This is a genomic window from Mesorhizobium sp. YM1C-6-2, from assembly GCF_003666685.1.
Classification (GTDB): domain Bacteria; phylum Pseudomonadota; class Alphaproteobacteria; order Rhizobiales; family Rhizobiaceae; genus Mesorhizobium_K.
In genome coordinates this window covers 57,672-171,498 of record NZ_RCIZ01000008.1, presented here as the reverse complement: position 1 = coordinate 171,498, position 113,827 = coordinate 57,672, and the positions used below count along the sequence as shown (strand labels likewise).

Annotated in this window: 104 protein-coding genes (2 of these 104 only partly in view); 77 read left to right on the top strand and 27 right to left on the bottom strand. The window is 65.4% G+C overall.

The features are described 5' to 3' along the window. A protein-coding gene (locus D8676_RS19570) for a hypothetical protein (RefSeq protein ID WP_121582770.1) crosses the window boundary here: on the top strand, positions 1–1,274 show its 3' portion. 307 nt of this gene lie to the left of the window's left edge; 1,274 of the gene's 1,581 nt are visible here — the last part of the coding sequence; its start codon lies off the left edge, out of view; the stop codon is at positions 1,272–1,274. On the opposite strand, the gene D8676_RS19565 is transcribed toward D8676_RS19570, so the two are convergent. From D8676_RS19565 to D8676_RS19555, 3 genes are all read right to left on the bottom strand, one after another. After that, positions 1,243–1,869 carry an alpha-ketoglutarate-dependent dioxygenase AlkB gene (locus D8676_RS19565; RefSeq protein ID WP_121582769.1) on the bottom strand — a complete coding sequence of 209 codons (627 nt, stop codon included), beginning with the start codon at positions 1,867–1,869 and terminating at the stop codon, positions 1,243–1,245. The two genes, D8676_RS19570 and D8676_RS19565, sit on opposite strands and share 32 nt — an antisense overlap. Next, positions 1,869–2,306: an alternative ribosome rescue aminoacyl-tRNA hydrolase ArfB gene (gene arfB / locus D8676_RS19560; protein ID WP_121582836.1), complete on the bottom strand. Its 438-nt coding sequence runs from the start codon at positions 2,304–2,306 to the stop codon at positions 1,869–1,871. Before arfB ends, D8676_RS19565 begins: the two co-directional genes overlap by 1 nt. Before the next feature lie 81 nt (positions 2,307–2,387). Next, entirely contained in the window at positions 2,388–4,016 is a 1,629-nt protein-coding gene (locus D8676_RS19555) for a phosphoenolpyruvate carboxykinase (RefSeq protein ID WP_121582768.1), read from the bottom strand. Positions 4,017–4,367: 351 nt separating this feature from the next. On the opposite strand from D8676_RS19555, the gene D8676_RS19550 reads away from it, so the two are divergent. The 14 genes from D8676_RS19550 (at position 4,368) to D8676_RS19485 (ending at position 22,974) form a co-directional block, all read left to right on the top strand. Next, positions 4,368–5,069 (top strand): response regulator transcription factor, encoded by a 702-nt coding sequence (locus D8676_RS19550; protein ID WP_121582767.1) that lies wholly within the window; start codon positions 4,368–4,370, stop codon positions 5,067–5,069. A gap of 29 nt (positions 5,070–5,098) precedes the next feature. Continuing rightward, a complete protein-coding gene (locus D8676_RS19545; protein ID WP_121582766.1) occupies positions 5,099–6,883 on the top strand; it encodes a sensor histidine kinase in 1,785 nt (594 codons plus the stop codon). Position 6,884: 1 nt separating this feature from the next. Beyond that, entirely contained in the window at positions 6,885–7,328 is a 444-nt protein-coding gene (locus tag D8676_RS19540; protein WP_121582765.1) for an HPr kinase/phosphorylase, read from the top strand. A gap of 184 nt (positions 7,329–7,512) precedes the next feature. Continuing rightward, positions 7,513–7,914 (top strand): PTS sugar transporter subunit IIA, encoded by a 402-nt coding sequence (locus tag D8676_RS19535; RefSeq protein ID WP_121582764.1) that lies wholly within the window; start codon positions 7,513–7,515, stop codon positions 7,912–7,914. Between the two features lie 10 nt (positions 7,915–7,924). Further along, entirely contained in the window at positions 7,925–8,227 is a 303-nt protein-coding gene (locus tag D8676_RS19530; RefSeq protein ID WP_121582763.1) for an HPr family phosphocarrier protein, read from the top strand. Between the two features lie 215 nt (positions 8,228–8,442). Further along, positions 8,443–9,843 carry an adenosylhomocysteinase gene (gene ahcY / locus D8676_RS19525; RefSeq protein ID WP_121582762.1) on the top strand — a complete coding sequence of 467 codons (1,401 nt, stop codon included), beginning with the start codon at positions 8,443–8,445 and terminating at the stop codon, positions 9,841–9,843. Positions 9,844–10,043: 200 nt separating this feature from the next. After that, positions 10,044–12,617 carry a PAS domain-containing sensor histidine kinase gene (locus D8676_RS19520; protein WP_121582761.1) on the top strand — a complete coding sequence of 858 codons (2,574 nt, stop codon included), beginning with the start codon at positions 10,044–10,046 and terminating at the stop codon, positions 12,615–12,617. Beyond that, positions 12,614–14,137, top strand: a complete 1,524-nt coding sequence (gene tsaE, locus D8676_RS19515) for a tRNA (adenosine(37)-N6)-threonylcarbamoyltransferase complex ATPase subunit type 1 TsaE (protein ID WP_121582760.1) — start codon at positions 12,614–12,616, stop codon at positions 14,135–14,137. The genes D8676_RS19520 and tsaE overlap by 4 nt, the downstream gene beginning before the upstream one ends. Continuing rightward, entirely contained in the window at positions 14,134–14,877 is a 744-nt protein-coding gene (locus D8676_RS19510) for a nucleotidyltransferase family protein (protein ID WP_121582759.1), read from the top strand. Before tsaE ends, D8676_RS19510 begins: the two co-directional genes overlap by 4 nt. After that, the gene (addB, locus tag D8676_RS19505; RefSeq protein WP_121582758.1) at positions 14,874–17,984 is read left to right on the top strand and encodes a double-strand break repair protein AddB; all 3,111 of its coding nucleotides are present in this window, start codon (positions 14,874–14,876) and stop codon (positions 17,982–17,984) included. Before D8676_RS19510 ends, addB begins: the two co-directional genes overlap by 4 nt. Beyond that, entirely contained in the window at positions 17,981–21,487 is a 3,507-nt protein-coding gene (gene addA / locus D8676_RS19500) for a double-strand break repair helicase AddA (RefSeq protein WP_121582757.1), read from the top strand. The genes addB and addA overlap by 4 nt, the downstream gene beginning before the upstream one ends. Positions 21,488–21,578: 91 nt before the next feature. After that, the gene (gene trxA / locus D8676_RS19495) at positions 21,579–21,902 is read left to right on the top strand and encodes a thioredoxin (RefSeq protein ID WP_121582756.1); all 324 of its coding nucleotides are present in this window, start codon (positions 21,579–21,581) and stop codon (positions 21,900–21,902) included. A gap of 127 nt (positions 21,903–22,029) precedes the next feature. Next, positions 22,030–22,311 (top strand): cupin domain-containing protein, encoded by a 282-nt coding sequence (locus D8676_RS19490; RefSeq protein WP_121582755.1) that lies wholly within the window; start codon positions 22,030–22,032, stop codon positions 22,309–22,311. A gap of 300 nt (positions 22,312–22,611) precedes the next feature. Next, on the top strand, positions 22,612–22,974 hold the full coding sequence (locus D8676_RS19485; RefSeq protein ID WP_121582754.1) for a septal ring lytic transglycosylase RlpA family protein: 363 nt from the start codon (positions 22,612–22,614) through the stop codon (positions 22,972–22,974). A 107-nt stretch (positions 22,975–23,081) separates the two neighbouring features. On the opposite strand, the gene D8676_RS19480 is transcribed toward D8676_RS19485, so the two are convergent. The 5 genes from D8676_RS19480 to D8676_RS19460 form a co-directional block, all read right to left on the bottom strand. Beyond that, positions 23,082–24,137 (bottom strand): D-alanine:D-lactate ligase-like protein, encoded by a 1,056-nt coding sequence (locus D8676_RS19480; RefSeq protein WP_121582753.1) that lies wholly within the window; start codon positions 24,135–24,137, stop codon positions 23,082–23,084. Between the two features lie 92 nt (positions 24,138–24,229). After that, entirely contained in the window at positions 24,230–25,102 is an 873-nt protein-coding gene (locus D8676_RS19475) for an SMP-30/gluconolactonase/LRE family protein (protein ID WP_121582752.1), read from the bottom strand. Positions 25,103–25,109: 7 nt separating this feature from the next. Next, a complete protein-coding gene (locus D8676_RS19470; protein WP_121582751.1) occupies positions 25,110–25,751 on the bottom strand; it encodes a 2-dehydro-3-deoxy-6-phosphogalactonate aldolase in 642 nt (213 codons plus the stop codon). Further along, complete coding sequence (locus tag D8676_RS19465; RefSeq protein ID WP_121582750.1) at positions 25,748–26,722, bottom strand: 2-dehydro-3-deoxygalactonokinase; 975 nt, start codon at positions 26,720–26,722, stop codon at positions 25,748–25,750. Before D8676_RS19465 ends, D8676_RS19470 begins: the two co-directional genes overlap by 4 nt. Continuing rightward, positions 26,719–27,486, bottom strand: a complete 768-nt coding sequence (locus D8676_RS19460) for an SDR family oxidoreductase (RefSeq protein WP_121582749.1) — start codon at positions 27,484–27,486, stop codon at positions 26,719–26,721. Before D8676_RS19460 ends, D8676_RS19465 begins: the two co-directional genes overlap by 4 nt. Before the next feature lie 279 nt (positions 27,487–27,765). Here D8676_RS19460 and D8676_RS19455 point away from each other — a divergent pair, with 279 nt between their 5' ends. The 12 genes from D8676_RS19455 to D8676_RS19400 all read left to right on the top strand — a co-directional run bounded on the left by D8676_RS19455 (position 27,766) and on the right by D8676_RS19400 (position 40,791). Further along, the gene (locus tag D8676_RS19455; RefSeq protein WP_121582748.1) at positions 27,766–29,943 is read left to right on the top strand and encodes a malate synthase G; all 2,178 of its coding nucleotides are present in this window, start codon (positions 27,766–27,768) and stop codon (positions 29,941–29,943) included. 16 nt (positions 29,944–29,959) lie between these two features. Next, a complete protein-coding gene (gene tsaB, locus D8676_RS19450) occupies positions 29,960–30,637 on the top strand; it encodes a tRNA (adenosine(37)-N6)-threonylcarbamoyltransferase complex dimerization subunit type 1 TsaB (RefSeq protein ID WP_121582747.1) in 678 nt (225 codons plus the stop codon). A gap of 39 nt (positions 30,638–30,676) precedes the next feature. Next, a complete protein-coding gene (gene rimI, locus D8676_RS19445) occupies positions 30,677–31,168 on the top strand; it encodes a ribosomal protein S18-alanine N-acetyltransferase (RefSeq protein WP_121582746.1) in 492 nt (163 codons plus the stop codon). Between the two features lie 126 nt (positions 31,169–31,294). Beyond that, the gene (locus D8676_RS19440) at positions 31,295–32,107 is read left to right on the top strand and encodes a lysophospholipid acyltransferase family protein (RefSeq protein ID WP_121582745.1); all 813 of its coding nucleotides are present in this window, start codon (positions 31,295–31,297) and stop codon (positions 32,105–32,107) included. A gap of 62 nt (positions 32,108–32,169) precedes the next feature. Further along, the gene (gene miaB, locus D8676_RS19435; protein ID WP_348629026.1) at positions 32,170–33,564 is read left to right on the top strand and encodes a tRNA (N6-isopentenyl adenosine(37)-C2)-methylthiotransferase MiaB; all 1,395 of its coding nucleotides are present in this window, start codon (positions 32,170–32,172) and stop codon (positions 33,562–33,564) included. A gap of 92 nt (positions 33,565–33,656) precedes the next feature. Further along, complete coding sequence (locus D8676_RS19430; protein ID WP_121582743.1) at positions 33,657–34,652, top strand: PhoH family protein; 996 nt, start codon at positions 33,657–33,659, stop codon at positions 34,650–34,652. Between the two features lie 40 nt (positions 34,653–34,692). Then, positions 34,693–35,184 (top strand): rRNA maturation RNase YbeY, encoded by a 492-nt coding sequence (gene ybeY / locus D8676_RS19425; protein ID WP_121582742.1) that lies wholly within the window; start codon positions 34,693–34,695, stop codon positions 35,182–35,184. Positions 35,185–35,211: 27 nt separating this feature from the next. Then, positions 35,212–36,306 (top strand): hemolysin family protein, encoded by a 1,095-nt coding sequence (locus D8676_RS19420; protein ID WP_121582835.1) that lies wholly within the window; start codon positions 35,212–35,214, stop codon positions 36,304–36,306. Between the two features lie 164 nt (positions 36,307–36,470). Further along, on the top strand, positions 36,471–38,066 hold the full coding sequence (gene lnt / locus D8676_RS19415; protein WP_121582741.1) for an apolipoprotein N-acyltransferase: 1,596 nt from the start codon (positions 36,471–36,473) through the stop codon (positions 38,064–38,066). Positions 38,067–38,205: 139 nt separating this feature from the next. Beyond that, positions 38,206–38,628 (top strand): helix-turn-helix domain-containing protein, encoded by a 423-nt coding sequence (locus D8676_RS19410; RefSeq protein ID WP_121582834.1) that lies wholly within the window; start codon positions 38,206–38,208, stop codon positions 38,626–38,628. Between the two features lie 151 nt (positions 38,629–38,779). Next, complete coding sequence (gene metK / locus D8676_RS19405; protein WP_121582740.1) at positions 38,780–40,081, top strand: methionine adenosyltransferase; 1,302 nt, start codon at positions 38,780–38,782, stop codon at positions 40,079–40,081. Positions 40,082–40,092: 11 nt separating this feature from the next. Beyond that, entirely contained in the window at positions 40,093–40,791 is a 699-nt protein-coding gene (locus D8676_RS19400; RefSeq protein ID WP_121582739.1) for a tRNA (guanosine(46)-N(7))-methyltransferase TrmB, read from the top strand. 47 nt (positions 40,792–40,838) lie between these two features. Here the strand turns inward: D8676_RS19400 and D8676_RS27420 are convergent, their stop codons facing one another. Beyond that, entirely contained in the window at positions 40,839–41,003 is a 165-nt protein-coding gene (locus D8676_RS27420; RefSeq protein ID WP_183097168.1) for a hypothetical protein, read from the bottom strand. A gap of 287 nt (positions 41,004–41,290) precedes the next feature. On the opposite strand from D8676_RS27420, the gene rimP reads away from it, so the two are divergent. From rimP to D8676_RS19355, 9 genes are all read left to right on the top strand, one after another. Then, a complete protein-coding gene (rimP, locus tag D8676_RS19395; RefSeq protein WP_121582738.1) occupies positions 41,291–41,938 on the top strand; it encodes a ribosome maturation factor RimP in 648 nt (215 codons plus the stop codon). 35 nt (positions 41,939–41,973) lie between these two features. Further along, entirely contained in the window at positions 41,974–43,566 is a 1,593-nt protein-coding gene (nusA, locus tag D8676_RS19390; RefSeq protein WP_121582737.1) for a transcription termination factor NusA, read from the top strand. 32 nt (positions 43,567–43,598) lie between these two features. Continuing rightward, on the top strand, positions 43,599–44,249 hold the full coding sequence (locus D8676_RS19385; protein WP_121582833.1) for an RNA-binding protein: 651 nt from the start codon (positions 43,599–43,601) through the stop codon (positions 44,247–44,249). Further along, the gene (infB, locus tag D8676_RS19380) at positions 44,246–46,795 is read left to right on the top strand and encodes a translation initiation factor IF-2 (protein WP_121582736.1); all 2,550 of its coding nucleotides are present in this window, start codon (positions 44,246–44,248) and stop codon (positions 46,793–46,795) included. Before D8676_RS19385 ends, infB begins: the two co-directional genes overlap by 4 nt. Before the next feature lie 100 nt (positions 46,796–46,895). Further along, positions 46,896–47,306, top strand: a complete 411-nt coding sequence (rbfA, locus tag D8676_RS19375) for a 30S ribosome-binding factor RbfA (RefSeq protein WP_121582735.1) — start codon at positions 46,896–46,898, stop codon at positions 47,304–47,306. Then, a complete protein-coding gene (gene truB / locus D8676_RS19370; protein ID WP_121582734.1) occupies positions 47,306–48,271 on the top strand; it encodes a tRNA pseudouridine(55) synthase TruB in 966 nt (321 codons plus the stop codon). The genes rbfA and truB overlap by 1 nt, the downstream gene beginning before the upstream one ends. Before the next feature lie 191 nt (positions 48,272–48,462). Beyond that, positions 48,463–48,732, top strand: coding sequence for a 30S ribosomal protein S15 (gene rpsO, locus D8676_RS19365; protein WP_121582733.1), 270 nt, complete (start codon positions 48,463–48,465; stop codon positions 48,730–48,732). A gap of 258 nt (positions 48,733–48,990) precedes the next feature. Then, positions 48,991–51,138, top strand: coding sequence for a polyribonucleotide nucleotidyltransferase (gene pnp, locus D8676_RS19360; protein WP_121582732.1), 2,148 nt, complete (start codon positions 48,991–48,993; stop codon positions 51,136–51,138). 78 nt (positions 51,139–51,216) lie between these two features. Continuing rightward, positions 51,217–51,534 (top strand): ribonuclease E inhibitor RraB, encoded by a 318-nt coding sequence (locus D8676_RS19355; protein WP_121582731.1) that lies wholly within the window; start codon positions 51,217–51,219, stop codon positions 51,532–51,534. Positions 51,535–51,541: 7 nt separating this feature from the next. Here the strand turns inward: D8676_RS19355 and D8676_RS19350 are convergent, their stop codons facing one another. Beyond that, on the bottom strand, positions 51,542–52,651 hold the full coding sequence (locus D8676_RS19350) for a nitronate monooxygenase family protein (RefSeq protein WP_121582730.1): 1,110 nt from the start codon (positions 52,649–52,651) through the stop codon (positions 51,542–51,544). A 103-nt stretch (positions 52,652–52,754) separates the two neighbouring features. Here D8676_RS19350 and D8676_RS19345 point away from each other — a divergent pair, with 103 nt between their 5' ends. Continuing rightward, complete coding sequence (locus D8676_RS19345; protein ID WP_121582729.1) at positions 52,755–53,876, top strand: class I SAM-dependent methyltransferase; 1,122 nt, start codon at positions 52,755–52,757, stop codon at positions 53,874–53,876. Here D8676_RS19345 and D8676_RS19340 read toward each other — a convergent pair whose 3' ends face one another. Beyond that, positions 53,877–56,246, bottom strand: coding sequence for an aminomethyltransferase family protein (locus D8676_RS19340; RefSeq protein WP_121582832.1), 2,370 nt, complete (start codon positions 56,244–56,246; stop codon positions 53,877–53,879). A 237-nt stretch (positions 56,247–56,483) separates the two neighbouring features. On the opposite strand from D8676_RS19340, the gene D8676_RS19335 reads away from it, so the two are divergent. Further along, positions 56,484–57,314, top strand: a complete 831-nt coding sequence (locus D8676_RS19335; RefSeq protein ID WP_121582728.1) for an alpha/beta hydrolase — start codon at positions 56,484–56,486, stop codon at positions 57,312–57,314. Between the two features lie 84 nt (positions 57,315–57,398). Then, entirely contained in the window at positions 57,399–57,635 is a 237-nt protein-coding gene (locus tag D8676_RS19330; protein ID WP_121582727.1) for an Lrp/AsnC ligand binding domain-containing protein, read from the top strand. A 6-nt stretch (positions 57,636–57,641) separates the two neighbouring features. Here D8676_RS19330 and D8676_RS19325 read toward each other — a convergent pair whose 3' ends face one another. Beyond that, entirely contained in the window at positions 57,642–58,286 is a 645-nt protein-coding gene (locus tag D8676_RS19325; protein ID WP_121582726.1) for an SH3 domain-containing protein, read from the bottom strand. 98 nt (positions 58,287–58,384) lie between these two features. After that, positions 58,385–59,632 carry an FAD/NAD(P)-binding oxidoreductase gene (locus tag D8676_RS19320; RefSeq protein WP_121582725.1) on the bottom strand — a complete coding sequence of 416 codons (1,248 nt, stop codon included), beginning with the start codon at positions 59,630–59,632 and terminating at the stop codon, positions 58,385–58,387. 405 nt (positions 59,633–60,037) lie between these two features. On the opposite strand from D8676_RS19320, the gene D8676_RS19315 reads away from it, so the two are divergent. The 6 genes from D8676_RS19315 to D8676_RS19290 all read left to right on the top strand — a co-directional run bounded on the left by D8676_RS19315 (position 60,038) and on the right by D8676_RS19290 (position 66,116). Next, on the top strand, positions 60,038–61,330 hold the full coding sequence (locus D8676_RS19315; RefSeq protein ID WP_121582724.1) for an imelysin family protein: 1,293 nt from the start codon (positions 60,038–60,040) through the stop codon (positions 61,328–61,330). Between the two features lie 61 nt (positions 61,331–61,391). Continuing rightward, positions 61,392–61,703, top strand: coding sequence for a (2Fe-2S)-binding protein (locus D8676_RS19310; RefSeq protein WP_121582723.1), 312 nt, complete (start codon positions 61,392–61,394; stop codon positions 61,701–61,703). Beyond that, a complete protein-coding gene (gene bfr, locus D8676_RS19305) occupies positions 61,669–62,166 on the top strand; it encodes a bacterioferritin (protein ID WP_121582722.1) in 498 nt (165 codons plus the stop codon). The genes D8676_RS19310 and bfr overlap by 35 nt, the downstream gene beginning before the upstream one ends. A 12-nt stretch (positions 62,167–62,178) precedes the next feature. Next, positions 62,179–63,801 carry a di-heme oxidoredictase family protein gene (locus D8676_RS19300; RefSeq protein WP_121582721.1) on the top strand — a complete coding sequence of 541 codons (1,623 nt, stop codon included), beginning with the start codon at positions 62,179–62,181 and terminating at the stop codon, positions 63,799–63,801. A gap of 164 nt (positions 63,802–63,965) precedes the next feature. Continuing rightward, entirely contained in the window at positions 63,966–64,994 is a 1,029-nt protein-coding gene (locus D8676_RS19295; protein WP_245426911.1) for an imelysin family protein, read from the top strand. 15 nt (positions 64,995–65,009) lie between these two features. Next, positions 65,010–66,116 carry a DUF1513 domain-containing protein gene (locus D8676_RS19290; protein ID WP_121582831.1) on the top strand — a complete coding sequence of 369 codons (1,107 nt, stop codon included), beginning with the start codon at positions 65,010–65,012 and terminating at the stop codon, positions 66,114–66,116. A gap of 42 nt (positions 66,117–66,158) precedes the next feature. Here D8676_RS19290 and phnN read toward each other — a convergent pair whose 3' ends face one another. The 9 genes from phnN to iolC form a co-directional block, all read right to left on the bottom strand. Further along, positions 66,159–66,782, bottom strand: coding sequence for a phosphonate metabolism protein/1,5-bisphosphokinase (PRPP-forming) PhnN (gene phnN / locus D8676_RS19285; protein WP_121582719.1), 624 nt, complete (start codon positions 66,780–66,782; stop codon positions 66,159–66,161). Continuing rightward, positions 66,779–67,915 carry an alpha-D-ribose 1-methylphosphonate 5-triphosphate diphosphatase gene (locus D8676_RS19280; protein ID WP_121582830.1) on the bottom strand — a complete coding sequence of 379 codons (1,137 nt, stop codon included), beginning with the start codon at positions 67,913–67,915 and terminating at the stop codon, positions 66,779–66,781. Before D8676_RS19280 ends, phnN begins: the two co-directional genes overlap by 4 nt. A gap of 22 nt (positions 67,916–67,937) precedes the next feature. After that, the gene (locus D8676_RS19275; protein ID WP_121582718.1) at positions 67,938–68,645 is read right to left on the bottom strand and encodes a DUF1045 domain-containing protein; all 708 of its coding nucleotides are present in this window, start codon (positions 68,643–68,645) and stop codon (positions 67,938–67,940) included. 852 nt (positions 68,646–69,497) lie between these two features. Then, positions 69,498–70,640 carry a GGDEF domain-containing protein gene (locus D8676_RS19265; RefSeq protein WP_121582716.1) on the bottom strand — a complete coding sequence of 381 codons (1,143 nt, stop codon included), beginning with the start codon at positions 70,638–70,640 and terminating at the stop codon, positions 69,498–69,500. 269 nt (positions 70,641–70,909) lie between these two features. Then, a complete protein-coding gene (gene iolB / locus D8676_RS19260; protein ID WP_121582715.1) occupies positions 70,910–71,722 on the bottom strand; it encodes a 5-deoxy-glucuronate isomerase in 813 nt (270 codons plus the stop codon). 6 nt (positions 71,723–71,728) lie between these two features. After that, entirely contained in the window at positions 71,729–71,944 is a 216-nt protein-coding gene (locus D8676_RS19255) for a DUF3329 domain-containing protein (protein WP_121582714.1), read from the bottom strand. A gap of 16 nt (positions 71,945–71,960) precedes the next feature. Beyond that, positions 71,961–72,881: a myo-inosose-2 dehydratase gene (gene iolE / locus D8676_RS19250; protein WP_121582713.1), complete on the bottom strand. Its 921-nt coding sequence runs from the start codon at positions 72,879–72,881 to the stop codon at positions 71,961–71,963. Positions 72,882–73,031: 150 nt separating this feature from the next. Continuing rightward, positions 73,032–74,879, bottom strand: a complete 1,848-nt coding sequence (gene iolD / locus D8676_RS19245; protein ID WP_121582712.1) for a 3D-(3,5/4)-trihydroxycyclohexane-1,2-dione acylhydrolase (decyclizing) — start codon at positions 74,877–74,879, stop codon at positions 73,032–73,034. Between the two features lie 62 nt (positions 74,880–74,941). Further along, complete coding sequence (gene iolC, locus D8676_RS19240; RefSeq protein ID WP_121582711.1) at positions 74,942–76,891, bottom strand: 5-dehydro-2-deoxygluconokinase; 1,950 nt, start codon at positions 76,889–76,891, stop codon at positions 74,942–74,944. A 112-nt stretch (positions 76,892–77,003) separates the two neighbouring features. Here iolC and iolG point away from each other — a divergent pair, with 112 nt between their 5' ends. Together iolG and D8676_RS19230 are read left to right on the top strand one after the other, a co-directional pair. Next, positions 77,004–77,993 carry an inositol 2-dehydrogenase gene (iolG, locus tag D8676_RS19235; RefSeq protein WP_121582710.1) on the top strand — a complete coding sequence of 330 codons (990 nt, stop codon included), beginning with the start codon at positions 77,004–77,006 and terminating at the stop codon, positions 77,991–77,993. 11 nt (positions 77,994–78,004) lie between these two features. Further along, positions 78,005–78,832 (top strand): SDR family oxidoreductase, encoded by an 828-nt coding sequence (locus D8676_RS19230; RefSeq protein WP_121582709.1) that lies wholly within the window; start codon positions 78,005–78,007, stop codon positions 78,830–78,832. Here the strand turns inward: D8676_RS19230 and D8676_RS19225 are convergent. Continuing rightward, positions 78,829–79,671, bottom strand: coding sequence for a MurR/RpiR family transcriptional regulator (locus D8676_RS19225; RefSeq protein WP_121582829.1), 843 nt, complete (start codon positions 79,669–79,671; stop codon positions 78,829–78,831). The genes D8676_RS19230 and D8676_RS19225 overlap by 4 nt on opposite strands. 205 nt (positions 79,672–79,876) lie before the next feature. Between D8676_RS19225 and D8676_RS19220 the strand changes: the two genes are divergently transcribed. From D8676_RS19220 to D8676_RS19195, 6 genes are all read left to right on the top strand, one after another. Beyond that, positions 79,877–80,809 carry a sugar ABC transporter substrate-binding protein gene (locus D8676_RS19220; RefSeq protein WP_121582708.1) on the top strand — a complete coding sequence of 311 codons (933 nt, stop codon included), beginning with the start codon at positions 79,877–79,879 and terminating at the stop codon, positions 80,807–80,809. 93 nt (positions 80,810–80,902) lie between these two features. Continuing rightward, positions 80,903–82,057: an ABC transporter permease gene (locus D8676_RS19215; RefSeq protein ID WP_121582707.1), complete on the top strand. Its 1,155-nt coding sequence runs from the start codon at positions 80,903–80,905 to the stop codon at positions 82,055–82,057. Next, positions 82,057–82,842 (top strand): ATP-binding cassette domain-containing protein, encoded by a 786-nt coding sequence (locus D8676_RS19210; protein ID WP_121582706.1) that lies wholly within the window; start codon positions 82,057–82,059, stop codon positions 82,840–82,842. The genes D8676_RS19215 and D8676_RS19210 overlap by 1 nt, the downstream gene beginning before the upstream one ends. A gap of 128 nt (positions 82,843–82,970) precedes the next feature. Further along, positions 82,971–84,092, top strand: coding sequence for a Gfo/Idh/MocA family oxidoreductase (locus tag D8676_RS19205; RefSeq protein WP_121582705.1), 1,122 nt, complete (start codon positions 82,971–82,973; stop codon positions 84,090–84,092). Between the two features lie 209 nt (positions 84,093–84,301). After that, entirely contained in the window at positions 84,302–84,838 is a 537-nt protein-coding gene (gene infC, locus D8676_RS19200) for a translation initiation factor IF-3 (RefSeq protein WP_121582704.1), read from the top strand. 25 nt (positions 84,839–84,863) lie between these two features. Continuing rightward, on the top strand, positions 84,864–85,490 hold the full coding sequence (locus tag D8676_RS19195) for an isoprenylcysteine carboxylmethyltransferase family protein (RefSeq protein WP_121582703.1): 627 nt from the start codon (positions 84,864–84,866) through the stop codon (positions 85,488–85,490). An 18-nt stretch (positions 85,491–85,508) separates the two neighbouring features. Here the strand turns inward: D8676_RS19195 and D8676_RS19190 are convergent, their stop codons facing one another. Both D8676_RS19190 and D8676_RS19185 read right to left on the bottom strand, forming a co-directional pair. Next, positions 85,509–87,014, bottom strand: a complete 1,506-nt coding sequence (locus D8676_RS19190; RefSeq protein WP_183097167.1) for a glycosyltransferase family 39 protein — start codon at positions 87,012–87,014, stop codon at positions 85,509–85,511. A 1-nt stretch (position 87,015) separates the two neighbouring features. Then, entirely contained in the window at positions 87,016–88,017 is a 1,002-nt protein-coding gene (locus D8676_RS19185; RefSeq protein ID WP_121582701.1) for a glycosyltransferase family 2 protein, read from the bottom strand. A 112-nt stretch (positions 88,018–88,129) separates the two neighbouring features. On the opposite strand from D8676_RS19185, the gene D8676_RS19180 reads away from it, so the two are divergent. The 6 genes from D8676_RS19180 to pheT all read left to right on the top strand — a co-directional run bounded on the left by D8676_RS19180 (position 88,130) and on the right by pheT (position 93,922). Further along, complete coding sequence (locus tag D8676_RS19180) at positions 88,130–89,089, top strand: lysylphosphatidylglycerol synthase domain-containing protein (RefSeq protein WP_121582700.1); 960 nt, start codon at positions 88,130–88,132, stop codon at positions 89,087–89,089. Positions 89,090–89,254: 165 nt separating this feature from the next. Continuing rightward, positions 89,255–89,464 carry a 50S ribosomal protein L35 gene (gene rpmI, locus D8676_RS19175; RefSeq protein WP_121582699.1) on the top strand — a complete coding sequence of 70 codons (210 nt, stop codon included), beginning with the start codon at positions 89,255–89,257 and terminating at the stop codon, positions 89,462–89,464. A gap of 32 nt (positions 89,465–89,496) precedes the next feature. Continuing rightward, entirely contained in the window at positions 89,497–89,898 is a 402-nt protein-coding gene (rplT, locus tag D8676_RS19170; protein WP_121582698.1) for a 50S ribosomal protein L20, read from the top strand. Between the two features lie 105 nt (positions 89,899–90,003). After that, positions 90,004–91,089, top strand: coding sequence for a phenylalanine--tRNA ligase subunit alpha (pheS, locus tag D8676_RS19165; protein ID WP_121582828.1), 1,086 nt, complete (start codon positions 90,004–90,006; stop codon positions 91,087–91,089). Beyond that, the gene (locus tag D8676_RS19160; protein ID WP_121582697.1) at positions 91,086–91,499 is read left to right on the top strand and encodes a GFA family protein; all 414 of its coding nucleotides are present in this window, start codon (positions 91,086–91,088) and stop codon (positions 91,497–91,499) included. Before pheS ends, D8676_RS19160 begins: the two co-directional genes overlap by 4 nt. Positions 91,500–91,504: 5 nt before the next feature. After that, positions 91,505–93,922: a phenylalanine--tRNA ligase subunit beta gene (gene pheT / locus D8676_RS19155; RefSeq protein WP_121582696.1), complete on the top strand. Its 2,418-nt coding sequence runs from the start codon at positions 91,505–91,507 to the stop codon at positions 93,920–93,922. A gap of 116 nt (positions 93,923–94,038) precedes the next feature. Here the strand turns inward: pheT and D8676_RS19150 are convergent, their stop codons facing one another. Then, the gene (locus D8676_RS19150; RefSeq protein ID WP_147448227.1) at positions 94,039–94,437 is read right to left on the bottom strand and encodes a hypothetical protein; all 399 of its coding nucleotides are present in this window, start codon (positions 94,435–94,437) and stop codon (positions 94,039–94,041) included. Between the two features lie 340 nt (positions 94,438–94,777). Here D8676_RS19150 and D8676_RS19145 point away from each other — a divergent pair, with 340 nt between their 5' ends. The 17 genes from D8676_RS19145 to D8676_RS19065 all read left to right on the top strand — a co-directional run bounded on the left by D8676_RS19145 (position 94,778) and on the right by D8676_RS19065 (position 112,048). After that, positions 94,778–95,113 carry a hypothetical protein gene (locus D8676_RS19145; RefSeq protein ID WP_147448226.1) on the top strand — a complete coding sequence of 112 codons (336 nt, stop codon included), beginning with the start codon at positions 94,778–94,780 and terminating at the stop codon, positions 95,111–95,113. Between the two features lie 286 nt (positions 95,114–95,399). Next, positions 95,400–97,520 (top strand): TonB-dependent receptor, encoded by a 2,121-nt coding sequence (locus D8676_RS19140; RefSeq protein ID WP_121582693.1) that lies wholly within the window; start codon positions 95,400–95,402, stop codon positions 97,518–97,520. Between the two features lie 145 nt (positions 97,521–97,665). Further along, complete coding sequence (locus D8676_RS19135; RefSeq protein WP_245426909.1) at positions 97,666–98,646, top strand: siderophore-interacting protein; 981 nt, start codon at positions 97,666–97,668, stop codon at positions 98,644–98,646. A gap of 63 nt (positions 98,647–98,709) precedes the next feature. Continuing rightward, a complete protein-coding gene (locus tag D8676_RS19130; protein WP_121582692.1) occupies positions 98,710–99,696 on the top strand; it encodes a Gfo/Idh/MocA family oxidoreductase in 987 nt (328 codons plus the stop codon). A 150-nt stretch (positions 99,697–99,846) separates the two neighbouring features. Continuing rightward, positions 99,847–100,356: a GNAT family N-acetyltransferase gene (locus D8676_RS19125; protein ID WP_121582691.1), complete on the top strand. Its 510-nt coding sequence runs from the start codon at positions 99,847–99,849 to the stop codon at positions 100,354–100,356. Then, a complete protein-coding gene (locus D8676_RS19120) occupies positions 100,353–101,033 on the top strand; it encodes a GNAT family N-acetyltransferase (RefSeq protein ID WP_121582690.1) in 681 nt (226 codons plus the stop codon). The genes D8676_RS19125 and D8676_RS19120 overlap by 4 nt, the downstream gene beginning before the upstream one ends. Positions 101,034–101,155: 122 nt before the next feature. Continuing rightward, the gene (locus D8676_RS19115; RefSeq protein ID WP_121582689.1) at positions 101,156–101,458 is read left to right on the top strand and encodes a hypothetical protein; all 303 of its coding nucleotides are present in this window, start codon (positions 101,156–101,158) and stop codon (positions 101,456–101,458) included. A 253-nt stretch (positions 101,459–101,711) separates the two neighbouring features. Beyond that, on the top strand, positions 101,712–102,665 hold the full coding sequence (locus D8676_RS19110) for a YbhN family protein (protein ID WP_121582688.1): 954 nt from the start codon (positions 101,712–101,714) through the stop codon (positions 102,663–102,665). A 158-nt stretch (positions 102,666–102,823) separates the two neighbouring features. Beyond that, the gene (dnaK, locus tag D8676_RS19105) at positions 102,824–104,740 is read left to right on the top strand and encodes a molecular chaperone DnaK (protein WP_121582687.1); all 1,917 of its coding nucleotides are present in this window, start codon (positions 102,824–102,826) and stop codon (positions 104,738–104,740) included. A gap of 177 nt (positions 104,741–104,917) precedes the next feature. After that, positions 104,918–106,033, top strand: a complete 1,116-nt coding sequence (locus tag D8676_RS19100; protein ID WP_121582686.1) for an acyltransferase — start codon at positions 104,918–104,920, stop codon at positions 106,031–106,033. Positions 106,034–106,197: 164 nt separating this feature from the next. Next, the gene (dnaJ, locus tag D8676_RS19095) at positions 106,198–107,325 is read left to right on the top strand and encodes a molecular chaperone DnaJ (RefSeq protein ID WP_121582685.1); all 1,128 of its coding nucleotides are present in this window, start codon (positions 106,198–106,200) and stop codon (positions 107,323–107,325) included. 123 nt (positions 107,326–107,448) lie between these two features. Continuing rightward, positions 107,449–108,051: a phospholipid N-methyltransferase PmtA gene (gene pmtA, locus D8676_RS19090; protein ID WP_121582684.1), complete on the top strand. Its 603-nt coding sequence runs from the start codon at positions 107,449–107,451 to the stop codon at positions 108,049–108,051. 101 nt (positions 108,052–108,152) lie between these two features. Further along, the gene (locus tag D8676_RS19085) at positions 108,153–108,749 is read left to right on the top strand and encodes an NAD(P)H-dependent oxidoreductase (protein ID WP_121582683.1); all 597 of its coding nucleotides are present in this window, start codon (positions 108,153–108,155) and stop codon (positions 108,747–108,749) included. 23 nt (positions 108,750–108,772) lie between these two features. After that, complete coding sequence (gene pyrF / locus D8676_RS19080; RefSeq protein WP_121582682.1) at positions 108,773–109,456, top strand: orotidine-5'-phosphate decarboxylase; 684 nt, start codon at positions 108,773–108,775, stop codon at positions 109,454–109,456. An 18-nt stretch (positions 109,457–109,474) separates the two neighbouring features. Continuing rightward, the gene (locus tag D8676_RS19075) at positions 109,475–109,768 is read left to right on the top strand and encodes a DUF1330 domain-containing protein (RefSeq protein WP_121582827.1); all 294 of its coding nucleotides are present in this window, start codon (positions 109,475–109,477) and stop codon (positions 109,766–109,768) included. Positions 109,769–109,920: 152 nt separating this feature from the next. Further along, positions 109,921–111,195 (top strand): polyhydroxyalkanoate depolymerase, encoded by a 1,275-nt coding sequence (locus D8676_RS19070; protein WP_121582681.1) that lies wholly within the window; start codon positions 109,921–109,923, stop codon positions 111,193–111,195. A gap of 304 nt (positions 111,196–111,499) precedes the next feature. Further along, complete coding sequence (locus D8676_RS19065) at positions 111,500–112,048, top strand: transglutaminase-like cysteine peptidase (protein WP_121582826.1); 549 nt, start codon at positions 111,500–111,502, stop codon at positions 112,046–112,048. 83 nt (positions 112,049–112,131) lie between these two features. Here the strand turns inward: D8676_RS19065 and D8676_RS19060 are convergent, their stop codons facing one another. After that, positions 112,132–113,454 carry a YifB family Mg chelatase-like AAA ATPase gene (locus D8676_RS19060; RefSeq protein WP_348629025.1) on the bottom strand — a complete coding sequence of 441 codons (1,323 nt, stop codon included), beginning with the start codon at positions 113,452–113,454 and terminating at the stop codon, positions 112,132–112,134. Between the two features lie 160 nt (positions 113,455–113,614). On the opposite strand from D8676_RS19060, the gene D8676_RS19055 reads away from it, so the two are divergent. Continuing rightward, positions 113,615–113,827, top strand: partial view of a site-specific integrase gene (locus tag D8676_RS19055; protein ID WP_121582679.1) — the start only. It continues 1,062 nt past the right edge of the window; 213 of the gene's 1,275 nt are visible here — the first part of the coding sequence; its start codon is at positions 113,615–113,617; its stop codon lies beyond the right edge, outside the window.

Sequence of the window (113,827 nt, the reverse complement as noted above, 5' to 3'; positions counted from 1 at the left end):
TCCTGGTAATCGCTGGATTCGTGTTGGCGATACTGGTGGCGCACCGGGCAAATTTTCCCGAGAACGAAAAGCTGTTTTGCCTGGCGCCGGCCGCCTACTTCGTTCTGGTCGTCTTTCCGGGCAGTGCATTCTCCGAACGCGAACATATCGCGATGGCATTGTTTCTGCCTCTGCTGACGATGACAGCGTGGCGTGCCCGGCCGGACGCTTCTTCCTCGCCAGGCTTTGGGCTTTCGGTGCTTACCGGGCTTTTGGCGAGCGTGCTCCTGCTCGTGAAACCCTTTTATGCTGTCATGGTTCTCGCCCCGTGCCTCTACGCGGCGTGGCGGCGGAAGAGCCTTGCGCCAATCTTCGCTGTCGAGAACTGGGTGATTGGCCTCGTATGCTCCGCCTATCTCGCTTCGGTGTTTTATCTCCATCCGGAGTTCATGCGGGACGTCTATCCGCTCCTTGCCGACACCTATCTGAAGATGCGCAGCTATCTGTCGGTGCTGGTGATCTACGGTACGAGCTGGGCGGGGCTGATGCTGCTCGTCTGGCGCTTCTGGCCGAAGGACGGCTCACCTGAACTCGCCTCGGTCATGACAATCGCTTCCGCCGCGGGGATGATTCCACTGATCTACCAGGCCAAGGGCTGGGCCTATCACGCTTACCCAGCGCTCGCGTGTGCGATCTTTGCGCTGCTCTGTCTTGCGGCGCTTCCGCGCGACGGGCGTAAGCCGCGATGGACAGGCGCCTTCCCGCTGATGATGAATCCGACGCGCACTCTCATTGCGCTCCTGGTGATCGTAGCTTACGCGCCATTCTGGGTCTCGCAGAAGCCGGGAGCTCAACTGGTGCAGGACATTCGAGCAGCGACGATCGAGCCTCGCGTCGCCGTCGTAGCATCGGATCTCGCGGCAGGGCATCCGCTGACGCGGATGGTCGGCGGACGCTGGGTGTCCTTCTACAACAGCGACTGGCTCGGCGTGTTCTCCATGCTCCTGACTGTGAACGCACATGCCGCCGGTGATGCGACCGCCGAGCAACGCTACAGGGCCATGCTCGACCAATATGCGGCGTTCAAGATTGCGGAGTTCGAACGCAACCGCCCCGAGATCGTTGTCGTCGATATCCGGGAAAAATACTGGCTGCCGCTTGTCATCCGGCGCTTTGGCTTCGACCGCGTGCTCGCCGGCTACCACCTGATCGGAGGTTGGAAGAATATGCGCGTCTTCCTGCGCAACGACCTCCGCGTTCCGGTCAGTTCATCACCCGCCTCAGCGTCAAATTGATCCGCCCGCCGTTCCGGAGCAGCGTCGAGGTGCCCGGATAGATGCGGTCGACGCCGTGGAAGGCGAGCCGCCCTTCGCCGCCGAGCACGAAGACATCGCCCGAACGCAGGCGGAAGGATTGCGTCGGGTCGGTACGCTTGGTGCCGCCGACGCGGAACAGGCAGTCGTCGCCGAGCGAGACGGAGACGACCGGAGCCGAGAAGTCGCTCTCGTCGCGGTCCTGGTGCAGGCCCATCTTCGCGGTTTCGGAATAAAAATTAACGAGGCAGGCCTGCGGCGGCTCAGGGTGACCGGCGACCTCCTGCCAGAGGTCGAGCAGCGCCTGCGGGATCGGCGGCCATGGCTTTCCGGTGACGGGATGCGTCGCCTGGTAGCGGTAGCCGCGTTCCTTGTCGGTGACCCAGCCGAGCTCGCCGCAATTGGTCATCCGCACACTCATCTCCTTGCCGGTCTTCGGCATAGCCGGCGTGTAGAGGGGGGCTTCCTCGACGACGCGGCGGATGTCCTCCACCAGCGCAACTTGCGCGGCGCGGTCGAAACGGTCTGGCAGATAGCGGATGCCGGCGGGCAGGGCAGGCTGGGAGAGGGCCGGCATTAGTCGTGCTCCACGCGGCCGCGCATCTTTTTCACGGTCGAACGCCCGGCCTTCTGCTTGAGCCTGCGCTCCACCGAGCCTTTTGTAGGCTTCGTCTTCTTGCGCGGCTTGGGCGGCGGCTCGGCGGCCTTGGCGACGAGTTCGGTCAGGCGGGCGCGGGCATCGGCGCGGTTCTGCTCCTGCGTGCGGAAGCGGCCCGCCTCGATGACGATGACGCCTTCCTTGGTGGCGCGCTGGCCGGCGAGTTTTATCACGCGTGCACGCACGCGCTCGGACAGTCCCTCGGCAGCCGCCGCGTCGAAGCGCAGCTGCACGGCGGTCGCGACCTTGTTGACGTTCTGTCCGCCCGGACCCGAAGAGCGGATGAACGCCTCCTCGATGTCGCCCGGGTGGATGACTGCCTCGCCGGAAATGATGATGGGTTCGTCAGCGGCCATGGCGACAGACATGGCGCGGCGGCGAGAAAAAGAAAAGGCCCGGCGAACCGGGCCAAGTTCGTGCCGGATGGTACAGGGAGTTTATTCGGCAGCTTCCAGGACGCGCGGGGCGGCGCCGAGCACGGCCTTGTCGACGTGGTCTTCGAATTTCGCAAAATTGTCGATGAACATGCCAACGAGCTTTTTCGCCTGGCGGTCGTAGGCCGCCTTGTCGGCCCATGTGGCGCGCGGATCCAGAACCGCCGGATCGACAGCCGATGAATCGACGCCGGGGACGGCGACGGGTACCGCAAATCCGAAGAACGGGTCGGTGCGAAACTCAGCACCGTTGAGCGAGCCGTCGAGGGCGGCAGAGAGCAGCGCGCGCGTCGCCTTGATCGGCATGCGCTTGCCTGTGCCATAGGCGCCGCCGGTCCAGCCGGTGTTGACCAGCCAGCACGACACGCCGTGCTCGGCGATCAGGCGCTTGAGAAGCTCGCCATATTCGGAAGGATGGCGCGGCAGAAAGGGCGAGCCGAAGCAGGCGGAGAATTCCGGCGCCGGCTCGGTGACGCCGCGCTCGGTGCCGGCGACCTTGGCCGTATAGCCGGAGAGGAAATGGTACATGGCCTGCGCCGGCGTCAGCCTGGCGATCGGCGGCATGACGCCGAAGGCGTCGGCGGCCAGCATGACGATGTTCTTCGGCTGCCCGGCGCGGCCGGTTGGCGAGGCGTTGGGGATGAAATCGAGCGGGTAGGCCGAGCGCGTATTTTCGGTCTTCGTCTGGTCGTCGAAGTCGGGCTTTCGCGTCACAGCATCGAGGACGACGTTTTCCAGAACCGCGCCGAAGCGCGAACTCGCGGAAAAGATCTCCGGCTCGGCTTCTGCCGAGAGCCGGATGCATTTGGCGTAGCAGCCGCCTTCGAAGTTGAAGACGCCGTCCGGACCCCAGCCGTGCTCGTCGTCGCCGATCAGCGTGCGTGAGGGATCGGCCGACAGCGTCGTCTTGCCGGTGCCGGAGAGGCCGAAGAAGATGGCGGTGTCGCCCGCCGGCCCGACATTGGCCGAGCAGTGCATCGGCATCACCGCGCGGGAGGGAAGCAGATGGTTCAGCGCCGTGAACACCGCCTTCTTCATCTCGCCGGCATAGGCCGTCCCGCCGATCAGCACGATCATGCGGGTGAGATCGATGGCGACGACGGTCTCGGAACGCGTGCCGTGGCGCGCCGGGTCGGCGCGGAAGGACGGCAGGTCGATGATCGTCATGTCGGGCACGAAGCCGTCGAGTTCGCTCGTCTCCGGCCGGATCAGCAGGTTGCGGATGAAGAGCGAGTGCCAGGCGAGTTCGGTGACGACGCGCACCGGCAGCCTGTGCGCCGGATCGGCGCCGCCGACAAGGTCCTGCACGAAAAGATCGAGGGAAGCCGCATGGGCGATGAAGTCGGCATGCAGCCGCTCGAAGGCCTCCGGCGTCATCGCCTGGTTGGCGTTCCACCAGACGATCGCGTCGGTATTCCCGTCACGAACGACGAACTTGTCCTTGGGCGAGCGCCCGGTGTGCTGACCGGTGCTGGCGACCAGAGCGCCGTCGCCGCTCAACTCCGCTTCGCCGCACAGGATGGCCTGCGCGTAAAGGTCGGGAGCATGCAGGTTGTAGTGCACCGAGCCCGATGTCGTCAGGCCGGACAGGCCTATTCCATGGGCGCGATTCCACTGTCCCTGTTCCTGCATCGGCGGTCCTCCCGTCGTGATCAATGGCTGTCCCGACCAGAATTTCGGGAAACCCTCCACGAGGGCTAGGACGGTCGAAACCAGAAAAGATGAACGATATCAAATCATTAATCGATTTAAAGATTTTGAAATTCTTTTAAATCGTTTATATGACCGGAATATCCGCTTCATTCCCAAAGGATAGGGCACGGTTTCGCCGTCCAAGCGTTGGGCCTATTGGCCGCAACGCGAAAGGAAAGGCTTGCTGTGACATGAGCGGAAAACTGTGCCACAATTTGTACCCAATTTGTCCCGCAAAAGCCCCTTGCTGCCAGCAGGAAGGGACATCCGCTCATGAGGGAGCCGCTTGAAATGGCTACAATCGCGCTTGTCGACGACGACCGCAACATTCTGACATCGGTCTCGATCGCGCTTGAATCCGAGGGCTACCGCGTCGAGACCTATACCGACGGGGCGTCCGCGCTGGAGGGATTGGCGGCGCGCCCGCCGAATCTTGCCATCCTCGACATCAAGATGCCGCGCATGGACGGTATGGAACTCTTGCGCCGGATGCGCCAGAAATCGGACCTGCCGGTCATCTTCCTGACCTCCAAGGACGACGAGATCGACGAGCTCTTCGGCCTGAAGATGGGCGCCGACGACTTCATCCGGAAGCCGTTTTCGCAGCGCCTGCTGGTCGAGCGCGTCAAGGCGGTCCTGCGCCGCGCCTCCGCCCGCGAGGCAGGCGCCAAGGCCCCGACCCAGCAGTCCAAATCGCTGGAGCGCGGCCAGCTCGTCATGGACCAGGAACGCCACACCTGCACCTGGAAGGGGGAGCCGGTGACGCTGACCGTCACCGAATTCCTGATCCTGCATTCGCTGGCGCAGCGTCCCGGCGTGGTAAAAAGCCGTGATGCGCTGATGGATTCGGCCTATGATGAGCAAGTCTATGTCGACGATCGGACGATCGACAGCCACATCAAGCGCCTGCGCAAGAAGTTCAAGCAGGTCGATGACGATTTCGAGATGATCGAAACGCTCTACGGGGTGGGCTACCGGTTCCGCGAGGCATAGGACGGGAGTCCAGGCGGAGACCATTGTCCATGGTCATGGAAGCGGAGATCAAGAACGCGCCTGCTGCCGCGAAGCGGCCGGCGCGGCCTCTGCCTTCCTATCTGGGGAGGCTGCGCATCAGGCTGCAGCGCTTCCTTGGCCACTATATTTTCTCCAGCCTGACGCGGCGCATCCTCTTCCTCAACCTCGCCGCGCTCTGCGTGCTGGTCGTCGGCATCCTCTATCTCAACCAGTTCCGCGACGGCCTGATCGAGGCCCGCGTCGAAAGCCTGCGCACCCAGGGCGAGATCATCGCCGGCGCCATCGCCGCCTCTGCGACCGTGGAGACGGATTCGATCTCGATCGACCCGGAGAAACTGCTCGAGCTTCAGGCCGGCGAAAGCCTGGGGCCGGGCTCCGACCAGCTCGACAGTCTCGACTTCCCGATCAATCCCGAGCGCGTCGCGCCGGTGCTGCGGCGCCTGATCTCGCCGACCAGGACGCGGGCGCGCATCTACGATCGCGACGCCAACCTGCTGCTCGATTCGCGCCATCTCTACTCGCGCGGCCAGATCCTGCGCTACGACCTGCCTTCGGTCGACCAGGAGGAGCCCGACCTCCTCGAGCGCATACAGAAGTCCATCGTCGAGTTCTTCCGCCGCACCGACCTGCCTATCTACAAGGAACAGCCGGGCGGCAACGGCGCGGCCTTCCCCGAGGTGATGAACGCCCTGACCGGCGTGCCGTCGACCGTGGTGCGCATTTCCGAACAGGGCGAGCAGGTCGTGTCGGTGGCAGTGCCGGTGCAGCGTTTCCGCGCCGTGCTCGGCGTGCTGATGCTGTCGACGCAGGGCGGCGACATCGACAAGATCGTCGCGGCCGAGCGCAACTCGATCCTGCGCGTCTTCGGCGTGGCGGCGCTGGTCAACGTGCTCCTGTCGATCATGCTGGCGTCGACGATCGCCAATCCGCTGCGCCGGCTGGCCGCTGCGGCGGTTCGCGTCCGGCGCGGCGTCAAGAACCGCGAGGAGATACCTGATTTCTCCGACCGCCAGGACGAGATCGGCAATCTGTCGATCGCCGTGCGCGACATGACCAACGCGCTTTATGCGCGCATCGAGGCGATCGAAAGTTTCGCGGCCGACGTCAGCCACGAACTGAAGAATCCGCTGACCTCGCTCCGCAGTGCGGTGGAGACCTTGCCGATCGCCAAGAGCGAGTCTTCGCGCGAACGGTTGCTGGAGATCATCCAGCACGATGTGAGGCGCCTCGACCGCCTGATCACCGACATCTCCGACGCCTCGCGGCTCGATGCGGAGCTGGCGCGCGAGGATGCGGGCAAGGTCGACCTCAAGAAATTCGTCGGCGATCTGGTGGCGGCGATGCGCGACGCCGGCGGCAACCGCAAGCCGGTCGAGATCGACTTCAAGGTGGACAAGCTGCCGCCTGGCGCGAAGGGCTTTTCGGTGATCGGGCACGACCTGCGCCTCGGGCAGGTCATCACCAACCTGATCGAGAATGCGCGCTCCTTCGTCTCGGAGGAGAATGGCCGCATCACCGTATCGCTGTCGCGCGTCGGCAAGCTGGTCATGCTGACGGTCGACGACAACGGGCCGGGCATCCGCGCCGACAACATCGACCGCATCTTCGAGCGCTTCTACACCGACAGGCCGGCGGGCGAGGCCTTCGGCCAGAATTCCGGCCTCGGGCTGTCGATCAGCCGCCAGATCGTCGAGGCGCATGGCGGCACGCTGACTGCGGAAAACATCGCAGGCGGCAAGCCGGGCGAAATCCGCGGCGCGCGTTTTACCGTGACGCTGCCGGCCGAATCCTGACATGCCGCAAAACATCCACGCCAGCGCGGTCGTGCTCGGTGATCGCGGCATTGTGATCGTCGGCTCTTCCGGCATGGGCAAGACACAGCTTGCCCTGACGCTTATATCCCATGCCCGGTCGTTCGGATGGTTCGCGCGGCTGGTGGCCGACGATCAGGTCCTGCTGTCTGTTCATGGGGGCCGCGTGATCTGCGCGGCGCCGGCAACCATCGCGGGGCTGGTAGAGGTCAGGGGCGTCGGTCCGCAGCCGACGGCCTGCGAAATGAAGGTGCCTGCGGACCTGGTGGTGCGGCTGGTGGAACGGCATGTGGCGGAACGCTTTCCGGAGACGGCAACGGAGCCGCTGCTCGGCTGCGAAGTGCCGCTGCTGAAGCTCGCCGCGGATGACCGCAGGGCCGCGCTGATGGCGGTGGCGGCGCGGCTTTCGCTGCCGCCTTTCGGCTGAAAGCGGGCTGGAACAGGATATTGCGCTGCGGCAAAATGGCCATGGGATGCGCAAATATGGGCTTGTCAACGCTTCGCGCGTCGACAAGATAGCGCTCCCGCCGACCGGACAGCCCGGATGGGCGTGAGCCAGGGCAGGCTCTACGGAATGCCGGTGAACGGATGATGACGAAAGCCTGGAGAGCATGATCGGCTTGGTGCTTGTGACGCACGGTCGTCTGGCAGAAGAGTTCCGCAACGCCGTGGAGCATGTCGTCGGCCCGCAGGAAAACTTCGAGACCGTCTCGATCGGCGCGGACGACAACATGGAGGAACGGCGCAGGGACATCGTCGACGCCGTGGCCCGGGTCGACCAGGGTTCCGGCGTGGTGGTGCTGACCGACATGTTCGGCGGCACGCCGTCCAACCTCGCCATTTCCGTGATGGAAGCGGGGCGGGTCGAGGTGATCGCCGGCATGAACCTGCCCATGCTGATCAAGCTGTCAAGCGTGCGCAAGGCCGACAAGCTTGCTGTCGCGGTCGAGGAGGCGCAGGCCGCCGGCCGCAAATACATCAACGTCGCCAGCCAGCTTCTGGCGGCCAAATAAGCGGGGCAGGATGAGCGAGGCGGGAAGTTCTGAAGCAGAAGGTGCCATCGCCCGCGACTTCCTGATCATCAACCAGCGCGGCCTCCACGCGCGGGCTTCCGCAAAATTCGTGCAGCTCGCCGATTCCTATCGCGCTGCCGTGACCGTCGAGAAGGACGGCATCAAGGTCGGCGGCACGTCGATCATGGGCCTGATGATGTTGGCCGCGAGCCCCGGCTGCTCCATCCGCGTGACGGCTACGGGTCCGGACGCTGAGCAGGCGATCGACGCCATCGAGCAACTGATCGCCACGCGTTTCGGCGAGGAAGCCTAGGCCTCGGAAGGCCGTTTTCGCGGCCTGCGCATCCGTGTGTCATATGCACGAATAAAGATTTCTTTATATCCCATTGTCGATTTCAGGGCGATCTGCTAGTCACAGCGCACCTTTCGCGCATGCATCCGTCGCTGGATTGCTGCGCTTCCCAACAGGCTGGGCCGCGGATTTCCATGATCCGCAGCGCGCGCCAGACCGAGTGAAAATTCCGGAGCATAAGCATGGCCAAGGACTATAAAGTTGCCGATCTGTCGCTTGCAGGCTGGGGCCGCAAGGAGATCGAGATCGCCGAGACCGAGATGCCGGGCCTGATGGCCTGCCGCGACGAGTTCGGCGACAAGCAGCCGCTCAAGGGCGCGCGCATCTCCGGCTCGCTGCACATGACGATCCAGACTGCGGTGCTGATCGAGACGCTGAAGGCGCTGGGCGCCGACATACGCTGGGCGTCCTGCAACATCTTTTCGACGCAGGACCATGCCGCGGCGGCGATCGCCGATTCCGGCATCCCGGTCTTTGCGGTCAAGGGCGAGTCGCTGGAAGAGTACTGGGAATACACCGACCAGATCTTCCAGTGGGCGGATGGCGGCCAGTCGAACATGATCCTCGACGATGGCGGCGACGCCACCATGTATATCCTGATCGGCGCGCGGGCTGAGGCGGGCGAGGATGTGCTGTCGAAGCCGGGCAGCGAGGAAGAGGAAATCCTCTTCGCGCAGATCAAGAAGCGGCTGGCGGCAACGCCCGGCTTCTTCACCAAGCAGCGTGACGCGATCAAGGGCGTCACCGAGGAGACGACGACCGGCGTCAACCGGCTCTACCAGTTGCAGAAGAAGGGTCTGCTGCCCTTCCCCGCGATCAACGTCAATGACAGTGTCACCAAGTCCAAGTTCGACAACAAGTACGGCTGCAAGGAGAGCCTGGTCGACGGCATCCGCCGCGGCACCGACGTGATGATGGCCGGCAAGGTGGCGATCGTCGCCGGCTACGGCGACGTAGGCAAGGGCTCGGCCGCGTCGTTGCAGGGCGCCGGCGCCCGCGTGAAGGTCACCGAGGCCGATCCGATCTGCGCGCTGCAGGCGGCGATGGACGGCTACGAGGTCGTCACCATGGACGACGCGATCTCGACCGCCGACATCGTGATCACCGCGACCGGCAACAAGGACGTGCTGACCCTCGACCACATGCGCAAGCTGAAGGACATGGCGATCGTCGGCAACATCGGCCACTTCGACAACGAGATCCAGGTGGCGTCGCTGCGCAACCTGAAATGGACCAATGTGAAGCCGCAGGTCGACATGATCTCCTTCCCCGATGGCAAGCGCATGATCCTGCTGTCGGAGGGCCGCCTGCTCAACCTCGGCAACGCGACCGGCCATCCGAGCTTCGTGATGAGCGCCTCCTTCACCAACCAGGTGCTCGCCCAGATCGAGCTGTTCACAAAGCACGGCCAGTACCAGAACCAGGTCTATGTGCTGCCGAAGCATCTCGACGAGAAGGTCGCCAAGCTGCATCTCGACAAGCTCGGCGCCAAGCTGACGGAACTGTCCGGCGAGCAGGCCGCCTATATCGGCGTGGCGCCGCAGGGACCGTTCAAGCCGGAACACTATCGCTATTAACCATAGCGACTTCAGACACAACATATTGAGGCCGGGCGATTGACATTTCGCCCGGCCTCATTTTTGGCCGGCGGCCTTCTTCACGCCGATTCGCGCAAGGGCTATGGTTCGGTGATTCGCGACGCCACCGTGTTACGGGGAACGGTGGAAGCGCTCTTGCCTGTGCGGTCTTGCAGTCAGGCGGCGGAGAGGAACAAGACATGCCGGGGGATGCCCCGCGTCAAGCGGGAAAGGCCGAATCCGGCCGGAACGGGGATTCCGGAAACGCCGTCGGGGCAGACGGCAACGGGTTCCGTGTCCGCGGCACCCGGCAGCTTCCAAGAACCCTGCGACGGACCCTGATCTGGGGCGGCGCCGCATCGTCGATGCTGGCCGCAGGCCTCGCCCACGCGCAGGAAACACCAGCACGGCCGCCTGCATCCTTCGGCACGTTCGAGGTGATACAGCTTGCGATGTTCGCAGGCGTCATGGGCGCCGCGCTCCTGTCGGCGATCTTCCTCATCCGCGAGCGCGCCAGGACCGCGGCCGAGAACATCGAGCTGCGCGGCCGCGTCGCCGACCTCAATGCGGCGATCCAACGCTCCGAGGCGCTGCTCAACCTGCGCGACCAGCGCATCATCGTCTGGAACGACGACAGGCGGAAGCCGGAGCTGATCGGCTCGCTGCCGGTCGAAAGCGGCGCCCCCGACGAGCGTGCCTCGTTCCTCGCCTTCGGCCGCTGGCTGATGCCGCGTTCGGCGGCGGCGCTCGAGAACGCGCTTGCGGCGCTGCGCGAGAGGGGCATAGCCTTCGACCTGGTGATCGAGGCGCAGAACGGCGCGCCGCTCGAGGTGCAGGGGCGCAAGAGTGCCTCCTACGTCATCGTGCGCTTCCTGTCGCTCTCCGAAAGCCAGCGCGCGCAGGCGCGGCTGAAGCTCGACAACCAGGTGCTTTCGGCCAGCCACGAGACCATGCTCGGACTGGTGGACGCGCTGAGCATGCCGTTCTGGATCAGGGCCAAGGACGGGCAGCTGAGATGGGTGAACCGCGCCTACGCCACGGCCGTCGAGGCGGTCGATGCGGAAGCCGCCGTCCGCGAGGGCAAGGAACTCCTGGGCACCCAGGCGCGTGACGCGATCGACAGGGAACACAGGTCGCAGCCGGTCTTCGACCAGGCGCTGTCGACGGTGATCGCCGGCGACCGCAGCGTCCTGGCTGTCACGGATTTCGCCGGCCCCGAGGGATCGGCCGGCATCGCCGTGGACAAGAGCGAGATCGACGCCATCCGCGCCGAATACGAGCGAACGGTCAGGAGCCACGCCGACACGCTCGACCGGCTCACCACAGCGGTTGCGATCTTCGACGAGCACGAGAAGCTGCGTTTCTTCAACCAGGCCTTCCAGAAACTCTGGGAACTCGACCACGGCTTCCTGGCCAGCGCACCGGACAATGCACTGCTGATCGACAGGCTGCGCAGCGAGGGCAAGATCGCCGAGCAGCCGGAGTGGCGGCGCTGGAAGGAAACCCTCCTTTCCGCCTATCGCTCGGTCGATCCGCAGGAGCATCTGTGGCACCTGCCGGATGGTCGTACCATCCGCGTCGTCGCCAATCCGCAGCCCAAGGGCGGCGTCACCTGGGTGTTCGAGAACCTGACCGAGAAGATGGCTCTCGAAAGCCGCTACGCCACCGCGGTGCGCGTGCAGGGCGAGACGCTGGACAATCTGGCTGAAGGGGTGGCGGTGTTCGGGCCTGACGGCCGCATCCGGCTCTCCAATCCGGCCTTCGACACGCTGTGGCAGCTTCCCGACGATATCGTCGCCCGGAAGGCACATATCTCCGACATCAGGGCGCATTGCGAGCCGCTGGCGAAGGACAGCCCCTGGGCGGGTTTCGTCGCATCCGTCACCGGCTTCGACGAGGAACGGCGCGACCGTCACGGCCAGACCGAGCTCGCAGACGGTACGGTGCTGCGCTACGGCGTCATCCATCTCCCCAACGGCCAGGTGATGATCACTTTCGTCGACGTCACCGACCGGGTGAACATCGAGCGGGCGCTGAAGGAAAAGAACGAGGCGCTGGAGAAGGCCGATCAGCTGAAGAACGACTTCGTTCAGCACGTCTCCTACGAGTTGCGCTCGCCGCTGACCAACATCATAGGCTTCACCGAACTGCTGTCATTGCCGGCGACCGGGCCGCTCGGACCGCGCCAGCGCGAATATGTCGAGCATATCGGCTCGTCGTCCTCGGTGCTGCTCACCATCGTCAACGATATCCTCGATCTCGCCACCGTCGATGCCGGCATCATGGAACTCGACATCTCCGAGGTGGACGTCAAGAAGACGATTGCCGCCGCGGGCGAGCTGATCGCCGACCGGCTCGCCGAACATTCGATCGCGCTCAAGGTGGAGACGGTCTTCGCGCCGGAATACATGCTTGGCGACGGCATCCGCATCCGGCAGATATTGTACAACCTGCTCAGCAACGCGGTGAACTATGCGCCCGATGGCAGCACCATCAGGCTCGCCTGCCGGGGACTGGAGATCGGCACGGAATTCTCGGTGCACGACGACGGGCCGGGCATGCCGCCGGAAATCCTCGACACGGTGTTCCGCCGCTTCGAGCCGCGCAGCAATGGCGGCCGCCGCCGCGGCGCCGGGCTTGGGCTGTCGATCGTGAAGAGCTTCGTCGAACTGCACGGCGGCAGCGTGCGCATCGAGACGGCGCCCGACCAGGGCACGACGGTGATCTGCATGTTCCCGATCCATCCCGCCGGCATGCGCGACGCCGCTGAATGAACGCTGCCACGGCCCGGACGCAAGTGCTCGAACGCCATCTGCCGGACGAAGGAGCGACGGCGCGGCTGGGCGAAGACCTCGCCATGGCGCTACGCGCCGGCGACGTGCTGGCGCTGTCGGGCGACCTCGGCGCCGGCAAGACGACGCTCGCCCGCGGGCTGATCCGCGCCATGGCCGGCAACGAAGGGCTTGACGTTCCGAGCCCGACCTTCACGCTGGTGCAGTCCTACGACACGCGGGTGCCGCTCAACCATTTCGACCTCTACCGGCTGGGCTCGCCCGACGAACTCGACGAACTGGGGCTGGACGAGATGCTGGCGACCGGCGCGGCGCTCATCGAATGGCCGGAACGTGCGGAGGGCCACCTGCCGGAGGGCACGCTCTCGGTGGAACTTGCGCATGAGGGCGAGGGACGGCTGGCGCGGATTACCGGCTCGGGGCCGGCCTTCGAGCGCATCGCGAGATCGATTGCGATGCGGGACTTCTTGGCCCGGGCGGGCTGGGGCGAGGCGAGGCGAAGATATTTCACCGGCGACGCTTCGGCGCGCTCCTATGAAACGGTGACGCTGCCGGGCGAGCAAGCCAGGGTGCTGATGAACTCGCCGCGCCTGGTGCTCGGCCCGCCGGTACGCGATGGAAAACCGTATGCCGAGATCGCACATACCGCGCAGTCGGTCGCAGCCTTCATGGCGATCGACCGCGCGTTGGCGAAGGGCGGGATCTCGGTCCCGGAAATCTTCGCCCAGGATCTCGAGAAAGGATTCTTGCTCATCGGTCATCTCGGTTCGGAGAATTTCCTCGATGGGGAAGGCCGTCCGGTTGCCGAGCGCTACGCAGCGGCGGCGGAATTGTTGGCGGAAATCCATGGGAAGGACTGGCCGTCGCGGCTGGAGGCAGCACCCGGCCTGGATCATGATGTGCCGCCCTTCGACCGCGACGCGATGATGATCGAGGTCGAGTTGCTGGTCGACTGGTACGTGCCCTACGCCACCGGCCGGCCGGCCGGCGAGGCGCTGCGTACCGGCTTCCGCGCGGCCTGGGATGCGGCTTTCGACAGGCTCGACCGCGCGGAAAAAAGCCTGGTGCTGCGCGACTTCCATTCGCCGAACATCATCTGGCGAGCGGAGCGGAAGGGCCATGACCGGTTGGGCATCATCGATTTCCAGGATGCGTTGGTCGGGCCCGCGGCCTATGACGTCGCCTCGCTCGCCATGGATGCGCGGGTCACGGTGCCGCCCGATGTCCAGAAGACCACCGTCGACGCCTACGTGGCGGCGCGCAAAAGCCAGGGCGGATTTGACGAGGAGGCCTTTGCGGAGGCCTATGCCATCATGGCGGCGCAGCGGAACTCGAAGATCCTTGGAATATTCGTGCGGCTCAACGAGCGCGACGGCAAGCCGGCCTATCTGAAGCACCTGCCGCGCATCAGGAACTATCTGGAGCGGGGGCTGGCGCATCCGGCGCTGGCCGGGCTGCGCGACTTCTATCTGCGCAACGGACTGATCGGGGGGACTGCATGAGTGCAAGGCCGAAGATCGCGATGGTGCTGGCCGGCGGGCTTGGCAAGCGCATGCGTCCGATCACCGACACCATCCCCAAGCCCCTGGTGAAGATCGCTGGCCGCACGCTGCTCGACCGGGGCCTGGACACGCTGGCCGCCGCCGGCGTCGAGAAGGCGGTCGTCAACGTGCACCATTTCCCCGAGCAGATCGTCGCCCATGTCGCGTCGCGCACGCGGCCCAAGGTGGCGATCTCCGACGAGAGCGCCGGCCTGCTCGATTCGGCCGGTGGCATCGTCAAGGCGCTGCCGTTGCTCGGCCGCGAGCCGTTCTACGTCCTCAACGCCGACACGTTCTGGATCGAAGGAGAGGGGTCACTTGGGGGCGAGCCGAACCTCGTCCGTCTCGCCCTTGCCTGGGACGCCGCGAAAATGGATATTCTGCTCATGTTGGCAGACCTCGATTCGGCGACCGGGCACACCGGCGGCACCGATTTCCTCGTCGGTGGCGACGGCGCGCTGAGGCGCGCGCACAACGACCCGGCGGGACTGATCTATGCGGGTGCGGCGATCATCAATCCGGCGATACTCGCCGGCGCGCCGGAAGGCCCATTGTCGCTCAACCGCTATTTCGATGAGGCCATAGCGGAAGGCCGCCTGTTCGGCCTCGCCATGCGCGGAAGCTGGATCACGGTGGGCACGCCCGCGGCAATCCCGCTCGCCGAAGCGGCGGTCGAGCGGGCGCTCGCCGGAGCGGCATGAAGGGCACGGCGCTTCCGCGCATCTTCTCCATACCGCCCGGAGCGGCTTTCCTGCCGACCCTGGCCGACGCGCTGCTGTCCGGCCGGCTGGTGCCGGGCTTCGGCCACGACGGCGATCCGCTGAAGCTTGCGAGCGCGACGATCTACGTGCCGACCAGACGCGCGGCCCGCGAACTGCGCGCGGCCTTCGTGGAGAAATCGGTGGGCGGCTCGGCGATCCTTCCGACGGTGAAGCCGCTCGGCGAGTTCGACGAGGATGAGGCAGCTTTCGGCGAGGGGGACGCCGGGGCGCTCGATCTGGCCCCGCCGATTTCGGCCGTCGATCGGCTGCTCCATCTGGCGCCGCTCGTGCGGGCCTGGAAGAAACGGCTGCCGGCGCATGTCGCGGCACTCTTCGACGAGGAGATGGTGGTGCCTGCGTCGGCCGCCGACGCCATCTGGCTGGCGCGCGACCTCGCCGCGCTGATGGACGAGATCGAGACGGAGGGCTCTGACTGGACGCGGCTCGCGGCGCTGGCGCCAGAGAATCTGTCGGGCTGGTGGCAGGTCACGCTCGACTTCCTGTCGATCGTGACCGAGCACTGGCCGGATTTTCTTGCCTCGCGCGGGCAGTCGAACCCTGCGGCGCATCGCAGTGCGCTGATCCGGCTGGAGGCCGAGCGGCTGCTCAGGAAGCCTCCGCCGGGTCCAGTTATCGCGGCGGGTTCGACCGGCTCCATTCCGGCGACGGCGGAGTTGCTTTCCGCGATCGCGCGCCTGCCTGATGGCGCGGTGGTGCTGCCGGGGCTGGACAGGGAGATGGATGAGACGTCCTGGTCGGTGCTGACGGAGCCTGCCCCGAGGCCGGCCGTGCTCGGCCATCCGCAATATGGCCTGGCGAAACTGCTCGGCAAGATCGGCGTCACGCGGGCCGACGTCGAGGAGATCGGTGCGCCGGACGGAGAGGCGAGACTGCGCGCCCGGCTGGTGTCGGAGGCGCTGCGGCCGGCGGAGACGACCGACGAATGGGCCGGCAGCCGCACCGGCTTCGGTGCCGGTGATATCGACGCGGCGCTGGCCGGCGTGACGCTCGTCGAAGCGCCGCGCGAGCGTGACGAGGCAGCCGCGATCGCCGTCGCGCTCCGGCAGGCGGTCGAGGAGACCGGCGGCAAAGCGGCGCTGGTCACAGGCGACCGTGAGCTAGCGCGGCGCGTCTCGGCCGAACTGCTGCGCTTCGGCGTGCGCGCCGACGATTCCGGCGGCGCGCCGCTGGCGAACACCCCGCCGGCTGCGCTCCTGCGCCTGATGCTCGAAGCGGTGTTCAGGCCGGGCGATCCGGTTGCGGTTGTCGCGCTGCTGAAGCATCCGCTGCTCGCACTCGGACTGGAGCGGCGGCGCGTCCGCCATGCGGCCGAGACGATCGAGTTGGTGGCGCTGCGTGGCGGCACCGGAAGGCCAGACATCACGACACTCGGCGAGCTGTTCGAGGAGCGGCTCGTCGCCGACGGGCGCAAGCCGTTCTGGGCCGAGCGTCTCACCGAAAGGCGTATCTCGGCGGCGCGGGACGTGCTGCGCTGGCTGGCGACGGCGCTGGAGCAGCTGGCAGGTTTGCGCGACGAACCGGAAGTGGCGTTCGGCGAGATGGTGAAGGCGACGGTGCTCGCCTTCGAGGCGCTCGGCCGCGATGCGAAGGGCAGCCTTGCCGAGCTGTACGCAGGAGACGCCGGGGAGAAGCTCGCCGAATTCCTGCGCGGGTTGGCCGGCGCCACTGCCGGTTTCGAATTCCAGCCAGGCGAATGGCCGGAAGTGGTAGCCGCGCTGATCGGACCGGAGACGGTCAAGCCCTCGCAGGGCGCCGAGCGGCGCATCGCCATCTGGGGCGCGCTGGAGGCGCGGCTGATGAGCGTCGAGACGCTTGTGATCGGCGGGCTGAACGAGGGCAGCTGGCCGCGCCGTGCGGAGGCCGATCGCTTCATGTCCAGGCTGATGAAATCGGGCCTCGACCTAGAACCGCCGGAGCGACGGATCGGCCAGGCCGCGCATGACTTCACGATGGCACTCGGCACGAAGCGGGTCATGCTTACCCGCTCCGCCCGTGCGGGTGAGGCGCCGGCGGTGTCGTCGCGTTGGCTGCAGCGGCTGACGACTTTTGCCGGCAAAGAAGCGGCCGAGACGATTGCCGGCCGTGGGCGGCAATTGCTCGCCTGGGCGGGCGAGCTGGATGCGGGTCCCCAGGTGAAGTTCGCGGCGCGGCCGCAGCCGAAACCGCCGCTGTCCGTCCGCCCGGCGCAGTTCTCGGTAACCGAGATCGAGACATTGCGCCGAGATCCCTACGCGATCTATGCGAGGAAGATACTGAAGCTTAGGGAACTCGACCCACTGCTGCGCGATCCCGGCGCGGCGGAGCGGGGCACGCTGTTTCACGCCATTCTCCATCGCTTTGCCGCATCGGGCACCGATCCGAGGGACGCGTCCGCTCTGGACGTGCTTCTGGCGAAGGGCAAGGAATGTTTCGCCGAGGCGGCGCTGCCGCCGGATGTGGAGGCGGTGTGGTGGCCGCGCTTCGAGCGGCTGGCGGACGAGATCATCGCCTGGGAGAGCGCGCGCGCCGAGGACGTGACGCAGCGCATGGCCGAGGCGCGAGCGTCTTCGACGACGGTCGGGAGTTCGGAGGTCACGCTGTCAGGCTATGCCGACCGCGTCGACGTCTTGCGCGAAGGGTTGGCGGACATCATCGACTACAAGACCGGTTCGTCGCCGTCCAAGGGACAGGCCCATACGCTGCTTGCGCCGCAGCTTGCATTGGAGGGAGCGCTGCTGAGACGCGGCGCCTTCAAGGAAACGGGAGCGCTCGATCCGGCCGATCTCGCCTTCGTGCGGCTGAAGGCGAACGGCGAGGTGCTGCACGAGTCCATCCTCGAACACGATCGCAACTCGAAAAGCGCCGTGGATCTTTCAGAAGAGGCCTGGGCGCGGCTGGAAAAGCTGTTGCTGCATTATCGCGACCCGCAGACGGGCTACCTGTCGCGGGCGCTGCCGTTCCGTGAAGCCGAGGTCGACGGCGAATACGACCATCTCGCGCGCGTGCTTGAATGGTCGGCCGGCGGCCCGGGCGAGAGCGACGAATGAGCAAGCGGCGCTACACCGTCCCCGGCGACACCGCGGACCGGCAGGCCCGCGCCTCCGATCCCGGCAATTCCGTCTGGGTGTCGGCCAATGCCGGTTCGGGCAAGACGCATGTGCTGTCGCAGCGCGTCATCCGCCTGCTGCTCGAGGGCACCGATCCGTCGAAGATACTCTGCCTGACCTATACGCGCGCCGCAGCCGCCAACATGTCGAACCGGGTCTTCTCCAGCCTGTCGGAATGGACGATGCTGGGCGACCAGGATCTGGCAAAACGCATCGCCGAGATCGAAGGCCGGCAGCCTGACGCTGCAAAGCTGCGCCGTGCGCGAAAACTGTTCGCCGAGGCGCTGGAGACGCCGGGCGGGCTGAAGATCCAGACCATCCACGCCTTCTGCGAATCCGTGCTGCACCAGTTCCCCCTGGAAGCCAACATCGCCGCGCATTTCGAGATGCTCGACCCTGAGATGGAGGAGCTGCTTTTCGCCGAGGCGCGCCGCGAGATGCTGACCGGCGCGGTGGCCGAGAAGCCGGGGTTGGCGGAAGCCTTCGCCGTCGTCCTCGAGCGCGGCGGCGAGTTTGGGCTCGACCTCCTGCTGCAGGAGATCGTCAACCGGCGCGACGGTCTAAGGGGGTTCATCGACGGGCTGGGTGGCGACACCGCAGCCTATGCCGGCCTGTTCGAGGAGTTCGGCTTCGCGGAGGCGGAGACCGCGGAGACGATTGCCGACGCGGCTTGGCCGCTGCCGGGGTTTGCTTCCGACGTCTTCGATACGTTTCGGGACGCCGCGCTCGTGACCAATGCGAAGAGCGTGTTGAAGAACATGCTGCCCGCGCTGGATCTGGCTTTCCGGGAGCACGATCCGGTCAGGCGGCTGAAATTTCTGGCGGACGGTTTTTTGAAGGCCGACGGCGCCCCCTACAATGCCACCAGGGCGTTCACGCGCGCGCTCCACAACGCGATCCCCGACCTGGCCGACCGTTATCAGGAGGCGGTCGCCGCCATCCGTTCGGCCCGCGACCGGCTGGCGCTGTTCCGGATGCTGGAGGGAACGCGCGTGGCGCTGACTATCGCGGACTGGCTGATCGCCCGCTACGAACAGTTGAAGACGGGGCGCGGCTTTCTCGACTTCAACGACCTGATCACGCGCACCGTGCGGCTGCTGGCGCGCCAGGATGCCGGCGCCTGGGTGCAGTACAAGCTCGATCAGGGCATCGACCACATACTGCTCGACGAGGCGCAGGACACCAGCCCCGAACAATGGTCGGTGGTCAGAAGGCTGGCGGAGGAGTTCTTCGCCGGCATGAGCGCGCGCGACAATGTCCGCCGCACGGTGTTCGCGGTCGGCGACGAGAAACAGTCGATCTACTCCTTCCAGGGCGCGTCGCCGGAATCCTTCGCCGAGACGGGCGCGGAATTCTCGCGCCGCGTGCGCGAGGCCAATGCGGGCTTCGAGCAGGTGCGTCTCACGCTTTCCTTCCGGTCGACCAACGACGTGCTCCACGCGGTGGATCGTGTCTTCGCCGGCGACCAGGCTCGGCGCGGCATCACCCACGATCCCGATCCGGTCAGGCACGATGCGATCCGATTCGATGCGCCCGGCTATGTGGAGGTCTGGCCGTCGGTCGGCGCCGACACGGTGGAGGAGCCGGACGACTGGACGCTGGCCGTGGACCATGCGCAGGCGCCGGCGGTGCAGGTCGCCGAAGCGGTGGCGGCGACGATCAAGCACTGGCTGGATTCCGGCGAGGTGATCGAGGGAACCGGCAAGCGGTTGTCGCCCGGCGACGTGATGGTTCTGGTCAGGAAGCGCGACCGCTTCGTGCATGCGCTGTCGCGCAGCCTGAAGGAGAAGCGGATCGCGGTGGCGGGCGCCGACCGGCTGAGCCTGCCGGCGCATATTGCGATCAAGGACATGATGACGCTCGGCCGCTTCCTGCTGCAGCCGGAGGACGACCTGTCGCTGGCCGCGGTGCTGCGCAGCCCGATCTTCGGGCTGAACGAGGACATGCTGTTCGAGCTGGCGGCAAAGCGCGGGGATCGCTGCTCGCTGGCAGAAGAACTGCGCCGGCAGGCGCCCGGCGACCTCTTCCTGGCCGAGGTGGTGGCGAAGCTCGACGCATGGGCAAACGAGGCGGCGTACCGGCCGGTGTTCGAGTTCTATTCCGGCGTGCTCGGCCGCGACCACGTGCGCCAGCGGATGATCGCGCGTCTCGGCCACGAGGCGGGCGACATACTCGACGAGTTCCTGAGCTTCTGCCTTGCCGAGGAACGCGCCGGCCTGCCGGGACTGGAGGCGTTCCTGGCGACGCTCGAAAGCGCCGGGCCGGAGATCAAGCGCGAGATGGACCAGGGCCGCGACGAGGTGCGCATCATGACGGTGCATGCCGCCAAGGGCCTGGAGGCGCCGGTGGTGTTCCTGGTCGACGGCGGCACGGCGCCGTTCAGCGAGCAGCATCTGCCGAGGCTGATGCCGTTCGACATGAGCGACGGCTCGAGAGGCTATCTCTGGCGTTCTTCGAAGGAGGTCGCCAACGGCTTCTCGCGGACCGCCGAGGGGCGCGTCAAGGAAGCGGCTGACGACGAGTACCGACGGCTGCTCTATGTCGGCATGACCCGCGCCGAGGATCGGCTGATCGTTTGCGGCTATCACGGCAAGCGCGCGCGCAACCCGAGGACCTGGCACACGCTGGTCCGCGACGCGCTGGTTGGCATACCCGAAACCGAAGAGCTTGCGCATCCGGTGAGCGGAGAACCGGTCCACCGCTTCCGCAGCAAGATTTTGCCTGCCGTGGAGGCCGCTGAGCGCGATGCGACGGCGGCTGCGGAGCCGGTCGCGCCCTTGCCGCACTTCAGGTCACTGCCGCCGGACGACGACCTGCCGCGACCGCTGTCTCCGTCGGGAACCTCGGTGCTGATCGAGGATGCCAGGGAGCCGGTGGTCTCGGCCCGCTCGCCGGTACTCGACGGAGAGGAGGAGCCCGGTTTCGCCGTAGCGCGCGGCTCGGCGATCCACAAGCTGCTGCAGGTGCTGCCGGACATGCCTATGGACGGGCGGGCAATCGCCGCCCGCCGCTATCTGGGGCGCGCCGTTCCGGACTGGCCTGACGAGGAGCGGGAGGCCGCCTGGCTGCAGGTGGAGACGATCCTCGGCGCTGAGGGTTTTGCGCCACTGTTCGGGCCCGATTCCCGCGCCGAAGTGGCGATCATGGGCGAGATCGAGCTACGCGGCCGCAAGCGGCTGGTGTCGGGCAAGATCGACCGGCTGGCGGTGACGGACGACGCGGTTCTGATCGTCGACTACAAGACCAACCGCCCGGCCCCTGCCTCGATGGCCGAGGTGCCCCCGGCCTATGTGCTGCAGCTTGCGCTTTACCGTGCCCTGCTCGGTCCGCTCTATCCAGGCCGGAAGGTGGCCGCCGTGCTGCTGTTCACCGAGACGCCGCGGCTTGTCGACCTGCCCGACGCGGCGCTGGATGACGCGCTTGCCCGACTCACGCGAGCGTGAGACAAAGTTGCCGGGACACAAACGCTGCTTGAATTTGGGCAGCCACACCCCACATATTGTGCGACGCGAAACACCGAAAGGCTCTGTTCAAATGGCAACCGTCAAGGTCGACAACAACAACTTCAAGAGCGACGTGCTGGAGGCCTCCGAGCCAGTGGTCGTCGATTTCTGGGCCGAGTGGTGCGGCCCGTGCAAGATGATCGGCCCGTCGCTGGAAGAGATCTCCAATGAACTCGCCGGCAAGGTGAAGGTCGCCAAGCTCAATATCGACGAGAACCCCGAGCTCGCCGCGCAGTTCGGCGTACGCTCGATCCCGACGCTGATGATCTTCAAGGGTGGCGAAGTCGCCGACATCAAGGTTGGCGCCCTGCCCAAGACCGCGCTGTCGCACTGGATCGGCGGAAACGTCGCCTGAACGGACAGATCGAGATGAAAGCCCGGCGCTTGCGCCGGGCTTTTTTGTTGGCGCGTCGTTTTCCACGCACTGGCCTTATCGGCGCTCGCCCCTAGCTGCATGATGCAGGCAAAACGGAGGTGCTGCCATGACCGGGACAGCCAAGGCGACCAAACTCATCGACAATGAACGCGTGATCGTCACCGAATGGCGCTTCCAGCCCGGGGACAACACCGGCTGGCATCGTCATGCGCATGACTATGTCATCGTGCCGCTGATGGACGGCAAGCTGAAGCTGGTGACGAAGGAAGGCGAGAGCGTCGCCGAGATGAAGAAGGGCGCGCCCTATTTCCGCAACGAAGGCGTCGAACATGACGTCATCAGCGCCAACGAAGCCGAATACGCCTTCATCGAAATAGAATTGAGATAGTCCGGCATCATCTGGCTCGGTGCTTTCTATCGCTGCCGGCGACGGATGACGGCGCGCTAACCCTCTACTTTCAAAGCAAGTTTTTGCCCGTCAAGCAACGGCTAGGTCAGCCGCGATCATCGATCGAATATCCTGCGATTGACGTTGGGTCACCGAGACAAATTCGCAGGCCTGACACAGTGTTTCGAAGTGTTTCGAAACGTGTGCCAACGTCATGGAACCGCCAGAGCTCTGCCGCATTTGGTGCCTTAATCGTTAAGTACCCAGCGATCCGGGCCTACTTACGGAGAGACTTTAAACATGACGAAAAGAACAATCACGGCCAGCGCCGTAGCGCTGGGCGGGGCCTTCTTTGTCGCCACATTTACGGCTCCGGCCTCGGCAAAATCACAATGCGGCAGCGCCTCATGGTATGCGCTCTATTCCCAGACCGCTTCCGGCGAGCAGATGAATCCCGCCGAACTGACGGCTGCGCATCGCACTCTTCCTTTTGGCACCAAGCTCAAGGTCACCAACCAGAAGAACGGCAAGTCGGTGATCGTGCGCATCAACGACCGTGGCCCCTTCATCAAGGGGCGTGTGATAGACCTGTCGAAGGGTGCTGCGAAGCAGCTTGGCTTCATCAGCTCCGGCGTGACCGACATCTGCATGGCGAAGGCCTGAGGCGACTGGCGGGCGGGTCTCTCGAGGCGCGTCTGTGAAGGCTAGCAATGCCAAAGCATCGTGCGAGTCTGCAGCAGGATGCAGGACCCGGGTCCCTTGAGGGCGCGCTATCTCCCGAAGAACCGGCGTGCAGCCGTTTCCGCCATCGCCTCCGGTAGGCTCATCTGCCACTGCGAACGGCAATAGGCGCGAAAATCGAAGCAAGGCAGGCCAGGGCATACCTCGAATTCGATGAGGTGGATCGTGCCGTCCGCCTCTACCCGAAAATCCATCGAAAAGACGTCGCGCAGGCCCAGCGCCTGCATGAGCCGCGCGGCGATCGCCCGGATTGACGCGGCGGCCTCCGGCTGGCTGTCCGCCACGGCGGAAAGTTTGGGTTCGATATAACGGCCGTCGGCGACGGCTTGCGCGCCCGTATCGCCGTAGAGCGCCATCGAATCGTCCATCGTCTGGAAGTCGCCGTCCGAATCGACGAAGGCGATTCCGAGCGCCTCGGTCCCGGTTTCGGGGCGCACCGCCAGAAAGCTGGCGCGCACATTGCGGCCGGGTACGTAGGGCTGAACGACGACGGCATCGCGATAGGCACCGTAAACGCGGCGACTGAGCTCCAAAGCATGGCCGAGGGTTTCGCAGTGCGAATCTGGCCAGATGCCGATCTTGGCGCCGAGCCGGTTGGGCTTCACGAACCAGCCGCGTGACGAAGGAGGCGGCTCGGCCAGCCATTCGCCGTTCGAGGCGAGACCGGCCGGTGGGACCGGCAGATCGAGCGCCGAAAGCACGGCGCCGGAACGGAACTTGTCCTGGCATAAAGCGAACAGGGAATCGTCAGCGCCAATGGTCGGCAACCCATTCAGACGCGCCAGCGCCGGCGCGGCGCCGCCGCGGAAATAGGCCACGCCGTCGGTGAGCGTCCAGACCAGCGTATTTTCGGCCGGTCTTCCGGCTAGACCTTTCGCAGCATCGTCCAGCGCGAGTGGCAGGAAATCGAGGCCACGCGCGGCACAGGCTTTTTCGATGGTGGGAAATTCTGGCGGGAGGTCGGTCGACTGCGCCAGATAGGAGGAAATCTCCAGCGCGTGTTGCTCAACAAAACCCTGGGCGGCGAGGCGCGCCCGACAGGCGGCTTCGGGTTCGTAGACGAGGATGAGGGTGGGTCTGGGCATACAAAATCCGGCGAGGTGGCCAGCATGGGCGCTGAGCCGCCACCTTGACCCTCTACGTCGAGACCGGGAGAGATGGCCTCGACGTGAATTGTCTACAAAGCGACGGGCGGGTCGAAGCGACCCTTGACCGGCAGGTCGACAAGGAACGTCTTGCCCGCCTGCGGATCGCGCTCGCGCCCCTTCGCGTCATAGGAATGATAGGCCGAGGTGACGATCATGCGGTCGGCGTTGGGACCGACGAAACAGGGGCACGAACTCTGCCTGGCCGGCATCGGGATTGAGCGAATGCGCTTGCCGTCGGGCGAATAGGCGTCGAGGCTGGCTGCACCCCAGCGCGCGTTCCACAACACCCCCTCCGCATCGACGACGGAGCCGTCCAGGCCGCCCTTGTCCTTGCGTTGGTCATAGAAGACCGTGGGCTCGCCGGTGGGCAGGCCGGTCGCCGGATCGCAGTCGACGCGCATCAGCAAATTGATCGCGGTGTCGGTGTAGTAGGCGATCCTGCCGTCCGGCGAGAAACAGATCGAATTCGGGATGCCGATGCCGGGAAAAAGCGTCCTGATCTCGCCCTTGAAGTACCAGCGGATCGATCCGCCGCCCTTCTCTTCCGTCCGGGCCATGGTGCCGAACCAGAGTGCGCCCGACGGGTGCACCCGCGAATCGTTGGAGCGGGTCAGCGGGTTGTCGGCCTCGACAGGCCGGTGGAGGGTCAGCTTTCCCGTCCTGACGTCGCGTATGTGAAGCCCGGTCTCCGTCACCAGGAGCTGCCGGTCCGCATCGATGACGGTGAGCGCGCTCGCCATCACCGGCAGGTCGTGAACGACGACATCCCCATCCGGCCAGCGCTTCTCGAGCAGCTTCTTTCCCAGGATGTCGAACCAGAACAGCGTATCCGATTGCGGGTCGTAGGTCGGACCTTCGCCGAGATGGCAGGCGATGTCGGAAAGGATGGAGACGGTGGTCATGACGATCTTAAGCCTCTTGGCCCTTTGCGAAGACGGCATCCCATTCGGCGGCGGCGGCGAGTGCGCGACCGGCCACCGCCTCGGCGCCGAGGCCAGGCGCATAGAGGCTGGAGCCGAGGCCGAAGGTCGAGACGCCGATCCTGGCGTAGTCTGCGAAATCCTTCTCCGAGACGCCACCGACCGCACCGACGATCGCGTCCTTCGGCAGAACGGCTTTGACCGCCGAAATGCCTTTCGTACCGAGTGCGCTGGCCGGGAAGAATTTCAGCGCCGAAGCGCCGAGCGAAAGCGCCAGGAAGGCTTCGGTCGGCGTGAAGACTCCGGGCATGGTGACCATGCCGTGATGATTGGCGCGTTCCATGACGGCGCGGTCTATATTGGGGCTGACCAGCAAGCGCCCGCCGGCATTGTGGAGGCTGTCGACCTGCTCAGCGCTCAGCACCGTGCCTGCGCCGACCAGCGCCGGCTTCGGCAGCGATCTTGCCAGCATCTCGATCGAACGGAACGGGTCGGGCGAGTTGAGCGGCACCTCGATGGCGTGGATGCCGGCTTCGAAGACCGCTGCGGCGACGGCGAGCACCTCATCCGGTTTCACGCCGCGCAGGATCGCGACGAGGCGGCGCTGGAGCTTTGGGAAGGGCACGGTCATGACAGGGAACTTTCCGATACGGGACCTGTCCAGCCGAGGCGCTTTGCCGCCTCGAACAGGCCGGTGCGGACGGCGTCGTCGGCGTCCGCCTGCAAGACGGCGCAGCCTGCCAGCCTCAATGCGGCGGCGTAAAGCGTACCGAGCGGACCGGAGGCGACGAGGATAACTTCGCCGGCCGGGAGATCGAAGAGCTGGCGCGCCGAGGCGATCTCGGCGCCGATGAGCAGGCCAGAGAGCTTTGCCGCTGCGTCGGCGGGCCGCAGGTCCTGGAGCAGGGTGGCCGCGCGGATGCGGAAGAGCGACGGGCCGATGTCGCCACCTTGGGCGAGCGCATCGGTGCAGGCAGCGACGAAGGCCGGCGTATCCGGCAGCGCGGGCGCGACGTTGTCGCCGAGCGAGTGGCGCAGGATCGACTGCTTCGAGAGCACGGAAAAAAGCTCGCCGGTCAGCCAGGTACGAAAGCCGGCGATCACGCCGCCCTCGGCCTCCACCCATTTCGAATGGGTACCGGGCATGCAGATGACGTGGCGGCCGGAAGCGAACAGCGGCAGCACGCCGGCGAGCTGCGTTTCCTCGCCGCGCATGACGTCGGGCTCGTTGGCATTGCGCTGCGCCAGGCCGGGCAGAATGCGGATTTTTCGCGTCCTGTCTGAGCCTTGGCCCGAACCTTGGCCCGGTACCGGAACCGCGCCGGCGAGGATGCCGTCGAGGCCGGCGGGGAGCGTCACATAAGGCGCTTCGATCCAGCCTTGGCGCGCCCCGGCCATGCCGCAGACGACCACCGGCAGACTGTCGGGTGCGCCGACGGCGGCGAGGTGCTTTTCGAGGATCGGACCGAAACCTTCGGCGCCGGCGGTGAGCATGCCCTCGCCGCTGCGCCGTTCCGCCAGCACTGCTCCGGCAGCATCGAGCAGCCAGAGGCGAAAACTCGACGTGCCCCAGTCGACGGCGGCGACGGCGGGTTTCGTCACAGATAGCCTCCGTCGACGATCAGCGTCTGCGCGGTCAGCATACGCGAGGCGTCGGAAGCGAGGAAGAGGCAGGTGCCGACCATGTCGTCGGGCTGCATCACCTCGCGGATGCACTGCTTGGCAACGTGTGCGGCGAGTGTTTCCTCAGTGGCCCAGAGCTTCTGCTGACGCTCGGTGATCACCCAGCCCGGCGCCACCGCGTTGACGCGGATGCCGTGCGGGCCGAGCCGCCCGGCAAGACCCTTGGTGAGGCCGATGATGCCGGCCTTGGCGGCCGTATAGGAGGGCATGTCAGGATGATTGATCAGGAAGGAGGTGGAGGTGAAGTTGATGATCGATCCTTTGCCGGCTTCGATCATGCCGGGGGCGACGGCCTGCGCGGTGAAGAAATGCGGGCGAAGGTTGATCGCCTGGTTGTTGTCCCAATACTCCTCCGTCACCGCATCGATGTCGTGGCGCTCGTCATAGGCGGCATTGTTGATCAGCACCGTGACAGGTCCATGCGCCGCGGCGGCCTCGGCGGCAGCCTTGCGCAGCGCCTCGATGTCGGTCAGGTCGGTCTTGATATAAAGGGGACGGATCGCCCCTGCGGCCGCGATCCGCTCGACAAGCGCGCGGCTCGGCACTTCGGCGATGTCGACGAAGGCGACCCTTGCGCCCTGGCGGGCGAAGCCTTCGGTGAGCGCGACGCCGATGCCGGAGCCGCCGCCGGTGATCAGCACCGAAGCGCCTTCGAGATCGGGAAATCGCGCCGATGGCATCATTATCTTCGTCCCTGCCGGAAAAATCGCGAGGCAAGGTATCGACGAAGCCGGAGCCGAGGGCAAGGCCTATCCCGGTGGCAGGTCAAATCGATTTTATGAGCCCGCCGAGCATGCTGCCGCGATCGGGAGCCGCGCAGAAACCGGACCGCCCACGGATGCGTTCGTCAGTCTTGGACGCGAGGTTCGCGCTGCTTGAACAGCGGATCAATTGACCCTCCTGCCTTTGCGTGGTCAAAGGCCCGGAATTGACGGACAAATACGACCTCGGAGATGAACGGAATGACTGATCGCGTCGAAATCGCCGGCCTGCAGATTGCCCGCGAGCTGCACGACTTCGTCGTGGAGGAAGCGATTCCGGGAACCGGCATCGAGGCCAGGGAATTCTGGGCCGGACTGTCCAACATCATTCACGATCTGGCCCCACGCAACCGAGCGCTGCTCCGGCGGCGCGACGACCTGCAGGGGAAGATCGACGCCTGGCACCGCCAGCATGGCGCCCCGACCGACATGGAGGACTACAAGGCGTTCCTCAAGGAGATCGGCTACCTCGTTCCGGAAGGTACTCCTTTCAAGGTGACGACCGAGAACGTCGATCCGGAGATTGCATCGATCGCCGGGCCGCAGCTCGTCGTGCCGGTGATGAACGCGCGCTATGCGCTCAACGCCGCCAATGCGCGCTGGGGCTCGCTTTACGATGCGCTCTACGGCACCGACGCGATCACCGACACCGGCGGCGCGGAGAAGGGCAAGGACTACAATCCGGTGCGTGGCGGCAAGGTGATCGCCTGGGTGCGCAACTTCCTGGACGACGCGGCGCCGCTCGACGGCGCCAACTGGCGGGCGGTGCGCGGCTTCTCGGTCCAACACGAAAAGCTGGTGGTGGCGCTCGACGGCGACCGGACGACCGGCCTCAAGCAGCCGGAAAAATTCGCCGGTTATCTCGGCGAGGCCGCGGCTCCGACACAGTTCCTGCTCAAGAACAACGGTATCCATATCGAGATCCTGATCGACGCCACCTCCACGATAGGCAAGACGGACTCCGCGAACATTTCGGATGTCTGGCTGGAGTCGGCCGTCACCACCATCCAGGATTTCGAGGATTCGATCGCCGCGGTCGATGCCGAGGACAAGGTTGCCGCCTACCGCAACTGGCTCGGCCTGATGAAGGGCGACCTGAAGGAAGAGGTCGAGAAGGGCGGCAGGACGTTCACCCGCAAGCTCAACCCCGACCTCGACTACCAAGCGCCTGACGGCTCGACCTTCGAGGTGAAGTGCCGCTCGCTGATGCTGGTGCGCAATGTCGGCCACCTGATGTCCAATCCGGCAATCGTCGACCGTGAGGGGCATGAGGTCCCCGAGGGCATCATGGATGCTGCGGTCACCGCGCTGATCGCGCTGCACGACATCGGCGAGAACGGGCGCCGCAAGAATTCGCGCAGCGGCTCCATGTATGTGGTGAAGCCCAAGATGCACGGGCCGGACGAGGTCGAGTTCGCCGTGGAGATATTCGCGCGCGTCGAGAAGATGCTGAAGATGACGCCGAACACCATGAAGATGGGCATCATGGATGAGGAGCGGCGCACGACGGTTAACCTCAAGGAGTGCATCCGCGCCGCCAAGGAGCGGGTCGTGTTCATCAACACCGGCTTCCTCGACCGCACCGGCGACGAGATCCACACCTCGATGGAAGCCGGGCCGATGATCCGCAAGGGCGACATGCGCCAGGCTGCCTGGATCTCAGCCTACGAAACCTGGAACGTCGACACCGGGCTTGAATGCGGCCTGTCGGGCCACGCCCAGATCGGCAAGGGCATGTGGGCGATGCCCGACATGATGGCGGCGATGCTTGAGCAGAAGATCGGTCACCCGAAGGCCGGCGCCAACACCGCCTGGGTGCCATCTCCGACGGCCGCCACCCTGCACGCGACGCATTATCATCGGGTCGACGTGCACGCGGTGCAGGAGAGCCTGAAGAGCCGCCCGAAGGCCAGGCTCGACGACATTCTCTCCGTGCCGGTCGCCGTGCGGCCGAACTGGACGGCCGAGGACATCCAGAAGGAACTCGACAACAACGCGCAGGGCATCCTGGGTTATGTCGTGCGCTGGATCGACCAGGGCGTCGGCTGCTCCAAGGTGCCCGATATCAACAATGTCGCGCTGATGGAGGACCGCGCCACGCTGCGCATCTCCTCGCAGCACATCGCCAACTGGCTGCACCACGGCGTGGCGAGCGGCGAGCAGGTGATGGAAACGCTGCGGCGCATGGCGGCGGTCGTCGACAAGCAGAACGAGGGCGATCCGCTTTACCGGCCGATGGCCGCCGATTTCGACGGGTCGATCGCCTTCCAGGCTGCCTGCGACCTCGTGTTCAAGGGCCGCGATCAGCCGAACGGCTACACCGAGCCGGTGCTGCACGCGCGCCGGCTGGAGCTCAAGGCGCGGGACCGGGCGGGATGACACGCGCGGACGCTACATGATCGTCCTGGCCATCGACACGGCTTCGGCGCTCTGCGCGGCCTGCGTCTACGACAGCGATGCCGGCAAGGAACTCGGCCGGTCGGTGCTCGATCTCGGCAAGGGCCATGCCGAGCATCTGATGGGTGTGGTGAACGACGCCATGGCTGAGGCCGGCGTGGATTTCCCGGCGCTCGACCGTATCGCGGTCGCGGTCGGGCCCGGCTCGTTCACCGGCGTGCGTGTCGGCGTGTCGGCGGCGCGTGGCTTTGCGATGGCGCTCAAGATTCCGGCCGTCGGCGTGACGACCCTGGAGGCGATCGCGGCGGAAACGCGGGAACGGTCAGGGGCGAGGAAAGTGATGGCCGCGCTCGACGGCGGCCGTGGCGAAGTCCATTTGGCCGTCTACGACGAAGCGGGCGCGCTGCTGTTCGGTCCGGTGGCGACGACGCTGCAGGGGGCCGCAGCGATTGCCAGGGAGCATCTGCCGCTGCTGGTTGGCTCGGCGGCGGCGACGGTGGCCGAGGAAGCGGGCGCGAGGTTGGAAACCGGCGCGTCCGGGTCGACCGCCGACATCGTCGTCTATGCCCGGCTGGGCGCGATCAAGGTAGCCGGCGAAAGGCCGAAGCCGCTTTACCTGCGCGACGCCGACGCCAAGCCGCAGGCCGGTTTCGTCCTGCCGCGAATCCGGTCATGATCCCGGCCGGAAACGCCGGTGAGACAAAGATCGATTTTCATGCGCATACCCTTTCTGACGCCGAAGACCCGCGACTATGCGCTGGAGCCGCTGACCCCGAACGACAGTCCGGCGGTCGCGGCGATCCACCATGAGGATTTCGTGCGACCCTGGAGCGATGGCGAGTTCGCAAGCCTGCTCGCACAGGACACCGTGTTCGGCTTCGCCGCCCGGGAGACCGGCAAGGGCGACGCTCCGCCGGTGGGTTTCGTGCTGGCGCGGCTGGCGGCCGGCGAGGGTGAGATCCTTACGGTCGCGGTGGCGCGGACGCATCGCCGGCAGGGTCTCGGCTGGCGGCTGATGGACGCGGTGCTGCGCGAGCTGCACAGCCAACGCGCCGAGGCGCTTTTCCTCGAGGTCGACGAGGCCAACGCGCCGGCGATCGCGCTCTACCGGCGGCTAGGCTTCTTCGAAGTAGGCAAGCGGCCACACTATTATGAGACCGGCGAGGGCCGAAGCGGAGCGCTTGTCATGCGGCGCGATCTTCGCTAGCGCGTGTCCATGAAGCATCCCCGACCTGGAAAGCCTGCACTTTGCTAGGATCGTGCTTCAGAGCCATTCCGCAAAAGTGGGAACCGGTTTCCGTCCGGAAATGCGACAGATAGGGCGGCCTGAAAGATGATCGGCAGCATCCGGCTAGTGGTCGCACTGGGCAGCGTCGTCGCCTCGACGCTGGTGCTGGTGCCCCTCCAGCTGATCGCCATGAAGACGAAACTCTGGAGCGAGTGGCGCGTGTTGCGTCTCTGGCACCGGGGCAACTGCCGGGCGCTGGGTTTCCGCGTCCACCAAAAGGGTGAATTGACCGCCAGGCGGCCGCTGGTCGTTGCCGCAAACCATGTGTCCTGGACCGATATTTCCGTCATCGGCTCGCACTGCGAGGTTTCCTTCATCGCCAAGGCTGACATGGCGACGTGGCCGGTGATGGGTTGGCTGGCGCGGCTGCAGCGCACGATCTTCATCGAGCGCGAACTCAGGCGCACCTCCGGCAAGCAGGCCGGCGAGATCGCGCGGCGTCTCGCCGCCGGCGAAGCAGTGGTGCTGTTCGCCGAAGGCACGACCGGCGACGGCAATCTCGTCCTGCCGTTCAAGTCCACGCTATTCGGCGCCGCCACCATGGCGCTCCAGGAAGGCGCCATCGACAAGGTCTACATCCAGCCACTGACCATAGCCTATACGCGGATCCAGGGCATGCCGATGGGCCGACGGGGCCGGTCGCTGGCCGCCTGGATCGGCGATACTGAGCTGGCGCCGCACGCCGCCGCCCTGCTCAAGGAAGGTGCGGTCGACGTGGAGCTGCATTTCGGCGAGCCGATCGAGTTCCTGCCCGGTGACAGCCGCAAGGAGGCAACGCGCCGTGCTGAGGCCGATGTGCGCGCCATGCTGGAGACCGCGCTTGCCCGCCCAGAGCCGAGCAAACGCCGGCCGGCATAGCCAGAATCGTCTGTTTTTTGTCGCAGAAACCCTCTAAAAGCCGCCCGATGGAACTGGAACAGATCGAGCCGGCCGAGAACGCCGACCGTGCGGAAGGTGAAGTGAACCCGCCGGTTGCCGCAAAGAAGGTCTTCGTCAAGACCTATGGCTGCCAGATGAATGTCTATGACAGCCAGCGCATGTCGGATGCCCTGGCGGTGGACGGCTATGCCGGCACGGACCGCATCGAGGATGCCGATCTTGTGCTCCTCAATACCTGCCATATTCGCGAGAAGGCCGCCGAAAAGGTCTATTCGGAGCTCGGCCGCATACGCGACCTCAAGGCGGAGCGGGCTAGCCGCGGGCTGGAGACGGTGATCGGCGTCGCCGGCTGCGTGGCCCAGGCGGAGGGTCGCGAGATCATCCGCCGGCAGAATGCCGTCGATCTGGTCATCGGCCCGCAGACCTATCATCGCCTGCCGGAAGCGTTGAGGAAGGCGAGGAACGGCGAGAAGGTCGTCGAGACCGACTACGCCATCGAGGACAAGTTCGAGCATCTGCCGCAGCCCCGCAAGGCCGAGGTCATTGGGCGCGGCGTAACGGCCTTCCTCACCGTGCAGGAGGGCTGCGACAAGTTCTGTACCTTCTGTGTGGTGCCCTATACGCGCGGCTCGGAAGTGTCGCGTCCGGTGGCGCAGATCGTGGCCGAGGCGGAAAGGCTGGCTGAAGCCGGCGTGCGCGAGGTGACGCTGCTCGGCCAGAACGTCAACGCCTGGCACGGCGAGGGCCCGGACGGTGGCGAATGGGGGCTCGGTCGCCTGCTCCTGCGCCTCGCTGAGATCCCCGGCATCGCGCGGCTGCGCTACACGACCAGCCATCCGCGCGACATGGACGACGAGCTGATCGAGGCGCATCGCGACCTCGCCGCACTGATGCCTTATCTGCACCTGCCCGTGCAGGCGGGTTCCGACCGCATCCTGAAGGCCATGAACCGCCGCCACAAGGCCGCCGACTACCTCAAGCTGGTTGAGCGCATCCGCGCCGTGCGGCCGGACATGGCGATGTCGGGCGATTTCATTGTCGGCTTTCCCGGTGAGACGGACGCCGATTTCGAGGCGACACTGGAGCTGGTGCGGACTGTACAATACGCACAAGCCTTCTCCTTCAAATATTCGCCGCGCCCCGGCACGCCCGGCGCCGACATGACGGACCACGTCGCCGAAGCGGTGAAGGACGAGCGTTTGCAGCGTCTGCAGGCGTTGCTCGGCGAGCAGCAGCAGGATTTCACTGCCGCGATGGCCGGCAGGACGATCAGCGCCCTGATCGACAAGCCCGGTCGCCAGCCTGGCCAGCTTGTCGGTCGCTCGCCCTGGCTACAGCCGGTGATTGTTGATGAAACCGCCGGCGAAATCGGTGACATTATCGATGTGCGAATCACGCGAACAGGCAGGAACAGCCTGTTCGCCGAGCCGATCTGATGGCGGCTGACGAGGAGAGACGGTTGAGCGCTACCGAATTGAAGAAGCCGCCCGCCAGTCCAGCATCGGGGCCGGCATCCGGGGCTTCCGACATGGCGCATATCGTGCTCACCTTCGACAACAACCGGCTGGCGAGTGCGCTCTACGGACAATTCGACGAGAATCTGGCGCGGCTGGAGCAGAAGCTCGGCGTCGATATACGCTCGCGCGGCAACCAGCTCACCATCAAGGGCTCGTCATCGGCGGCCGAGCAGGCGCGCCGGGCGCTCGACAATCTTTACGGCATCCTGCAGAAGGGCGCCGATATCGGCCAGTCGGACGTCGACGGCGCGGTCAGGATGGCGATCGCCGCCGACGACCAGCTGACGCTGCCGACGCTGGAGCGCAAGGGAAAGATGGCCGCCGCGCAGATCGCCACCAGGAAACGCACGATCTACGCCCGCTCGACCAACCAGGACGCCTATATGCGCGCACTGGAGCGCGCCGAGCTGGTGTTCGGCATCGGCCCGGCCGGCACCGGCAAGACCTATCTGGCGGTGGCGCATGCGGCGATGCTGCTCGAGCGCGGCATGGTCGAGCGCATCGTGCTGTCGCGGCCTGCCGTCGAGGCCGGCGAGCGGCTGGGCTTTCTGCCTGGAGACATGAAGGAGAAGGTCGATCCCTATCTCCGTCCGCTCTACGATGCGCTCTACGACATGATGCCTGCCGACAAGGTCGAGCGGGCGATCACCGCCGAGGTGATCGAGATCGCGCCGCTCGCCTTCATGCGCGGCCGCACGCTTGCGCATTGCGCCGTGATCCTCGACGAAGCCCAGAATACCACGCCGATGCAGATGAAGATGTTCCTGACCCGCCTCGGCGAGGGCTCGCGCATGATCGTCACCGGCGACCCCACGCAGATCGACCTGCCGCCGAACACCAAGTCCGGACTTGTCGAGGCCCTGCGCATCCTCGACGGCGTGCCGGGCGCCGTCCCCGTGCGCTTCAACGACACCGACGTGGTCAGGCATCCGCTGGTCGCCGAGATCGTCAAGGCCTATGACCGCGACGCCAAGATGGCGCGCGGGCTGGGCACCGGCGAAGACTGAGACGGTCGTTCCCGCCAGGGAGCGCCCGTCCGCCGTAGCCATGCCGCAAGCACGAAAACCCAGGATCGATATCGACATTGCGGTCGAGTCCGGCGACTGGCCGCAGAAACGGACGCTGCGGAGCCTTGTCGAAAAGGCGGTCGGGGCTGCGCTGTACGAGGCAGGAGCAGCGTATGAAGCCGGCTCCGAACTCAGCGTCGTCTTCACCGACGATGCGCATATCCGCACGCTGAACGCCGGCTGGCGCAACAAGGACAAGCCGACCAACGTGCTGTCTTTCCCGGCTTTTCCGGTGAAAATCGGCCAAGAATTGCCACCGATGCTGGGCGACGTCGTACTTGCCGCCGAGACGGTGGCGCGCGAGGCGGAACTGGAAGGCAAGCCGCTCGGCCACCACATAACGCATCTCGTGGTCCACGGGGTCCTGCACCTGCTCGGCCACGATCACGAGGAGGAAACGGAGGCGGAGCGGATGGAAGCGCTGGAGCGGGCCGCTCTCGCGAGGCTTGCCATTCCCGATCCCTACGCGTAACAGGAAATGGAAACCAACCCGACGAAGATGAACGACACACCAGAGCCTGCCGCGCGGCCCGAAACGGGCAGCGCAAGAGCCGAATCGGCAGAAGAAGGCCCGAGTTCGAGTCCCAGTCAGTCGACGCCGCAATCCGCGCCGCTCGCAGCCACGGTCGAATCCGCTTCCGAGCGACCCTCCTTCTTCGAGCGGCTGGCCGGCCTGTTCCGGCACAAGAACGGCTCCAGCCTCCGCGAGGAGATAGCCGACGCACTGGCCGAGACAGCCGCAGACGCCGAATCCTTCTCGCCCGGCGAACGGGCGATGCTTCACAACATTCTCCGCCTGCGCGAGGTGCGCGTCGAGGACGTGATGATCCCGCGCGCCGACATCGAGGCGGTCGAGATCAACACGACGCTTGGTGAGCTTCTGACCGTTTTCGAGCAGTCCGGCCATTCGCGCATGCCGGTCTATGCCGAGACGCTCGACGATCCCAGAGGCATGGTGCACATCCGCGACGTGCTGGCCCACATCACCAAGCTCGCCCGCGCCAAGAAGAGCCGTGCCCGCAAGGCGGCTCCGCCGGCGCTCGATTTCGCCAATATCGACCTGGCGAAGACAATCGGCGAGCTCAACCTGATGCGCACCGTGCTGTTCGTGCCGCCCTCCATGCTCGCTTCGGACCTGATGGGACGCATGCAGGCGAGCCGCACACAGATGGCGCTGGTCATCGACGAGTATGGCGGCACCGATGGGCTGGTGTCGCTGGAGGATATCGTCGAGATGGTCGTCGGCGACATCGAGGACGAGCACGACGACGAGGAGCCGATGATCACGCAGGCCGGCGATGGCGTCTATATCGTCGACGGCAAGGCCGAGATCGATGAGGTCGCCAAGCTGATCGGCGAAGGCTTCAAGGCCGGCGAGCACGGCGAATATGTCGATACGATCGGCGGCATGATCTTCAACACGCTCGGCCGCGTGCCGGCGCGCGGCGAAGTCGTCCAGGCCATTCCGGGCTTCGAGTTCCACGTGCTCGACGCCGATCCGCGCCGGGTGAAACGGGTGCGCATCGTCGACATCGTGAAAGCCGAACGGCGCCGACGCGCCGCGCGCGTGGAGCAGCCCGCTCCCAACGCTTAGGGCCGGCGCGTTTTCTTCGCGACAAGGTTAAAGAGACGCAAACCGTTTGATCCGGGCGGTTCAATCCGGGACGGAAAGGCTCTAACCTCCGCGCGTGATTCTCTGGACGCGTGACCCGGCTTGCAGCAGGCGGTCATGCCGAGGCTGGACGGGCAGGTTTGCGCATGGAGCGCCTGGCGGGGCGGATAATTCTGCTTTGGGGCTGGCGCCGGCTGGCCGCGGCCTTTGCGGCCGGCGCGCTTCTTGTGCTGACGCAGGCGCCCTATGATTTCTTCGCAGCCGGGTTCGTGTCCTTTCCGGTGCTGGTCTGGCTGCTCGACGGCTCGACCGCGGAGGCCTCGTCCAATCCGCTGCGACGCCTGAAGCCCGCCTTCGCCATCGGCTGGTGGTTCGGCTTCGGCTATTTCCTCGCCGGTCTCTGGTGGATCGGCAGCGCGTTGCTGGTCGAGGCCGACAGCTTCGCCTGGGCGCTGCCTTTCGCAGTCCTCGGCATACCACTGCTGCTCGCCTTCTTCTACGGCTTCGCCACTGCCGTCGCCCGACTCTTCTGGGCGAACGGCATCACCCGCATCGCGGCGCTCGCCTTCGCCTTCGGCCTGACCGAATGGCTGCGCAGTTTCCTGTTCACGGGCTTTCCCTGGAATCCGGTCGGGCTGGCTGCGATGCCGACGCCGCTCCTGATGCAGAGCGTGGCGCTGACCGGCGTCACCGGCATGAACGCGCTCGCCGTCTTCGTCTTCGCAATGCCGGCGCTGCTGGCTGCGAGGCGCAATCTTCGTCTCGGGCTTGCCCTTGCCGTCCTGCTGGTCGCGGCGCATGCCGGTTACGGCTACTTCCGCGTGAACGCTCCGGTTGAGGCCTCCGGCGGCAAGCTTGCCGCACGTATCGTGCAGCCGTCGATCGACCTGTCGGAGAAATGGGACGAGAGCGTGCGCGACCGCATCTTCCAGACGACGATGGACCTGTCGGCGCGGCCGCCCGAGGCCGGCCGGCCCACGCCGCAACTGATCCTGTGGCCGGAGACGTCGGTGCCGTTCTTCTTCACGGAGCGACCGGATGCGCTGGTCGCGATCGGCGAGATGCTGAAGCCGACCCAGATGCTGGTCGCCGGCGCGGTGCGCGAGGAGGCGGGCCGAACAGCACCGCTCTACTACAATTCCGTGCTGGCGATAAACGACAGCGGCGAGATCGTCGACGCGGTCGACAAGGTGCATCTCGTGCCGTTCGGCGAATACATTCCCTTCGCCGAGTTGGCTGAGCGCTTCGGCATAGGGCAATTGGTCGCGGGGCCGATGAATTTCGTCGCCGGCAGCCAGCGCCACCCGATCGAGTTGCCAGGTGGTACCACCATTGCGCCGTTCATCTGCTACGAAATTATTTTCCCCGAATTGGTGGCAGTTGACGTAAGGTCAACCAGTATTATTGTGAATGTCACCAACGATGCCTGGTTTGGCGACACGCCCGGTCCATACCAGCATTTCCGGCAGGCGCAGTTGCGGGCAGTGGAGAACGGATTGCCCGTGCTGCGCGCCGCCAACAACGGGATTTCGGGCGCCATCGACGCGCGTGGACGCGTAATCGACGCACTCGCATTGAATGCCAGGAATGCGCTCGACGTGGAGATAGATCTTCCCGGCGACCTATCCGGCGGGCAGATCGCATCGGCTGAACAACGCCGGTTCATCGGCTTCGCGATCCTGGCAGCCTTCGCATTGTTCGCATTTACAGGAAGGATCTGGCAGCGGCTGCGGGCGAATTGACAGCAGATATATTAGAAACTCATACTGTAAACGTCCGGCAGACAGGGCTTTCAGCCGATGCATTCGTTGGGGTGAGGAGTGCGCCGGAATGACAACAAAATACAAACCGGAAAAGCCGGCGAAGCCCGGCGAGGAAAAAATGGCAGACAAGGAAAACAAGAAGAAGCCGAATCCGACGGATACGCACGTTGGGAGTCGGATCAGGCTTCGCCGCAACATGCTTGGCATGAGCCAGGAGAAGCTGGGTGAGAATCTCGGCATAACCTTCCAGCAGATCCAGAAATACGAGAAAGGGACCAACAGGGTCGGCGCAAGCCGGCTGCAGGCGATCGCCACCATACTCTCTGTTCCCGTTGCCTTCTTCTTCGAGGACCTGCCCGGAGAGGAGGGGACCGCCAACCGCGGCTTCGCGGAGGACCCGTCCACCACCTTCGCGATCGACTTCTGCACCAGCGCGGAAGGGCTCCAGCTCAACCGCGCCTTCGTCCGGATTCAGGACCAGAAGGTGCGGCGCAGGATCATCGAACTGGTGAAGAGCCTCGCCTCCGACGACGGCGACTAGCCGCCGCCCGTGGACCCGCGGAGGAAAACAGTTCCCGAAACCGCCTCTCCGCAGGACCAACGCTCCTTGACGACTCCGGGCCGGCCTCGTTAACACGTGTCGCGCCCGAAAGTCGGCTTCTGCCGGCAAAGCCTTTCGAGAGGGAAAATCCGTGACGCGGCAGAACTATCTCTTCACCTCGGAATCCGTATCCGAGGGACACCCCGACAAGGTCTGCGACCGCATTTCCGACGAGATCGTGGATCTGGTCTACCGTGAGGTGAAGAAGGTCACGCCGGCGGATGCCAAGCGCTACGCCGCCGTTGCCGTGTCGGACCCGTGGAAGGTCCGCGTCGCCTGCGAGACACTCGCGACCACCAACCGTGTAGTCATCGCCGGCGAGGTGCGAGTACCCCACACGCTCCTGAAGAAGGACAAGGAAGGCAACGTCCTCATCGACGCGGCCGGTCATCCCGTTATCAACCCGTCCAAGTTCAAGTCGGTCGCCCGCAAGGCGATCCGCGCCATCGGCTACGAGCAGAGCGGCTTCCACTGGAAGACGGCGAAGATCGACGTGCTGCTGCACGGCCAGTCGCCCGACATCGGCCAGGGCGTCGACAATGCCGCCGACCGCCAGGGTGAAGAGGGTGCCGGCGACCAGGGCATCATGTTCGGCTATGCCTGCCGCGAGACGCCCGACCTGATGCCTGCGCCGATCTACTACAGCCACAAGATCCTCGAGCTTCTGTCGGCTGCCCGCCACAACGGCGAAGGCGACGCCGCCAGGCTCGGCCCCGACGCCAAGAGCCAGGTCACCGTGAGATATGTCGACGGCAAGGCAGCCGAGGCAACCTCCATCGTGCTTTCGACCCAGCATCTCGAGGCAAGCTGGGATTCCAAGAAGGTGCGCAAGGTGGTCGAGCCCTTCATCCGCGAGGCGCTGGGCGACCTCAGGATCGCCGACGACTGCGTCTGGTACATCAACCCTACGGGCAAGTTCGTGGTCGGCGGACCGGACGGCGACGCCGGCCTCACCGGCCGCAAGATCATCGTCGACACCTATGGCGGCGCGGCGCCGCATGGCGGCGGTGCATTCTCCGGCAAGGACACGACCAAGGTCGACCGCTCGGCGGCCTATGCGGCGCGTTACCTCGCCAAGAACGTGGTCGCCGCGAAACTTGCGGACCGCTGCACCATCCAGCTTTCCTACGCCATCGGCGTCGCCCAGCCGCTGTCGGTCTATGTCGATCTGCACGGCACCGGCAAGGTGGATGAGGCGAAGCTCGAGAAGGCGCTGCGCCAGGTGATGGACCTGTCGCCGTCGGGCATCCGCGAACATCTCGACCTTAACCGGCCGATCTATGCGAAGACGTCGTCCTACGGCCATTTCGGCCGCAAGCCCGGCCGCGACGGCTCCTTCTCCTGGGAGAAGACCGATCTGGTGAAGGGGCTGAAGGACGCGGTCGCCGCCTGACGGATGCTGCCGTGACCGAAGGCCGGAAAAGCCGCTCGACCGAAGCCTTCTTCGGCCGGCGGCGCGGCAAGACCATTCGTCCGCAACAGGCCCAGGCGCTTGCCGACGGGCTGGCCCGCTATAGGCTCGACCTCGACCGTGCCGCGCCGACGGACATACGGATGCTCTTTGCTGCGGAGGTCGCGGATGTGCGGCTGGAGATCGGCTTCGGCGGCGGCGAGCATCTGCGCCACGAGGCCGCCGGTCATCCCGGCACCGGCTTCATCGGCGTCGAGCCTTTCGTCAACTCGATGGCGAAGATGATGGCGTCACTGGCGGACGCGCCGCTCGACAATCTGTGTGTCTACGACAACGACGCGACACAGTTGCTCGACTGGTTGCCGGACGCGTCGCTTTCCGGGATCGACCTGCTTTATCCCGATCCGTGGCCGAAGAAGAAGCACTGGAAGCGGCGCTTCGTGAGTCCAGTCAATCTCGACCGTTTTGCGCGCGTGCTGAAGGCGGGCGGGACATTCCGCTTTGCCTCCGACATAGACACCTATGTCAACTGGACCCTGCTCCACTGCGCCGCGCATGGCGACTTCGCCTGGGAGGCGGCGCAGGCGGATGACTGGCGCAAGGCCTATCCCGGCTGGCCGGGGACGCGATACGAGTCGAAGGCGCTCCGCGAGGAGCGTGCCCCGGCCTATCTGACGTTCAGACGGACGTAGGCCAACAGCATCAAGCGCAAAGACCAGGGCTTCGATCGGTCTGTGGCTCAGCGCTGGACGATCTTGCGGAAAGCAACGGGATCGATGCCGAGCGTTCGCAGATCGCTGGCACGCGGCTGCCTGCTGGCCTCGACCGCGCGTGACGCGGCGACGGCGCTGCCGAAGACCTCGATGAAGTCGCCGAGGGCGGCAAGGGCATTGCGGGGAGTCATGTTCGTTTGCCTCGGATGTGCGCGATGACGTTGGTTGGTGCGCTGCAACATAGATAGTGAGGCATGAGGCCCGGCAGCAGTGCGAATGCTGCATCGGTCCCATGCAAGGCTTGCACTCGGCGTACGCTGGCCGTCACCCCAGATGACCCGTGTGCCGGAGATACTGGGACCGGGACTTGAAAGCCGGGGTCTGTTGGTCTATATCAGACTCAAATTCTTGGTCGGTATGACGAAGAGTGGGTCCACCCGGTCCCGCTCTTTTTTGTTACCAGGCCGTTGGAGAAGCGATGACGGCCCCAGTGGCAGCAAGCACAGGCGACAGTGTTGGAGACGACCGCATCATCCGCGAGAGCGGCATCGATGCGCGCGTGGCGTCGATCGTCTCGCCGGTGCTGCGCGGCATGGGCTTTCGCCTGGTGCGGGCCAGGCTGTCGGGCCAGAACGGGCTGACGCTGCAGATCATGGCCGAACGCGACGACGGCACCATGACCGTCGAGGATTGCGAAGAGGTCAGCCACGCGGTTTCGCCAGCACTCGACGTCGCCGATCCGATCGAGAAGGCCTATAATCTCGAGGTGTCCTCGCCCGGCATCGACCGCCCGCTGGTCAGGAAGTCCGACTTCTCGACCTGGGCCGGCCATCTGGTGAAGATCGAGACGTCTATCATGGTCGCCGAGCGCAAGCGTTTTCGCGGGCGGATCGCCGAGGCGGGCGAGAACGACGTGTTGATCGAGCGCGACGCTTCCGGCAGCGCCGGCGACGAGCCGGCGATAAGGGTGCCTTACGAGGCGATCGCCGAGGCCCGGCTGGTGCTGACCGACGACCTCATCCGCGACGCGCTGTCCAAGGACAACCAGGCGCGCAAGGAAGCGAAAAGACGCCGTGGCGAGCCGGAAGAGGCCGACGGCGAAGACGAAACCGAGACTCAGGACTAAGTGAGCCCCGCCCAGGGCGGGTCAGGGAGACTGAAATGGTAGTCAGTGCGAACAGGCTCGAATTGCTGCAGATCGCCGATGCGGTCGCGCGTGAGAAGTCGATCGACAAGGGAATCGTGATCGCCGCGATGGCGGACGCGATCCAGAAGGCGGCGCGCTCGCGTTACGGCCAGGAGACCAACATCCGCGCCGACATCAACCCGAACACCGGCGAGATGAAGCTGCAGCGCCTTATGGAAGTGGTTGAGGAGGTCGAGGACTACGGCCGCCAGATCGCCCTGTCCTCGGCGCGCGAGCGCAATCCCGACGCCGAGATCGGCGACTTCATCGCCGAGCAGCTGCCGCCGATGGATTTCGGCCGCATCGCCGCTCAGTCGGCCAAGCAGGTTATCGTGCAGAAGGTGCGCGAGGCTGAGCGTGACCGCCAGTTCGACGAGTACAAGGACCGCATCGGCGAGATCGTCAACGGCACGGTGAAGCGCGTCGAGTATGGCAACGTCATCGTCGATCTCGGCCGCGGCGAAGCGATCATCCGTCGCGACGAGCTGATCCCGCGCGAGAACTTCAAATATGGCGACCGCGTCCGCGCCTATGTCTACGACGTCCGGCGCGAGCAGCGCGGCCCGCAGATCTTCCTGTCGCGCACGCATCCGCAGTTCATGGCGAAGCTCTTCACCATGGAAGTGCCGGAGATCTACGACGGCATCATCGAGATCAAGTCGGTCGCCCGCGATCCGGGTAGCCGCGCCAAGATCGCGGTGATCTCACGCGACAGCTCGATCGACCCGGTCGGCGCCTGCGTCGGCATGCGCGGTTCGCGCGTGCAGGCCGTCGTCGGCGAACTGCAGGGCGAGAAGATCGACATCATCCCGTGGTCGCCCTCGGCCGCCTCCTTCATCGTCAACGCGCTGCAGCCGGCGGAAGTCGCCAAGGTGGTGCTCGACGAGGATGCCGAACGCATCGAAGTCGTGGTGCCGGACGACCAGCTGTCTCTCGCCATCGGCCGTCGCGGCCAGAACGTGCGCCTCGCCTCGCAGCTCACCGGCTGGGACATCGACATCCTGACCGAGCAGGAGGAGAGCGAGCGCCGCCAGAAGGAATTCGTCGAACGCTCGACCCTGTTCATGGAGGCGCTCGACGTCGACGAGATGGTCGGCCAGGTGCTGGCCTCGGAAGGCTTCACCTCGGTCGAGGAAGTCGCCTATGTCGACTCCGACGAGATCTCCTCGATCGACGGTTTCGACGAGGATACAGCGAGCGAGATCCAGAACCGTGCACGCGAGTACATCGAGAAGATCGAGGCCGAGCACGACGCCAAGCGCAAGGAACTCGGCGTCCAGGACGAGCTGCGCGAAATCCCCGGCGTGACCACCGCCATGATGGTGGTGCTAGGCGAGGACGGCGTGAAGACGATCGAGGACTTTGCCGGCTATGCCGTCGACGATCTCGTCGGCTGGAAGGAACGCAAGGACGGCGAGACCAAGTTCTTCCCCGGCGTGCTGGCCGCTCACAACGTTTCGCGCGCCGAGGCCGAGGAGATGGTGCTCGCCGCACGCCAGATGGCCGGCTGGATCACGCCGGAGGAAGTCGCCGCCGAAGCCGAAGCGCCCGCTGACGCGGAAGCGTGACGTGAGCCGGCCCGGAGCACGCTTTGGACGAGATGAACGATCGCACCTGCATCGTCGCGCGTCGGCCAACCGGGCCGGATGAGGCCATTCGCTTTGTCGCCGGCCCCGATGGGACCGTCGTACCTGACCTGAAGAGAAACCTGCCCGGTCGCGGCTGCTGGGTCACCGCCGACCGCGAGCACGTCGACAAGGCGGCGAAGAAGGGCATGTTCGCCAGGGCGCTCAAGGCGCAGGTGGAAGTGCCGTCGGATCTGGGCGCCATGGTCGACCGCCTGCTCTCCAGATCGGCGTTGGGCGCGCTGGGGCTGGCCCGCAAGGCGGGCGCCGTCGCTCTTGGCGCAACCAAGGTCGAGGCTGCGGTCCGCAGCGGCGCGGCGCTTCTGGTGCTGCACGCTGCCGAGGCATCCGAGGACGGCGTGCGCAAGATCGCGCAGGCGAGACGCGCGACCGTCCATTCCGGAGGCCCGGAGATCATGGCCTACAAACTTTTTTCCGAACAGGAATTGGGTTTGGCATTGGGCGGTACAAATGTGATACATGCAGCCGTTCTTGCGGGCGATGCGGGGCGAGCGGCTGAAAAGCGCATGGTTGCGCTTGACCGATACCGGGGCGGTTCTCCGGACGAGCTGGCAATGTTTGCGGCGATTGCTGACGGGAACGACGCCGCAGAGGATATGGAATGAGCGATACGAAAACCGGTGACGACAAGACGTTGAGCGTCAATACCAAGAAGACGTTGACGCTGAAGCGGCCGGGCGTCGAGCAGTCGACCGTGCGTCAGAACTTCTCGCATGGCCGCACGAAGTCTGTCGTCGTCGAAACCAAGCGCAAATTCGTCAAGCCCGGCGAGAAGTCGGAAGCCGCCTCGGTGTTCGCGCCGAAGCCGGCGCCTGCGCCCGCCAAGCCTGCGCCGCAGGAAGCGCCCAAGGCTGCTGCACCGGCTCCCGCCGCCGAGCGGCCCAATCTCGTGCTCAGCGACCTTTCGGCCGGCGAGATCGAGGCGCGCCGCCGTGCGCTCGAGGGCTCGAAGGCGCGTGAGGTCGAGGATCGCCAGCGCGCCGTCGAGGACGCCAAGCGCCGCCAGGAAGAGGAAGAGCGCCGCAAGCGCGAACGCGAGGAATCCGCGCGCCGCCAGGCCGAGGAGGAGGCCCGCCTGCTCGCCGAGGCCGAGTCGCGCCGCCGTGCCGAGGAAGAGGCCCGCCGCCGCACGCCCGCTGCCGATCAGGCCCCCGAGGAAGAGGAAGCGGCCAAGCCGAAGCGCACCGTCGCCGGCGTGCCGCCGCGCCGCCTGACGCCCGCCCAGCCCGAGCGCCCGCAGCGCACCAAGGGCGAGGAAGACCGCCGTCGCGGCAAGCTGACACTCAATTCGGCCACCTCCGAGGAGGAGGCGCGCGCCCGCTCGCTGTCATCGATGCGTCGGCGTCAGGAGAAGTTCAAGCGCGCGATGCATCAGGAGCCGCGCGAGAAGATCGTCCGCGAGGTGGTGCTGCCCGAGACGATCACCATCGCCGACCTTGCCAACCGCATGTCGGAGCGCGCGGTCGACATCGTGAAGTTCTTCATGAAGCAGGGCCAGATCCTGAAGCCCGGCGACGTGATCGACGCCGACACGGCGGAACTGGTGGCTTCCGAATTCGGCCACACGGTGCGCCGTGTCGCCGAGGCCGACATCGAGGAAGGCGTGTTCAAGGAGCCGGACAAGCCGGAGGACCTGCATCCGCGTCCGCCCGTCGTCACCATCATGGGCCATGTCGACCACGGCAAGACCTCGCTGCTCGACGCCATCCGCAACGCCAATGTTCAGGCCGGCGAGGCCGGCGGCATCACGCAACACATCGGCGCCTACCAGGTCGAGAAGAACGGCCACAAGATCACCTTCATCGACACGCCCGGCCACGCGGCGTTCACCGCTATGCGCGCCCGCGGCGCGCAGTCGACCGACATCGCCGTGCTGGTGGTTGCGGCCGACGATTCGGTGATGCCGCAGACGATCGAGTCCATCAATCACGCCAAGGCGGCCGGCGTGCCGATCATCGTTGCGATCAACAAGATCGACAAGCCGAGCGCCGACCCGCAGAAGGTGCGCACGCAGCTCCTGCAGCACGAGGTGTTCGTCGAGTCGATGGGCGGTGAGGTGCTGGACGTCGAAGTGTCTGCCACCAAGGGCACCAACCTCGACAAGCTGCTGGAGGCTATCCTTCTGCAGGCTGAAATCCTCGACCTCAAGGCCAATCCGGACCGCACGTCGGAAGGCGTCGTCATCGAGTCGAAGCTCGACAAGGGACGCGGCGCCGTCGCCACCGTGCTCGTCCAGACCGGCACGCTGATGATCGGCGACATCGTCGTCGCCGGCAGCGAATGGGGCCGCGTGCGCGCGATCATCAACGATCGCGGCGAGCAGCTCAAGGAAGCCGGACCGTCGACGCCCGTCGAGGTGCTGGGCCTGCAGGGCGCGCCGCGCGCCGGCGATCGTTTCGCGACCGTCGCAAGCGAGGCCCGCGCCCGCGAGATCACGGAATATCGTCAGAGATTGGCGCGCGACAAGGCGGTCGCCAAGCATGCCGGCCAGCGCGGCTCACTCGAGCAGATGATGTCGCAGTTGCAGACGAGCGGGCTGAAGGAGTTCCCGCTGGTCATCAAGGGCGACGTGCAGGGCTCAATCGAGGCGATCGCAACGGCTATCGAGAAGCTCGGCACCGATGAGGTGCGCGCGCGCATCGTCCATTCCGGGGTCGGCGCCATCACCGAGACCGACATATCGCTCGCCGAGACATCGGGCGCGGCGATCATCGGCTTCAACGTGCGCGCCAACCCGCAGGCGCGGACGGCGGCGGAGAATGCCGGCATCGAAATCCGCTACTACAACATCATCTACAGCCTCGTGGATGATGTGAAGGCGGCGATGTCGGGACTGCTCTCGCCGGAGCGCCGCGAGACCTTCATCGGCAACGCCGAGATACTCGAGGTCTTCGACATCACCAAGGTCGGCAAGATCGCCGGCTGCCGTGTCACCGAAGGCAAGGTCGAGCGTGGCGCCGGCGTGCGCCTGATCCGCGACAACGTGGTCATCCACGAAGGTACGCTGAAGACGCTGAAGCGCTTCAAGGACGAGGTGTCGGAAGTTCCGGCCGGCCAGGAATGCGGCATGGCTTTCCAGAACTACGAGAACCTCCAGGTTGGCGACGTCATCGAGTGCTTCCGCGTCGAGATGGTGACGCGGACGCTGTAAGGCGTCCAGACATCCGGGACGGCGGTCGCCGCCGTCCCGATTTTTTGTGAAACATGCGTTCCGGTTCCACCCCGGGGCGCACGATTTCAAGATAGGAACCATGTCCAGAACGTCAGGCTCCGGCCCATCCCAGCGCATGCTGCGCGTCGGCGAGCAGGTGCGCCATGCCCTCTCCGATCTCTTGCGGCGCGGCGAGATCATAGATCCGGTGATCGAGACATCAGTCATTTCGATCTCCGAGGTGCGCATGTCACCCGATCTCAAGATCGCGACCGCCTTCGTCTCACCGCTTGGCGCAGCGGACGACGGGGCGGTGGTCAAGGCGCTGAACAGCCATGCGAAGTTCATCCGCGGGCGGGTGACGCACGCGCTCAGGCAGATGAAATACATGCCCGAGTTCCGCTTCAGGCTGGACACCAGCTTCGACAATTTCGCCAGGATCGACGAGCTCCTGAAATCGCCGGAAGTGGCGCGCGACCTCGATCAAGACAGCAACGACAAGGACGATTGATGGCCCGCCGCGGCAAGAAGAAGGGCCGGCCGGTTTCCGGCTGGGTGATTTTGGACAAGCCGGTCGGAATGGGTTCGACCGAGGCGGTTTCCAAGGTGAAGTGGCTGTTCCAGGCCGAGAAGGCGGGCCATGCCGGCACGCTCGACCCGCTGGCGTCGGGCATGCTGCCGATCGCGCTCGGTGAAGCCACCAAGACTGTCCCCTATGTGCAGGACGGCGCCAAGGTCTACCGTTTCGCCGTTGCCTGGGGCGAGGAGCGCTCGACCGACGACCTCGAAGGCCCGGTGACCAAGTCGTCGGAGAAACGTCCGGCCGAGGAGGAAATCCGCGCATTGCTGCCGAAATACACCGGCGTCATCATGCAGGCGCCGCCGCAGTTCTCCGCTATCAAGATCGCCGGCGAGCGCGCCTACGACATGGCGCGCTCGGGCGAAGTCGTGGAAATCCCGGAACGCGAGGTGGAGATAGGCCGCTTCGACCTGCTCGAGATGCGGCCGGACGGCAGCACCGTCTTCGAGATCGAATGCGGCAAGGGCACCTATGTGCGCAGCCTGGCGCGCGACATGGGCCGCGACCTCGGCTGTTTCGGCCACATTGCGGAGCTCCGCCGGACGGAGGTCGATCCCTTTACGCCGGAGGATTTCGTCACGGTCGCGGAACTGGAAGCAGCGCGCTTCGGCGAGGCCGGGCAGGCCGCGTGGGAAGAGGCGGGCAAGCCACTTCCCGATTTCGGCGCAATCGACGACTTGCTGATCGACACCGGCGCTGCGCTCGAATGCTTGCCGCAGGTGGCGCTCTCGGACGAGGCCGCGCAGAAGATCAGGCTGGGCAACCCGGTCATCATCCGCGGGCGCGATGCGCCGGTCGAGGCGGAAGAGGCCTGCGCGACCGCGCGCGGGCGGCTGGTGGCGATCGGCGCGATCGAGGCCGGCATGTTCAAGCCCAAGCGCGTCTTTGTCGGCTGACGGATCAAAAAGACCCTGAAAATGAGCCGACAAATGCTCTCTGGCTTTTTCCCCGGAATTCGCCTATATGCGCCGCAACAAAGCTGCCGGACGGCGAATTCCGACTGAACCTGCTGCTTTGTCCATTGGCCCCAGCTGGACGACATCCCGGCCGTGGGCGACCCGTTCCTCACATCAGAAAGGAAGATCCGATGTCGATAACTGCTGAACGCAAGCAGGCCCTGCTGGCCGAATTTGCAACCGCGAAGGGCGACACCGGTTCGCCCGAAGTACAGGTTGCGATCCTTTCCGAACGCATCAAGAACCTGACCGAGCACTTCAAGGACCACAAGAAGGACAACCATTCCCGCCGTGGCCTGCTCGCCCTGGTTTCGCAGCGTCGCAGCCTGCTCGACTATCTGAAGCGCAAGGACGAAGCCCGCTATTCGACCCTGATCGATAAGCTCGGCCTCCGCCGCTAACAACTTTGACCGGCGCGCCCTGGCGCGCCGGTCGCGCATTCGGGCCGTGCATATCGGCGGTCCAACGGTTCGAAGCCGGCAGGGGCTTGGCGCGAACCGCCCATGGACGGTCATGGGGCAGGATTGCAGGACGCTCGCCGCCACACGCGGCCTCCACAGAGCTTCCCGTTGTCTTGCCCGTGGCTCGCCCGAACGAAGCCAGGGAAGGAATGCTCGCGCGGAAGAACCGCGCGGCCCTTCCCGTATAAAGGACAAGATATGTTCAATCACCACAAAGTCGAAATCGAATGGGGCGGCCGCCCGCTCATCCTGGAAACCGGCAAGATCGCCCGCCAGGCCGACGGCGCCGTGCTCGCCACCTACGGCGAGACCGTCGTGCTCGCCACCGTCGTATCGCAGAAGGAGCCCAAGGCGGGCTTCGATTTCTTCCCGCTGACCGTCAACTACCAGGAAAAGACCTTCGCGGCCGGCAAGATCCCCGGCGGCTATTTCAAGCGCGAGGGCCGTCCTTCCGAGAAGGAGACGCTGGTCTCCCGCCTGATCGACCGTCCGATCCGCCCGCTTTTCGCCGAAGGCTACAAGAACGATACGCAGATCGTCGTCACCGTGCTGCAGCATGACCTCGAGAACGATCCGGACATCCTGTCGATCGTCGCCACCTCGGCGGCGCTGACGCTCTCCGGCGTGCCCTTCATGGGCCCGATCGGTGGCGCCCGCGTCGGCTACGTCAATGGCGAGTACGTGCTCAACCCGCATATCGACGTGATGCCGGAATCGAAGCTCGACCTCGTCGTCGCCGGCACCGACGCTGCCGTGCTGATGGTCGAGTCCGAAGCGCAGGAACTGCCCGAGGACGTCATGCTCGGCGCCGTCATGTTCGGCCACAAGGGCTTCCAGCCGGTGATCGACGCGATCATCAAGCTCGCCGAAGTCGCCGCCAAGGAGCCGCGCGACCATCAGGTCAAGGACCTCTCCGAGCTCGAGAAGACCATGCTCGGCCTCGTCGAGGACGAGCTGCGCGCCGCCTACAAGAACGTCGACAAGCAGGCTCGCTACGCCGCCGTGGACGCCGCCAAGGCCAAGGTCAAGGCGACGCTGCTGCCGGAAGGCGCGGAAGAGACCGCCTGGACCTCCGAGCAGGTCGCCACCGTGTTCAAGGAGCTCCAGGCCAAGATCGTGCGCTGGAACATCCTCGACACCGCCTCGCGCATCGATGGCCGCGATCTCTCGACGGTCCGCAAGATCGTGTCGGAAGTCGGCGTGCTTCCGCGCACGCACGGCTCGGCCCTGTTCACCCGCGGCGAGACGCAGGCGCTGGTCGTCGCGACGCTGGGCACCGGCGAGGACGAGCAGTATGTCGACAGCCTGACCGGCATGTACAAGGAGAAGTTCCTCCTCCACTACAACTTCCCGCCCTATTCGGTCGGCGAGACCGGCCGCATGGGTTCGCCGGGCCGCCGCGAGATCGGCCACGGCAAGCTCGCCTGGCGCGCCATCCGTCCGATGCTGCCCTCGGCTGAACAGTTCCCCTACACGCTGCGCGTCGTCTCCGAGATCACCGAGTCGAATGGCTCGTCGTCGATGGCCACCGTCTGCGGCACCTCGCTGGCGCTGATGGATGCGGGCGTCCCGCTCGCCAAGCCGGTCGCCGGCATCGCCATGGGCCTGATCAAGGAAGGGGAGCGCTTCGCGGTGCTCTCCGACATCCTCGGCGACGAGGATCACCTCGGCGACATGGACTTCAAGGTGGCGGGTACCCGCGACGGCATCACCTCGCTGCAGATGGACATCAAGATCTCTGGCATCACCGAGGAGATCATGAAGGTGGCGCTGGACCAGGCCAAGGGCGGCCGCCAGCACATCCTCGGCGAGATGGCGAATGCGCTGTCGGGTGCCCGCGCCGAGCTTGGCGAGTTCGCGCCGCGCATCGAGGTCATGCACATCCCGACCGACAAGATCCGTGACGTGATCGGCTCGGGCGGCAAGGTGATCCGCGAGATCGTCGAGAAGACCGGCGCCAAGATCAACATCGAGGACGACGGCACGGTGAAGATCGCTTCGTCGAACGCCAAGGAGATCGAGGCGGCGAAGAAGTGGATCCATACCATCGTGGCCGAGCCGGAAGTCGGCGAGATCTACGAGGGTACCGTGGTGAAGACCGCCGACTTCGGCGCCTTCGTCAACTTCTTCGGCCCGAAGGACGGTCTCGTCCACATCTCGCAGCTGGCCGACGCCCGTGTCCAGAAGACCACCGACGTGGTCAAGGAAGGCGACAAAGTCTACGTCAAGCTGATGGGCTTCGATGAGCGCGGCAAGGTCCGCCTGTCGATGAAGGTCGTCGACCAGACCACCGGCAAGGAACTGCCGAAGCCCGAGAAGAAGGCGGAAAGCGAAGACGCCGCCTGATTTCTACCAAGGCTTGTAAATTGAAGCGGGCGCGGCGAAAGTCGCGCCCGCTTTCTTTTGGGTCGGGATGGGAATGCAATGTCACTGTTCGATGAAAATGCCTCAGTGCTGAAGCAGCTGGCGGAAAACGGCGCTGACCTGAGCCGGCCTCGCTCCGTAAACTTTGAACATATTTTCCGAAACGAGGCATCCGCGCAGACCTTTGCCGACACTGCTACCCTTGCAGGATTTTCTGTGCAGGTCCGCGCTGTCGAACGACTGGAATGGCCTTGGGACGTGACCGCTTCCAAGCAACTGGATCTGACCTGCGAAAACATCAGTGCGGTGGAGTTGCAACTCAAGGCCATGGCTGAAACCTACGGCGGCAACTCTGACGGATGGGGCTTGGAGGACTGACGGCGGCTTAGCGGTTAGCCGCCCTGTGAGGTCTACTATCGCCCCCTGCCAGTTGCCGCAACCGTTCCTGCGCTTCCCGCACCAGCGTCCGCGTCAACTCCTCAGTGGACATCTCGCGGCCGAGCCTCATCGCCTGTCCGGACCAGAGCGGCGTGAAGTCACCGGAGCCTGCCGGTTCGCTTTTGGCGCGCAGCGGCATCAGCGCACCGCCCGCCAGCGGGAAGGCGGGTGGCAGGCCGGACATGGCGCCGACCTCGCGCACGATGCGGTTGGCGATGCCGCGCGCCGGTCGGCCGGTGAACACGCGGGTGATCACCGTGTCGTCGTCCCAGGCGGCCTTCAGCGCTGCGCGGTGCGGGGCGACGAGCTTCGCCTCCGGGCAGAAGAGATAGGCGGTGCCGATCTGCACGGCCGATGCGCCGAGCGCCAATGCGGCGACGATACCCCGCGCATCGGCGATGCCGCCGGCAGCGATCACCGGAACCTTGACTGCGTCGGCCACCTGCGGGACGAGCGCCATGGTCCCGACCTGCTGGCCGGCGTTTTCGGTGAGGAAGATGCCGCGGTGCCCGCCCGCCTCGGCGCCTTGCGCGATGACCGCGTCGCAGCCGCGTTCTTCAAGCCAGATTGCTTCGCGCACGGTGGTTGCCGACGCGATCACCTTGGCGCCGGTGGCTTTGACGCGGGCGACCAACGGCTCGGGCGGCAGGCCGAAATGGAAGCTGACCACTTCGGGTCGCAACTCCTCGACCGTCTCACAAAGCGCCTCGTCGAAAGGCGTGCGGTTCGACACCGGGATCGGCGCGGTGGGGTCGACGCCGAGTTCGGAATAGTAGGGGCTGAGCTTCTCCCGCCACGCCATTTCCCGGCTCTCGTCATAGGCAGGCGGCACGTGGCAGAAGAAGTTCATGTTGATCGGCTTGGCTGTGGCGGCGCGGATCTTTGCCATCTCGTCGCGCGTCTGCTCGTGGCTGAGCAGGGCCGACGGAAGCGCCCCGAGCCCTCCGGCATTGGCCACCGCGATCGCCATGTTGGAAAGGACTGGTCCCGCCATCGGCGCCAGCAGGATCGGATGTTCGATGCCGAACAGGTCGAGAATTCTGCGATCGCGCCACATGACGGTTTCCTCGGTTCGCGGCTCAGTCTACACCCGACAATGAAAAGCGCCTGCGCCATTTGCGGCAAGCCGGCGGTCCAGTGCTGCAAACGGAAACGGCATCATGAAATCCGGCCCCCTGGCCACCCTGTTCTACCCTTTCGAGAGCGGCGCGCTTGCCGCTCCCGAGGCTGGACGTCTTCTCTTCCTCGGCGCCGAGCCCGGCTTCCGCCTGCCGGAAGGATTTGGCGCGGAAATGAATCTCGTGCAGGGATTCCGGCCGCATTTCAGGGCGCTGGAGTTGGCGGGGCATAAGGTCACCCCCACCTCTGAGGGCAACGGCTTCGATGGGGCTCTGGTTCTCGCCGGCCGGCATCGCGGCCAGAACGAGGCATGGATTGTCGAGGCGATCGAGCGCGTGGCACCAGACGGGCTGATCGTCGTTGCCGGTAGCAATGACGACGGCATCGCCAGCCTGCGCAAGCGGATGGAGAGCGGCGAGGACAAACTCGCATCGGCCATCGCGCGAAAGAAGCCGGCTGGGCCAGCTACGGAGCACAGCGAACGAGCAAGACTTTATCACCCATTCCGGGGCGCAGTGCCCCTGGAAGGACATCTGTCGAAATATCACGGAGTTGCTTTCTGGTTCCGGAAGACTGAAGAGGTCAACGCTTTCGCCGCATCGGTGAAAAGATGGCACCTAAGCTGGCCTTTGACAGACCGCCGTTTCGCCACCGCGCCCGGCATGTTCTCGCATGACCGCATCGATGCCGGCTCGCGGCTGCTGGCGGAATGCCTGCCGGAGAGCGCCAAGGGTGCCGCGGCCGATTTCGGCGCAGGCTGGGGTTATCTGTCCGCAATGCTGGCGGAACGGACGAACGGCCTGAAGGCGATCGATCTCTATGAAGCCGACTACGAGTCGCTGCAGGCGGCGAAGAAGAATCTCGCAAATCTGCCTGATGCCCCCGAGTTCGGCTTTTTCTGGCACGATCTCGTCGGCGAGAAGGTCGAGCGGAGATACGACCTCATCGTCATGAACCCGCCCTTCCATCAGGGCCGTGCCGCGGAGCCCGGCATCGGTCAGGCGATGATCAAGGCGGCGTCCTCGGCGTTGAAGCCGGGCGGTCAACTGCTGATGGTGGCGAACCGCGGCCTGCCTTATGACCAGGTGCTCAAGGGGAGCTTCAAGGACGTCAGGGAGCTACGCAACGAGGGCGGCTTCCGGGTGTTCGCCGCCCGCAAGTGACTACGAGCGCGGCTTGGTCTTCTGCGGATCGTAATGCGGGAAGGCGACGATCCTGGCCGGCAGGCGCTTCTGGTGGCCGTCGAGCTTGCCGATCTCGACCTCCATGCCGATCTCGGAATGCGCGACGTCGACGCGGGCAAGCGCGATGTTCTTGCCCAGCACCGGCGAACGCATCGACGAGGTGACGACGCCGATCTGCGGCCGTCCGACATGCACGCAGTCGCCGTGGCCGACATTGACGTTGCCGTCGATCTCCAGCCCGACCAGCTTGCGCGCCGGGTTCTCCTTGCGGCGGATGAGTGCCGCGCGGCCAATGAAATCGTCCGGCTTGCTCTTCAACGGCACGGTGAAGCCGATGCCCGCCTCGAAAGGATCGGTCTCGTCGGAGAATTCTGTACCGGCGAAGACAAGCCCGGCCTCGATGCGGACCATGTCGAGCGCCGCCATGCCCATCGGCTTCAGCCCATGTGGCTGGCCGGCTTCCCACACCGCGTCGAACACTTTTTCGGCGTCGCGCGGATGGCAGAAGATCTCGTAGCCGAGCTCGCCCGTATAGCCGGTGCGCGACACGACGACAGGCACACCTTGCGCGTCGCCGATGCGCGCCACCGCGAAGCGGAACCATTCGAGTTCGGAAATCGAAGGCTGCACCGGCGAGGTCCAGATGATCTCCTTCAAAATGTCGCGGCTCTTCGGCCCCTGCACGGCGATGTTGTGCAACTGGTCGGTCGAGGAGCGCACCATGACCTTGAGGCCGAGTTTTTCGGCCTGCTGGCGCAGCCAGGTGCCGCCGAAATCGTCGCCGCCGATCCAGCGGAAATTGTCGCGGCCGAGCCTCAGAAGCGTGCCGTCGTCGATCATGCCGCCATGCTCGTAGCACATGGCCGAATAGACGACCTGCCCGACGCCGAGCTTCTTCACATCGCGCGTCAGCACATATTGCAGCAAGGCTTCGGAGTCCGGCCCCGTCACCTCGAATTTCCTGAGCGGCGAGAGGTCCATGACCACGGCCTTCTCGCGGCACGCCCAGTATTCCTCGATCGGTCCCGCCTTGGCGAAGGAATTGGCGAGCCAATAGCCCTTGTATTCGATGAAATCGCGGGTGTGCTTCGCAAAACTCGAATGGAAGGCGGTCTCGCGGGTCATGACGGGTTCGGCGTCGGGGCTCATTCTTCTTGCTACCGCTCGGGTGAATTTTTCGGCGCCGCCATAGGTGCGGACATGGATGTCGGTGAGATTCCAGCCATTGGCCGGCGTGGTGTCGTCGGGACATGCCGAGGACACGCAGACGACGTCGGTGAGCGCCCTGAGCAACACGTAGTCGCCGGGCCGCGACCAGGGCTCGTCGGAAACGACCAGCCCATGCGCGTCGATCGAGGTGTTGAAGAAGAAGTTCACCGCCATCCAGCCGGCGCGGGGCGTGACGCCCTTGTCCGACAGGGCCTTGTTGAAATTGTCGGAGCAGTTGACGTGGCCGGGATAGCCAATGTCGTCGTAATATTTCGCCGCACAGGCGAGCGCGAAGGCATCGTGCCGGCCGCACGTGTCCTGCACCACCTCGACCAGCGGCTCCATGTCCTGGTCGTAATATTTCGAGTGCAGGCCGGGCATCGGATAGCTCGCGCCCATCAGCGTGCGTGTCGTCGTCACGTCGAGTGGATGGTCCTTGCCGCGATCGAGTTTTCGCGCGGAAAAGCACTGGAAGTCGGTGCACTGGCGGCCATCGACGTCGATGATCTGGATGTAGTCGCCTGCCTTGACGAAATAGGCTTCCGCCGTGGCCGACTTCACCCGCCGGTCGAGCACCGGATCGGCGAGCGGGTCGGGCAGCTCGAACCTTTTCACCGGCTTTGCCGTCGCTCGGCTGATCTTCAGCGTCAGCGGCGTCACCGTATCCTGCGCCTCGATCGCCATCGGACCGCCTGGCGCCGCGACGATCAGCGAGCCTGGGCGCTGGACGGTGAAGTTTTCTTCGGCTCCGGCCGGGGTCGCCTCGCCGAAGAAACGCAGGGCCTGTGCGCCGGCTAGGTTGATGCCGCGCCGTTCGATCTTGAGACGGAACTGCCTCAGGCTTTCCTCGCCCGACAGAAGCAGCGCTTTCAGACCGGCCGCGTTGCTGTTGCCAGAAACGCCGAGCATACCGGGATCCGAGTGGCCATCTTTGTTGAACGCGACCAGTTCGCAGGCCTGTCCGCCTTCGGCATTGACGATCGTAACCTTGTCGCCCGGCTCGACGTCGACCAGAAGGGCGCCGCCGCCGGGCACCGTGTAACGTTCCGATCCCGGGAGCAGCGAGAACCGTCCAGGCGTGAGGATCGCGCTCGGCCTGGGCGGGCCAGGGATCACTTCGGGATAGCTGAGGTTGAGCATCGACTTCGTCCTGTCGTCCAAGCCGGATGATCGAGTTGCTTCACCGGAAGATTATTTTAATCACAAGAATATCCAACGGTTCCCTGCGCGGCAAGGCTACCGTGCCTTTGCCGTGCTGCACAGGGCATACGGACAAACGTCCCGTGATGTCGGCCCCTGCCCCCTTGGGTGCTCACGCTGCCAGCGGCGGATGACAGTCCAGCCTGTGGCGGCTATGAAGCGGCACGGAGGACCCGCATGTACCATCACAAGATCACGGACTGGGACAACGCCTACACCAACGGCGCCAACATACCAGGCGGCGAACGCTGGCCGGACGCCTGGGCCGCACCGGCGAAAGCCTATCGCGATGAGCGCCTCTCGGCCGGCAAGGCGGAGTTCGGCCTCTCCTACGGTGACCGTCCCCGCAACCGTTTCGACCTCTTCCTCCCCGATGCCGAGCCGAAGGGCCTCGTCGTCTTCGTTCATGGCGGCTACTGGATGCGTTTCGACCAGAGCTTCTGGTCGCATCTGGCGAAGGGGCCGGTCGCGCAGGGTTATGCGGTCGCGATGCCGACCTACACGCTCTGCCCGGAAAACCGCATATCGGGCATAGCCACCGAGATCGCCGCGGCGGTGGCGAAGCTTGCCGGCCTGGCCGGCGGGCCGATTCATCTGGCGGGCCATTCCGCCGGCGGACACCTGGTGACACGGCTGGTCTGCACCGATGTGCCGTTGTCCGAGGCCGTCAGGAGCCGTATCCGCAACGTCGTGTCGATCTCCGGCCTGCATGATCTCCGGCCATTGCTGCGCACTGCCATGAAGGAGACGCTCCGCATCGACCATGCCGAGGCGATTGCCGAGAGCCCGGTCTTTCTGGAGCCGCTGGAGAGCGTGCGCGTCACCTGCTGGGTCGGCGGCGGCGAGCGCGCCGAGTTCATCCGGCACAGCAAGCTGCTGGCGAATGTATGGACCGGCGTAAACGGCGCGACACTCTATGTCGAGGAGCCCGACCGGCATCATTTCAACGTCATTGACGGGCTCGCCGATCCGGCCCACCCCTTGACGCAAACCCTGCTGGCGGATTGATAGCTGTTGCCTAAAGAGCTATCGACTGGTTCGAGAGACAATGAACGCGGGGCTTCGGGCCGCCGCGACAATGGAAAGATCGCGATGAGAGCCGTTTTCGTGCAGCTCCAGTGCCAGCCTGGCAAGACCTACGAGGTCGCCGACGCGCTGTTCGAACGCGAGATCGTCTCCGAGCTCTACTCGACCAGCGGCGAATACGATCTCCTGATGAAGATCTACATCGACACCGAGGACGACATCGGCAAGTTCATCAACGAGCATGTCGCCAACGTGCCCGGCATTGTGCGGTCGTTGACGACGCTGACCTTCAGGGCGTTCTGAACCGGATCACCGGGAAGCCGTCGCCTGCCTGAGTTCGGCGACCGGCAGCTTCGGCCGGCGCGTCAGGAACGTCGGCTTCGTCAGATGGTCGTTTCGCACCCAGCCCTTGCGGCCGTCTCCCATCACCAGCCGCCACTCGCCAGACCGCGCCAGTTCGCGCATCACGGTTCTGGGCTCCAGCGTGGCTATAACCGGTGCATCGGCCTTCGCCTGCGCCCGCAGGTTCGCCTTGGACCTGGTCTGCACGAAGGTCGGCTTGTCGGGCCGGCTGATCGAGCCGGTGACGATCTTCTGTGGCTTGGCCGGCGGACGGGTCACCGTTTTCGGCAGGGTGAGCGCGGTTTTTTGAGGCTCCGCTTTTTGTGGCGCGGTCTTTTGTTCGACCGCCTTCTGCGGAACGGGCTTTCCCGTCACCGGCTTCGGCGGGATGGGCCGTTCGGCCTTGGCCACGGATTTCGTTTCGGCGTGCTTGTCGATCTTTGCGGGCGCGGCCACGCGTTTCGGCGGTCGCTTCGCTTCCGCCTTGCGCTCGATTCGCGCCGATACGCGCTCGGGCGGGCGCGGGTTCTTCATGTCCTCGTACACGACCCAGACGCCGGCCGCGATTGCGCCGAGAATCAGCCATCTGAGTTTTGGAAGCGCCAGAGCCATGCCCGGAGGATGACGGCAAGACTTTAAGACGGCGTTGACGGGGCCCGGATCGTCGCAACTCCGGACCGAAAACCGGTCCGCTTTTTCCTGGGAATGCCCTAGGCCGGCGCCGGCTGGTTCGCCTGCCAGTCGGCGAACGCCGCTTTCAGCGCCTCGCTGCCCGCTGCGGCGACCGTCGCTTCGGGCGAGAAGCCGAGGCCCATCATCCTGCGGCCGAGCATATGGTCGGCCGGCCGGTTGACCGATTCGATGCCGATCAGCCGGGGACCGGAATAGTGGAAGACCGAAAACCTGTTGTCTCCAGGTTCGCCCGATAGGACCTGCCGGTCGCTGCCTCCGGTCAGCCCGACCATCTGCAGCTTCATGTCGCCGATATCCGACCAGAACCAGGGCACGGCCGCATAGGCGTCTGCATGGCCGGTGATGGTGCGAGCCGCGAGCTTTGCCTGGTCAGTCGCGTTCTGCACCGATTCCAGCCTGACGTCGCCGCCGGTGAACCAGTGCCGGTAGCTGGCTGCATCGCCGATGGCGAGCACGTCGGGCGCCGAGGAGCGCATCTGCGCGTCGACGCGGATGCCGTTGGCGGTCGCGATGCCCGCCGCCGCTGCGATCTCGGCATTGGGTACGACGCCGATGCCGACGATCAGCATCCTTGCCGGGATGCGCTCGCCGGCCGAGGTGACGACGGCGCTGACATGGCCGCCTTCACCTTCGATGCGGCTGACCGTGGCCTGCATGAGCACGCGGACGCCGAAGCCCGCGAGCCTCTCCGACACATGGGCCGAGACAGCAGGCGCCACGGCACGTGCGAGCGGCCGTTCCTGCGCCTCGATAACCGTGACGCGCCGGCCGCCGGCGGCAAGCGTCGCTGCGATTTCGAGGCCGATGAAGCCGCCACCGATGATGACGACATCCTCGACCTCGGCAGCAAGGTCGCGGATCAGGCGCGCGTCGGCGATCGAGCGCAGCGACACCATGCCGGCGAGCGGGCCGCCTTCAATGGACAACAGCCGGGGCCGCGAGCCTGTCGCCAGGATCGCCTTGTCGAAGGCGAGGCTGGCTCCCGAGGCGAGCCGCAGCCGGCGCGCCGCCGGGTCCAGGCTTTCGACGCTTTCGCCGAGCAGCAGGTCGATCGATGCGCCGGCGTAGAAGGCCTCGGCGCGCAGAATCTGCGGCTTTGCCTCAGGGTCCTTGATGAAGGTCTTGGACAGTGGCGGTTTGTGGTAGGGAAGCTCGGCTTCGTCGCCGATCAGCGTGATGCGGCCGTCGAACCCCTCCTCGCGCAGGCTCGCGGCGGCCTGCACGCCGCCATGTCCCGCTCCGATGATGACGACGCTTTTTTCCATGGCTCCGCATGCCTGCCTAGCACCGCCCCATCCGTCCGGAATGTCCGCGAGCGGCGCGTTCGGGTCGCATCCGGCACGGCCGCCTGTCAAGATGGCGCGGTGAAGCGGTAAACATGACTGTTCTAGTTTAGAATAATTCTAAACTATTGATTGGATTGGACTTTTCTCCGAAAGTCATTGACTCCGGCACGCAGGAGGGCCTAATCAACCGGTGCCTTCGAGGCATTTCCCTTTGATGTATGGGCCTTGAACCCGTTCGATTGGAGGAATTCTGGTGGCTTTCCCGTTCGATCCGCCGACAGGCGCGGAGCGCTCGCAGGGCGCGAGCAGCCACGGGATTGCGTTGCCATTCCCCCGGACGGTTTCCAGGCGCTTTGCGCGCAGTTTTTCATTGAGGAGAGAAATATGAACCGAGCCAATGGCTTGACGGGCATAAGGGCGTTGCTGGCCGCGACCGGCATTCTGACGGTTGCGATCGCGCTGCCGGCCGCCGCGGAGACCGACCCCAAGGCGGTGATCGTCACCTATGCCGACATCGCGCTTGCCGGCTACGAGGATGCGCTGGCCACCGCCAAGGCGCTCGACCAGGCGACCGAAGCGCTGATCGCCAATCCGTCGGCCGAGACGCTCGCCGCTGCGCGCGAAGCCTGGAAAGCGGCGCGCATACCCTACCAGCAGACCGAGGTCTACCGCTTCGGCAACGCCATCGTCGACGACTGGGAAGGCCGCGTGAACGCCTGGCCGCTGGACGAGGGGCTGATCGACTATGTCGACCCGGCCTACGGTACCGAGTCGGACGAGAACACGCTCTACACCGCCAACGTGATCGCCAACCCGTCGATCGAGATCAACGGCGAGAAGGTCGACGCCTCGGTGATCACGCCGGAATTCCTCTCCGGCACGCTGCAGGAAGCCGGCGACATCGAGGCCAACGTCGCCACCGGCTATCACGCCATCGAGTTCCTGCTCTGGGGCCAGGACCTGAACGGAACCGGGCCCGGCGCGGGCAACCGGCCGCATACCGATTTCGACAAGGCGAACTGCACCGGCGGCAATTGCGAGCGCCGCGCCGAATATCTCGCCGCCGCGACCGACCTGCTGGTCGCCGACCTGGAAGAAATGGTCGCCAACTGGGGCGCCGACGGCGAAGCGCGCAAGGGTCTCGTCGAGGGCGACCCGAAGGTCGGCATCTCGACCATCCTCACCGGCATGGGTTCGCTCTCCTATGGCGAACTCGCCGGCGAGCGCATGAAGCTCGGCCTGCTGCTGCACGATCCGGAAGAAGAGCATGACTGCTTCTCCGACAACACGCACATCTCGCATCTCTACGACGCGGTCGGCATCCGCAACGTCTATCACGGCAGCTACACGCGTGTTGATGGCTCGAAGGTCGAAGGACCGTCGGTGTCCGACCTCGTCAAGGAAGTCGATGCCGCGGTCGACACCGAGCTCTCGGGCAAGCTCGACGTCACGGTGACGGCGATGGAGGCGATCAAGGCGCGCGCCGACGGCGGTGAAGCCTACGACCAGCAGATCGGCGAGGGCAACGAAGAGGGCAACGCCACCGTGCAGGCGGCGATCGACGGGCTGGTCGACCAGACCAAGTCGATCGAGCGCGCAGTGGCGGCGCTGAAGCTCGACGCCATCGATTTCGAGGGCTCCGACAGCCTCGACGCGCCGGACAAGGTCTTCCAGTAAGGCCGGTCGAACCCAGCCAGACGGCGCGCCAAACGCGCCGTCAGCCAGCCCAGAGTTCCTGATGCTCATCTGTCACTGCAATCTGATAACCGAAAAGGAGATCGAGGACACGATCATCCAGCTGCTCGAGCAGGATCCCTGGCAACTCATCGTTCCGGCGAAGGTCTACCATACCCTGCACAAGCGCGGCCGCTGTTGCGGCTGCTTCCCAAATGTGGTGGAAACGATCATTCGGGTCACCGAACACTACCACTCCGGCTCGGAGGCGGGCGGAGAGGACGTCGTTTCACACCTGGACCGCGTGCGAGGACTCCGGTCCGAATATGGGAGCAGAAGCCATGAAAGGCGAAAAGCAGGTAATCGAGCGGCTTAACGAGGCCCTGTTCCTGGAGCTGGGGGCCGTCAACCAGTATTGGGTCCATTACAGGCTGCTGGAGGATTGGGGCTACACCAAGCTTGCGAAGAAGGAGCGCGCTGAATCGATCGAGGAGATGCATCACGCCGACAAGCTCGTGGCGCGCATCATCTTCCTCGAGGGGCATCCCAACCTGCAGTCGGTGGCGCCCCTGCGCATAGGCCAGAATGTCAAGGAAGTGCTGGAATCCGATCTCGCCGGCGAATACGACGCCCGCACCGCCTACAAGAAGTCGCGGGAAATCTGCCACGAGGCGGGCGATTACGTGACCATGAAACTCTTCGAGGAACTGCTGGCGGACGAGGAAGGCCATATCGACTTCCTCGAGACCCAGCTCGATCTGCTCAATGCGCTCGGCGAAACCAAATACGGACAGCTCAACGCCGACTCCGCCGACGAGGCCGAAGGCGGGGAGCACTAGGACCATGACACCATGCGGCGCGCCATAGCTTTTTCGCGCCGCAGGCGGAGTCTGACTTCCATCCTCTCCCCTCGCCAAACGGGGGAGAGGCGGTTCGCGCAGCGAGCCGCAGAAAGGGCACGTAGCGTTTTCGCGGCGTTCGCCATTCTGGCCTTTGCTACGCCGGCCCTTGCCGGCGACCCCGCAGACCTCCCCACCACGCGCACCGATCTCTCGCCAAAGGACGCAAAGCGCGTCGAGGCGGTGACGCGTCCGACGAGCGACTTCTCCAAGCCGGAGCAGTTCGAGCTGATGCAGGGCGGGGCGGGCACGTCGAAGAAGCGCCCCAATCAGGACGCCTTCTCGCACTCCTCGGCCAACATCACCTTCGAGGAGGAAGGCACGTTCAAGCTCGGCAACGCGCTGTTCCGCAAGCTCTGGGTGTCGTCGCCCTCCTCGACCCAGGCGTCCGACGGGCTTGGCCCGCTGTTCAACGCGCGCGCCTGCCAGAGCTGCCATCTCAAGGACGGCCGCGGCCATCCGCCGGAGGGCAATGCCGACGCCACCTCCATGTTCCTGCGGCTTGCCCGGGCGGCCGAGAGCGCCGAGGAGGAGAAGGCGCTGGCCGAGCGCGCCGTGCTCAATTTCCCCGATCCCGTCTATGGCGGCCAGTTGCAGGATCTCGCCGTGCCGGGGCTGGCCGGCGAAGGGCGCATGAAGATCGCCTATGAGGAAATCCCGATAACGCTCGGCGACGGCACCGAAGTCTCGCTGCGCAAGCCGGCCTATTCGGTCGAGAACCCGGCTTACGGGCCGCTCCATCCGGGAACGACGCTGTCGCCGCGGGTCACGCCGCAGATGATCGGGCTCGGTCTCGTCGAGCAGATCCACCCGGCCGACATCCTCGCCCTGGCCGATCCGGACGACGCCGACGGCGACGGCGTTTCCGGCAAGGCGTCGATGGTGCGCGACCGCGCGACCGGGGAGCTGACGCTCGGGCGCTTCGGGTGGAAGGCGTCGAAGCCGACGATCCGCGAGCAGTCGGCCGACGCCTTCGTCGGCGATCTCGGCATCTCCAACCCCGACATGCCGCTGGCCTGGGGCGACTGCACGGAGGCGCAGACGGCTTGCCGCGACCTCCCCGACGGCGTGCAGGCCAGGCTCGGCGACACGGAAGCGCCCGACCCGGTGCTCGATCTCGTCACCTTCTATTCCCAGAACCTCGCCGTGCCGGCGCGGCGCGGCATCGACAGCCCGGACGTGCTGCGCGGCAAGCAGATATTCTACGAGACCGGCTGCACGTCCTGCCACACGCCGAAATTCGTCACCAGCCGCAAGGCGCCGAACAAGGCGCAGAAATTCCAGTTGATCTGGCCCTATTCCGATTTCCTGCTGCACGACATGGGCGACGGGCTGGCCGACGGCCAGCTGGTGGGCGACGCCACGGGCAGCGAATGGCGCACGCCGCCGCTGTGGGGCATAGGTCTCACGAAAACCGTCAACGGTCATACGTTCTTCCTGCATGACGGCCGCGCCCGCAACCTGACCGAGGCGATCCTCTGGCATGGCGGCGAGGCACAAGCGGCGCGCGACCGCTTCACCGATCTGCCGAAAGCCGACCGCGATGCGCTGGTGAAATTCCTGGAGTCGCTCTGATGGGATACGATCCTCTCATCCGGTCGCTGCGTGCCCTTTTCCCCGTTGGCGGGGGGAAAGCGGAGACGCCGGCGACTTCCTCTCCGCGACGCGAAGGCCGGGCGGAACGAAGGCCGCGCGAGAGGGCCGTTCTTTGCGCCGGGATGGCTATCGCCGTCTGCTTCTTGGGAACGACGACAGCCCTCGCCACGAAGGCGCAGGACATCGTCGGCAATGCGATCGACGGCTTTATCCGTCCGGGCTACCACGCCTTTCACGAAGCGACGGGCGGGCTTTCCGAGGCCGGCAAGGCGCTCTGCGCGACGCCCTCGCAAGTGACGCTGGACGCCGCGCGAGACGCCTTCGGGGCTACGGTCGACGCCTGGTCGCGGATCGAGATCATCCGCTTCGGTCCGGTGACCGAAGAGAACCGGCTGGAACGTGTGCTGTTCTGGCCGGATCGCAAGGGCACGGGACTGAAGCAGGTGCAGGCGGCGCTCGCCGAGAAAGACCCGACCGCGACCGATGCGACGCAACTCGCGAAGAAAAGCGTCGCCATGCAAGGGCTCGGCGCTTTGGAGTTCGTGCTCTTCGGCACAGGCGCCGAAGCGCTGGCGGCGGGCGACGCCTATCGCTGTTCCTATGGCCTGGCGATCGCCGGCAACCTCGACGCCATCGCGGCCGAACTCCAGACGGCCTGGGCCGCGCCCGACGGCTTCGCAGAGACCTGGGCCAATCCTTCCGCCGACAATCCGCTCTTCCGCGACGGCACCGAGGCGGTGACCGAGCTGATGGAGGTCTTCATCACCGGCACGGAGCTGGTGCGCGATGTCAGGCTGGGCGGCTTCCTGGGCGCCGAGGCGAAGGACGACAAGCCAAAACAGGCGCTGTTCTGGCGCTCCGGCAGGACGGTCGACGCGCTGGCCGGCAATCTCGCCGGCATGAAGGCGCTGCTCGAAGCCTCGAAGCTGGCGGACGCGTTGCCGGCGGACCAGTCCTGGATGGGCGGCGAGGCGCTGTTCGAATTCTCCAACGCCGCCAATGCGGCGGCCGGCGCGCAGGGAGCGATCGCAGACGTGCTCGCAGATCCCGAGAAACGGGCCAAGCTCGCCTATTTCGGGCTGGTGACCTCCAGCCTGTCCGACATATTCGGCACGCAGATGTCGGGAGCGCTTGGGCTGACGGCGGGCTTTTCGTCGCTCGACGGAGACTAGGACCGCGACATGGCCATGATCGGCAAGTGTACAGGCCTGATCGACCGCCGGGATTTCCTCAAGGCGGCGGGGGCGGCGTTCCTCTCCTCGCTGACCCCGAAAGCTTTCGCCGATACGCTCGCCGCCGACGCGGTCTTCGCCACCGCCTACCAGCGCCGCGACGGCGCCTATGGCGCGGCGATCCTCTCGGAAGCCGGCAAGATATTGCAGACGGTCGAACTGCCCGACCGCGGCCATGACATCACCTTCGATCCGGTGTCCGGCCGCTCGGTGGTCTTCGCGCGGCAGCCCGGCACCTTCTTCGTCGCCTTCGACCATGCGGGGCGCACGCCGCCGGTGACGGTCGAAAGCGTGTCCGGCCGCCATTTCTTCGGCCATGGCGTCTTCTCGCCCGACGGCGCGCTGCTCTACGCGACCGAGAACGATTTCGACAATGCCGCTGGCATGGTCGGCATTTATGACGCCAGGAACGGCTTTGCGCGCATCGGCGAGTTCCCAACGCATGGCGTCGGGCCGCACGAGCTTCTGCTGCTCGGCGACGGCCGAACGATCGCCATCGCCAATGGCGGCATCGAGACGCATCCGGATTTCGGCCGCGCCAAGCTCAATCTGCCGACCATGAAGCCTTCCTACGTGCTGGTCGACCGCAGGAACGGCGATCTCATCGAGAAGCATGAATTGCCGCCGGAGCTGCACCAGCTGTCGATCCGGCACATGGATACCGACGAGACCGGCGCGGTCTGGTTCGGCTGCCAGCACGAGGGACCCGCGACCGAGCGGCCGGCGCTGGTCGGCCGCGCGGTGAGGGGCAAGGAACTGGAACTGGTCGAGATGGCGCCGAAAGTGCTGTCGGGCTTCCGCAACTATATCGGCTCGGTGGCGGCGAACCGCGACGCCGGCACCGTCGCCGTGACGTCGCCGCAGGGCAATTCCTACGCGGTGATCGAGGCGGCGACCAGCAAGGTACTGAAGGTCGAACGGCTGACCGAGGTGTGCGGTGTGGCGCCCGACCATGCGGGCTTCATGGTGACCACAGGCACCGGTGAAATTGTCGTCCCGGAAGACAGGTCTTTCGAGGAGAACGACTTCGTCTGGGACAACCATGTGCTCAGGATAGGCTGAGCCGGCCGTGCGTGGATAAAGTTCAGCGACGTCCTTCGAAGCTCAGACGGTCCCCGACATGTCGGCGAAGGCCATCGCCTTGCGGATGATGGCGACCAGCCTATCGCCGGCGATCTCCTTCGGCCCGCTGTTGTCGAGCGCGATGGAAGGGCCGGTCGTGTCGCACGAGATGGTCCGCGCCAGCCGCGCCAGGATCTCGCCGCGCGATTCGCGCCCGCGTCCGGCAAGCCGCGCCGCCAGGATTTCGGGATCGGCGGTCACTTCCACGACAGCGACATTGGCGTAGCGCTCACGCAGCGCCGGCAGCGCGCCACGCGAGACGTTGGCCACCGCGACATGGCCGTTCCCGATCGCGGCATCGATGCCGGCGGGCAGGCCGTAACGCAGGCCGTGCGCCTCCCAGGCGAGCGCGAAGGCGCCCTCGGCGAGCGCCTCGACGAATTCGGAATCGTCAAGCGTGTCGTGGTCTTCCGTTTCGCCGTCGGACAGCCGCGTGATCACGCGCCGCACGAAATCGACCTGCGGCTCGTCGGCGAGTGCAGCTTTCGCATGCGCGATCAGCGTGTCCTTGCCGGCACCGCTCGGGCCGACGATGGCGACGAAGGCACCGTTGCGGATCGGCAGCGCGTCTTCCTGTTCGCGTTCGAGCAAGGCGGACGTCATCATGCGACCCGGCGCCCCTCGCGCCAGACGGTTCGCACCACCGGCACGTGATCGTCGACCCGCACGCGCACGAGGTCGGCGCGCCGGCCGGGCTCGATGACGCCGCGGTCGGTGAGGCCGACGGCCTCCGCCGGGTTCTTCGACACCATGGCGACGGCCTTGGGCAGGGAGATGCCTTCGACCGCCTCGCCGATGAAGAAGGCCGACTGGATCAGGCTGAACGGGATGTAGTCGGACGAGAGGATGTCGAGCAGGCCTTCGGCCGCAAGTTCCCGCGCGGACACGTTGCCCGAATGCGAGCCGCCGCGCATCACGTTGGGCGCGCCCATCAGCACGCCGAGCCCGGCCTGCCGGGAGGCGGAAGCGGCCTCTTGCGTGGTCGGGAACTCGGCGACGCGGATGCCCTGTTCGATCGCCTCCTCGACATGCGCGACCGTCGCGTCGTCATGGCTGGCGAGCACGATGCCGCGCTCGCGGCATGCCGTCGAGATGGCGATGCGGTTCGGCGCCGAGTTGGCCTGCGACTGCGCGATGCGCTTGTCGCAATAGGCGCGGAACACCTCTTCCGACATCTTCAGCTTGCCCATGTAGTACATCGCATAGGAATCGAAATTCGCGAACTGGCGCTGCCCCGGCGCATGGTCCATCAGCGAGGCGAGCTTGACTCGATCGTCGCCCTCGAAATAGGCGAACGCCTCCTGGCAGTCGGGAGCGGAGACCTCGCAGCGCAGGTGGATGAAGTGGTCGGCGCGCACGCGGTTCTGGCGCACGCTGTCCTCGATGGCGTCGGCGAGCTTGCGCATGTCCTCGATGCCGAGATCGGCGTCGTAGTCCATACCGACGCGCAGCGCGTCGAAAACGGTGGTGATGCCGGCGGTGGCGACCTGCGCGTCATGCGCCAGCACCGAGGCGATCGGGTTCCAGCGCACCTTCGGGCGCGGCGCGTAGTGGCCCTCGAGATGGTCGGTATGCAGTTCGACGAGGCCGGGGATGAGGAAGTCGCCTTCCATGTCCTCGCCGGAGCGGGCGGCGCCGCGGGCGATTTCGGCGATGCTGCCGTCGCGGATGACGAGCGTGCCCGGCACGACCTCGTCGGCGAGCACGATGTTTGCATTGGTGAGTACGGTTTCGGTCATCTTCTTGTTCTTGCGATAGGGTTCAGGCGGTCTTGCGCTCCTGGCGGCGGCCAAGCCCGTGCCAGGATCTTACCATGAAGGGGGCGCCGGGCTCGGGCTCGACGAACAGCGCCAGCCCGTCGACGATCGCCGGCCGCTCCAGCACCGGCGCGAACACCTCGTCGATGGCGGCACGCACGCGCGGCAGATCCGCGTCGGCGACGCGGCCGGTCAGCGTCATGTGGAAGCGGAAGCTCTCGAAGACGTAAGGGTAGCCCCATTGCAGCAGATTGCGGAACTCCTCGGGGCTGAGCGCATCGGGGTTGCGGCGCTGGATCTCGCTGTCGCTGAGCGGCGCACGGAAGCGGTCGAAGACGGTGACCACTTCGCCGGCAAAACGATCGAGATCCGGGGCCGGGCCGCGCGGGGTGAGCGCGAGGAAGCCGTCGATCCGGGTCGGCGCGAGCCCCGATAGCAGGATCTGCTCCGCGCCGGCCGCGAAGCGGGCGACGGCGTCGTCGAGCTCGGCTTCGGTCGCATTCTCCGCCAGATGGAACGGCGCCTTCAGCGTCGCGTGGAAGCCGTAGCGGCGGGCGCTCGCCGTATGATAGGCGATCTCGGCGGGCGACAGGCCGGTCACATCCGGCGCAGCCGGATGCGCGGCCGAGAACGGGTCGCGGCCGAGCCAGCTCGCCGCAACGCGGGTCAGCGGGTCGTCCTGACCCGGCGTGAAATAGATGGCGTAACGCATCGAAAATCCTCGTCAGCCTCGTGCAATAGGCGATTTTGATGACGGAATGACGAAAGCGGCTGACGTGGCCGCTGATAGCAGAGCGGGGTGGGGAAGTCACGTCACGGCAGCAGGCGTCCGCCTCCCCCTCACCCGCGCGTTTCATCGATGCCACGCCCTGCATTTGCAGTCTGGCTATTGCCCGAAAAAGTGGGAAGCGGGGCACGGGGCCTAGCCTCTCAAATTGTATTACGTGGCCGGTTTCCCGTGCCCCGCCGGCTTGCTTGCCCTACCTGAAGGGGACGCAGAATCGTTTCACCGCGCGACCTCGGTCAGGGCCCGGTCCTCGGGGCTCATCACCCAGCCGCGCCACCTCCGCGCGACCGAACCGGTACCGTCCCTGCCACGCTCGCCCGGTTCGCGACCCGCGTTCCCGTGCAGGAGATGCCAGAAGTATCGCTCAAGTGGGAGCGGCGTGAGTGCAGTTGCGAACGCTTTCTTGCCGGACGCGATGCGCATGTTCGGCGGAAGGCGAAAAAGAAGGTGATTCCAGGAGTTGTCCGAAAGGCCCCCTGGAACAAAAAATGCCAGTTGCAAATAACAGGCATAATCTATCCACGTCGACGCGACAGGCTACGGTTTGTCGCCAGTGTCCTGCCTTGGCTCTGGCGTCGTCTGAACCCGAGGCATGGATTCCCGACATTCGCGCCTGCGGGCGAAAGGGTGGGGGATTTCCCGGAGGTCGATGAGCGCTACGTACAGAAGCAGCCCGGACGCCAGTACAGAGATGACCTGCCACTACCCGCGCAAAGGAGGCCACTTCAAGGTCAGCCCCCCAAAGGTCGCCGGGTTTAGAATTGTCGGGCGATGAGCCTATGCGACTTGCCGGACACAATCGCGCCCTTGGTTCTTTGCCTGGTAGAGCGCTCGGTCGGCACGTTCCATCAATCCCAGGAGACCCTCGTCCTTGCGCGCCGTTGCGATGCCGAAGCTTGCTGTTGGATTGAATTCGTTTGAAACGATGCCGGGAGCGATCTCCTTGAAAGCGGAGCGGACGGCCTCGGCCACGCGATGCGCGGCGATGGACGATCCAGCTGGAAGCATTATCGCAAACTCCTCTCCACCGATGCGGGCGATGATTGCGTCGTGGGGCGCCTTGTTCCTGAGGATATCCGAGAAGGCTCCGATGATCCGGTCACCGCTTCCATGCCCGAAGCGATCGTTGATCGACTTGAAATGATCGAGGTCGCCGAGGATTACCGTGGCCTGTGCATCGACCGTTGGCCCCGACAGGACGTCAAAAGCGCGTGCTTCAAATCCGCGGCGATTGAGCAAGCCCGACAGCACATCGGTCTCCGCTTCCGTCTTGATGTTTTCCGTTACATCAACGGCGATCATTGCGAAAATTGCCACTGCCAGCGTCGAACAAATCAGGGCATCGGAAATAGAGACAATCTGCCAATACATTTCTTCGAGCCGGTCGGCGGTGATGCCGGAGACCTGAAACACCAGGGGGCGAAGCAGAAACCCCATGCAGGAGAGGGCGACGAGTCCAAAGAGCAGTCGCTCGACTGGAGTCCGGTTCCGATGGAGCCTTGTTGCAATGTCGAACAGCATCAGGAGACAGATCCCAGCGAGCCCGATATTGAGGATGAGGGCTCGCGCAGGCATGTTCGGCGCCGCGAACTGGTAAATGTAGAGCAGCACCGTCGAGATCGAGCCGATCGCAAGCAGGGCGGCGTACCGGGGCCGCTGCCCCAACCGATAAGACAGCGCAACAGACAGCAGTATCATGGACAGAAGAATTAGCGAGTTCGACAGAACACGCAGTTCCGGCGCCGGCCTGCTGATTGCAAGATAGAGAACGGCAAAGCATACGGTTCTCAAGGCATATGAGGTTGCGAATATCGCGATATAGACCAGATGCCGCTGGTGACGCCAAAGCACGAAAAGGGAGACGCAGTAGATTGCCGACATTGCAGGGTTCAATAAGGCAACGATGCTCTCGTAGCTCATGCCTGAACGATCAAGGCAATCAAATCGCCGCCCCCTCAACCCTGCCCAAGCTTACCTTACCGAAACCGCTGTAAATTTGGGGTAAATCGCGCTCGCGGTGATTGACCGCGCAGGGCCTTCACCGCCTCTCCGCCATCGGCCTTGCCGACCGATCCTCCCAAAGGAAGCGAGGACAGCGGGTGCCGGCTCAATCCGACTCGAACGATGCCGACGGCGTCGCCAACTCGGACAGCGATTTCACCGCCGGGCGGGAGGTCTCCCGCCAGCGCTTACGCCTTCATCAGCCATTCGTGCTCGGGCGCGTTGTGGAATTTCCAAGTGCGCTTCGGCCCAGCCATGACGTTGAGATAATAGAGGTCGTAGCCGTGGCAGGCCGCGCAGGGATGGTAGCCCCTGGGCACCAGCACCACGTCGCCGTCCTCGACCGCCATGACCTCGTCGAGTTCGCGTTTTCCCTGGGCGTCGGCATCGGTGTAGACGCGCTGGAAGGCAAAACCCTGCGGCGGGTTGAGCCGGTGGTAATAGGTCTCCTCGAGATAGGATTCCCGGGGCAGGTCGTCGCGGTCGTGCTTGTGCGGCGGGTAGCTCGACGTGTGGCCGCCCGGCGTGATCACCTCGACCACGAGCAGCGAATCCGCCGGCTGTCCCTCCGGCAGCACATTGGTGACGTAGCGCGTGTTGGTGCCCTTGCCGCGCGTCTCCTGGCCGAGATCGTCGGGCGCGATGAGGCGCGCCGGGAGGCCGCCGCCGAGGCCGGGCGCCGAGCAGACGGCGAGTTCGACATCGGTGTCGGCGGTCACCGTCCAGTCCGACTTTTCCGGCACGTAGACCGACCACGGCTTGCCCTCGAACGGGTTCATGCGCTCGCCGATCAGGCCGAACTCCTTGCCGCCTGCCGACACCTTCGCCTTGCCTGATACCAGCACCAGGCAGGCCTCGCGTCCCACCGTGTTTTCGGAAACCGTGTCGCCGGCCTTGAGCCGATGGAGATCGAAGCCGACAAAGGTCCAGCCGGCGTTTTCAGGCGTCACATGCGCGACGCGGCCCCGGCCCGCCTGCTTCTTCACCAAGAGCTTCGACATAGCGGCCTACTCCCTGGTTTCCGGCGGTTGCGCGGCGGCCGGATCGACCGGCTTGTAAAGGATGAAGAACTGCCAGACGGCGTAAGCCGCGAAGCCGCCCGCGATCATGCCCCAGAAGGGCGCGCCGGAAATGAATTCGAAGATCGCCCAGGCCACGCAGACCGCGACGATGGCGACGCGCCGCCACAGCGGCCGGAAAAACGGATGTTCGTGGTCCTTCAATTTGATCGAGCCTCGGTCAGGATTGCGGAAAACCTTGCGTCTCGACCGTATAGCCTGCCGCCGTCATAACGCGCATCAATTCCTTGTGGCCGATCTCGGCCATTTTCAGGGGCGGGTTCTTCTTCGGATCCTGCTCCGCCTCGACGACGAACCAGCCCTCATATCGATAGCCGGCGAATTTCTGCACGATGGCGCCGAAGTCGAGCGAGCCGTCGCCGGGCACGGTGAAGGCGCCGAGCGCCACCGCGTCGAGGAAGGACTGTTTTTTCCAGTCGAGGCCATTGATGACGTCCATGCGCACGTCCTTCACATGGACATGGCTGATGCGCCTGTGGTGCTTGTCGATGGTGCGCAGCACGTCGCCGCCGGCGAAGGCCATGTGCCCGGCGTCGAACAGCAGCGGGATGCCCTCGCCTGAATGGTTCATGAAGGCGTCGAGCTCGTGCTCGAACTGGACGACGGCGGCCATGTGATGGTGGTAGGAGAGCGGCATGCCCCGGTCGGCGCACCATTCGCCGAATTCCGTCAGCTTGCGCGCGTAGGCCTTCATCTCGTCGTCGGACAGCACCGCCTTGTTCGCCAGCGGGATCGAGCGGTCGCCCTGGATGGAGCGGCCGACCTCGCCATAGACGATGCATGGCGCGTCGACCGCCTTGAACAGCTCGATCATCGGCTGGATGCGGTCCTTGTTGGCCGCGAGGTCGCCATCGGCGGCGAGCGTGCCGGAGAACCAGCCGCCGCAGAGCGTGACGTCCGCTGCCTTGAGGATAGGCAGCATGATTTTTGGATCGTTCGGGAAGCGCCGGCCCATCTCCATGCCGGTGAAGCCGGCCGAGCGCGACTGGCGCAGGCACTCCTCCAGCGAGACGTCGTCGGAGAGTTCGACCAGATCGTCGTTCCACCACGCGATGGGGGACATGCCCAGTTTGGCTTTCAAGAGGATGCTCCAACTCTTCTCTTCACCTCCCCCTTGTGGGGAGGTCGCGCCGCAGGCGCGGGTGGGGGTAAGTCTGGATGAGCGTCCCGCAGGACCCCCACCCCGGCGCTATGCGCCGACCCTCCCCGCAAGGGGGAGGGTAACAGGGCGCTAATTCACCAGATGCTGCATCTTGCGCTTCTTCTCATAGTCCTTGCGCGCCTTCTTGACGCTCGGGCGCACCGAGACTTCCGGCACCGCGACGTCCCACCAATGGCCGCCGGCCTCGGTGGAGATGAGCGGGTCGGTGTCGATGACGATGACGCTGGTGCGGTCGTCCTTCTCGGCCTCTTTCAGCGCGCGCTCCAGCTCGGCGATCGAGGCGGCCTTGCGCGCCACCGCGCCCATCGACGCCGCATGGGCGGCGAAGTCGATCTCGGGCATGACCTCATGCAGCGTGTCGCGGAAGAGGTTGTTGAAGTTGGCGCCGCCGGTCGCCATCTGCAGCCGGTTGATGCAGCCGAAACCCCTGTTGTCGAGCACGACGATGGTAAGTTTCTTGCCGAGCATGACCGAGGTCGCGATCTCGGAATTCATCATCATGTAGCTGCCGTCGCCGAGCATGACGATCACGTCGTCTTCGGGCCGCGCGATCTTGACCCCGAGCCCGCCGGCGATCTCGTAGCCCATGGTCGAATAGCCGTAGTCGAGATGATAGCTGCCGGGCGCGCCTGCCGGCCACAGCTTGTGCAACTCACCCGGCAGCCCGCCCGAGGCGCAGACCAGCGTCGCTTTCGATCCGCGCGCGCGGTGCACCGCGCCGATCGCCTGCGCATCCGACGGCATGGAATTGGTCGGGTCGGTGACGGCCTTGGCGGATTTGAGCCACGCCGCCTTGGCGGATTTGGCGGTGGCGATCCAGGCGGCCGGCGACTTCCAGCTGCCGAGTTTCGCGTCCAGCGCTTCCAGCCCCGCCTTCGCATCGGCGATCAGCGGCAAAGCGCTGTGCTTGCTGGCGTCGAAGAGCTGGACGTTCAGCCCGACGATCCTGACGCCGTAGGCCTTGAACAGCGCCCAGGAGCCGGTGGTGAAGTCCTGCAGCCGGGAGCCGACCGCCAGCACCAGATCCGCCTGCTCGGCGAGCAGGTTGGAGGCCGACGAGCCGGTGACGCCGACCGAGCCCATGTTGAGCGGATGCACATGCGGCAGACTCGACTTGCCGGCCTGCGTTTCCATCACGGGAATGCCGCGCTTCTCGGCGAAGGCTTTCAGCGTGGCGGTCGCCTCGGAATAGAGCACGCCGCCGCCGGCGATGATGACCGGCTTTTTCGCGGATTTCAGCGCCGCGACTGCGGCGTCGAGTTCGGCCATATCGGGTTGCGGGCGGCGCGGCGTCCAGACGCGCTCGGCGAAAAAACTTTCCGGATAGTCGAAGGCCTCGGCCTGCACGTCCTGGCAAAGCGACAGCGTGACCGGGCCGCACTCGGCCGGGTCGGTCAGCACCTGCATGGCTCGGCCGAGCGCCGGCATGATCTGCTCGGGCCGGGTGATGCGGTCGAAATAGCGTGACACGGGCTTGAAGCAGTCATTGGCGCTGACCGTGCCGTCGCCGAAACTCTCGACCTGCTGCAGAACCGGGTCAGGCGCGCGGTTGGCGAAGACGTCGCCCGGCAGCAGGAGCAGCGGCAGGCGGTTGACGTGGGCGAGTGCTGCCGCCGTCACCATGTTGGTGGCGCCGGGACCAATCGACGAGGTCGCGGCCATGAAGCGGCGGCGGAAACTCGCCTTGGCGAAGGCGATCGCGGCATGCGCCATCGCCTGCTCGTTGTGGGCGCGATAGGTCGGCAGCGCGTCGCGCACCTGGTAGAGCGCCTCGCCGACGCCGGCGACGTTGCCATGGCCGAAGATCGCCCAGACGCCGCCGAAGATCGGCACCTTCCGGCCGTCGATCACGGTCATCTGCCGGGTCATGAAGCGGGTCAGCGCCTGCGCCATCGTCAGGCGGATGGTCTTGGTCATGCCGTTCTCCTCCCTTGAAGCGCCACGTCTTCCCGGCCGAGGCGCCCCATATACAATTCCTGTTATGCCGCCTTGCGGCCGCGCGCGGCAAGCCATGCCTCGGTAAGGCTCTCGAAGCGCCTGGCCATGTCGGCTATGGCCTGCTCGTCCGAAATTTTGCCGGCAAGCCATTTCTCCGCGGCATCGGCGAAGATAGTGCGGCCGACGGCGAAACCCTTGACGACGGGCGCGTTCGCGGTGGCGGCGAATGCGGCCTGCAGCTCGTCCTGCGGCGCGTCGAGGCCGAGCAGCACGACACCCCGGCACCACGGGTCGTTGCTGGCGATCACCGCCTCTATCGCGGCCCATGCGCTTGCCGAAGCCTGTGGCTCCAGCTTCCACCAGTCGGGCTTGATGCCGAGCGCATAGAGTTCCGCAAGGGCGCGCGGCACCGTCTGGTCGTCGAGCGTGCCGTGCTTGCCGGCGATGATCTCGACGAGCAGTTCGCGGCCAACCTTGCGCGCGGCCTCGAACAGCGCGCGCAGCTTCTCCTGCTGCTCGGCCTTCAGCGCCGGCGGATCGTCCGGATGGTAGAAGCAGAGGCATTTGATGCAGTGGTCGACCGGCCATTCCACCAGTTGCGAGCCGATGTCCTGGCTGAACTCGAAGCGCAAGGGCCTGGAGCCCGGCAGCTCGACCGGGCGGCCGAGCCAGGAGAAGCCGTGATGCGCGAATTCGAACATGGCGCTGCGGCCGTATTTCTCGTCGAGCAGCATGCCGTAGCCGTCGCGGCCGCCGGCGACTTTCGCGGCGGCCTTCACGGCGAGCACCTTGAAGGCCTCGATCTTCTTCGCGTCGGCGCCGGCACGTTTCGCGATGTCCTCGAGCTGCGCGCGGTGGTCGCAGGCGAAGGCCATCAACGAAGGCACATCGCGGCGACGCGTCGTCGCCCAGTGGATGTGGTTGATCGCCTCGTCCTTGCGCAGCGCGTGGTGCTTGCTGCCGTTCTCCAGGAAGTACTGCAGCTCCTCGAAGGTCGGGTATTCGGGCGCGCAGAGCAGCCGCGAGACGGCAAATGCGCCGCAGGCATTGGCCCAGGTCGCGGCGGTCGCAAAGCTCTCGCCGCCGAGCCAGCCGCGCAAAAGCCCGGACATGAAGGCGTCGCCGGCGCCGAGCACGTTGTAGACCTCGATCGGGAAACCCTTGCCGACGATGCCGTCCTCGAGATTGTCGGAGATCGGCCCGTCATAGACGATGCAGCCCATCGCGCCGCGCTTGAGCACGATGGCGGCGCTGGAGACGGCGCGGATCGCCTTCAGCGCACCGAGCACGTCGTCGGCGCCCGAGGCGATCATGATCTCCTCCTCGGTGCCGACGATCAGGTCGCAGTCGGGCAGGATTTGCCGCATCTTGGCCGAGACGAAGTCCGATTTCACGTAGCGTTCAAAGCCCTCGGCGTGACCGGCAAGGCCCCAGAGATTGGGGCGGTAGTCGACGTCGAAGACGACCTTGCGGCCGTTCTTCCTGGCGATGCGGATCGCCTTGAGCTGGGCGGCTTCGCTGTTGGGTCGCGAAAAATGCGTGCCGGTGACGACGATGGCGCGGGCGGAGGCGACGAAGGTCTCGTCAACATCCTCCTCCGACAGCGCCATGTCGGCGCAGTCGGTGCGCACGAAGATCATCGGCGAGACGCCCTCGTCCTCGACCGACAGCAGCACCAGCGCCGTCAGCCTCTCCTTGTCGGTCGTGATGCCCTCGACCGAGACGCCCTCGCGCACGAGCTGCTCGCGGATGAAGCGGCCCATCTGCTCGTCGCCGACGCGGGTGAGCAGCGCCGAGCGGAGGCCGAGCCTCGCGGTGCCGACGGAGATGTTGGCCGGGCAGCCGCCGACCGACTTGGCGAACGAGGTTATGTCCTCCAACCGCGAGCCGATCTGCTGGCCGTACAGGTCGACCGAGGCGCGGCCGATGGCGATGACGTCGAGCCCGTCTTTTTCGGTTGTTCGGGTCGCGACGGAGTCTCGGCTGGACATGATTCTGCTCACTGTGGGAATGCCTGAATTGAAACACAAATTCCATTTGACAGTCAATGTGGAATATTTATTCTATTTGCAACTCTGCATCGATTTCAGGGAAGGGACGGACATGATTTCGATCGGGCTGCTCGGGGCGGGCCGCATCGGCCAGATTCACGGCAGGAACATCGCCCATTCGGCGCGCGCCAGGCTGGCGGCTATAGCCGACCCGATGCCGAACGGGGCGCAGTCGCTGTCGGCGGCGACCGGCGCGCCGATCAGGACGCCCGACGAGATCCTCGCCGACAAGTCGATCGACGCGATCCTGATCGGCACGCCGACCGACACCCATGCCGACTTCATCGACAAGGCGGCGAAGGCGGGCAAGGCGGTGTTCTGCGAGAAGCCGGTCGACCTCAGCGCCGCGCGCATCAGGAAGACGCTGGAGCGGGTCGAGAAGGCGGGCATCCCGCTGATGATCGGCTTCAACCGGCGCTTCGATCCGAATTTCGCGACGCTGCAGCGGCGGCTGGCGGACGGCACGGCGGGCGAGGTGGAACTGGTCACCATCCTGTCGCGCGATCCCGGCCCGCCGCCGGTCTCCTATATCGAGCGCTCTGGCGGCCTGTTCCGCGACATGATGATCCACGATTTCGACATGGCGCGCTTCCTGCTCGGCGAGGATGCGATCGAGGTTTTTGCCCTGGGTTCCTCGCTGGTCGACAAGGCGATCGGCAAGGCGGGCGACGTCGACACGGCGGCGGTGGTGCTGAAGACCGCGAGCGGAAAAATCTGCCAGATCTCGAATTCGCGCCGCGCCACCTATGGCTACGACCAGCGCATCGAGGTGCATGGCTCGAAGGGCCTGCTGTCGGCCGGCAACGTGCACGAGACGACGGTGCAGTTCGCCGGCGAGCGGGGGATCAGCGCCGACCCGGTGCAGAACTTCTTCCTCGAGCGCTACGAGGCGGCCTACCGCAACGAGATCGAGGCCTTCATCGAGGCGCTGGTGACGGGCAAGAAGCCTAAGCCGGACGGCGTCGACGGGCTGAAGGCGCAGATGATGGCCGACGCCGCCACCAAGTCCCGCGAGACCGGCAAGCCGGTGAAGATCGGCTGAGGGAAACAAGAATGTTCGATCCGTCGTCGCTGAAGAATTCCTCGCTGGAGGGCAAGGTTGCCATCGTCACCGGCTCGACGCAGGGGCTGGGCGAAGGGGTGGCGCATCTCTTCGCCGACCGCGGCATAGCAGGCCTCGTCGTCACCGGCCGCAACGCCGAGCGCGGCGCCAAGGTGAGGTCCGATCTCGAAGCCAGGGGCGTGAAGACCGTTTTCGTGAAGGCCGACCTCGCCTCCATGGACGATACGCGCAAGATCGTCGCCGAGGCCGACAAGGCTTTCGGCCGCGTCGACGTGCTGGTCAACTCGGCCGGCATCACCGACCGCGGCACGATCTGGGACACCAGCCCGGAGCTTTTCGACGCCATGTTCGCGGTGAACGTGCGCGCGCCCTTCTTCCTGATGCAGGACGCGCTCAAGGTGATGAAGCGCGAGAAGACCGAGGGGTCGATCATCAACATCATCTCGATGTCGGGCCATGGCGGCCAGAGCTTCATCACCGCCTACTGCTCGTCGAAGGGGGCGCTGATCACGCTGACCAGGAACGTCGCCTATTCGGTGATGAACCATCGCATCCGCGTCAACGGGCTCACCATCGGCCACATGAACACGCCGGGCGAGGACCGCATCATGAAGACCTATCACGGCGCCGAGGAGGGATGGCTGGAACAGGCGGAAAAGACAAAACCGTTCGGGCGGCTGCTCGAGGTCGACGAGGTGTCGCGCGCCGTCGCTTATCTGGCGAGCGCGGAGAGCGGCATGATGACCGGCTCGATCATCGACTTCGACCAGCAGGTGCGCGGCGCAGGAAACGCGCCGCCTCCGCCGCCGGCGGTCTAGTTCTCGCCCCGCCGCGCGGCGACCGCCACCGACAGCGTCATGGCGACGGCCATGGTGGTGGCCATCGAGCGGAACCCCTCGAAGTTCGCCTCGCTGACCTCGATCAACGCGTCGGCCGGCGAGGCGATGGGGGAGAACACCGAATCCGTCACCGCGACGATCCTGGCGCCGCGCGAACGGGCGCTGCCGGCGAGCGCCACGGTCTCGCTGGCATAGGGCGTGAAGCTGACCGCGACCGCAGCGTCCCTCGCCGAGATGAAACCCGCCTGCTCCGCACCCATGCCGGCGACGGCGTCGATCAGTATGTTGCGCACGCCGAGTTTGCCCATCGCGTAGCTCATATAGGAGGTGATCGGGAAGGAGCGGCGCAGGCCGATCAGGTAGATGGTGTCGGCGCCGGCGAGCAGGTCGACCGCCCGGTCCAGCGCCTGCGGGTCCATGCTCTTCCGGAAGCCGGCTATCGACTGTTCCGCCGCTTCGAGAAAGCCGTCGAGCACGAGGCTGGAACGGCTCGCGGTGAGCCCGTGCTGACGCATGCGCGAGAGCCGTTCGCCATAGGTCAGCACGCGGTCGCGCAGCCGGGAGCGGAAGACGTCCTGCAAGTCGGAAAAGCCCTGGAACCCGAAGCTCTGGGCGAAACGCACCAGTGTCGACGGCTGGACCGAGGCCGACTGGGCGACGCTCGCGGCTGTGCCGAAGGCGACGTCATCAGGATTATCGAGCGCGTAGATCGCGACCTGCGCGAGGCGCTTCGGCAGCGCGGCGCGGCGCTCCACGATCGAGGCGCGCAACGTCTCGAAGTCCCTGGGGGCCTCTGCGCCTTCTCCGTCGATCGTCATGCTCGAAAACTCCAAGGGAACGCCTCCGGCACCATTGCCGGTCTTGCCGCGAACCGAAAACACGCTTGACGGATCATGGCAGGAATGGAATAAATGTTCCAGCAGAAAAAACAAATAGCATTTTTGTTCCGTTTTTCTGTGAATGCGACCTGGCGGCGGAGGAGCTGCAGATCGCCTGCATTCATCAATCCTGGGAGGAAGTCGAATGAAACCGGTCTTCAAGTCTATGCTTGCCGCGACCGCGCTTGCCGCTTCGCTTTTCGCAGCCCATGCGCAGGACGCATCCATCATCGTCGTCAGCCACGGCCAGGCGTCCGATCCCTTCTGGTCGGTGGTCAAGAACGGCGTCGCCCAGGCGGCGGCCGACATGGGCGTCAACGTCGACTACCGCGCGCCCGAAACCTTCGACATGGTGGCGATGGCCCAGCTCATCGACGCCGCCGTCAACCAGAACCCGGCCGGGCTGGTCGTCTCCATTCCCGACGCGGACGCGCTGGGGCCGTCGATCAAGAAGGCGGTGGCCGCCGGCATCCCGGTCATCTCGATGAATTCGGGCTCCGACGTCTCCAAGGAGCTCGGCGCGCTGCTGCATGTCGGTCAGGACGAATTCGACGCCGGCAAGGCAGCCGGCGAAAAGCTGAAGGAACTGGGCGGCAAGAAGGCCATCTGCATCAACCAGGAAGTCGGCAACGTCGCGCTCGACCTGCGCTGCAAGGGCTTTGCCGAAGGGTTCGGTGATTCGACGGTCGTTCCGGCCAGCATGGATCCGGCCGAGGTGACCGCCAAGGTGAAGGCGGCGCTGTCGTCCGACACCGCGATCGACACCATCATGAGCCTCGGCGCCTCGACCGCCGGCGAGCCGGCGCTTGCCGCGATCGCCGAGTCGGGCATGGAAGGCAAGATCAACATCGGCACCTTCGACATGTCGGCAGGCTTCCTGCAGGCGATCGTCGACGGCAAGGCGACCTTCGCCATCGACCAGCAGCAGTACCTCCAGGGCTATCTGCCGGTCACCTTCCTGGCGCTCAACGCCAAGTACGGCCTGATGCCGGGCGGCAACGTGCCGTCCGGCCCGAACCTGATCACCAAGGAAAAGGCTGCCCAGGTCATAGACCTGTCGACCAAGGGCATCCGCTGACCGACCTGCGGTAAATCCGGAAGGCCGCGACGCGGCCTTCCCTCGCTGCCAGAAACGAGGACTAAGCCGGTGGGCGCCGGCACGGGAGGATCCATGTCTCAGCAGGATGCGGCCGGCCCCAGTCAGGTCCCGAGTGAAGTCCCCGGGCATGTCAGGGACGAGCGGCTCAAGGAAGCCTCCTTCATCCTGCGCATGATGCGCCGGCCGGAACTGGGCGCGGTGATGGGCCTCGTCATCGTCACCGTGTTCTTCATCATGGTCGCCAACGCCACCATGTTCGAATTCTCCGGCATCATGAATTTCCTGGCGCCGGCGGCCCAGCTCGGCATCCTGGCGATCGGCGCCTCGCTGCTCATGGTCGGCGGCGAATTCGACCTGTCGGTCGGCTCGATGGTGGCGTTCACCGGGCTGATCTTCGCCGCCTGCGTCGTCACCATGGGCCTGCCCCTGCCCTTCGCGATCGCGATCACGCTGGCCTTCGCCGCGGCGATGGGCCTGCTCAACGGCCAGATCGTCATCCATACCGGCCTGCCTTCCTTCATCGTCACGCTGGCCTTCCTGTTCATCCTGCGCGGCCTGTCGCTGGTCGGCCTGAAATGGGCGACCGGCGGCTCGACGCAGTTGCGCGGCGTGCGCGAGGCGGCGACCGAAAGCCCGCTCGACGCGTTCTTCTACGAGATATTCGCCGGCGACGCGTTCGAGGGGCTGTTTGCCTGGCTTGCCGCCAACGACCTGATCGCGAAGTTCCCCAACGGCCAGCCCAAGGTCACCGGCATCCCGATCGAGATCATCTGGTTCGCGCTGATCGCGATCCTCGCCGCCTGGGTGCTGACGCGCACGCGCTACGGCAACTGGATCTTCGCATCGGGCGGCGACCAGGAAGCGGCGCGCAATTCCGGCGTGCCGGTGCGGAGGGTGAAGACGTCGCTGTTCATGATCACCGCCTGCTGCGCGGCGCTTGTCGCTATCCTGACCGTGCTCGATTCCGGCTCGACGGATGCAAGGCGCGGCTTCCAGAAGGAATTCGAGGCGATCATCGCCGCCGTCATCGGCGGCTGCCTGCTGACCGGCGGCTACGGCTCGGCGGTGGGCGCCGCCATCGGCGCGGTCATCTTCGGCATGGTGCTGATCGGCCTCACCTACACCACCATCGACCAGGACTGGTACCTGGTCTTCCTCGGCGCGATGCTCCTGATGGCGGTGTTCTTCAACAACATCATCCGCAAGCGCGTGACGGGAGAACGCTGATGCCTGCCCCCGCCCCCCTCGTGGAGATGCGCGACATCGAGAAGCATTTCGGCTCGGTCATCGCGCTATCCGGCGTCTCGGTCACCGTCAATGCCGGCGAAGTGCATTGCCTGCTCGGCGACAATGGCGCCGGCAAATCGACCTTCATCAAGACCATGGCCGGCGTGCACAAGCCGACCAGCGGGCAGATGCTGATCGACGGCAAGCCGGTCCACTTCTCCGGCCCGCGCGCCGCGCTCGACGCCGGCATCGCCACCGTCTACCAGGATCTCGCGATGATCCCGCTGATGTCGGTGACACGCAATTTCTTCATGGGCCGCGAACCGGTCAAGGGCATCTGGCCGTTCCGCTATGTCGACTTCGATTTCTGCGACCGCATCACCCGCGAGGAGATGAAGAGGATCGGCATCGACGTGCGCGATCCCGGCCAGGCCGTGGGCACGCTGTCGGGCGGCGAGAGGCAATGCGTGGCGATCAGCCGGGCCGTCTATTTCGGCGCCAAGGTGCTGATCCTCGACGAGCCGACCTCGGCGCTCGGCGTGCGCCAGACCTCGATGGTGCTCAAATATATCGACATGGTGCGCAAGAAGGGGCTGGGCGTCGTCTTCATCACCCACAATGTCCGCCACGCCATCGCGGTCGGCAACCGCTTCACCGTGCTCAACCGCGGCAAGACGCTTGGCACCGCCGCGCGCGGCGAGATCTCGGCCGAGGAGCTGCAGACGATGATGGCCGGCGGCAAGGAGCTGGCGGAACTGTCGAGCGAGCTTGGGGGGACGGTTTAGCGAATAGGGAATAGGGAGGTCTGCGATCTCCCCGCTAAAGCGCCCTCCAGTCTTTCGCTGCTTCCCAATCCCTTCTACCTATTCGCTACTCGCTATTCCCTACTCCCCATTTTTCCGGAGCCACTGAGTTGAAATCCATCAATGTCGGCCTCATCGGAACCGGCTTCATGGGCAAGGCCCATGCGCTCGCCTGGAACTCGGTGCGGCCGGTCTTCGGCGACGTGCCGCCGGTCAGGCTTGTCCATCTCGGCGAAGCGAATGAGGAGCTGGCGCACAGGAAGGCCGCCGAATTCGGCTTCGAGAAGGCATCGGGCGACTGGAGGCGCGCGGTCGCCGACCCCGAGGTCGACGTCGTCTCGATCACCACGCCGAACAAGTTCCATCTGGAGATGGCGAAGGCGGCGCTTGCCGCGGGCAAGCATGTCTGGTGCGAGAAGCCGATGGCTCCAAAACTCGCCGAGGCCGAGGAGATGCTGGCTGCCGCCCGTGCCTCCGGCAAGGCCGCCGTGCTGGGTTACAATTACATCCAGAACCCCGCGATCAGGCATATCAGAAAACTGCTCGACGAGGGCGTGATCGGTCCGGTCAACCATGTCCGCATCGAGATGGACGAGGATTTCCTCGCCGACCCGGAGGCGCCGTTCCAGCAGCGCCACGAGGCGATCAACGGCTGGGGCGCGCTCGACGATTTCGGCGTGCACCCGCTGTCGCTTCTCTACACGCTACTCGGCCGCGTCAGCCGCGTGATGTGCGACATGGCGAAACCCTATCCGACCCGCAGGACTCCCGAGGGCGAGCGCGAAGTCGAGGTGTTCGACATCGCGACCATCATGCTCAGGCTCGAGAACGGCGCGTCGGGCTACATCGCGGTGAGCCGCACCGCCTGGGGCCGCAAGGGCCGCATCGCCATCCAGATCTTTGGCGGCAAGGGGTCGATCCTCTACGACCAGGAGCGCTTGAACGAGCTGCAGCTCTACGTCACCTCCGACCGCGCCACCGAGCAGGGCTTCCGCACCGTGCTGACGGCGCCGCACCACCCGCCCTACGACCGCTTCATCCCGACGGCGGGCCATAGTCTCGGCTTCAACGACCTGAAGATCATCGAATGCCGGCAACTGATCGCGCGCATGCTCGGCGAGCCGAGCGTCTCGATCGGTTTCGAGGAAGGCATCCTGATCGAGCGAACCATCGCGGCGATGGCGCGGTCGTTCCAGGAAGGCAAGTGGGTGGAGGTCGCCCAATCGGCCTAGCGCCGGCCGCGAACCGCTGCTCCTGCCCGGCGCCGGACAACTCGGGCCGCGAGCATTTATCGCCGTTTCGCCGCGCGGAAACGCCGGCAATCCGCAAAGCGTCTGGTGATTTATTCTTCGCTTTGTGCTATTGACTTGTTTTGACCCGCCACGACATAGGCGGAGCCCAGAGAAATCCCTGACGTCAACAGATCGAGGAGACGACTACCATTCGCAGACCATTCAAGGCTACCGCGCCCACGAAGGACGGCCCCCGCGCAAACACCGATATCCGCGTTCCCCGCGTGCAACTTATCGGCGCAGACGGCGGAAATCTCGGTGAAGTATCCATAAATGATGCATTGCTGCTCGCCGAAGAGGCCGGACTTGATCTCGTGGAGATTTCCCCGAACGCAAATCCGCCAGTCGCCAAGATTCTCGATCTCGGCAAGCTGAAATACGCCAACCAGAAGAAGGCGGCCGAGGCGCGCAAGAACCAGAAGGTCATCGAGATCAAAGAGATCAAGATGCGCCCGAACATCGACGACCACGACTACGAGACCAAGATGAAGGCGGTTCGCCGCTTCTTCGAGGAAGGCGACAAGGTCAAGCTGACGCTCCGCTTCCGTGGCCGCGAGATGGCCCACATGGAACTCGGCATGCAGCTGCTCAACAAGGTCCGCGAGGAGACCGCCGCGATCGCCAAGGTCGAGGCCGAGCCGAAGCTCGAAGGCCGGCAGATGATGATGGTGCTGGCGCCGCGCTGAGCGCCGCGCCAGCCGCTTCGACACCATGACCGACAATTCGCTCACGGGGCTGCGGTCCTACCAGAGGCTGCGGAGGATCACGCTGGCGGTGCTGCTGGCGCTGGTTTTCTTCGTGCTTTTGTTCGGCCAGTCGATCTTCCCGCCGGAGACCGTCGTCCACGAGGCGATCGAGATGGCCGGCATCGTGCTCATCGTGATCGGCATTGCCGGCCGGCTCTGGTCGACGCTCTACATAGGCGGCAAGAAATCGGCCACCGTCGTCACCGACGGGCCCTATTCGATCACCCGCAACCCGCTCTACGTCTTCTCGTCGATCGCCGCCGTCGGCGTCGGCGCCCAGATGGGCTCGATAACCGCGGCGGTCGGCTTCGGGGCGGCCTGCGCGGCCGCCTTCCACATCGTTATCCTGCGCGAGGAGCGCTTCCTGTCGGCCAATCTCGGCGCCGACTACCGCGCCTATCTCGCGACGGTCCCACGCTTCTTCCCGAAGCCGTCGCTATACCGGGAAGGCGAGACGGCAGGCTTCAAGCCGAGCCTTCTCCTGGTGACGCTGCTCGACGGACTGGTCTTCCTGGTGGCGATGCCCGTCTTCGAGATCATCGATGCGGCGCAGCTCTCGGGCGCCCTGCCGGTGCTGTTCCGGATGCCCTGAACGGCCGCCAGGCGGAAGCTACGGTTCCGGGTAAATCCAGGCATAGCTGAAATGATAGACGTCGCCGTCCTGCCCGTAGTGGTATGGCACGGCCATGTCTCGCACCTCCACGTCCTTGCCGGCGAGGCCGGCCTTGTCGAGCCATGCCCGCATGCTTGCGTTCAGCTCGGGCGCCGGCTCGCCGTCGCGCTTGGCACGCCATATGGCCAGCACCGGATGTGTCGTGTCGAAAGCATAGGGCTGCGTCAGCGCCTCGTAGCCGGGGATGGTCACCGAGATGTCGGCGGCGTGCAGGCGCAGATTGCCGGCTAGCTGGTGGTCGCTCGCCAGCACGATCGACGGCCGGTCCTTGCCGGAGGCCAGGATCGCGTCGACGGCGGGGCCGTAGGGCACGTTCTGCTTGCCGTAATCGCCCATCGCGCCGAGCACAGGCGCCCGCGCGAAGAGCAGGAGCGGCACCAGCACCATGATGGCGATCACGATCGCGCCGAACCGCCGCGAGGCGCCGGCAAAGCTGGCGCCGGACGCCTCGATCTTGGCGCACAGATAGACCGGCAGCAGGAAGAAGAGCGGCACCAGCCAGCGATCCTTGATGTCACTGGCGCCGCCGAACACGACCAGCAGCAGGAGCACGACCAGGAAGATCGCGAACATGCGTCCGATCAGCCGCGTCCACTGGTTTTCGGCGCGCCACGACTCGAGCAGCGTGCGCCCGAAGGCGATGGCGAAGACGATGAGCGTCGGCAGGGTGTGCGCTGCGATCGCTCCCGCCAGGGAGAGGATGCCGCGGCCGATCTGGTCGAAACCGCGCCCGTCCGAACCGGCGGTCAGCTTCCCCATCGTACGGCCGGTCGCCTCGTCCATGTGGGTGAGGAACCACAATGCGTGGGGCGCCACGATGACCGCGCCGACAACGAGCGTCAGCAGGACGCGCGGGTCGAAAAGCCGGGCGCGCAGCTCGCGGTCGGGCAGCAGGGCGGCGGCCGCGGCGAGCGGCAGCAGGACGAAATTGTATTTCGACAGGACCCCGATCCCGACTGCGACGCCGGCCATGGCGTAGTCGAGAGCGTTCGGCTGCTTGAGGGCGCGGAAGAAAAAGAAGACGAACATGCAGGCGGCGAAAAGCACTGCCACCGTATGGGAAAGGTCGCGCTGCGCCTCGTAGCCAACCTGCGGCAGGGTGATCAGGCCGAGCGTGGCGATGACGGCGAGGACCCGGTCGCGGATGACGAGATGTGCGGTCAAGCCGAGCAGGAGGTAGCTCAGGAACAGCATGAGGTTCTTGAGCAGCGAAATGGCGAGCACGCTGTCGCCGAACAACTGGACGACCCAATATTGCAGCCAGTTGTAGAAGGGCGGCTGTGAATCGTAGCCCAGCGCGAGCCACTGGGCGAGGAAGAGCTGCTGGCCTTCGTCGAGCTCGAGCGATGCCGGGCTGGCGAGGCGAAGCAGGATATTGACGGCGAAATAGGCAGCCAGCAGCAGGTAGACCCTGCCCGGGTGCCGGGCCAGACCGTCGATCACGTTATTTTTCCCGCGTGTAGAGGCTGCGCACGAAATAGTTCCGCGTCTCGCCGTCGGGCCTGGCCAGTATCTCGGCGAGGATGCCGGTGGTGATCATCTGCACGGAGGCCAGGAACAGCATGACGGCGACGATCAGCATCGGGCGGGTGCCGATATCCTCCCCGAACAGGAATTTCACGCCGAAAAGATAGAGGAAGAGGAGCGCGCTGAGCGCTCCGAAGCTCAGCCCGATGACGCCGAAGAAATGGCCGGGCCGATGCCTGAAGCTCATGAAGAAGACGACCGAAAGCAGGTCGAGCATCACGCGGAAGGTTCGCGATATGCCGTATTTGGACAGGCCGAACTGCCGCGCGTGGTGGCTGACCACCATCTCGCCGATGCGCGAGGTCGGCGCGACGCTGGCGACGAGGGCCGGGATGAAGCGGTGCATGTCGCCCATGATCCTGACCTGCTTCAAGATGTTGGTGCGGTAGATCTTGAGCCCGCAACCATAGTCGTGGACCTTGACGCCGGTGACCTTGCGGATCAGCACATTGGCGACCCAGGAGGGGATCAGGCGCAGAACCAGCCCGTCCTGGCGGTCCTTGCGCCAACCGCACAGGAGGTCGAGCTGCTGCTCTTCCAGCTTGGCGATCATCTTGGGGATGTCGTGCGGGTCGTTCTGGAGGTCGCCGTCCAGCGTCGCCAGCAGCCGGCCCCGCGCCACGTCGATGCCGGCCTGGAGGGCCGCCGCCTGGCCGAAATTGCGCTGCAGCTCGATGATCCTGAGGTCGAGACCCTCGCGGGCGAATTCCTTGCGAGCATTGACAAGCGTGGCGTCGGTCGAGCCATCATCGGCGATGATCAGTTCCCACGGCTTGCCGAAATCCGCGAGGGCCTCGCATACGCGCTCGACCAGCGGCGCGACGCTGTCCGCCTCGTTGTGGACCGGAACCAGGACCGAAAGCTCGATTTCGCTGTCCGCCCCGGTGGCAAGAAGCGGCAAGGGTTGGGATTGCAGCACGGTGTCTCCCCGGAATAAGCCCGGACTTTGGCCGCCCTGTTACATGAGCAGCCTGTCTTAGACAATCGCAGGACGACGCGTGGCCGAGGAAGCAGAAAAGCGAAATGGGCGGATGAAGAACCGGATCGCCTTGCTGGCCGTGGCGCTGATCCTGCTCTACGCAGCCTTCGTGCAATGGATATGGGGCTGGCCGGCCATACTTGCCGCCTGGGCGGAAGTCGGCGTCCCGAGCGTCCTCCTGGCCCTGGTGCTTCTCGTCGGCACCTATTTCGTGCGCGCGCACCGGATCGCCGACTATTTTCCGCGCGAGACTGCCGGCCGTTTCCTCTGGCTGTTCAGGGTCACGCAGATCCACAACATGCTCAACATCATGCTGCCGTTCAGAACCGGCGAGACGAGCTTTCCGCTGCTGATGCGCTCGGAATTCGGCGTGCCGCTGGCGCACGGTACCTCGGCGCTGCTGGTGCTCAGGCTGCTCGATCTGCATGCGCTGCTCGCGGCGGCGGGGATCGGGCTGGTCGCCGGCGCGGGCTACGGCCTGTGGGCCTGGCTGCTCTGGCTTGCCTTCCTGCTGTCGCCGATCGTCGTCCTTCCGTTCCGCGATCCGGTGCTGGCGCTCGCGCGCAGGAAGCTGCCGCAGAGGCTGGAAAAATTCGTCGAGGAGGTGGATGACGGCATCCCGCGCAATCTCGCCGCCTTCGTCCGCGCCTGGGCGCTCACCGTGCTCAACTGGGGCGTCAAGGTGCTGGTGCTGGCCTGGGTGCTGGCGCTGATGGGGGTGGAGCCGATCGCCGCCTGTTTCGGCGGCGCGCTCGGCGGCGAGCTCTCCTCCGTGCTGCCGGTGCATGCGCCGGCCGGCGTCGGCACCTATCCGGCCGGCATCGCGGCGGGTGCGGCGGTCTTCGGCGTGGACCGGGGCGCGGGCGCGGCGGCGGTGCTTGCCAAGGCGAGCATCAACGCGCATCTGCTGATGATCGTTTCGGCGCTGGCCGGCACCGCCGTTTCGCTGGCGCTCCCAATCCTGGCGGGCGCCGGCCGGCGACCTCAGGACCGGCAACGGCAGGGCGATTGAGCGGCGAATTGGCCGTCCCGGTTGCGCTTTTCGCAGCCTGCTGCTATAGGCCCGCGTCCATAACCGTCCGGCAGGGCATGCCGAGGCGGTTTTTCATGCGTTCCGGGCTTTGGTCGGTCCGGAAAACAACAACAGGGGCGCACGGCCCCGGCAAGGAGTAGCAAAATGCCCAAGATGAAGACCAAATCGGCCGCCAAGAAGCGGTTCAAGATCACCGGGACGGGCAAAGTCCTGTCGGCTGCGGCCGGCAAGCGCCACGGCATGATCAAGCGTTCCAACAAGTTCATTCGCGATGCGCGCGGGACCATGGTCCTCGCCAAGCCCGATGGCGAGAAGGTCATCAAGAACTTCCTGCCTAACGGCGGCGGCATCTGAGCCGGCTGGACGCAATTTAAGGAGATCATGACATGGCACGCGTAAAGAGAGGCGTCACCGCCCACGCCAAGCACAAGAAGGTCCTGAAAGCCGCCAAGGGTTTCTACGGCCGCCGCAAGAACACGATCCGCACGGCGAAGGCCGCCGTCGACAAGTCGCTGCAGTATGCCTATCGCGACCGCAAGGCGCGCAAGCGCAACTTCCGCGCGCTCTGGGTGCAGCGCATCAACGCCGCTACCCGCGAGCACGGCCTGACCTACGGCCGCTTCATCGACGGCCTCAACAAGGCCGGCATCGAGATCGACCGCAAGGTGCTTTCGGACATGGCGATCCACGAGCCGCAGGCTTTCGCCGCGCTGGTCGCCAAGGCCAAGACCGCGCTCGAATATCTGAAGAACACCACCCCGAACGCTTTTGAAAGCGCAGTCGCCTAAGGCCGCCGCGCTTCCCAAGCATTCGAAATTCTGATTTGGGAAACCCGCGCCGGCTGGGCTGGCGCGGGTTTTTCTTTGAGCCAGCACTCCGACCGGATCCGGAACATGAGCGAAATGGAAACACTCGAAACTTCCCTGATGAGCGAGATCGCCGCCGCGTCGGACGAGCAGGCGATCGAGGCGGTGCGCGTTTCGGCGCTCGGCAAGAAGGGTTCTGTGTCGGAGCTCCTGAAGACGCTGGGCGCGATGTCGCCGGAGGAACGGCAGGCCAAGGGCCCCGTCATCAACGGGCTGAAGAACCGCGTCACCGAGGCGCTGGGCGCGCGCAAGGCGGAACTGAGGGACGCCGCGATCACGGCGCGGTTGGCGGCCGAAAAGCTCGACGTGACGCTGCCGGTCCGCCAGTCGCCGGCCGAGCGCGGCCGCATCCATCCGATCAGCCAGGTGGTCGACGAGATCGCGGCGATCTTCGGCGACATGGGTTTCGCCATTGCCGAAGGGCCCGACATCGAGACCGACTACTACAACTTCACCGCGTTGAATTTCCCGGAGGGGCATCCGGCGCGGGAAATGCACGACACCTTCTTCCTGAACGGCGTTGACGGCAACCAGCCGAAGCTTTTGCGCACCCACACCTCGCCGGTGCAGATCCGCACCATGGAGGCGCAGAAGCCGCCGATCCGCATCGTCATTCCGGGAAAGACCTACCGGATGGATTCGGACGCCACGCACACGCCGATGTTCCACCAGCTCGAAGGGCTGGTCATCGACAAAAGCGCCAACGTCGCCAATATGCGCTGGGTGCTGGAGGAGTTCTGCAAGGCGTTCTTCGAAGTGCCGCAGCTCAAGATGCGCTTCCGGCCGAGCTTCTTCCCGTTCACCGAGCCGTCGCTCGAGGTCGACATCCAGTGCGACCGCTCGCGGCCGGGCGAGGTGCGCTTCGGCGAGGGCAACGACTGGATGGAAATCCTCGGCTGCGGCATGGTGCATCCGAACGTTCTGCGCCACGGCGGGCTCGACCCCGACGAGTATCAGGGTTTTGCCTGGGGCATGGGCATCGACCGCATCGCCATGCTGAAATACGGCATGCCGGATCTCCGCGCCTTCTTCGACGCCGACGTGCGCTGGCTGCAGCATTACGGCTTCCGCCCGCTCGACATGCCGACGCTGTTCGGAGGGCTGAGCGCGTGACGGAGCACACCGGTTCCTGCCGCTGCGGCGCGGTGCGGTTCCAGGCTTCGGCCGAGCCGCATCACGTCAGCTACTGCCACTGCACCGACTGCCGCAAGGCGACCGGCGCGCCGGTGTCTGCCTTCGTCGGCTTTGCGGCGGACAAGGTTTCACTGACGGGCGAGGCGCTGAAGAGCTTCGACAATGGACCGGTGACGCGCAGCTTCTGCGGCGTTTGCGGTTCTCCCATCGCCTATGCCGACGGGCGCATCGGCGAGACGCTCTATTTTATGCTCGGCGCGATGGACGCGCCGGAAAACTACAAGCCGACGCTGCATGCCTATGTGCGCGAGCAACTGCCCTATGTGCACATGCCGGACGGGCTGCCGAGGCATCTGAGAACCAGCGTAGCAAGACCTGACGAGACGTAAAAATCATGAAGCTCACCCTCTCCTGGCTCAAGGACCACCTCGAGACCGACGCGTCGCTGGATGAAATCGTCGAGCGGCTGACCTCGATCGGCCTCGAGGTCGAATCGGTGGACGACAAGGCCAGCCTAAAACCCTTCGTCATCGCAAAAGTCCTGACGGCGGTTCAGCATCCGGACGCCGACCGGCTGCGCGTGCTGACGGTGGACACCGGCGACGGCAAGCCGCCTGTGCAGGTCGTATGCGGCGCGCCGAACGCCCGCGCGGGCCTGGTCGGCGCCTTCGCCGCGCCCGGCACCTACGTGCCCGGCATCGACGTGACGCTGTCGGTCGGCAAGATCCGCGGCGTCGAAAGCCACGGCATGATGTGCTCGGAGCGCGAGCTCGAGCTTTCCGACGAGCATGACGGCATCATCGACTTGCCCGAGGATGCGCCGGTCGGCACCGGCTTCGCCGCCTGGGCGAAGCTCGATGATCCGGTGATCGAGATCGGCCTGACGCCGAACCGACCGGATGCGACCAGCATCTACGGCATCGCGCGCGACCTCGCCGCGGCGGGCCTTGGCCGGCTGAAGGACGGAGCGGTCGCGCCTGTCGCCGGCAAGGGCGATTGCCCGGTCAAGGTCAGGCTGGAGTTCGGCGACACGCCGAAGCTTTGCCACGGCTTCGCGCTGAGGCTGGTGCGCGGCGTCAGGAACGGGCCGTCGCCGAAATGGCTGCAGCAGCGGCTGATCGCGATCGGGCTGCGCCCCATCAACGCGCTGGTCGACATCACCAACTACATCACCTTCGACCGCGGCCGGCCGCTGCATGTGTTCGACGCGAAGAAGGTGAAGGGCGACCTCGTCGTGCGCCGTGCCAGCGCCGGCGAGAAGGTGCTGGCGCTGGACGGCCGCGAATACGAGCTGACGCCGGAGATGTGCGTCATCGCCGACGATGGCGGCGTCGAATCGATCGCCGGCGTCATGGGCGGCGAGCATTCGGGCTGCGACGAGAACACGACCGACGTGCTGATCGAGTCGGCGCTGTGGGAGCCGCTCAACATCGCCCGGACCGGACGCGAGCTCGGCATCATCACCGATGCGCGCTACCGCTTCGAGCGCGGCGTTGATCCCGAATTCATGTCGCCCGGCCTCGAACTGGCGACGAAGATGGTGCTCGACCTCTGCGGCGGCGAGCCGAGCGAGGCCGAGGTGGTCGGCTATGCCGGCCATACTCCGAAGGTGGTTTCCTTCCCCTTCTCCGAGGTGAGGCGGCTGACCGGCATAGAGGTGCCGAAGGCCGAGGCGCTCGGCATATTGAAGCGGCTCGGCTTCGAGCCGAAGGGCGATGGCGACCCGGTCGATGTCGCGGTGCCGTCCTGGCGGCCTGACGTCGAAGGCAAGGCCGATCTCGTCGAGGAGGTGATGCGCATCCACGGCGTCGACAGGATCGCGCCGCAGCCGCTTGGGAGCCATGATGCGGTGAACGGCAAGATCCTGACCACGTTGCAGGTGCGCACCCGCGCGGCCAAGCGTGCACTGGCTGTGCGCGGCATGATGGAGGCGGTGACCTGGTCCTTCATCCCGGCAAAGCACGCGGAACTGTTCGGCGGCGGGCAGCCGGCGCTGAAGCTTGCCAATCCGATCGCCGCCGACATGTCGGACATGCGGCCCTCGCTGCTGCCTGGCCTGATCGCTGCGGCGCAGCGCAATGCCGATCGCGGCATCGGCGACGTCGCCCTGTTCGAGGTGTCGGGCACCTATGAGGGCGATGCGCCGGAGAAACAGCGGCGCGTGGCGGCAGGCGTCAGGCGCGGCACGGCGAAGCTCGACGGTTCGGGGCGCGACTGGGCCGGCAATGCCGGGGACGTCGGCGTGTTCGACGCCAAGGCCGATGCGATCGCCGCGCTCGAGGCCTGCGGCGCGCCGGTCGACCGGCTGCAGATCGAGACGGGCGCTCCGGACTGGTACCATCCCGGCCGCTCGGGCGTGATCAAGCTCGGCCCGAAGACGGTGCTCGGGCACTTCGGCGAGTTTCATCCGAAGACGCTCGCCACGCTCGACGTGTCGGGTCCGCTGGCAGGCTTCGAAGTGTTCATCGATACCGTGCCGGAGCCGAAGGCGAAACCGACGCGCACCAAGCCGAGGCTCGACCTGTCGCCCTTCCAGCTGGTGACGCGCGACTTCGCCTTCGTCGTCGACAGGACGGTCGAGGCCGGCGCGCTGACCAAGGCGGCGCTGGCGGCCGACCGGAAGCTGATATCCGCGGTCTCGGTCTTCGACGTCTTCGAAGGCGCCGCGATCGGCCCCGACAAGAAGTCGATCGCCATCGAGGTGTCGATCCAGCCGGTCGAGAAGACGCTGACCGACGAGGATTTCGAGGCGCTGGCCGGCAAGATCGTCGAGAACGTCAGGAAGCAGACGGGCGGCGTGCTAAGGGCATGAGGTACTCAAGCCACCAAGCTGCCTAGAGCGTTTCCGTGTTTCTTACGGAACCGCTCTATCTGTTTGTTTACGCAATTCCGGACGCAAAACCGCTGCGCACTTTTGCTGGAATTGCTCTAACGGCGGCCCCAGGCCTCGACTGAGGTCGATCCACGACGATCGGTGAACCTGCCATAGGTGAAGTAGATCTCGCGGATGAACCGATCGCGTCCGCGCAGGTCAAAGGTCCGCGTGTAGCTGCCCCGGCGGATTCGGTTGCGGACAGAGAACCGTTCGACCGTGCCGTTCCCGTAACGCACCACGACATCCAGAAGCAGGAGGTCGTTGTCCCGCACACGCAGCCTGATCTGCCTGAAGGTGCCGCGGCTTCGACCGACGGGAATGATTTCACGGTCGAGCCGTCCGTTCACCCGGGCGGTGCCCAACCTTGTCCAGGTCGCGGCTTCCGCGATCTCAGGGAATGCTGGGACAAGCGCGGCAGATCCGAGGGCAAGGATAAAACTACGGCGGTTCATGTTGAGCTCCGTTGCTTTCAGGCGGACGACTCATACCACGGAAGCCTTCGGCACGGTCCATCCATTCGTCATCGCCATGCCAGCCGGATAATAGCGCTCACCGGAAATCCGGTCGGGCGTGACCAGAGCGCCGATTTCGGCGACTTTCGCGGCGCTGAGTTCGATGTTTGCCGCTGAAGTGAGCCTTGGTGGGGTTCCTCGCCTCGTCCCGCACCCGGTCGGCCTCAGGGCCGGCTGGACAACTCGAAATATATCTGTACTACCTATGCGTGTAAGAACGCTTGGGGGAGTACAGATGCATTTTGGACATGGTTTGGCGGCTGCGCTTTGCGCTGCCGTGATGGCTTCACTCGCAATTCCTGCCACGGTCGAGGCGGCGTCGCTGGCCGGACAGGTCGGAGACAAGAGGCGAGGACAGGTGCTCCCTGCCTATACCAGAGGCTCCTGCGGCGCGGCCTGGAAAGCCTATGTCGCAGCGCCGGGACACTCGGCCTATGCTTCGACCCGCTACGCCGGCCCCTTCGCCAGACAGCATGAAGCGATCTTCTGCGGCATCGACCGGAATGCATCTTCCCAGAAGGCGGCCGAGCAGCGCGCCATCGCCCGTTGCAACGGCGCCAAGTCGAAATACAAGATGCGCTCGATCGGGCCCTGCGAGATCGTCGCTTCGAAGTAGACCATGAGCTGTTTGCGCTCGATACGATCCTAGCCGTCAGTGCCATTCGGCCCGCGTAAGGAGGCAGGCCGAATGGTCGCATCCGGCCATCGCGCTGGCGCTGAAGCCGTCGGCTACGGCAGCGTTTGCCCAAGTTTCGAGCCGCTTTAGCATAACGCCTGCAAACTTCTGATTCCGCAGCGAATAAAACTTGACTCTAAGAGTCATGATTCATATTCAGCTGTTATCCTCAACCGAGACGAGCCAGCCATCGCAGCCAGCTGTCATTGCATGCTGGAGACTATCGATGGTCAGCCGTCCGCTGCCCCGCAACCTCGTTGCGGCAGGCACCGCCCTTACTTTGCTTTGCGCCTTCAATCCGGGTCTGGCGCTTGCCCAGGAGGCCCAAGTCCTGCCCCAGGGAGGGCAGGATGCAGCGGAGGCCGAGGGCGCCGAGGCGAAGGCCGACGGCAAGACGACTGTCCTCGACCGGATCACCATCACCGCCACCATGCAGCTGCAGGCGGTGATCGACACGCTGTCCGGCACCAGCGTGGTCGGCCGCGAGGAGATCGACCGCATGCAGCCGACCACGGCGGCGGACATCTTCACCGGCGTGCCCGGTGTGGCGGCGGCGACCAACGGTGACGATCCGGCGACCTCAATCAACATACGCGGCCTGCAGCAATACGGCCGCGTCGCGGTCACGCTCGACGGCGCGCGCCAGGACTATTGGCGTGTCGGGCACGGCTCGGGGTCGTTCTTCATCGAGCCGGAACTCCTGAAGCAGGTGACGGTGATCCGGGGGCCTGTCTCCAACGCCTATGGTTCCGGCGGCATCGGCGGCGTCGTTGCGTTCGAGACCAGGGATGCGCGCGACTTCCTGCGCGACGGCGAGACATGGGCGCTGAGCGAGAAGGTGCGCTACGAGACCAATGGCGAGGGGAAGCTGTCGAGCACCACCGGCGCCTACGCCTTCAGCGACGCCTTCGACGTCATCGGCAATTTTGTCTGGCGCGACAGCGAACCCTATACGGACGGCAATGGCGACGTGGTCCGCTGGACCGGCGAAGAGGTGAGGAGCGGCTTCGGCAAGATCACCATGCGGCCGGCCGACGGCCACGAGCTCAAGCTCAGCGCCATCGTCCAGGACTACGGCGACTTCATCACAGGCTCCAGCGGCTCGGCCTCGTCGACGCTCAGCCGCTACGACGCGGACACCGAGGTCTATACCTATACCGGCAACTATACCTACCAGCCGGAAGACAACGACTTCTGGGATTTTGCGGCGAACGCCTATCACGCCAGCACGCGTGCCGACCAGTTCCAGGTCTGGCCGAATTCCGCCTATGGCAAGACGCGGTATTACGACGTCGCCACCAATGGCGTGAACGCGCGCAATTCGTCGCGGTTCGACGCGCTGAACATGCAGCACACGCTGACCTACGGCGCCGACTACTACGACCTCGAGGGCGAATCCGACACCGACAATTTCGGCAACGGCTCGCAGATGGCCTATGGCGGCTATGTGCAATGGGAGGGCGAATATGCTGGTTGGCTCGACCTCATAGGGGCGCTCCGCTACGACGGCTACGAGCTCGAGGGGATATCGAAGCCGGCTCCCCTGCAGCCCGCCGAGGAAGTGTCGCTGAGCGGCAACCGCTGGTCGCCGCGCTTCACCGTCGGCGTGACGCCGGTCGAAGGCTTCCAGGTCTACGGCACCTATGCCGAGGGTTATCGCGTGCCGCATCTGCAGGACGTGTTCCGCCAGAACGGCGCGCATGGGTCGGGCTACGAGCCGAACCTGCTCCTCAAGCCCGAGGTGGCGCGCACCTGGGAGGCTGGCGTCAACCTGCAGTATGACGACGTCTTCGCCCCCGGCGACCTGCTGCGCGTCAAGGCCGACGTGTTCTATTCGGATGTCGAAAACTACATCAACACCGTCACCTTCGGCGGCATCACGCGGTCGGAGAATGTCGGCACGGCCCGACTGAAGGGCGTCGAGTTCGAGGGCGTCTACGACTATGGCTGGGGTTTCATCAACCTCGCCATGTCGTTCACCGACGCGACCATGCTCGACGGCGTCTATGCCGGTGACACGCTGAGCAACACGCCGCTGGACAATGTGGCGATGACGCTCGGCCTGCGCGCCTTCGACGACCGGCTGACCTATGGCGTCCAGTACCAGCGCATGGGCGAGGTGACCCGCGTGCTGAGCACCGGCACGAAGGTCTATCCGCGCGTCAACCTCGTCAACCTGTTCGCCAACTGGGACATCAACGACAATCTGAGGGCGGACTTCGGCGTCGATAACCTTTTCGACGAGGCCTACACCGACCCGCAGACCGGCTGGGCGACGGCGTCCGACGTCGAGCAGGGCAAGGGCCGGACCTTCAAGATCGCACTCACCGGCCGCATCGGCGGCTGAACCGGACCGGACGCCGGGCAGCCGGCGTCCCCACGCATCAAAGGAACCGCATCGTGACGCTCAGCAGCCGCGCAGACATCCCGCTCAGCCACCTACCGGATTATCTGGAAACATCGTCGACCGGCTGCGCAGCTATCATCCGGACGTGTCGCGGGCGGACGGGCGGGCCGAGTTCCGCTATCCGTTCGGCCGCGCCGCGCTGCATTTCCCCGAGGGGCGGCTGGTGATGACGGCCGAAGCGCCCGACAAGACCGGACTTGCCCGGGTCAAGGACCTGGTGGCGGTGGCCGTGCAGCTCTACGCCAAGACGGAAAACCCGCGCATCGTGTGGACAGGTGACCTCGCCGGTGAGACCCGGCTGGAGCAGTTCCGCCTGATGCGGGTGACCGGAAAGGATTTCGTGACTCCGCGCATGCTCCGGATACGCCTCGGCGGCGACGACCTCGCGCGCTTCGGCCTGTTCGGCGGCATGCACATACGCATGCTGTTTCCGACGCCGGAGAATCCCGATCCGGTGTGGCCGGTCATGGGGCCGAACGGATTGCCGGCATGGCCGTCGGAGACGCAGCGGCCGGTTTCGCGCGCCTATACGGTGCGCCGGCTCGACGCCGAGGCGGGCTGGATGGAGGTCGACTTCGTCATGCATCAGGACCATGGCGTCGCTTCGTCCTGGGCGGCGCATGCGGCGGAAGGCGACGCGGTCGGTGTGCTCGGCCCGGTCGGACGGCCGCTGAAGACGGCGCAATGGTATGTGCTGGGCGCCGACGAGACCGGCCTGCCGGCAGTCGGCCGCCTGCTGGCGAGCATGGCGGCGGATACCAGGGGCGTCGCCTATATCGAGGTGGAGGATGCCGCCGAGGAGCAGGAACTCGACCGGCCCGAGGGCTTCGACATCCGCTGGCTGCATCGCAAGGGCGGCGTGACCGATCTTTCGACCGGCCTGTCGGAACTGGTCTGTGGCGAGGCGTGGCCCGGGCACGAGCAGGCGTTCGGCTGGTTCGCGGCGGAAGCCTCGGTGGCGAAGCGGGTGCGCGCGCACTGGCGCGAGGTGCGGGGGCTGGGACGCGACCGCACGCTGGTCGCCGGATACTGGCAGCGCGACAGCACCGGCTTCATGGCCGGCTGATTTCCGCTTGCCTTTCGCCTCGCGGAAGGCTCCTCTGTCGCCCGGCAAAACGAGGAGAGACGCATGTTCCGATGGGGAATTCTTTCAACCGCCAAGATCGGGCGCGAGCAGCTCATTCCGGCGATCGTCGATGCCGACAACGGCGTGCTGGCAGGGATCGCCAGCCGGGACCTGAAGAAGGCGAAGGCGCTTGCCCAGCGCTTCGGCGCGCTGCATGCCTTCGGCTCCTACGAGGACATGCTCGCCTCCGACAAGATCGACGGCGTCTACATTCCGCTGCCGACCTCGCAGCATGTCGAATGGGCGGCGAAGGCCGCCGAGGCCGGCAAACATGTGCTGGTGGAAAAGCCGCTGGCGCTCGACGCCAAGGACATCGCCAAGCTGATCAAGATCCGCGACCGGAAGAAGGTTCTGATCTCGGAAGCCTTCATGGTCACCTACCATCCGCAGTGGATCAAGGTGCGTGACCTCGTGCAGTCCGGCGCGATCGGCACCCTGCGCTATGTGCAGGGCGCGTTCACCTATTTCAACGTCGACCCCAAGAACATGCGCAACATCCTGTCTCTCGGCGGCGGCGCGCTGCCCGACATCGGCGTCTATCCGACCGTCTCGACGCGCTTCGTCACCGGCAAGGAGCCGAAGCGCGTGCAGGCGACGGTCGAGCGCGACAAGAAGTTCAAGACGGACACCTATTCGTCCATCCGCGCCGATTTCGGCGATTTCGAACTGTCCTTCTACCTGTCGACGCAACTCGCCCACCGCCAGTTGATGGTGTTCCACGGCGACAAGGGGTTCATCGAGGTGCACGGGCCCTTCAATGCCGGGCTCTACGACCACCACCGCATCTCGCTGCACAACCAGAACCACACCGAGGAGACGCTGTTCCGCTTCCCCGGCGCGTCGCAGTACCGGCTGCAGGTCGAGGCTTTCGCCCGCGTCGCCAAGGGTTCGAAGGAGCCGCTCTTCACGCTGGAGAGCTCGGTGAAGAACCAGAAGGTGATCGACGCGATCTTCCGCGCCGGCGACAGCGGCGGCTGGGAGAAGGTCTAGGGCTGCCCCCAGCGGGACTGCTTCTGGCAGAGCCGTCCCGGATACAGTCGGAAACATTGAGCCCGTCCGTGCCGGCATGCGGCCGAAACATGCCGGCCGCATGCTCGACCCTGCGAGTACGCTTCGCTTGCGACTCGCAGGAGGGCAACAATGGACCAGCACGCGATCGGTTTTCGCCGTGCGACCGAGCATGATCAGCGGGCGATCCGCGCGCTGGTCCGGGGCGAACGCCTCAATCCCACACGCATCAACTGGCCGAATTTCCTGGTCGCCGCCATGGCCGACCGCGTCGTCGGCGCGGCGCAGATAAGGCGCCACTCCGACGGCTCGCGCGAGCTCGGCTCGCTGGTGGTGGCCAAGGACCTGCGCGGGCATGGCATCGTCTCGCGCCTGATCGATACGCTGCTCGCCGACGAGCGCGAGCCGATCTGGATGATAACGCCCGAATCCCACGCCCGCATCTATGCCCGCTGGGGGTTCGAGGAGATCGAACCGAGTGCCGCGCCGGTCAAGGTGCGGTTCAACTGGCGGATCGGTAGCCTGGCGCGCATCGTCTCGTTCGTCAGGCGGTTGCCGAGAAGGCGGCTGGTCATCCTGGAGCGGCTTCCGGTCGAGCGGCGGAAGTCGGCCGCTAAGGCCGCCGCCAGGGCGATATCGTGAGCCACGTTCTCGACCGCCCGATCTGGAACGCGCTGAACACGAGGCATGCCGCGCTCGCCAAGGGCGACGGCGACGCGAAGCGCTATGCTCCGTCGATCCATCCCTTCGCCTGCGGCCGCGACGAAAGCCCGGAGAGCCTGGCGGCCTTCGCCGACATCGCCGAGCCGGGCGAGACGCTGATCTTCCTGCAGGCGGATGAATTCGTGCCGCCGCCGCGGTTTTCCACCTCGGCCACGTCGTTCGGCGTGCAGATGGTGGCGGAACGGTCCATGCCGGAATTCGAGGACGAGCGCATCGAAAAGCTCGGCGAAACCGATGCGGCCGATATGCTTGAGCTCGCGATGCTGACCAAGCCCGGTCCCTTCACCATGAAGGCGCAGGCGCTCGGCTCGTTCTGGGGCATCCGGGAGAACGGCAGGCTGATCGCCATGGCGGGCGAGCGGCTGAAGCAGGAGGGACTGACCGAAATCAGCGGCGTCTGCACGCATCCCGACGTCCGCGGGCGGGGGCTGGGGCGGCTGCTGACGCTTTATGTGGCCGGAAAGATCTACGGGCGGGGCGAGCAGCCTTTCCTCCACACCTACGCGACGAATGCGGTCGCGATCGCCCTTTACGAGAAGATCGGCTTCAGGCTGAGGACGCGCATGAACGTCGCCGTGATCGAACGGCAGGCCTAGTCCTCCAGGCAAATCCCGCAAGAAATCTTTGAACCATCCGGGCTCTCCGGGCGACCGATAGAGGTCAGCAACCCGGAGCGCTTCAAACGGTCGCGCTCCCCAAGCAGAAAGGGAGTACCGCAATGATGAAATACGCCTTGATCCTGTCGGCCTCGGTCACGCTTGGCCTGACCGCGGCCGCGACTGCCGCCAATGTTGACGGTCCAGCCACACCGTCGCTCGAAATGTCGGACGGTTCCTACGAGGTCGCCGGCATGGTCTGGCGCTGCGGCAAGAACAACCCGGCCTGGTGGGGCACGTTCGGCAATGGCTGCCTGAAACAGAAGCGCCAGGCCAGGAAGAACGGCTCGGCGTCGACGGGCACTGGAAACTTCACGGCCGAGCAGACGGCGCCGCCTCCGCCCAAGCGCCGCTTCAGCCAGTAGCGGCGCGGCCGTCACGGGCCATACGAAGACCTGACCAGTGAGAGGAAGCGGCGGACGGCCTCCCGTCCGTCGCTTCCCTGCCGTTGCGGCATGCGGCTGGCGACTCTTCTGGCCGAATTGCCCCTCGACTTCCTGTTCCCCGGGACTTTATTTAGTCACGTAAGTGAGGGGGGCTCGTGTCAGGCGAGCATGAGAGGAGAACAGGTCTCCCGGCCACGGAGCCGGAGAGGCTCCAACATGGCCTTGGAGGCGAATGACGCTGAAGAAACTTATCTGGCCCGCCGTGGGAACGCTCGCCATCGTTCTGTCCGGCTGGCTTCTCTATCGCGAGCTGCGCGGGCTCTCGCTGGCCGATCTCGCCGACAGCCTCGTAGCGATCCCCGCAAGTGGCTGGATATTGTCCGGGCTGTGCACGCTGGCGGCCTACGCGGCGCTCGCCGGCTACGACCGCATCGCGCTCCTGCATCTCGAACGCACGGCGTCGTGGCTCTTCATCACGCTCTGCTCGTTCACCACCTATGCACTGTCGCACACGATCGGCGCGTCGGTCTTTTCGGGGGCGGTCGTCCGCTATCGCGCCTATTCCTCGCGCGGCCTGACGCCGCAGGAGATCGGCGTGCTGGTGGCGTTCTGCTCCTTCACCTTCGCGCTCGGCGTGGTGCTGCTCACCGGGCTCGTGCTGGTGGCCGAACCCGAGATCACCGAGCGGATCGCCGACCTCGTGCCCGAGGGCGTGTCGATCACGACGGGCTATTTCCTGCTGGCGCTGGTCGGTTTCTACGTGCTCGGGAGCTGGCTGGGCCTGCGGCCGCTCCGGATCGGCTCGATCAACCTCCAGTATCCGCGGCTGCCGATCGTCGCGCGCCAGCTCGTCATCGGGCCGGTCGAGCTGCTGGCTGCGGCGGGCATCGTCTATTTCGCGCTGCCTGAAGCCGGGAATCCCGGCTATTTCATCGTGCTCGGCATTTTCCTGATCTCGTTCAGCGTGGCGCTGCTTTCGCATGCGCCGGGCGGCGTCGGCGTGCTGGAACTGGTCTTCATCATGGCGCTGCCGGACATGGATCCCGCCGACGTGCTGGCGGCGCTGCTGGTGTTCAGGTTCTTCTACCTGATCATACCTTTCCTGATCGCCATTGTGATCCTGCTGGTTTTCGAGCGGTCGCAACTGATGCAGCCCGACCTGGAAGGACGGGAAAACGCCTCATGACCTGACTTGCGTTGGAAATTGGCCCTTCTTATATACGCCGCAACCGCGCGAGCCGGCTTGAAGGCCTGTGCCCGGCGCGGAATTTCCAGTGAACAGGGGTCGTCCCCGGAACGCCGCATTGGGTCCTGACGACCTGCTTGAAGGAGAGAATTAGAGAAATGGCAAAAGTAATCGGCATCGACCTCGGAACCACCAATTCCTGCGTCGCCGTCATGGACGGCAAGGACGCCAAGGTCATCGAGAACGCGGAAGGCGCGCGCACGACCCCTTCCATCGTCGCTTTCACCGGCGACGGCGAACGTCTGGTCGGCCAGCCGGCCAAGCGCCAGGCGGTGACCAATCCCGAAAACACCATCTTCGCGGTCAAGCGCCTGATCGGCCGTCGTTACGACGATCCGGTGACCGAGAAGGACAAGAAGCTCGTCCCCTATCACATCGTGAAGGGCGACAATGGCGACGCCTGGGTTGAGGCCGGCGGTAGCAAGCAGTCGCCCAGCCAGATCTCGGCCATGATCCTGCAGAAGATGAAGGAGACGGCGGAAGCCTATCTCGGCGAGAAGGTCGAGAAGGCCGTCATCACCGTTCCGGCCTATTTCAACGACGCCCAGCGCCAGGCCACCAAGGACGCGGGCAAGATCGCCGGCCTCGAAGTGCTGCGCATCATCAACGAGCCGACCGCCGCCGCGCTCGCCTACGGCCTCGACAAGAAGGACGGCAAGACGATCGCCGTCTATGACCTCGGCGGCGGCACTTTCGACATCTCGGTACTGGAGATCGGCGACGGCGTGTTCGAGGTGAAGTCGACCAATGGCGACACCTTCCTCGGCGGCGAGGATTTCGACATGCGCCTCGTCGAGTACCTGGCGGCCGAGTTCAAGAAGGAACAGGGCATCGACCTGAAGAACGACAAGCTGGCGCTGCAGCGGCTAAAGGAAGCCGCCGAGAAGGCGAAGATCGAGCTGTCGTCGGCTGCGCAGACCGAGATCAACCTGCCCTTCATCACTGCCGACCAGACCGGTCCGAAGCACCTGACGCTGAAGCTGACCCGCGCCAAGCTGGAGCAGCTCGTCGACGATCTCGTGCAGCGCACGATCGAGCCCTGCAAGGCGGCGCTCAAGGATGCCGGCCTCAAGGCTGGCGAGATCGACGAGGTGGTTCTCGTCGGCGGCATGACCCGCATGCCGCGCGTCCAGGAAGTCGTGAAGCAGTTCTTCGGCAAGGAGCCGCACAAGGGCGTCAATCCCGACGAGGTGGTTGCGCTGGGTGCCGCCATCCAGGCCGGCGTGCTGCAGGGCGACGTCAAGGACGTGCTGTTGCTCGACGTGACGCCGCTGTCGCTCGGCATCGAGACGCTGGGCGGCGTGTTCACGCGTCTCATCGAGCGCAACACGACGATCCCGACCAAGAAGAGCCAGGTCTTCTCGACGGCTGAGGACAGTCAGTCGGCGGTGACCATCCGCGTCTTCCAGGGCGAGCGCGAGATGGCTGCCGACAACAAGGCGCTCGGCCAGTTCGACCTGGTCGGCATTCCGCCGGCTCCGCGCGGCGTGCCGCAGATCGAGGTCACCTTCGACATCGACGCCAACGGCATCGTCAACGTCTCGGCCAAGGACAAGGGCACCGGCAAGGAACACCAGATCCGTATCCAGGCGTCGGGCGGCCTGTCGGACGCCGACATCGAGAAGATGGTGAAGGACGCCGAGGCCAACGCCGAGACCGACAAGAAGCGCCGCGCGCTGGTTGAGGCCAGGAACCAGGCCGAGAGCCTCGTGCATTCTTCCGAGAAGTCGCTCAAGGATTATGGCGACAAGGTCTCGGAGGAGGACCGCACCGCGATCGCTGACGCCATCACGGCGCTGAAGACCGCTGCCGAGGGCGAAGACGCCGACGCGATCAGCGCGGCCACGCAGACGCTTGCCGAAGCCTCGATGAAGCTCGGCCAGGCGATGTACGAAGCCTCGCAGAAGGAGGCGGCCGAAGCCGACGCCAAGGCCGATGCGGCCAAGGATTCGGACGTGGTCGACGCCGACTTCGAGGAGATCGACGAGGACGACGACAAGAAGAAGTCGGCCTGATCGCCCCTTTAGGATCGCAAGCAAAAGCCCGGCGTTCGCGCCGGGCTTTTTTGTTGCCCCGCATGCCGCAGCGTTAAGCTTAACAAACCCTTTCCGACACAGGCGCGGACTCCTTTGTTAAGCATCGGGGAACGGCTGGTCCGACAGCCGCGTGACGTGGGCAGGGGAAGTCTCGCTATGCATTTTCGGGTCCTGGGTTTCTGGCGCGTGCTGGCGGCGTTCCTGGTGATGATCTTCCACTATCTGTCCTATGGGCCTGCCGACGCGCTGGAACTGGCCGAGAGGATGCGCAGCCTGATGCCGCTGCTCGACATGTTCCTGATGATCTCCGGATTCCTGATCATGCTGCGCTACGCCGACAGGCTGCTGGTCGAGCGCGGCGGCTATATGAGCTTCCTGGTCAGGCGGATCGCCCGCTTCTATCCGCTCTATCTGCTGACGCTCCTCTATTTCGTCGCGGTCGGGGCGGCGGCGCATCTCGGCCTGGCGGGCTCGCCCGACGACGGGCGCTACGACTTTGCGGCGCTGCCGGCCAACCTGCTCCTGGTACAGGGATGGGGGTTCACCGACGTGCTCACCTTCAACTATGTCGGCTGGACGCTGTCGGCGGAATGGTTCTGCTATCTTACCCTGCCCCTGGTGGTGCTCGTCCATCGCCGCTTCGGGCTTCTCGGACTGGCGGCGCTGATCGTGGCGGTGTGCGTCGCGCTCGAGATGGCGGTCGCCAAGGGCGTCATCCCGTTCGAGAGCTGGATGGTCGCCGACACCTGGGGCGCCTATCGCGCCTTCGCCGATTTCGCCATCGGCGCCTTCGTCGCCGTGCTCGTGCGCGACAGCCGATGGGAACTGCGGAGCCATGCGCCGGGCTGGGCGCTCTTCGGGGTCGGCGTCGTCCTGATGTGGCACGGCCTTTCCGGCTACGCGGCGCTTCTCCTCCTTGCCATCTCGATCTTCCTCGCCGCCCTCGCCGAGCGCAACAACCAGGATGCGACGCTGCCGCTGAAACCCTTCGACCCGCTGGCGATGGCCTCCTTCAGCATCTACCTGATCCACCCGGTGGTGGCGTCGCTGATGCTGGGCATCCTCTGGCGCAAGCTGCTCGAACCGCTCGGCTTCATCGACTTCTATGCATACTGGCTGGCGCCCATGGCGGTATCGGTCGTGCTGGCGCTCCTGTCGGCCCGCTACTTCGAGGCGCCGCTCGGCAAGCTTCTCAACGAACGCTTCGCAAGTATTTCCTCCGGCGCCGGGAAGATGACGCGCCGCGCGGCGCGAATAACAGTTCAAAACTGAAAAAAACGCGGCCCAACTGCCTGAACCACTGGCATTGCGGCGGCCGGCTTACTAAATCGGGACACACATGCTAGAGCGAGGCGCCCGGATGGCTCCTCGCGTGTTGGAGCATGGCGATTTCGCTGAAGGGCGGCAGCGAACCAAGGCAAAAATTGCGATAGGCGATGAAGGCTGATTTCTACGAGACGTTGGGCGTCCAGAAGGGCGCGGATGAGAAAGAGCTGAAGGTCGCCTTCCGCAAGCTCGCCATGCAGTTCCATCCCGACCGCAATCCCGGCGATCATTCCTGCGAGCACAAGTTCAAGGAAATCAACGAAGCCTACGAGACGCTGAAGGACCCGCAGAAGCGCGCCGCCTACGACCGCTTCGGCCATGCGGCCTTCGAGAATGGCGGCATGAACGGCGCGCACGGATTTGCCGCCGGCGGCTTCGCCGATATCTTCGAGGATATTTTCGGCGACATGATGGGCGGCGGCCGGCGCCGCTCTTCGGGCGGGCGCGAGCGCGGCGCCGATCTCCGCTACAACATGGAGATCACGCTGGAGGAGGCCTATACCGGCAAGACCGCGCAGATCCATGTGCCGGCGTCCGTCTCCTGCACCGACTGCTCGGGCAGCGGCGCCAAACCAGGCACGCAGCCGGTGACATGCACCATGTGCGGCGGCCACGGCAAGGTGCGCGCCAGCCAGGGCTTCTTCTCGATCGAGCGCACCTGCCCGACCTGCCAGGGCCGCGGCACCACGATCAAGGACCCGTGCCCGAAATGCTCGGGCCAGGGCCGCACCGTCGAGGAGCGTTCCCTGTCGGTCAATATCCCGGCCGGCATCGAGGACGGCACCCGCATCCGGCTTGCCAACGAAGGCGAGGCGGGCCTGCGTGGCGGGCCTTCCGGCGACCTCTACATCTTCCTGTCGGTCAAGCCGCACGAGTTCTTCCAGCGCGACGGCGCCGACCTCTACTGCAAGGTGCCGATCTCGATGACGACGGCCGCGCTCGGCGGCTCCTTCGAGGTGGCAACGCTCGACGGCACGCAGACCCGCGTCAAGGTGCCCGAGGGAACCCAGAACGGCCGCCAGTTCCGCCTCAAGGGTAAGGGCATGCCGGTGCTGCGCCAGCATCAGGTCGGCGACCTCTACATCCAGACCGCGGTCGAGACGCCGCAGAGCCTCTCCAAGCGTCAGCGCGAACTGCTGGAGGAATTCGAGAAGCTGTCGTCGACGGAGAACTCGCCGCAGTCGAGCGGTTTCTTCTCGCGCATGAAGGATTTCTTCGAGTCCTTCGGGGAACGCTGATCACACCCGGCGGCGATCGATCTGCTCAACAAAAGCGACAAAAATCGTTGGGAACGCGACATCAAAGCTTGCGTTGACGCAACGGACTGTTATGTGTCCGCAACCGATTGTTGGAGACCGTCGATGGCCGCTCCGGGACTGCGCAAGTTCGCCGAGAAATTCGATGACGAACTGAAGTTCTTCAAAGGCTGGATCGACAAGCCGCGAGCCGTAGGCGCAATCATCCCGACCAGTTCCGTGACGGCGCGGCGCATGGCTTCCGTCATCGACACCAGATCCGGGCTGCCGGTGCTTGAAGTGGGTCCCGGCACCGGCGTCATCACCAAGGCGATCCTCGGACGCGGCGTGAAGCCGGCCGATCTCTATGCCGTCGAATATTCCTCGCAGTTCGTTTCGCATCTCAGGCGCAACTATTCGGGCGTCAACGTGATCGAGGGCGACGGCTTCAATCTCGACAAGACACTGGGCGACAAGCGCGACGTGGTCTTTGACTGCGTCGTGTCGGGCGTGCCGCTGCTGAACTTCCCCGTCGAGCGCCGCGTCGCCTATCTCGACAGCCTGCTCAAGCGCATCCCGAACGGACGGCCGGTGGTGCAGCTCACCTACGGGCCGAAATCGCCGATCCCACCGGGCCACGGCGACTACACCGTTGAGCACTTCCACTTCATCCTGCGCAACATCCCGCCGACCCAGCTCTGGCTCTACCGCCGCGCCACGCGGAACTGACGCGGGCGACGCGGATCGCCGGCGAAGCGAACTCGCAAGCCGGGCTGCGCTGTATTGATTTGACGGCTGCTTTGCCTATAGCTGCGGGCAAAGGGACGGCCATGCCTGTGATTCCGAAAATCCTCGTCTTCGCCGGATCGCTTCGCACCGGGGCCTTTTCGATCAGGACCGCCGATGCGGCGATGAAGGAACTGGCGTTGCAGGGGGCGGATGTGACCCGCATCTCGCTCGGCGACTATCCGCTGCCGCTCATGGACCAGGACCTCGAGAAGGAAAAGGGCGTCCCGGACAATGCACTGAAGCTGGCGCGCCAGATCGCCGCCCATGACGGGATGCTCATTGCCAGCCCGGAATACAATGCCTCGATACCGCCATTGCTGAAGAACGCGCTCGACTGGGCAAGCCGGGTGCGCCGCGACGGCGGCCGTCCGGTCAAGCCGTTCGAGGGCAAGGTGGCGGCGCTCTGTTCCTCGTCGGACGGCAATTTCGCCGGTACGCGCGGGCTCTATCATCTGCGCGCGGTGCTGATGGCCTGCCAGGTCGAAGTGGTCACGCCGCAATGCTCGGTCGGCAAGGCGTCAGAAGCATTCGACGAAGACGGCCAGTTCAGGGAAGAGCGGCTGCGCCACCAGATGGAAAAGGTCTGCCGGTCGCTGATCGAGCGCGCCGCGATGATGTCGACGAGGGTGGAGCCGTGACGGCTGGCGACAGGAGGACCGGCATGCGGGAAAGACTGATCGTAGGGCTCGACGTGCCTGATGTCGCGGAGGCCGAGAAGGTGGTGCGGGGTCTCGACGGTACCGTCTCCTTCTACAAGATCGGCTATCAGCTCGCCTTTGCGGGAGGCCTCGATTTCGCCCGCGAACTGGCTTCGGACGGCAAAAAGATATTCCTCGACATGAAGCTGCTCGACATCGACAACACGGTTGCCAAGGGCGTCGAGAACATCGTCCGGATGGGCATGTCGATGCTGACGCTGCATGCCTATCCGAAGGCGATGCGCGCCGCGGTCGAAGCGGCGAAGGGTTCGGACCTGACCCTGCTCGGCGTCACGGTGCTCACCTCGATGGACGAGGCCGACCTGATCGACGCCGGTTACGAATACGACCCGCATACGCTGGTGCTGCGCCGCGCTGAACAGGCGCTTGCCGCCGGCATGGGCGGCATCGTCTGCTCGGCGGATGAGGCGGCCGCGGTGCGCAGGGTGGTGGGGCCGGATCTCGCGGTGGTGACGCCCGGAATCAGGCCGGCCGGCGCGGACCACGGCGACCAGAAGCGCGTGATGACGCCGGCAGACGCGATCCGCGCCGGCGCAAGCCATCTGGTTGTGGCGCGGCCAATCGTCAAGGCGCCCGACCGCCGCGCGGCGGCCGAGGCGATCCTCGCGGAGATGGGTGCGGCTTGAATGGATAAGGAGGAGACCATGCCCAAGGGATACTGGATCGCGCATGTAGAGGTGAAGAACCCGGAAGCCTACAAGGACTACGTCGCCGCGGCGAAACCCGCCTTCGAGAAATATGGCGCCAGGTTCCTGGCGCGCGGCGGCGCCTTCGAGGCGACCGAAGGCAAGAGGTGGGCGCGCAACGTGGTGATCGAGTTTCCGTCGTTGAAGGCGGCGCAGGATTGCTATCACTCGCCGGAATACACGGCGGCGCGGGCCATCCGCCGGAAGTTCGCAGATGCGGAAATGGTGCTCGTCGAAGGCGTGTTCGACTGAAGCCATTGAAAGTGGAAGATTTTCGGAGCGACGAACCAAGCCGGCGCAATAGCTAACGCGGCGTGACGTATTGCATCGCAACAAAACATCGCTAACTTCGTTGTCCAGCAATGGGAGGCCGCCGGGCAAGACCCGGTAGAACGGGGTTCGATGTGTTCTACCAGCTTTACGAACTGAACCATGCCGCCGTGCAGCCCTTCCGGGCCTATGCCGATGCGGTGAAGCTGCTCTATTCCAATCCGCTCAACCCGTTTTCCCACACGCCTTTCGGGCGCTCGATCGCGGCCACGGCCGAACTGTTCGAACGCACTACGCGCCGCTACGGCAAGCCTGCCTTCGGCCTGACGCAGACGGTGGTCGACTGGAAGACGGTCGCCGTGACGGAGCGGGTCGTCTGGTCGCGGCCCTTCTGCAACCTGATTCGCTTCGAGCGCGACCTGCCGGGCGGACGCCGGGCCGATCCGAAGCTGTTGATCGTCGCGCCGATGTCCGGCCACTATGCGACGCTGCTGCGCGGCACGGTCGAGGCGATGTTGCCCTATGCCGACGTTTACATCACCGACTGGACGGACGCGCGCATGGTGCCGGCCGCCGAGGGCACGTTCGATCTCGACGACTACATCGATTACGTCATCGATATCTTCCACAAGCTGGGGCCGGACACCCATGTGATGGCGGTCTGCCAGCCATCGGTGCCGGTGCTTGCGGCGGTGGCGCTGATGGAGGCGAAAGGCGACCGCTTCGCCCCGGCCACCATGACGCTGATGGGCGGGCCGGTCGACACGCGGCGCAACCCGACAGCGGTCAACCTGCTCGCCGAGGAAAAGGGCCTCGACTGGTTCCGCGACAACGTCATCATGCAGGTGCCGTGGCCGGTGCCGGGCTTCTCGCGCGATGTCTATCCCGGCTTCCTGCAGCTCTCCGGCTTCATGAGCATGAACCTCGACCGCCACATCACGGCGCACAAGGACTTCTTCATGCACCTCGTCAAGAATGACGGCGACGGGGCCGAGAAGCACCGCGACTTCTACGACGAATATCTCGCCGTGATGGATTTGACGGCGGAATTCTACCTGCAGACCGTCGATACGGTCTTTATCCGCCACGCGCTGCCGAAGGGCGAGATGACGCATCGCGGCACGCCGGTCGACCCGAAGGCGATACGCAACGTGGCGCTGCTCACCATCGAGGGCGAGAACGACGACATTTCCGGCCTCGGCCAGACCGAGGCCGCGCACGGGCTCTGCGTCAACATCCCGGAAGACCGGCGCGTGCACTATGTGCAGCCGGCGGTCGGCCATTACGGCGTCTTCAACGGCTCGCGCTTCCGCTCCGAGATCGTGCCCCGGATCGTCGATTTCATCACCAGCTACGGCAACGCCGCGCCCGCGCCGAAGGTGCGCGAGACGCGCAAGGCGAAGGGCTGACCCGGTCGATGCGATTGCCGGGAGTGGGAACCGGTCCCGATTGCGGCAAGATAAGCCTGTCCGTGCACTGCTTCGGCAGAAGCGACCGGCTGTTGCAGATTCGCCGCGGTCGCCGCCACGCGGTAACCATCACAATAATCTGACTGGCTAATCGAATTGACACGACCCGAGGAATGTCCCTTAACGTTTCCTTAAGAAACAAAAAGACGTGGGTCGGGGTTAGATGGCTTCCTCACGAACAAAGGGGCGGGCGCGGAACAGCGTTTTGGTCGCGATTGGATCGGCTCTCGTAGCCGGCCTCTCCATGACCCAGGCATTCGCCGCGCAACCGATGCTGACGGGCGGGCTCACCTCGCAGCCGATCGGCCATTACGAGTTCTGCCGCGCCAATCCTGTCGAATGCAACATCCGCTTGCGCGACTCCGGTCCCGAGCGCATGTCCGGTTCGCTGTGGAAGCAGATCGTCGCCGTCAATGTCGGCGTCAACGCGGCGATCAAGCCGGTGAACGATATCGACCTCTACGGCAAGGACGAGGTCTGGGCATATCCGATCGGCGCCGGCGACTGCGAGGACTATGTGCTGGAGAAGCGGCGCGACCTGATGAATCAGGGCCTGTCGCTGTCGAACCTGCTGATCACCGTCGTGCGCAAGCCGGACGGCGAGGGCCACGCCGTGCTGACAGTCCGCACCGACAAGGGCGATTTCGTGCTCGACAACCTCACCGATGCCGTCCGCCAGTGGCACGAGACCGGCTACCGGTTCCTGAAGCGCCAGGCCAGCAACCACACCGGGCGCTGGGTGACGATCCGCGACAGCCAGCCGGCGGCGCCGCTCGTCGGCGCGGTGAGATAGCCAACGCTCTCCGTTTTCCTGACACCACAGCGGGCTTTTCAGTCCTAGGCTGACTGGACGTTCGTGATTTCTCTAGGCGCGCCTTACGCCGCCTGCGCCATGCGCTCCGCGCTGATGCGGTAGGAGATGGCTTCCGCGAGATGGATGCGGCCGACCGTCCCTGACCGGTCGAGGTCGGCCAGCGTGCGCGCCACCCTGAGCACGCGGTGGTAGGCGCGGGCGGAGAAGCCGAGCTTCTCGCTGGCGTCGCGCAGCAGCGTCAGGCCGGCGGCATCGGGCGCGGCGATCTCCTCGATCAGCGCGGTCGGACAATGCGCGTTGGTCGTGGCCGCGACACCCAGCCGGTCGAGCCGCTCCTGCTGGATCTCGCGTGCAGCAAGGACGCGGGCGGCGACTGCTGCACTCGCTTCGGCGCGTCCGGGCCGGATCAGCTCGCCGGCCGACACCGCGGGCACTTCGATGCGCAGGTCGATGCGGTCTAACAGCGGCCCGGATATGCGCGCCTGATAGTCAGTCTGGCACCGCGGTCCGCGCGCGCAGCGATAGCCCGGCTCGCCCGCCATGCCGCACCGGCAGGGGTTCATCGCGGCGATGAGCTGGATGCGCGCCGGATAGGCGACGCGATGGTTCGCCCTCGCGATCACGCATTCGCCGGTTTCGAGCGGTTGCCGCAATGCGTCGAGCGCCTGCGGCGAGAACTCCGGCAGCTCATCGAGGAAGAGCACGCCGTTGTGGGCGAGCGACACTTCGCCGGGCCTCGCCCGCAAGCCGCCACCGACAAGGGCGGCCATCGACGCGGAATGGTGCGGTGCCCGGAAAGGGCGGCGGTCCGTCAGCCTGCCGCCTGCCAGCTCGCCGGCCATAGAGGCGATCATCGAAACCTCGAGCAACTCCTTTGGCTGCAGGCGCGGAAGGATGGACGGCAGGCGCTGCGCCAGCATCGACTTGCCGGAACCCGGCGGGCCGACCATCAGCAGATTGTGGCCACCGGCCGCGGCCACTTCGAGCGCCCGCCGCGCGCTCTCCTGCCCCTTTATGTCGGCGAGGTCGGGCAGGTTGCTTGCCGCCACATGCACGCTTGCCTCGGGCCGCGACAGCACTTGCGTTCCCCGAAAATGGTTGGCGATGGCGATAAGGCTGCGCGGCGCCAGTATGTCGATGTCCGCACCCGCCCAGGCGGCCTCGGGCCCGCTTGCATGCGGGCAGATCAGCCCCTTGCCTTCCGCATTGGCGCCGATGGCGGCGGGCAGCGCGCCGGCGACAGCTGCAATAGTGCCGTCGAGCGACAGTTCGCCGAGGACGACATAGGCCGAGAGCGCATCGCCCGGAACGGCGCCCAGCGCCGCCATCAGGCCGAGCGCGATCGGCAGGTCGTAATGGCTGCCTTCCTTGGGCGGCAACGGCACATATCCTGGGGTGTGCCTAACCTTTCTCAACTTCGCAACACCTTTGTCCACAAGGCTTACTGCCCTTTCGGGAGTTTCCCGGTCCGTTACCGAGATGGTGGTTGTTTCCCGCCTGTTGGTGAGCGTATTGTGAGTTGACACTCACCAAGGGCCGATCTCCGTGCCAAAACTCACCAAGAAGGTCGTGGATGCTGCCCGTCCTCGCGACAAGCAATACACTGTGTGGTGCTCCGAACTGAAGGGCTTCGGCTTCTACGTCCAGCCTTCCGGGTCGAAAACTTACTTTGTCGACTACCGCGTCGACAATGCACGGCGACGCATGACTATCGGGCGGCACGGTGTCCTGACCACAGAGGCGGCGCGCGCCCTGGCT

What these genes read in the sequence shown, in the direction of transcription:
- D8676_RS19115 (WP_121582689.1), top strand. Translation starts at nt 101,156, where the DNA reads ATGATGAAATACGCCTTGATCCTGTCGGCCTCGGTCACGCTTGGCCTG.
- D8676_RS19460 (WP_121582749.1), bottom strand. Translation starts at nt 27,486, where the DNA reads ATGATGCCATCGGCGCGATTTCCCGATCTCGAAGGCGCTTCGGTGCTG.
- D8676_RS19530 (WP_121582763.1), top strand. Translation starts at nt 7,925, where the DNA reads ATGAGCGAGGCGGGAAGTTCTGAAGCAGAAGGTGCCATCGCCCGCGAC.
- D8676_RS19085 (WP_121582683.1), top strand. Translation starts at nt 108,153, where the DNA reads ATGCCTGTGATTCCGAAAATCCTCGTCTTCGCCGGATCGCTTCGCACC.
- D8676_RS19455 (WP_121582748.1), top strand. Translation starts at nt 27,766, where the DNA reads ATGACTGATCGCGTCGAAATCGCCGGCCTGCAGATTGCCCGCGAGCTG.
- D8676_RS19130 (WP_121582692.1), top strand. Translation starts at nt 98,710, where the DNA reads ATGTTCCGATGGGGAATTCTTTCAACCGCCAAGATCGGGCGCGAGCAG.
- D8676_RS19140 (WP_121582693.1), top strand. Translation starts at nt 95,400, where the DNA reads ATGGTCAGCCGTCCGCTGCCCCGCAACCTCGTTGCGGCAGGCACCGCC.
- D8676_RS19320 (WP_121582725.1), bottom strand. Translation starts at nt 59,632, where the DNA reads ATGGAAAAAAGCGTCGTCATCATCGGAGCGGGACATGGCGGCGTGCAG.
- D8676_RS19110 (WP_121582688.1), top strand. Translation starts at nt 101,712, where the DNA reads ATGACGCTGAAGAAACTTATCTGGCCCGCCGTGGGAACGCTCGCCATC.
- D8676_RS19265 (WP_121582716.1), bottom strand. Translation starts at nt 70,640, where the DNA reads ATGAGCTACGAGAGCATCGTTGCCTTATTGAACCCTGCAATGTCGGCA.
- D8676_RS19475 (WP_121582752.1), bottom strand. Translation starts at nt 25,102, where the DNA reads ATGACCACCGTCTCCATCCTTTCCGACATCGCCTGCCATCTCGGCGAA.
- trxA (WP_121582756.1), top strand. Translation starts at nt 21,579, where the DNA reads ATGGCAACCGTCAAGGTCGACAACAACAACTTCAAGAGCGACGTGCTG.
- rpmI (WP_121582699.1), top strand. Translation starts at nt 89,255, where the DNA reads ATGCCCAAGATGAAGACCAAATCGGCCGCCAAGAAGCGGTTCAAGATC.
- D8676_RS19330 (WP_121582727.1), top strand. Translation starts at nt 57,399, where the DNA reads ATGAGAGCCGTTTTCGTGCAGCTCCAGTGCCAGCCTGGCAAGACCTAC.
- rplT (WP_121582698.1), top strand. Translation starts at nt 89,497, where the DNA reads ATGGCACGCGTAAAGAGAGGCGTCACCGCCCACGCCAAGCACAAGAAG.
- D8676_RS19540 (WP_121582765.1), top strand. Translation starts at nt 6,885, where the DNA reads ATGCCGCAAAACATCCACGCCAGCGCGGTCGTGCTCGGTGATCGCGGC.
- D8676_RS19555 (WP_121582768.1), bottom strand. Translation starts at nt 4,016, where the DNA reads ATGCAGGAACAGGGACAGTGGAATCGCGCCCATGGAATAGGCCTGTCC.
- rimI (WP_121582746.1), top strand. Translation starts at nt 30,677, where the DNA reads ATGCGCATACCCTTTCTGACGCCGAAGACCCGCGACTATGCGCTGGAG.
- dnaJ (WP_121582685.1), top strand. Translation starts at nt 106,198, where the DNA reads ATGAAGGCTGATTTCTACGAGACGTTGGGCGTCCAGAAGGGCGCGGAT.
- addB (WP_121582758.1), top strand. Translation starts at nt 14,874, where the DNA reads ATGAAGGGCACGGCGCTTCCGCGCATCTTCTCCATACCGCCCGGAGCG.
- pheS (WP_121582828.1), top strand. Translation starts at nt 90,004, where the DNA reads ATGAGCGAAATGGAAACACTCGAAACTTCCCTGATGAGCGAGATCGCC.
- D8676_RS19310 (WP_121582723.1), top strand. Translation starts at nt 61,392, where the DNA reads ATGCTCATCTGTCACTGCAATCTGATAACCGAAAAGGAGATCGAGGAC.
- ybeY (WP_121582742.1), top strand. Translation starts at nt 34,693, where the DNA reads ATGCCGCAAGCACGAAAACCCAGGATCGATATCGACATTGCGGTCGAG.
- lnt (WP_121582741.1), top strand. Translation starts at nt 36,471, where the DNA reads ATGGAGCGCCTGGCGGGGCGGATAATTCTGCTTTGGGGCTGGCGCCGG.
- D8676_RS19565 (WP_121582769.1), bottom strand. Translation starts at nt 1,869, where the DNA reads ATGCCGGCCCTCTCCCAGCCTGCCCTGCCCGCCGGCATCCGCTATCTG.
- D8676_RS19100 (WP_121582686.1), top strand. Translation starts at nt 104,918, where the DNA reads ATGCATTTTCGGGTCCTGGGTTTCTGGCGCGTGCTGGCGGCGTTCCTG.
- D8676_RS19150 (WP_147448227.1), bottom strand. Translation starts at nt 94,437, where the DNA reads ATGAACCGCCGTAGTTTTATCCTTGCCCTCGGATCTGCCGCGCTTGTC.
- D8676_RS19195 (WP_121582703.1), top strand. Translation starts at nt 84,864, where the DNA reads ATGACCGACAATTCGCTCACGGGGCTGCGGTCCTACCAGAGGCTGCGG.
- pnp (WP_121582732.1), top strand. Translation starts at nt 48,991, where the DNA reads ATGTTCAATCACCACAAAGTCGAAATCGAATGGGGCGGCCGCCCGCTC.
- D8676_RS19410 (WP_121582834.1), top strand. Translation starts at nt 38,206, where the DNA reads ATGGCAGACAAGGAAAACAAGAAGAAGCCGAATCCGACGGATACGCAC.
- D8676_RS19225 (WP_121582829.1), bottom strand. Translation starts at nt 79,671, where the DNA reads ATGACGATCGACGGAGAAGGCGCAGAGGCCCCCAGGGACTTCGAGACG.
- D8676_RS19520 (WP_121582761.1), top strand. Translation starts at nt 10,044, where the DNA reads ATGCCGGGGGATGCCCCGCGTCAAGCGGGAAAGGCCGAATCCGGCCGG.
- D8676_RS27420 (WP_183097168.1), bottom strand. Translation starts at nt 41,003, where the DNA reads ATGACTCCCCGCAATGCCCTTGCCGCCCTCGGCGACTTCATCGAGGTC.
- D8676_RS19535 (WP_121582764.1), top strand. Translation starts at nt 7,513, where the DNA reads ATGATCGGCTTGGTGCTTGTGACGCACGGTCGTCTGGCAGAAGAGTTC.
- D8676_RS19430 (WP_121582743.1), top strand. Translation starts at nt 33,657, where the DNA reads ATGGCGCATATCGTGCTCACCTTCGACAACAACCGGCTGGCGAGTGCG.
- iolD (WP_121582712.1), bottom strand. Translation starts at nt 74,879, where the DNA reads ATGACCAAGACCATCCGCCTGACGATGGCGCAGGCGCTGACCCGCTTC.
- D8676_RS19350 (WP_121582730.1), bottom strand. Translation starts at nt 52,651, where the DNA reads ATGTGGCGCGATCGCAGAATTCTCGACCTGTTCGGCATCGAACATCCG.
- D8676_RS19480 (WP_121582753.1), bottom strand. Translation starts at nt 24,137, where the DNA reads ATGCCCAGACCCACCCTCATCCTCGTCTACGAACCCGAAGCCGCCTGT.
- arfB (WP_121582836.1), bottom strand. Translation starts at nt 2,306, where the DNA reads ATGGCCGCTGACGAACCCATCATCATTTCCGGCGAGGCAGTCATCCAC.
- D8676_RS19180 (WP_121582700.1), top strand. Translation starts at nt 88,130, where the DNA reads ATGAAGAACCGGATCGCCTTGCTGGCCGTGGCGCTGATCCTGCTCTAC.
- D8676_RS19275 (WP_121582718.1), bottom strand. Translation starts at nt 68,645, where the DNA reads ATGCGTTACGCCATCTATTTCACGCCGGGTCAGGACGACCCGCTGACC.
- tsaB (WP_121582747.1), top strand. Translation starts at nt 29,960, where the DNA reads ATGATCGTCCTGGCCATCGACACGGCTTCGGCGCTCTGCGCGGCCTGC.
- D8676_RS19345 (WP_121582729.1), top strand. Translation starts at nt 52,755, where the DNA reads ATGAAATCCGGCCCCCTGGCCACCCTGTTCTACCCTTTCGAGAGCGGC.
- D8676_RS19420 (WP_121582835.1), top strand. Translation starts at nt 35,212, where the DNA reads ATGAACGACACACCAGAGCCTGCCGCGCGGCCCGAAACGGGCAGCGCA.
- iolB (WP_121582715.1), bottom strand. Translation starts at nt 71,722, where the DNA reads ATGTCGAAGCTCTTGGTGAAGAAGCAGGCGGGCCGGGGCCGCGTCGCG.
- rpsO (WP_121582733.1), top strand. Translation starts at nt 48,463, where the DNA reads ATGTCGATAACTGCTGAACGCAAGCAGGCCCTGCTGGCCGAATTTGCA.
- D8676_RS19065 (WP_121582826.1), top strand. Translation starts at nt 111,500, where the DNA reads ATGACCCAGGCATTCGCCGCGCAACCGATGCTGACGGGCGGGCTCACC.
- D8676_RS19340 (WP_121582832.1), bottom strand. Translation starts at nt 56,246, where the DNA reads ATGCTCAACCTCAGCTATCCCGAAGTGATCCCTGGCCCGCCCAGGCCG.
- bfr (WP_121582722.1), top strand. Translation starts at nt 61,669, where the DNA reads ATGAAAGGCGAAAAGCAGGTAATCGAGCGGCTTAACGAGGCCCTGTTC.
- D8676_RS19230 (WP_121582709.1), top strand. Translation starts at nt 78,005, where the DNA reads ATGTTCGATCCGTCGTCGCTGAAGAATTCCTCGCTGGAGGGCAAGGTT.
- truB (WP_121582734.1), top strand. Translation starts at nt 47,306, where the DNA reads ATGGCCCGCCGCGGCAAGAAGAAGGGCCGGCCGGTTTCCGGCTGGGTG.
- pheT (WP_121582696.1), top strand. Translation starts at nt 91,505, where the DNA reads ATGAAGCTCACCCTCTCCTGGCTCAAGGACCACCTCGAGACCGACGCG.
- dnaK (WP_121582687.1), top strand. Translation starts at nt 102,824, where the DNA reads ATGGCAAAAGTAATCGGCATCGACCTCGGAACCACCAATTCCTGCGTC.
- D8676_RS19550 (WP_121582767.1), top strand. Translation starts at nt 4,368, where the DNA reads ATGGCTACAATCGCGCTTGTCGACGACGACCGCAACATTCTGACATCG.
- rimP (WP_121582738.1), top strand. Translation starts at nt 41,291, where the DNA reads ATGACGGCCCCAGTGGCAGCAAGCACAGGCGACAGTGTTGGAGACGAC.
- D8676_RS19470 (WP_121582751.1), bottom strand. Translation starts at nt 25,751, where the DNA reads ATGACCGTGCCCTTCCCAAAGCTCCAGCGCCGCCTCGTCGCGATCCTG.
- iolC (WP_121582711.1), bottom strand. Translation starts at nt 76,891, where the DNA reads ATGTCCAGCCGAGACTCCGTCGCGACCCGAACAACCGAAAAAGACGGG.
- pmtA (WP_121582684.1), top strand. Translation starts at nt 107,449, where the DNA reads ATGGCCGCTCCGGGACTGCGCAAGTTCGCCGAGAAATTCGATGACGAA.
- D8676_RS19510 (WP_121582759.1), top strand. Translation starts at nt 14,134, where the DNA reads ATGAGTGCAAGGCCGAAGATCGCGATGGTGCTGGCCGGCGGGCTTGGC.
- D8676_RS19125 (WP_121582691.1), top strand. Translation starts at nt 99,847, where the DNA reads ATGGACCAGCACGCGATCGGTTTTCGCCGTGCGACCGAGCATGATCAG.
- D8676_RS19490 (WP_121582755.1), top strand. Translation starts at nt 22,030, where the DNA reads ATGACCGGGACAGCCAAGGCGACCAAACTCATCGACAATGAACGCGTG.
- D8676_RS19145 (WP_147448226.1), top strand. Translation starts at nt 94,778, where the DNA reads ATGGCTTCACTCGCAATTCCTGCCACGGTCGAGGCGGCGTCGCTGGCC.
- D8676_RS19220 (WP_121582708.1), top strand. Translation starts at nt 79,877, where the DNA reads ATGAAACCGGTCTTCAAGTCTATGCTTGCCGCGACCGCGCTTGCCGCT.
- D8676_RS19280 (WP_121582830.1), bottom strand. Translation starts at nt 67,915, where the DNA reads ATGACCGAAACCGTACTCACCAATGCAAACATCGTGCTCGCCGACGAG.
- D8676_RS19315 (WP_121582724.1), top strand. Translation starts at nt 60,038, where the DNA reads ATGAACCGAGCCAATGGCTTGACGGGCATAAGGGCGTTGCTGGCCGCG.
- pyrF (WP_121582682.1), top strand. Translation starts at nt 108,773, where the DNA reads ATGCGGGAAAGACTGATCGTAGGGCTCGACGTGCCTGATGTCGCGGAG.
- D8676_RS19355 (WP_121582731.1), top strand. Translation starts at nt 51,217, where the DNA reads ATGTCACTGTTCGATGAAAATGCCTCAGTGCTGAAGCAGCTGGCGGAA.
- rbfA (WP_121582735.1), top strand. Translation starts at nt 46,896, where the DNA reads ATGTCCAGAACGTCAGGCTCCGGCCCATCCCAGCGCATGCTGCGCGTC.
- D8676_RS19335 (WP_121582728.1), top strand. Translation starts at nt 56,484, where the DNA reads ATGTACCATCACAAGATCACGGACTGGGACAACGCCTACACCAACGGC.
- D8676_RS19300 (WP_121582721.1), top strand. Translation starts at nt 62,179, where the DNA reads ATGCGGCGCGCCATAGCTTTTTCGCGCCGCAGGCGGAGTCTGACTTCC.
- D8676_RS19485 (WP_121582754.1), top strand. Translation starts at nt 22,612, where the DNA reads ATGACGAAAAGAACAATCACGGCCAGCGCCGTAGCGCTGGGCGGGGCC.
- addA (WP_121582757.1), top strand. Translation starts at nt 17,981, where the DNA reads ATGAGCAAGCGGCGCTACACCGTCCCCGGCGACACCGCGGACCGGCAG.
- D8676_RS19385 (WP_121582833.1), top strand. Translation starts at nt 43,599, where the DNA reads ATGAACGATCGCACCTGCATCGTCGCGCGTCGGCCAACCGGGCCGGAT.
- D8676_RS19210 (WP_121582706.1), top strand. Translation starts at nt 82,057, where the DNA reads ATGCCTGCCCCCGCCCCCCTCGTGGAGATGCGCGACATCGAGAAGCAT.
- D8676_RS19440 (WP_121582745.1), top strand. Translation starts at nt 31,295, where the DNA reads ATGATCGGCAGCATCCGGCTAGTGGTCGCACTGGGCAGCGTCGTCGCC.
- D8676_RS19075 (WP_121582827.1), top strand. Translation starts at nt 109,475, where the DNA reads ATGCCCAAGGGATACTGGATCGCGCATGTAGAGGTGAAGAACCCGGAA.
- iolG (WP_121582710.1), top strand. Translation starts at nt 77,004, where the DNA reads ATGATTTCGATCGGGCTGCTCGGGGCGGGCCGCATCGGCCAGATTCAC.
- phnN (WP_121582719.1), bottom strand. Translation starts at nt 66,782, where the DNA reads ATGATGACGTCCGCCTTGCTCGAACGCGAACAGGAAGACGCGCTGCCG.
- D8676_RS19215 (WP_121582707.1), top strand. Translation starts at nt 80,903, where the DNA reads ATGTCTCAGCAGGATGCGGCCGGCCCCAGTCAGGTCCCGAGTGAAGTC.
- D8676_RS19325 (WP_121582726.1), bottom strand. Translation starts at nt 58,286, where the DNA reads ATGGCTCTGGCGCTTCCAAAACTCAGATGGCTGATTCTCGGCGCAATC.
- tsaE (WP_121582760.1), top strand. Translation starts at nt 12,614, where the DNA reads ATGAACGCTGCCACGGCCCGGACGCAAGTGCTCGAACGCCATCTGCCG.
- D8676_RS19545 (WP_121582766.1), top strand. Translation starts at nt 5,099, where the DNA reads ATGGTCATGGAAGCGGAGATCAAGAACGCGCCTGCTGCCGCGAAGCGG.
- D8676_RS19290 (WP_121582831.1), top strand. Translation starts at nt 65,010, where the DNA reads ATGATCGGCAAGTGTACAGGCCTGATCGACCGCCGGGATTTCCTCAAG.
- nusA (WP_121582737.1), top strand. Translation starts at nt 41,974, where the DNA reads ATGGTAGTCAGTGCGAACAGGCTCGAATTGCTGCAGATCGCCGATGCG.
- infB (WP_121582736.1), top strand. Translation starts at nt 44,246, where the DNA reads ATGAGCGATACGAAAACCGGTGACGACAAGACGTTGAGCGTCAATACC.